104 protein-coding genes and 1 riboswitch are annotated in these 113,239 nt (G+C 62.9%); of the genes, 58 read left to right on the top strand and 46 right to left on the bottom strand.

The features are described 5' to 3' along the window. Positions 1 to 79: 79 nt before the first annotated feature. The 4 genes from KG088_RS03330 to ilvD all read left to right on the top strand — a co-directional run bounded on the left by KG088_RS03330 (position 80) and on the right by ilvD (position 4,892). Complete coding sequence (locus tag KG088_RS03330; RefSeq protein ID WP_213824081.1) at positions 80 to 601, top strand: HNH endonuclease; 522 nt, start codon at positions 80 to 82, stop codon at positions 599 to 601. 147 nt (positions 602 to 748) lie between these two features. Then, positions 749 to 870, top strand: a riboswitch (TPP riboswitch). Continuing rightward, a complete protein-coding gene (locus KG088_RS03335) occupies positions 860 to 2,260 on the top strand; it encodes an SLC5/6 family protein (RefSeq protein WP_213824082.1) in 1,401 nt (466 codons plus the stop codon). Its footprint overlaps the riboswitch before it by 11 nt. Then, on the top strand, positions 2,257 to 2,952 hold the full coding sequence (locus KG088_RS03340; protein ID WP_213824083.1) for a TenA family protein: 696 nt from the start codon (positions 2,257 to 2,259) through the stop codon (positions 2,950 to 2,952). Before KG088_RS03335 ends, KG088_RS03340 begins: the two co-directional genes overlap by 4 nt. A gap of 251 nt (positions 2,953 to 3,203) precedes the next feature. Next, positions 3,204 to 4,892, top strand: a complete 1,689-nt coding sequence (ilvD, locus tag KG088_RS03345; RefSeq protein WP_213824084.1) for a dihydroxy-acid dehydratase — start codon at positions 3,204 to 3,206, stop codon at positions 4,890 to 4,892. Between the two features lie 61 nt (positions 4,893 to 4,953). On the opposite strand, the gene KG088_RS03350 is transcribed toward ilvD, so the two are convergent. The 5 genes from KG088_RS03350 to senA form a co-directional block, all read right to left on the bottom strand. Continuing rightward, complete coding sequence (locus KG088_RS03350; protein WP_213824085.1) at positions 4,954 to 5,742, bottom strand: SDR family oxidoreductase; 789 nt, start codon at positions 5,740 to 5,742, stop codon at positions 4,954 to 4,956. A gap of 153 nt (positions 5,743 to 5,895) precedes the next feature. Then, entirely contained in the window at positions 5,896 to 7,383 is a 1,488-nt protein-coding gene (locus KG088_RS03355) for a PhnE/PtxC family ABC transporter permease (protein ID WP_213824086.1), read from the bottom strand. 1 nt (position 7,384) lies between these two features. Further along, positions 7,385 to 8,038 (bottom strand): ATP-binding cassette domain-containing protein, encoded by a 654-nt coding sequence (locus KG088_RS03360; protein WP_213824087.1) that lies wholly within the window; start codon positions 8,036 to 8,038, stop codon positions 7,385 to 7,387. Next, positions 8,038 to 8,904 (bottom strand): putative selenate ABC transporter substrate-binding protein, encoded by an 867-nt coding sequence (locus KG088_RS03365; RefSeq protein WP_213824088.1) that lies wholly within the window; start codon positions 8,902 to 8,904, stop codon positions 8,038 to 8,040. The genes KG088_RS03360 and KG088_RS03365 overlap by 1 nt, the downstream gene beginning before the upstream one ends. 67 nt (positions 8,905 to 8,971) lie before the next feature. Continuing rightward, complete coding sequence (senA, locus tag KG088_RS03370) at positions 8,972 to 10,321, bottom strand: selenoneine synthase SenA (protein WP_213824089.1); 1,350 nt, start codon at positions 10,319 to 10,321, stop codon at positions 8,972 to 8,974. A 26-nt stretch (positions 10,322 to 10,347) separates the two neighbouring features. Between senA and senB the strand changes: the two genes are divergently transcribed. Continuing rightward, a complete protein-coding gene (senB, locus tag KG088_RS03375; RefSeq protein ID WP_213824090.1) occupies positions 10,348 to 11,340 on the top strand; it encodes a selenoneine biosynthesis selenosugar synthase SenB in 993 nt (330 codons plus the stop codon). A 27-nt stretch (positions 11,341 to 11,367) separates the two neighbouring features. Here the strand turns inward: senB and selD are convergent, their stop codons facing one another. Further along, on the bottom strand, positions 11,368 to 13,698 hold the full coding sequence (gene selD / locus KG088_RS03380; RefSeq protein ID WP_213824091.1) for a selenide, water dikinase SelD: 2,331 nt from the start codon (positions 13,696 to 13,698) through the stop codon (positions 11,368 to 11,370). Positions 13,699 to 13,785: 87 nt separating this feature from the next. Between selD and egtD the strand changes: the two genes are divergently transcribed. Next, a complete protein-coding gene (gene egtD, locus KG088_RS03385; RefSeq protein ID WP_213824092.1) occupies positions 13,786 to 14,748 on the top strand; it encodes an L-histidine N(alpha)-methyltransferase in 963 nt (320 codons plus the stop codon). Between the two features lie 144 nt (positions 14,749 to 14,892). On the opposite strand, the gene KG088_RS03390 is transcribed toward egtD, so the two are convergent. Next, positions 14,893 to 15,171: an XRE family transcriptional regulator gene (locus tag KG088_RS03390; protein WP_213824093.1), complete on the bottom strand. Its 279-nt coding sequence runs from the start codon at positions 15,169 to 15,171 to the stop codon at positions 14,893 to 14,895. Between the two features lie 222 nt (positions 15,172 to 15,393). Here KG088_RS03390 and lhgO point away from each other — a divergent pair, with 222 nt between their 5' ends. From lhgO to KG088_RS03410, 4 genes are all read left to right on the top strand, one after another. After that, complete coding sequence (gene lhgO, locus KG088_RS03395) at positions 15,394 to 16,590, top strand: L-2-hydroxyglutarate oxidase (RefSeq protein WP_213824094.1); 1,197 nt, start codon at positions 15,394 to 15,396, stop codon at positions 16,588 to 16,590. Positions 16,591 to 16,796: 206 nt separating this feature from the next. Continuing rightward, positions 16,797 to 17,756 carry a TAXI family TRAP transporter solute-binding subunit gene (locus KG088_RS03400; RefSeq protein WP_213824095.1) on the top strand — a complete coding sequence of 320 codons (960 nt, stop codon included), beginning with the start codon at positions 16,797 to 16,799 and terminating at the stop codon, positions 17,754 to 17,756. Between the two features lie 6 nt (positions 17,757 to 17,762). Further along, entirely contained in the window at positions 17,763 to 18,281 is a 519-nt protein-coding gene (locus KG088_RS03405; protein ID WP_250148048.1) for a DUF1850 domain-containing protein, read from the top strand. A gap of 25 nt (positions 18,282 to 18,306) precedes the next feature. After that, the gene (locus KG088_RS03410; protein WP_213824096.1) at positions 18,307 to 20,313 is read left to right on the top strand and encodes a TRAP transporter permease; all 2,007 of its coding nucleotides are present in this window, start codon (positions 18,307 to 18,309) and stop codon (positions 20,311 to 20,313) included. A gap of 72 nt (positions 20,314 to 20,385) precedes the next feature. Here KG088_RS03410 and KG088_RS03415 read toward each other — a convergent pair whose 3' ends face one another. Beyond that, entirely contained in the window at positions 20,386 to 20,826 is a 441-nt protein-coding gene (locus KG088_RS03415; protein ID WP_213824097.1) for a hypothetical protein, read from the bottom strand. Between the two features lie 251 nt (positions 20,827 to 21,077). Between KG088_RS03415 and purE the strand changes: the two genes are divergently transcribed. From purE to KG088_RS03440, 5 genes are all read left to right on the top strand, one after another. Then, positions 21,078 to 21,599: a 5-(carboxyamino)imidazole ribonucleotide mutase gene (gene purE / locus KG088_RS03420; RefSeq protein ID WP_213824098.1), complete on the top strand. Its 522-nt coding sequence runs from the start codon at positions 21,078 to 21,080 to the stop codon at positions 21,597 to 21,599. Between the two features lie 27 nt (positions 21,600 to 21,626). After that, on the top strand, positions 21,627 to 22,739 hold the full coding sequence (locus KG088_RS03425; RefSeq protein ID WP_213824099.1) for a 5-(carboxyamino)imidazole ribonucleotide synthase: 1,113 nt from the start codon (positions 21,627 to 21,629) through the stop codon (positions 22,737 to 22,739). 134 nt (positions 22,740 to 22,873) lie between these two features. Next, on the top strand, positions 22,874 to 24,166 hold the full coding sequence (locus tag KG088_RS03430) for a ferredoxin reductase family protein (protein ID WP_213824100.1): 1,293 nt from the start codon (positions 22,874 to 22,876) through the stop codon (positions 24,164 to 24,166). Continuing rightward, positions 24,163 to 25,008: a cytochrome b5 domain-containing protein gene (locus KG088_RS03435; protein WP_250148049.1), complete on the top strand. Its 846-nt coding sequence runs from the start codon at positions 24,163 to 24,165 to the stop codon at positions 25,006 to 25,008. The genes KG088_RS03430 and KG088_RS03435 overlap by 4 nt, the downstream gene beginning before the upstream one ends. Before the next feature lie 146 nt (positions 25,009 to 25,154). Continuing rightward, positions 25,155 to 26,351, top strand: coding sequence for a cation:proton antiporter (locus tag KG088_RS03440; protein WP_213824101.1), 1,197 nt, complete (start codon positions 25,155 to 25,157; stop codon positions 26,349 to 26,351). A gap of 35 nt (positions 26,352 to 26,386) precedes the next feature. On the opposite strand, the gene KG088_RS03445 is transcribed toward KG088_RS03440, so the two are convergent. Further along, positions 26,387 to 27,193, bottom strand: a complete 807-nt coding sequence (locus tag KG088_RS03445; protein WP_213824102.1) for a TraX family protein — start codon at positions 27,191 to 27,193, stop codon at positions 26,387 to 26,389. Between the two features lie 159 nt (positions 27,194 to 27,352). On the opposite strand from KG088_RS03445, the gene KG088_RS03450 reads away from it, so the two are divergent. The 8 genes from KG088_RS03450 to KG088_RS03485 all read left to right on the top strand — a co-directional run bounded on the left by KG088_RS03450 (position 27,353) and on the right by KG088_RS03485 (position 36,311). Next, the gene (locus KG088_RS03450) at positions 27,353 to 28,312 is read left to right on the top strand and encodes a LysR family transcriptional regulator (protein WP_213824103.1); all 960 of its coding nucleotides are present in this window, start codon (positions 27,353 to 27,355) and stop codon (positions 28,310 to 28,312) included. A gap of 181 nt (positions 28,313 to 28,493) precedes the next feature. Continuing rightward, positions 28,494 to 29,006, top strand: coding sequence for a TRAP transporter small permease subunit (locus tag KG088_RS03455; RefSeq protein ID WP_213824104.1), 513 nt, complete (start codon positions 28,494 to 28,496; stop codon positions 29,004 to 29,006). Continuing rightward, the gene (locus KG088_RS03460) at positions 29,003 to 30,325 is read left to right on the top strand and encodes a TRAP transporter large permease (protein ID WP_213824105.1); all 1,323 of its coding nucleotides are present in this window, start codon (positions 29,003 to 29,005) and stop codon (positions 30,323 to 30,325) included. The genes KG088_RS03455 and KG088_RS03460 overlap by 4 nt, the downstream gene beginning before the upstream one ends. A gap of 110 nt (positions 30,326 to 30,435) precedes the next feature. Beyond that, a complete protein-coding gene (locus KG088_RS03465; protein WP_213824106.1) occupies positions 30,436 to 31,497 on the top strand; it encodes a TRAP transporter substrate-binding protein in 1,062 nt (353 codons plus the stop codon). Positions 31,498 to 31,600: 103 nt separating this feature from the next. Further along, a complete protein-coding gene (locus KG088_RS03470) occupies positions 31,601 to 32,980 on the top strand; it encodes a glutamine synthetase family protein (RefSeq protein WP_213824107.1) in 1,380 nt (459 codons plus the stop codon). 10 nt (positions 32,981 to 32,990) lie between these two features. Next, positions 32,991 to 34,376, top strand: a complete 1,386-nt coding sequence (locus KG088_RS03475) for an aldehyde dehydrogenase family protein (RefSeq protein WP_213824108.1) — start codon at positions 32,991 to 32,993, stop codon at positions 34,374 to 34,376. 13 nt (positions 34,377 to 34,389) lie between these two features. Beyond that, complete coding sequence (locus tag KG088_RS03480) at positions 34,390 to 35,571, top strand: iron-containing alcohol dehydrogenase (protein ID WP_213824109.1); 1,182 nt, start codon at positions 34,390 to 34,392, stop codon at positions 35,569 to 35,571. A 2-nt stretch (positions 35,572 to 35,573) separates the two neighbouring features. Further along, entirely contained in the window at positions 35,574 to 36,311 is a 738-nt protein-coding gene (locus KG088_RS03485; RefSeq protein WP_213824110.1) for a glutamine amidotransferase-related protein, read from the top strand. 90 nt (positions 36,312 to 36,401) lie between these two features. On the opposite strand, the gene KG088_RS03490 is transcribed toward KG088_RS03485, so the two are convergent. The 5 genes from KG088_RS03490 to KG088_RS03510 form a co-directional block, all read right to left on the bottom strand. Next, positions 36,402 to 37,124, bottom strand: a complete 723-nt coding sequence (locus tag KG088_RS03490; RefSeq protein ID WP_406565585.1) for a transporter substrate-binding domain-containing protein — start codon at positions 37,122 to 37,124, stop codon at positions 36,402 to 36,404. A gap of 186 nt (positions 37,125 to 37,310) precedes the next feature. Continuing rightward, positions 37,311 to 38,042 carry an ABC transporter permease gene (locus KG088_RS03495; RefSeq protein WP_213824112.1) on the bottom strand — a complete coding sequence of 244 codons (732 nt, stop codon included), beginning with the start codon at positions 38,040 to 38,042 and terminating at the stop codon, positions 37,311 to 37,313. Continuing rightward, complete coding sequence (locus KG088_RS03500) at positions 38,042 to 38,746, bottom strand: ABC transporter permease (RefSeq protein WP_213824113.1); 705 nt, start codon at positions 38,744 to 38,746, stop codon at positions 38,042 to 38,044. Before KG088_RS03500 ends, KG088_RS03495 begins: the two co-directional genes overlap by 1 nt. A gap of 19 nt (positions 38,747 to 38,765) precedes the next feature. Next, complete coding sequence (locus tag KG088_RS03505; RefSeq protein WP_213824114.1) at positions 38,766 to 39,536, bottom strand: ABC transporter ATP-binding protein; 771 nt, start codon at positions 39,534 to 39,536, stop codon at positions 38,766 to 38,768. A 153-nt stretch (positions 39,537 to 39,689) separates the two neighbouring features. Then, a complete protein-coding gene (locus KG088_RS03510) occupies positions 39,690 to 40,742 on the bottom strand; it encodes a succinylglutamate desuccinylase (RefSeq protein WP_213824115.1) in 1,053 nt (350 codons plus the stop codon). Between the two features lie 213 nt (positions 40,743 to 40,955). On the opposite strand from KG088_RS03510, the gene wrbA reads away from it, so the two are divergent. Next, positions 40,956 to 41,552: an NAD(P)H:quinone oxidoreductase gene (gene wrbA, locus KG088_RS03515; protein ID WP_213824116.1), complete on the top strand. Its 597-nt coding sequence runs from the start codon at positions 40,956 to 40,958 to the stop codon at positions 41,550 to 41,552. A gap of 172 nt (positions 41,553 to 41,724) precedes the next feature. Here wrbA and KG088_RS03520 read toward each other — a convergent pair whose 3' ends face one another. Together KG088_RS03520 and KG088_RS03525 are read right to left on the bottom strand one after the other, a co-directional pair. Next, positions 41,725 to 42,753 carry an SMP-30/gluconolactonase/LRE family protein gene (locus KG088_RS03520; protein WP_213824117.1) on the bottom strand — a complete coding sequence of 343 codons (1,029 nt, stop codon included), beginning with the start codon at positions 42,751 to 42,753 and terminating at the stop codon, positions 41,725 to 41,727. 172 nt (positions 42,754 to 42,925) lie between these two features. After that, positions 42,926 to 43,999, bottom strand: a complete 1,074-nt coding sequence (locus tag KG088_RS03525; RefSeq protein ID WP_213824118.1) for a tartrate dehydrogenase — start codon at positions 43,997 to 43,999, stop codon at positions 42,926 to 42,928. Between the two features lie 120 nt (positions 44,000 to 44,119). On the opposite strand from KG088_RS03525, the gene KG088_RS03530 reads away from it, so the two are divergent. Next, positions 44,120 to 45,100: a LysR family transcriptional regulator gene (locus KG088_RS03530; protein WP_213824119.1), complete on the top strand. Its 981-nt coding sequence runs from the start codon at positions 44,120 to 44,122 to the stop codon at positions 45,098 to 45,100. Then, entirely contained in the window at positions 45,097 to 46,419 is a 1,323-nt protein-coding gene (locus KG088_RS03535) for a glycosyltransferase (protein ID WP_213824120.1), read from the top strand. Before KG088_RS03530 ends, KG088_RS03535 begins: the two co-directional genes overlap by 4 nt. A gap of 90 nt (positions 46,420 to 46,509) precedes the next feature. Here KG088_RS03535 and KG088_RS03540 read toward each other — a convergent pair whose 3' ends face one another. Both KG088_RS03540 and KG088_RS03545 read right to left on the bottom strand, forming a co-directional pair. Next, a complete protein-coding gene (locus KG088_RS03540) occupies positions 46,510 to 47,418 on the bottom strand; it encodes an ABC transporter substrate-binding protein (RefSeq protein ID WP_213824406.1) in 909 nt (302 codons plus the stop codon). Between the two features lie 89 nt (positions 47,419 to 47,507). Further along, positions 47,508 to 48,701, bottom strand: a complete 1,194-nt coding sequence (locus tag KG088_RS03545; protein ID WP_250148050.1) for a TauD/TfdA family dioxygenase — start codon at positions 48,699 to 48,701, stop codon at positions 47,508 to 47,510. 115 nt (positions 48,702 to 48,816) lie between these two features. On the opposite strand from KG088_RS03545, the gene KG088_RS03550 reads away from it, so the two are divergent. Continuing rightward, on the top strand, positions 48,817 to 49,695 hold the full coding sequence (locus KG088_RS03550; RefSeq protein WP_213824121.1) for a LysR substrate-binding domain-containing protein: 879 nt from the start codon (positions 48,817 to 48,819) through the stop codon (positions 49,693 to 49,695). Here the strand turns inward: KG088_RS03550 and KG088_RS03555 are convergent. The 3 genes from KG088_RS03555 to KG088_RS03565 are packed head-to-tail and all read right to left on the bottom strand — an operon-like array spanning position 49,626 to position 52,856. Further along, positions 49,626 to 50,453: a TVP38/TMEM64 family protein gene (locus KG088_RS03555; protein WP_213824122.1), complete on the bottom strand. Its 828-nt coding sequence runs from the start codon at positions 50,451 to 50,453 to the stop codon at positions 49,626 to 49,628. The genes KG088_RS03550 and KG088_RS03555 overlap by 70 nt on opposite strands. Continuing rightward, a complete protein-coding gene (locus tag KG088_RS03560; RefSeq protein WP_213824123.1) occupies positions 50,450 to 51,265 on the bottom strand; it encodes a M90 family metallopeptidase in 816 nt (271 codons plus the stop codon). The genes KG088_RS03555 and KG088_RS03560 overlap by 4 nt, the downstream gene beginning before the upstream one ends. A gap of 4 nt (positions 51,266 to 51,269) precedes the next feature. Then, positions 51,270 to 52,856 carry a bifunctional GNAT family N-acetyltransferase/carbon-nitrogen hydrolase family protein gene (locus tag KG088_RS03565; RefSeq protein ID WP_213824124.1) on the bottom strand — a complete coding sequence of 529 codons (1,587 nt, stop codon included), beginning with the start codon at positions 52,854 to 52,856 and terminating at the stop codon, positions 51,270 to 51,272. Positions 52,857 to 53,132: 276 nt separating this feature from the next. Between KG088_RS03565 and KG088_RS03570 the strand changes: the two genes are divergently transcribed. The 4 genes from KG088_RS03570 (at position 53,133) to KG088_RS03585 (ending at position 57,627) form a co-directional block, all read left to right on the top strand. Continuing rightward, positions 53,133 to 54,419: an ABC transporter ATP-binding protein gene (locus KG088_RS03570; RefSeq protein WP_213824408.1), complete on the top strand. Its 1,287-nt coding sequence runs from the start codon at positions 53,133 to 53,135 to the stop codon at positions 54,417 to 54,419. Between the two features lie 15 nt (positions 54,420 to 54,434). After that, on the top strand, positions 54,435 to 55,736 hold the full coding sequence (locus KG088_RS03575) for an ABC transporter substrate-binding protein (protein WP_250148051.1): 1,302 nt from the start codon (positions 54,435 to 54,437) through the stop codon (positions 55,734 to 55,736). A 188-nt stretch (positions 55,737 to 55,924) separates the two neighbouring features. Next, positions 55,925 to 56,785, top strand: coding sequence for a carbohydrate ABC transporter permease (locus KG088_RS03580; protein ID WP_213824410.1), 861 nt, complete (start codon positions 55,925 to 55,927; stop codon positions 56,783 to 56,785). Then, positions 56,782 to 57,627 carry a carbohydrate ABC transporter permease gene (locus KG088_RS03585; RefSeq protein ID WP_213824125.1) on the top strand — a complete coding sequence of 282 codons (846 nt, stop codon included), beginning with the start codon at positions 56,782 to 56,784 and terminating at the stop codon, positions 57,625 to 57,627. The genes KG088_RS03580 and KG088_RS03585 overlap by 4 nt, the downstream gene beginning before the upstream one ends. Before the next feature lie 43 nt (positions 57,628 to 57,670). Here the strand turns inward: KG088_RS03585 and KG088_RS03590 are convergent, their stop codons facing one another. Next, positions 57,671 to 58,579 carry a DMT family transporter gene (locus KG088_RS03590; RefSeq protein WP_213824126.1) on the bottom strand — a complete coding sequence of 303 codons (909 nt, stop codon included), beginning with the start codon at positions 58,577 to 58,579 and terminating at the stop codon, positions 57,671 to 57,673. A 106-nt stretch (positions 58,580 to 58,685) separates the two neighbouring features. Here KG088_RS03590 and KG088_RS03595 point away from each other — a divergent pair, with 106 nt between their 5' ends. Beyond that, positions 58,686 to 60,329, top strand: a complete 1,644-nt coding sequence (locus tag KG088_RS03595; RefSeq protein WP_213824127.1) for a BCCT family transporter — start codon at positions 58,686 to 58,688, stop codon at positions 60,327 to 60,329. 71 nt (positions 60,330 to 60,400) lie between these two features. On the opposite strand, the gene KG088_RS03600 is transcribed toward KG088_RS03595, so the two are convergent. The 5 genes from KG088_RS03600 to KG088_RS03620 form a co-directional block, all read right to left on the bottom strand. After that, positions 60,401 to 60,802, bottom strand: a complete 402-nt coding sequence (locus KG088_RS03600) for a heme-binding protein (RefSeq protein ID WP_213824128.1) — start codon at positions 60,800 to 60,802, stop codon at positions 60,401 to 60,403. Positions 60,803 to 60,828: 26 nt separating this feature from the next. Then, entirely contained in the window at positions 60,829 to 62,115 is a 1,287-nt protein-coding gene (glcF, locus tag KG088_RS03605; protein WP_213824129.1) for a glycolate oxidase subunit GlcF, read from the bottom strand. Positions 62,116 to 62,136: 21 nt separating this feature from the next. After that, on the bottom strand, positions 62,137 to 63,222 hold the full coding sequence (glcE, locus tag KG088_RS03610; RefSeq protein ID WP_213824130.1) for a glycolate oxidase subunit GlcE: 1,086 nt from the start codon (positions 63,220 to 63,222) through the stop codon (positions 62,137 to 62,139). A 17-nt stretch (positions 63,223 to 63,239) separates the two neighbouring features. Beyond that, complete coding sequence (glcD, locus tag KG088_RS03615) at positions 63,240 to 64,739, bottom strand: glycolate oxidase subunit GlcD (protein ID WP_213824131.1); 1,500 nt, start codon at positions 64,737 to 64,739, stop codon at positions 63,240 to 63,242. A 277-nt stretch (positions 64,740 to 65,016) separates the two neighbouring features. Continuing rightward, positions 65,017 to 65,703: a GntR family transcriptional regulator gene (locus KG088_RS03620; protein WP_213824132.1), complete on the bottom strand. Its 687-nt coding sequence runs from the start codon at positions 65,701 to 65,703 to the stop codon at positions 65,017 to 65,019. 247 nt (positions 65,704 to 65,950) lie between these two features. On the opposite strand from KG088_RS03620, the gene KG088_RS03625 reads away from it, so the two are divergent. The 11 genes from KG088_RS03625 (at position 65,951) to KG088_RS03675 (ending at position 78,524) form a co-directional block, all read left to right on the top strand. Beyond that, on the top strand, positions 65,951 to 66,412 hold the full coding sequence (locus KG088_RS03625) for a GlcG/HbpS family heme-binding protein (RefSeq protein ID WP_213824133.1): 462 nt from the start codon (positions 65,951 to 65,953) through the stop codon (positions 66,410 to 66,412). 343 nt (positions 66,413 to 66,755) lie between these two features. Further along, positions 66,756 to 67,742: a TRAP transporter substrate-binding protein gene (locus KG088_RS03630; protein WP_213824134.1), complete on the top strand. Its 987-nt coding sequence runs from the start codon at positions 66,756 to 66,758 to the stop codon at positions 67,740 to 67,742. Positions 67,743 to 67,828: 86 nt separating this feature from the next. Beyond that, positions 67,829 to 68,347 (top strand): TRAP transporter small permease, encoded by a 519-nt coding sequence (locus KG088_RS03635; RefSeq protein ID WP_213824135.1) that lies wholly within the window; start codon positions 67,829 to 67,831, stop codon positions 68,345 to 68,347. Beyond that, on the top strand, positions 68,344 to 69,624 hold the full coding sequence (locus tag KG088_RS03640; protein ID WP_213824136.1) for a TRAP transporter large permease: 1,281 nt from the start codon (positions 68,344 to 68,346) through the stop codon (positions 69,622 to 69,624). Before KG088_RS03635 ends, KG088_RS03640 begins: the two co-directional genes overlap by 4 nt. Before the next feature lie 29 nt (positions 69,625 to 69,653). Beyond that, positions 69,654 to 70,439: an enoyl-CoA hydratase gene (locus KG088_RS03645; RefSeq protein ID WP_213824137.1), complete on the top strand. Its 786-nt coding sequence runs from the start codon at positions 69,654 to 69,656 to the stop codon at positions 70,437 to 70,439. 24 nt (positions 70,440 to 70,463) lie between these two features. Beyond that, positions 70,464 to 71,651, top strand: a complete 1,188-nt coding sequence (locus KG088_RS03650; protein WP_213824138.1) for a CaiB/BaiF CoA transferase family protein — start codon at positions 70,464 to 70,466, stop codon at positions 71,649 to 71,651. 64 nt (positions 71,652 to 71,715) lie between these two features. Beyond that, positions 71,716 to 72,924 carry a pyridoxal-phosphate-dependent aminotransferase family protein gene (locus tag KG088_RS03655; RefSeq protein ID WP_213824139.1) on the top strand — a complete coding sequence of 403 codons (1,209 nt, stop codon included), beginning with the start codon at positions 71,716 to 71,718 and terminating at the stop codon, positions 72,922 to 72,924. 35 nt (positions 72,925 to 72,959) lie between these two features. Continuing rightward, positions 72,960 to 75,962, top strand: coding sequence for an FAD-binding and (Fe-S)-binding domain-containing protein (locus tag KG088_RS03660; protein WP_213824140.1), 3,003 nt, complete (start codon positions 72,960 to 72,962; stop codon positions 75,960 to 75,962). After that, entirely contained in the window at positions 75,959 to 76,963 is a 1,005-nt protein-coding gene (ltaE, locus tag KG088_RS03665) for a low-specificity L-threonine aldolase (RefSeq protein ID WP_213824141.1), read from the top strand. The genes KG088_RS03660 and ltaE overlap by 4 nt, the downstream gene beginning before the upstream one ends. A gap of 83 nt (positions 76,964 to 77,046) precedes the next feature. Next, the gene (locus tag KG088_RS03670; protein ID WP_213824142.1) at positions 77,047 to 77,571 is read left to right on the top strand and encodes a gamma carbonic anhydrase family protein; all 525 of its coding nucleotides are present in this window, start codon (positions 77,047 to 77,049) and stop codon (positions 77,569 to 77,571) included. A gap of 299 nt (positions 77,572 to 77,870) precedes the next feature. Continuing rightward, positions 77,871 to 78,524 carry a GntR family transcriptional regulator gene (locus tag KG088_RS03675; protein ID WP_213824143.1) on the top strand — a complete coding sequence of 218 codons (654 nt, stop codon included), beginning with the start codon at positions 77,871 to 77,873 and terminating at the stop codon, positions 78,522 to 78,524. A gap of 64 nt (positions 78,525 to 78,588) precedes the next feature. On the opposite strand, the gene KG088_RS03680 is transcribed toward KG088_RS03675, so the two are convergent. The 8 genes from KG088_RS03680 to KG088_RS03715 form a co-directional block, all read right to left on the bottom strand. After that, positions 78,589 to 79,509, bottom strand: a complete 921-nt coding sequence (locus KG088_RS03680; RefSeq protein ID WP_213824144.1) for an amidohydrolase family protein — start codon at positions 79,507 to 79,509, stop codon at positions 78,589 to 78,591. After that, the gene (locus KG088_RS03685) at positions 79,506 to 80,402 is read right to left on the bottom strand and encodes an NAD(P)-dependent oxidoreductase (protein ID WP_213824145.1); all 897 of its coding nucleotides are present in this window, start codon (positions 80,400 to 80,402) and stop codon (positions 79,506 to 79,508) included. The genes KG088_RS03680 and KG088_RS03685 overlap by 4 nt, the downstream gene beginning before the upstream one ends. 30 nt (positions 80,403 to 80,432) lie before the next feature. After that, positions 80,433 to 80,990 (bottom strand): TRAP transporter small permease, encoded by a 558-nt coding sequence (locus KG088_RS03690; protein ID WP_213824146.1) that lies wholly within the window; start codon positions 80,988 to 80,990, stop codon positions 80,433 to 80,435. Position 80,991: 1 nt separating this feature from the next. Further along, positions 80,992 to 82,287, bottom strand: coding sequence for a TRAP transporter large permease (locus tag KG088_RS03695; RefSeq protein ID WP_213824147.1), 1,296 nt, complete (start codon positions 82,285 to 82,287; stop codon positions 80,992 to 80,994). A gap of 76 nt (positions 82,288 to 82,363) precedes the next feature. Continuing rightward, entirely contained in the window at positions 82,364 to 83,416 is a 1,053-nt protein-coding gene (locus tag KG088_RS03700) for a TRAP transporter substrate-binding protein (RefSeq protein ID WP_213824148.1), read from the bottom strand. A 186-nt stretch (positions 83,417 to 83,602) separates the two neighbouring features. Continuing rightward, a complete protein-coding gene (locus KG088_RS03705; RefSeq protein ID WP_213824149.1) occupies positions 83,603 to 84,610 on the bottom strand; it encodes a 4-hydroxythreonine-4-phosphate dehydrogenase PdxA in 1,008 nt (335 codons plus the stop codon). A 140-nt stretch (positions 84,611 to 84,750) separates the two neighbouring features. Then, complete coding sequence (locus KG088_RS03710; protein ID WP_213824150.1) at positions 84,751 to 85,644, bottom strand: NAD(P)-dependent oxidoreductase; 894 nt, start codon at positions 85,642 to 85,644, stop codon at positions 84,751 to 84,753. 34 nt (positions 85,645 to 85,678) lie between these two features. Next, a complete protein-coding gene (locus KG088_RS03715; protein WP_213824151.1) occupies positions 85,679 to 87,130 on the bottom strand; it encodes an NAD-dependent succinate-semialdehyde dehydrogenase in 1,452 nt (483 codons plus the stop codon). A 583-nt stretch (positions 87,131 to 87,713) separates the two neighbouring features. On the opposite strand from KG088_RS03715, the gene KG088_RS03720 reads away from it, so the two are divergent. The 5 genes from KG088_RS03720 (at position 87,714) to KG088_RS03740 (ending at position 93,232) form a co-directional block, all read left to right on the top strand. Beyond that, entirely contained in the window at positions 87,714 to 88,685 is a 972-nt protein-coding gene (locus KG088_RS03720) for a Bug family tripartite tricarboxylate transporter substrate binding protein (RefSeq protein WP_213824152.1), read from the top strand. Positions 88,686 to 88,790: 105 nt separating this feature from the next. After that, positions 88,791 to 89,267 carry a tripartite tricarboxylate transporter TctB family protein gene (locus KG088_RS03725; RefSeq protein ID WP_250148052.1) on the top strand — a complete coding sequence of 159 codons (477 nt, stop codon included), beginning with the start codon at positions 88,791 to 88,793 and terminating at the stop codon, positions 89,265 to 89,267. A gap of 15 nt (positions 89,268 to 89,282) precedes the next feature. Next, positions 89,283 to 90,794, top strand: coding sequence for a tripartite tricarboxylate transporter permease (locus KG088_RS03730; protein WP_213824154.1), 1,512 nt, complete (start codon positions 89,283 to 89,285; stop codon positions 90,792 to 90,794). A 433-nt stretch (positions 90,795 to 91,227) separates the two neighbouring features. Continuing rightward, positions 91,228 to 92,016, top strand: coding sequence for an enoyl-CoA hydratase/isomerase family protein (locus tag KG088_RS03735; RefSeq protein WP_213824155.1), 789 nt, complete (start codon positions 91,228 to 91,230; stop codon positions 92,014 to 92,016). Between the two features lie 31 nt (positions 92,017 to 92,047). After that, positions 92,048 to 93,232, top strand: coding sequence for a CaiB/BaiF CoA transferase family protein (locus KG088_RS03740; protein ID WP_213824156.1), 1,185 nt, complete (start codon positions 92,048 to 92,050; stop codon positions 93,230 to 93,232). 268 nt (positions 93,233 to 93,500) lie between these two features. Here the strand turns inward: KG088_RS03740 and KG088_RS03745 are convergent, their stop codons facing one another. After that, positions 93,501 to 95,201 (bottom strand): L-lactate permease, encoded by a 1,701-nt coding sequence (locus KG088_RS03745; RefSeq protein ID WP_213824157.1) that lies wholly within the window; start codon positions 95,199 to 95,201, stop codon positions 93,501 to 93,503. Positions 95,202 to 95,548: 347 nt separating this feature from the next. Between KG088_RS03745 and KG088_RS03750 the strand changes: the two genes are divergently transcribed. The 3 genes from KG088_RS03750 (at position 95,549) to KG088_RS03760 (ending at position 97,441) form a co-directional block, all read left to right on the top strand. Continuing rightward, complete coding sequence (locus KG088_RS03750; protein ID WP_213824158.1) at positions 95,549 to 96,256, top strand: glutathione S-transferase family protein; 708 nt, start codon at positions 95,549 to 95,551, stop codon at positions 96,254 to 96,256. A gap of 35 nt (positions 96,257 to 96,291) precedes the next feature. Continuing rightward, a complete protein-coding gene (locus KG088_RS03755) occupies positions 96,292 to 96,981 on the top strand; it encodes a glutathione binding-like protein (RefSeq protein ID WP_213824159.1) in 690 nt (229 codons plus the stop codon). Between the two features lie 106 nt (positions 96,982 to 97,087). Then, positions 97,088 to 97,441 (top strand): phasin family protein, encoded by a 354-nt coding sequence (locus KG088_RS03760; RefSeq protein ID WP_213824160.1) that lies wholly within the window; start codon positions 97,088 to 97,090, stop codon positions 97,439 to 97,441. Positions 97,442 to 97,572: 131 nt separating this feature from the next. Here the strand turns inward: KG088_RS03760 and KG088_RS03765 are convergent, their stop codons facing one another. Together KG088_RS03765 and uraD are read right to left on the bottom strand one after the other, a co-directional pair. After that, the gene (locus KG088_RS03765) at positions 97,573 to 98,196 is read right to left on the bottom strand and encodes a phosphoribosyltransferase (RefSeq protein WP_213824161.1); all 624 of its coding nucleotides are present in this window, start codon (positions 98,194 to 98,196) and stop codon (positions 97,573 to 97,575) included. Positions 98,197 to 98,231: 35 nt separating this feature from the next. Further along, positions 98,232 to 98,795 carry a 2-oxo-4-hydroxy-4-carboxy-5-ureidoimidazoline decarboxylase gene (gene uraD / locus KG088_RS03770; RefSeq protein ID WP_213824162.1) on the bottom strand — a complete coding sequence of 188 codons (564 nt, stop codon included), beginning with the start codon at positions 98,793 to 98,795 and terminating at the stop codon, positions 98,232 to 98,234. Positions 98,796 to 98,963: 168 nt separating this feature from the next. On the opposite strand from uraD, the gene uraH reads away from it, so the two are divergent. From uraH to KG088_RS03785, 3 genes are all read left to right on the top strand, one after another. Further along, a complete protein-coding gene (gene uraH, locus KG088_RS03775; protein WP_213824163.1) occupies positions 98,964 to 99,317 on the top strand; it encodes a hydroxyisourate hydrolase in 354 nt (117 codons plus the stop codon). Between the two features lie 38 nt (positions 99,318 to 99,355). Further along, on the top strand, positions 99,356 to 100,561 hold the full coding sequence (locus KG088_RS03780) for a urate hydroxylase PuuD (protein WP_213824164.1): 1,206 nt from the start codon (positions 99,356 to 99,358) through the stop codon (positions 100,559 to 100,561). An 87-nt stretch (positions 100,562 to 100,648) separates the two neighbouring features. Next, entirely contained in the window at positions 100,649 to 101,383 is a 735-nt protein-coding gene (locus tag KG088_RS03785) for a GntR family transcriptional regulator (RefSeq protein WP_213824165.1), read from the top strand. Between the two features lie 9 nt (positions 101,384 to 101,392). Here KG088_RS03785 and KG088_RS03790 read toward each other — a convergent pair whose 3' ends face one another. From KG088_RS03790 to KG088_RS03815, 6 genes are all read right to left on the bottom strand, one after another. After that, positions 101,393 to 102,016 carry a 2-dehydro-3-deoxy-6-phosphogalactonate aldolase gene (locus tag KG088_RS03790; RefSeq protein ID WP_213824166.1) on the bottom strand — a complete coding sequence of 208 codons (624 nt, stop codon included), beginning with the start codon at positions 102,014 to 102,016 and terminating at the stop codon, positions 101,393 to 101,395. Between the two features lie 14 nt (positions 102,017 to 102,030). Then, entirely contained in the window at positions 102,031 to 103,008 is a 978-nt protein-coding gene (locus tag KG088_RS03795) for a 2-dehydro-3-deoxygalactonokinase (RefSeq protein WP_213824167.1), read from the bottom strand. A gap of 10 nt (positions 103,009 to 103,018) precedes the next feature. Then, a complete protein-coding gene (gene dgoD, locus KG088_RS03800) occupies positions 103,019 to 104,167 on the bottom strand; it encodes a galactonate dehydratase (protein WP_213824168.1) in 1,149 nt (382 codons plus the stop codon). Positions 104,168 to 104,332: 165 nt separating this feature from the next. Then, on the bottom strand, positions 104,333 to 105,787 hold the full coding sequence (locus KG088_RS03805; protein ID WP_213824169.1) for an NCS1 family nucleobase:cation symporter-1: 1,455 nt from the start codon (positions 105,785 to 105,787) through the stop codon (positions 104,333 to 104,335). Between the two features lie 69 nt (positions 105,788 to 105,856). Continuing rightward, entirely contained in the window at positions 105,857 to 107,233 is a 1,377-nt protein-coding gene (locus KG088_RS03810; protein ID WP_213824170.1) for an NCS1 family transporter, read from the bottom strand. Positions 107,234 to 107,374: 141 nt separating this feature from the next. Next, complete coding sequence (locus KG088_RS03815) at positions 107,375 to 108,121, bottom strand: aspartate/glutamate racemase family protein (RefSeq protein ID WP_213824171.1); 747 nt, start codon at positions 108,119 to 108,121, stop codon at positions 107,375 to 107,377. Positions 108,122 to 108,438: 317 nt separating this feature from the next. On the opposite strand from KG088_RS03815, the gene puuE reads away from it, so the two are divergent. The 4 genes from puuE to KG088_RS03835 all read left to right on the top strand — a co-directional run bounded on the left by puuE (position 108,439) and on the right by KG088_RS03835 (position 112,392). Further along, a complete protein-coding gene (gene puuE / locus KG088_RS03820) occupies positions 108,439 to 109,377 on the top strand; it encodes an allantoinase PuuE (RefSeq protein WP_213824172.1) in 939 nt (312 codons plus the stop codon). Between the two features lie 65 nt (positions 109,378 to 109,442). Next, positions 109,443 to 110,279, top strand: coding sequence for a bifunctional allantoicase/(S)-ureidoglycine aminohydrolase (locus tag KG088_RS03825; RefSeq protein WP_213824173.1), 837 nt, complete (start codon positions 109,443 to 109,445; stop codon positions 110,277 to 110,279). A gap of 31 nt (positions 110,280 to 110,310) precedes the next feature. Further along, on the top strand, positions 110,311 to 110,799 hold the full coding sequence (locus KG088_RS03830; RefSeq protein WP_213824174.1) for an ureidoglycolate lyase: 489 nt from the start codon (positions 110,311 to 110,313) through the stop codon (positions 110,797 to 110,799). A 351-nt stretch (positions 110,800 to 111,150) separates the two neighbouring features. Further along, the gene (locus tag KG088_RS03835) at positions 111,151 to 112,392 is read left to right on the top strand and encodes an alginate export family protein (RefSeq protein ID WP_213824175.1); all 1,242 of its coding nucleotides are present in this window, start codon (positions 111,151 to 111,153) and stop codon (positions 112,390 to 112,392) included. A gap of 35 nt (positions 112,393 to 112,427) precedes the next feature. Here the strand turns inward: KG088_RS03835 and KG088_RS03840 are convergent, their stop codons facing one another. Further along, the gene (locus KG088_RS03840) at positions 112,428 to 112,685 is read right to left on the bottom strand and encodes a transposase (protein WP_213824176.1); all 258 of its coding nucleotides are present in this window, start codon (positions 112,683 to 112,685) and stop codon (positions 112,428 to 112,430) included. Positions 112,686 to 112,810: 125 nt separating this feature from the next. After that, entirely contained in the window at positions 112,811 to 113,026 is a 216-nt protein-coding gene (locus KG088_RS03845) for a zinc finger domain-containing protein (protein ID WP_213824177.1), read from the bottom strand. Positions 113,027 to 113,239: the final 213 nt, after the last annotated feature.

A 113,239-nucleotide genomic window follows, 5' to 3' on the forward strand; every position in this document is an offset into this window, starting at 1 on the left:
TTGCTGACGGTGGCGGCGAAAACACCGCCGATGCCTTACCGGCTCCTGAAGCTGGCTGAGCCATATACGTAATCAGGAATTGTTATGGCAACGCTTTATCGTCGCACCGGAAACCGTGGCCCGCGAATCTGAAGAGGCTTGGTTGGCTCTTGGCGAAGCGGAAGCGAACCCTGGGACTGAGGCGGATTACACGGGGCAAGAGGTGACGGGCTTTCAGAAGCACCGGGTTGGACAGTCTCTGTTTCGCAAGGCAGTGATGATCCGCTACGACACACGCTGCGTGATCACAGGGTTGTGTCATGAAGACTTGCTGATCGCCAGCCATATCGTGCCGTGGCAGGCCCGACCCGAGTCGCGGCTCGATCCAGCTAATGGGCTCTGCTTTAACGCTTTACATGATCGAGCTTTTGATAAGGGACTTATAGCCATAGATGGCCAAGATAGGATTCGTATTTCCCCTGAGCTCTCGGATAAGAATGTGGGCGCGCAACTCAAGGGCCATTTGACCGAATTGGATGGGCAGATGTTAATCCTCTCAGAAAGAACCTTTCCTAACCGAGATTATCTTGCCTGGCACTTTCAGGAGTGTTTTCGCAGCTGATTCATCTGAAGGCGCCATACTGTATTCATTGCCCATGCATGAACACTGGCGATCGTTCTAGCGCGGCTCTTGCGCTATCATGTCCCTCGATCCCACCTCATATCGGCTCTGCTGGCCGCAACGTGAGGTTCGATCCCACAATCCATTCACTGTCGCCAGGGGAGTCCTGCCTCGTTTCAAGACGAGGGGGCTGAGAGGGTGCTGCAAGGCGCCGACCCTGGAACCTGATCCGGTTCATACCGGCGGAGGAAGTGCGACATGCCTTACCTGACGTCTGCCGTGCTCGGCGCGGCGCTGCTGTGCTTTGCTTTCCTGGGCCTGAGGGCCCGTCGGGCCGATGGCCCCCTCGATGATTACATTACCGCCCGCAATTCCCAGACCGCCTCGACTCTAGGGCTGTCGTTCCTGGCGTCCGGCATGGGGGCCTGGATACTCTTTGCGCCGCCCGAGATCGGTGCCTTTGTGGGCCCCTTGGCGCTGGCCGGTTATGCCATCGGCTCGGCGTTGCCGTTGCTGGTGCTGGCCCGTTACGGGCCCGCCATTCGCCGGCACCTGCCCGAAGGGCGCAGCATCGGCGAGTTCGCCGAGGCTTGCTATGGCGCCGGCGTGCGCCGCTGGGTGTCGCTGGTCTCGGTGCTTTATATGGCGTGCTTTTTAACCGCGGAACTTACCGCCATCGGCTCGATTACCGCGCTGCTCTCGGACGTGCCCCCATCGCTGGTGGTCATCGGGATCGCCGTGACCACGCTGGTGTACACCGCAATCGGCGGCCTGCGCGCGAGCCTGGCGACCGACCGCTGGCAGGCCTGGCTGTTGCTGGCCCTGCTGGCGCTGGTCGGGGGCGTGGCGCTGACCCGACTGCCGATGATGCCGGCGGACGTGACGATGCCGTCGATTCCCGTGGGCAGCGCGCTGAGCGTGGCGCTGACGCTGGTGATCGCCGTCACTGCGGCCAATCTCTTTCACCAGGGCTATTGGCAGCGCGTCTGGGCGGCGCGCGACGATCGCGCACTGGCTCGCGGCGCCTGGCTGGGCAGCGGCATCACCGTGGTGGTAGTAGCGGTGGTCGGGGGCCTGGGCATGCTCGCCGCGATGAGCGGCCTGGCCCCGGGCGAGCCGCCGATTCCCTTCTTCGCCCTGCTGGCCGCCGCGCCCGGGTGGCTGGCCTTGCCGGCGCTGGTGCTGGCGGTCTCGCTGGTGGTGTCGAGCGTCGACAGCCTGCAGAGCGGCATCGCCTCGCTGGTGGTGGCAAGCTCCGGTAAGCGTGGCTTGTCGATCACCGCGGCCCGCCTGGCCACGGTGGCGCTGATGATGCCGGTGGTGATCGTGGCGCTGCAGGGCCACTCGGTGCTGCGACTGTTTTTGATCGCCGATCTGTTCTGTGCCGCCATCATCGTGCCGGTATTGCTGGGGCTCTGGCCGCGCATGAGCCCGCTGGCCGCGGTGGCGGGCGGTGTGGCGGGCATGCTCGGCGCCATCCTGCCGGGCTGGATCGCCCTGGGCAGCTTTAGCGCCGGCGTGTTGGCGGCGAGCTTTCCAACCGGCGTGCCGACGCTGGCGCCGTTTCTGGGCGCCTTGCTGGCCTCGACCCTGGTCAGTCTGCTGATTGCCTGGCGCCGCCCCGCACTCTCTTCTGATATGCCTAGGAGCGCATCATGAGCACGCTTGCGAAGTACCACGACTGGGCCGCCGGGCGCAGCGCACCACGCCTCACCGACTGGCTGCGTGAGATCAGTGAACCCGACTGGTCGGCGGTGGTGAACCATCCGCTGTTCGATGCCCTGGCAGAAGGCAGCCTCCCCGGCGAGGAATTTGCCGACTACATGGTGCAGGACTACGGCTTCGTCGACCCCTTCACCGCCTTGCTCGGCCATGCCATCGGCCATGCGCCGGGGATGGCGGACCGCGTGGTGCTGGGGCAGTTCCTGGGGATGCTGACCAGCGACGAGGACAGCGTCTTCCAGCGCACCTTCGAGACCTTCGGTGTGCCGGACGCTACCCGTCACGCGCCCACTTATCTGCCAGCCACTGCGTCATTCCTACATCTGCTGCGCGAGACGGGGGCCAGCGCCAGCTACGCGCAGATGCTCGCGGTTCTGGTGGTCACCGAGTGGCTCTACCTCGGCTGGGCCATGCGCATTACCCGGGGCAAGAGTCTGGATCCGCTGTACGACGAGTGGATCGGTCTGCACGACAACCAGGCCTTCCAGGCCTTCGTCGCCTGGTTGCGTCGCCGTCTCGATGAGGTCGCCGAGACCCTCGATGAGGCTGAATTTGCTCGGATGACCGAGCGCTTTCGCGAGACGGTAGCGCAGGAGCGGGCGTTTCACGACGCCGTCTATTCGGGTTGAACATTTCAAGCTGAACATTGGCCAGGCTGTTCATCGGCGCCGCGCCTCGCCTTTTTGAACCACTAACACGCCGCCGAGTCACCCGAAGCGTTCCGTCAGGCATCGACAGCGGGTACTCTATGGCGAAACTATTACCGCAAAAACCATTACGGCAACACTATAACGTTCGGTGACCGTGTTATTGCAGGCCACAGTGTCTTAGCAAGTAACCGTGTCATTGCAAGTTGCAAGACAAGAGAGGAGAGCGCCCCATGACCGACACCCCCCAGGATTCTCGTCGCCGCTATTCGGCCCCGGTAGTGGATGGCCCAGGCAAGGCCGCCAGCCGCTCCATGCTGCGGGCAGTGGGCTTTACCGACGAGGATTTCACCAAGCCGCAGGTCGGCATTGCCTCGACCTGGAGCAACCTTACGCCCTGCAACAGCCACATCGATGAGCTGGCGCGGCGCGCGAGCGACGGCGCCGATGCCGCCGGCGGCAAGGGGGTCATCTTCAACACCATCACCATTTCCGACGGCATCGCCAACGGCACCGAGGGCATGAAGTACTCGCTGGTGTCACGGGAAGTGATCGCCGATTCCATCGAGACGGTGACCGCGTGCGAAGGGTTCGACGGGGTGGTCGCGATCGGCGGCTGCGACAAGAACATGCCGGGCTGCATGATGGGGCTGGCGCGCCTGAACCGTCCCAGCGTCTTCGTCTACGGCGGCACCATTCTGCCGGGCAAGGGCCACACCGATATCGTCTCGGTGTTCGAGGCCATGGGCGCCCACAGCCGCGGCGATCTTGACCTCATCCAGGTCAAGCAGATCGAGGAGACGGCGATCCCCGGCCCCGGCTCCTGCGGCGGCATGTACACCGCCAACACCATGGCCTCGGCCATCGAGGCGCTGGGCATGAGCCTGCCCGGCAGCTCGGCGCAGAACGCCGTCTCCCAGGCCAAGAGCGATGACTGCCACGCGGCGGGCGAGGCCGTGCTCGAGTTGCTGGCGCGCGACATCAAGCCGTCGGACATCATGACCCGTGAGGCCTTCGAGAACGCCATCACCGTGGTGATTGCGCTCGGTGGCTCCACCAACGCGGTGCTGCACCTGATTGCCATGGCCAGCACCATCGACGTGGAGCTCTCGCTCGAGGACTTCACCCGCCTCGGCAAGCGGGTGCCGGTGCTCGCCGACCTGCGGCCCAGCGGCCATTACATGATGAGCGAGCTGGTCGAGATCGGCGGCATCCAGCCGATGATGAAGATGCTGCTCGATGCCGGCATGCTGCACGGCGACTGCCTGACGGTGACCGGCAAGACCCTGGCCGAGAACCTCGCCAAGGTAGCCCCGTATCCCGATGGGCAGAAGATCATCGCGCCGCTGGAGGCGCCGGTGAAGGCAGAAAGCCACCTGCGCATGCTCTACGGCAACCTGGCCCCCGAGGGTGCGGTCGCCAAGATCACCGGCAAGGAAGGTACCCATTTTACCGGTAGCGCCCGGGTGTTCGGCTCCGAAGAGGAGGCCCAGGCGCGCATCAACGATGGCACCGTGGTGGCCGGCGATGTGGTGGTGATCCGCTACGAAGGCCCCAGGGGCGGCCCCGGCATGCGCGAGATGCTAACCCCCACCTCGGCGATCATGGGTCGCGGGCTCGGCAGCGAGGTGGCGTTGATCACCGACGGTCGTTTCTCGGGCGGCAGTCACGGCTTCGTGGTCGGTCATGTGACCCCCGAGGCCTTCGAGGGCGGACCGCTGGCACTGGTCGAGGATGGCGACATCATCACCATCGATGCCGAGGCGGACATCATCGAGGTCAATATCGACAACGATACCCTGATGCGCCGTCGGGCGGCCTGGCAGCAGCCGGCGCCGCGCTGCGCCCGCGGCGTGCTGGCCAAGTACGCCAGAACCGTCAGCTCCGCTTCACTAGGGGCGGTGACCGACCTGCCGGAGTGACGTCGGTCGGCGCAAGTCCGCCTCCCTGGCTCTGGAGAGGCGCTATCCCGGTGGCGTTTCGCTAGAACGTGCCGGGATAGCTGCCGCCATCGAGCAGCAGGTTCTGTCCCGTCAGGTAGCCCGCCTGCTCGCTGCAGAGAAAGGCGCAAAAGGCACCGAACTCATCTGCCGAGCCGAATCGGCGTGACGGTATTCCCTGAGTGCGTCGTTCGCGCAGCTGGTCCAGGTCCTGGTTGGTTTTCTGCGCGGTGGTGGACAGGTTGTTGCGCAGCCGCTCAGTGTCGAAGGCGCCCGGCAACAGGTTGTTGATCGTGACGTTGTTTGCCGCCAGGCTCGGCTGGCGGGCCAGGCCGGCGATGAAGCCGGTCAGGCCGCTGCGGGCGCCGTTGGAGAGCCCCAGGATGTCGATGGGCGCCTTCACCGCCCCCGAGGTGATGTTCACGACGCGTCCGAAACCGTTGTCGGCCATGATGTCCACGGTGGCCTTGATGAGCTCGATCGGGGTGACCATGTTGGCGTCCACCGCCTTGAGCCAGTCCTCGCGGCTCCAGTCGCGAAAATCTCCCGGCGGCGGCCCGCCGTTGTTGTTGACCAGGATATCCACACGCGGACAGGCCGACAGCACGGCCGAGCGCACGGCTTCGGTGCCGATATCGCCTGCGACGACACGGACCTCGATATCGCGGTTGCAGGCGCAGATCTCTTGCGCGGCGTCTTCCAGCGCTGCCTCCCCACGGGCATTGATGACCAGGTTGACGTCCTCCATTGCCAATGCCTTGGCGCAACCCTTGCCTAATCCCTTGCTGGCGGCGCATACCACGGCCCAGCGTCCTGCGATTCCCAGATCCATACGATGTTCTCCTCTTGGTAGATAGGCATTGCCACTGGTAGATAGGCATTGTTCACTGGCCGAAAAGCATCGCCACGCTCGCCTTGTCCTCAGGTCAGTGATCATTCCAGCAAACCGACGACGCCCTCGCCCGTAGTATCGCCCACTTGGCCATCATGGTTCGCTCTGCGCGGTGTGCCGTAGCCGCAACCGGGCACGCAGGCGGCGAGCGAGGATGTCCACGCCGATGTTGAGCAGCGCGGTGATCACGATCAACACCATTGCCCGGTCGAAGCGGATCTCCTGGATGGCGCTGTCGACATAGAAGCCCAGGGTGGCGATGCCCAGAATGCCGAGGATGGCGGTCTCGCGCATGATGATTTCCCAGCGGTAGAACAGGAAGGCCAGGAAGGGGCCGTAGAGGCGCGGGGTAAGCTCGAAGGCATAGCGCTCGATGCCGTTTGGCGCATCCGGACGCAGCGACACCTCGTTGCTGCGACGACCGATCAAGTGACCGATGATGCCGCCGTTATGGATCGCCAGCGCCACCACCGCCGGCAGCATCGACGGCCCCCATAACTGCAAAAGAATGAAGGCCAACAGGTATTCGGGCGTCGAGCGCATCACCACCAGCACCCCATGGCCCAGCGCACCGCGCATCCGGCCGGTGAAATGGCTCCCCGTGAAATGATGAGAGACCAGCGGATACAGCGCGAGCGTCAGGATACCGGTCGCCACTAGCGCGATCTGGGTCAGTACCAGGGTGTTCCAGATGCCCGGCAGCGCCTCGTTGGCGAGCAGGTCACCCAGCCAAGGCACGAGCCCGGCGAGCCCTTCGCCCTGACGCAGCGGTTCGGGAACAATGTCTTCGGTGAAGAACCGCGAGACGTTCTGCCAGCGAATCGGCAGGCCGTCGCCGAGCAGGAAGGGCGCGGCCAGCAGATAGAATGGCAGCAGGCGCGGGCGGGCCCAGAGCCTGAGCGTGGCGATCAGCGCATAGAACAGCAGCAATAGCGCGCCCACCGTGGCGTACTGGCCCTGGGCAAACGAGGATTCCAGGTAGAATCCCAGGGTGGGCATGCCCACGAAGCCCAGCACGGCGCTGGAGCGCAAGCCGCACTCGAGCCGGTAGGCGGTATAAGTGACCAGGTGCGGCCAGGCCTGGCTGAAGCGGGTGTAGGCGAGCGCCGAGATCACGCCGGTGCCGTGGGGAATCACCTTCGAAGGCTGAGGATCGCTCTCGTCGAGGATTTCGGCATACACCTTGGCGAAGATGCCGGCATAGGGGATGGCGATGGCGAGAACCCCGGTCAGCGGGTGCAGGCCGAAGAACTGCAGGAAGATCAGCGCCCAGAACAGTTCGTGAATGGCACGCACGAAGGCGCAGGTGGTGCGCACCACCAGATGGCGAAACACCAGCGCCAGTAGCAGGCCCGCCGCCGCCGCCAGTCCCACCCCAACGAAGGCGAAGGCCAGGGTACGCACGATCGCCTCGCCCAGATAATCCACGGCCCCGAAATCCGGCTGCACCAGCCCCAGGAACAGGCGACCCAGTTCTGCCCATGGGTCGTGGGCACTGACTTCGAAATCGGCCAGGAAGAGGCAGGCGATGGCCAGCGCCACGAAACCCAGGCTGGTGCGAACGGTTGCCGAGCGCCACATGTCAGTACAGCACCAGCAGGTCCTGGGCGCTGAGCCGGCGGCTGGGCTCGTCAAGGGCGATCGCGCCATCGGCGATGCCCACGACCCGGTCGGTAAAGCGCAGGGCCAGTTCCACGTCGTGCATGGCCAGCACCGCGGTGGGATAGGCCTCGGTCAGCGCTTCCATGACCAGTTCGGCCAGCGGCCCGTCGAGGGCCGAGACCGGCTCGTCGGCCAGCAGCAATGCGCCCCGCTGATACATCGCCCGCGCCGCGGCGACGCGCTGGCTCTGGCCGCCGGAAAGCTCGCCAGTGGCAGCCCAGCATTTCTCGGCGATGCCGAGCCGCTCGAGCAACGGCGTGATGGCGTCGATGTCGCGGCGGAAGGGGCGCACCAGGCTGACCAGGTTATACCAGCTGGGTCGCCTGGCCAGCCCACCCATATAGACGTTGTGAAACACGCTCAGCGAAGGCACCAGGCCCAGTTCCTGAGGCATCAGAGCAGCGCCGTTGCGCTGCCAGCGCTGCTGCATGATGCTCAGTAGCGTCGATTTCCCCGCCCCGCTCTTGCCCACCAGGGCGACACATTCACCGTGCGCCAGCGTCAGGTTGAGCGGCCCGAGCACGCGTGCTCCGCCGTAATCGGCCACCACATCGGTGAGGGCGAGTGAGGTCATCAATCGAGGATATCGAGCTGCTGACCGACCTGGCGGATGATCTCGTAGTCGTCGTTATCCACCGGGATGAAGCCCGAGCGCGGGAAGCTCTCGAGCAGCGCGGGATCGTCCATATCGAGCAGCGCCTGCTGGACGCGCTGACTGAATCCATCGCCGAAGCGCTCGTCGACATCGCCGCGGATCGTCCATTGATAGTCGGGATAGGGCGGCGTCTCCCAGACGACCTGCACCGCCTCGGTATCCACGTTGCCGGCGGCGACCTCGTTCTCCCAGGCCTTGTAGCTGACTACGCCGGCCTGATAGGCCCCGGAGGCGACCAGCGAGATGGTGCGGCTGTGGTTGCCGCTGAAGCCGACGCGCTCGAAGATTTCTTCCGGCGCTGCATCGAAGTCGTTGCGCAGGAAATATTCGGGCATCAGCCGGCCGGAGGTGGAGCTCTTGGAGCCGAAGCTGAACGTCAGGCCGCGCAGGCCCTCCGGCGCGGTATCGCCCTCGACCGGCGTCAGGCCGCTGTCGCGATGGGCGATGACATAGCTCTTGTAGTCCGGGTCCTCCACGCCCTGGGCGATGGCCTGCGAGCCGGGCACGCGCTGGCGCGCCTGCACGCCGGAGAGCCCACCGAACCAGGCGAGTTGCACCTGATCGTTGCGAAAGGCGGTGACCGCCGCGGCGTAGGACTTCACCGGTACGAAGCGCACCTCGACCTCGAGTTCTTCCTCCAGGTAATCGGCGACCTTCTGGAAGCGCTGCTGCAACCGCGTCTCGTCCTCGTCGGGAATGGCGGTAAAGACGAAAGGGCTGGCGCTGGCGAGCGATGTGGCAAGCAGCAGTGCAATCGGTAACGCTAACGACAAGCGTCCAAGCATGAGGTGATCCTCTTGGGGAGAGTGCTGATTCCCGACATGTTACCCAAAAGTCGCTGGGTTTCCGATGTCAGCAGGCGCAGGTGCGAAAGCCTGCCAGGGTGTCGTTTCGGTCGGGCATAAAGAAATTGCGATAGCCATTATGGATCAGCCGCGAACGTGTCGCCCAGGCGCCGCCGCGCTGGACACGGCGACCCTCCGGGAACCAGGGGGCCGAGTAGTCACGGTAGAGATCAGGGGAAAACCCCGGGAAGGGCCCGAAAGTCGAGGCCGTCCACTCCCAGACATTGCCGAGCATCTGCCGGCAGCCGAAGGCGCTGTCACCCTCGGCTAGGGCGGCGACGTCGACGCGCCCCAGGCGCCAGGCGTCCAGGTTGGCCCGGCGGGCATCGGGTGGCGCCTCGCCCCAGGGATAGCGACGCTTGCCGGGTGCTAGCGATGTTCCCTCGTCCGTCGGCTCGCGGCTGGCGGCGACTTCCCATTCGGCCTCCGTCGGCAAGCGTCGCCCGGCCCACTGGCACCAGGCCTCGGCCTCGTGCCAACTGACATGCGCCACCGGCTGGTGCGGCGCCAGGGGCAGCCAGAGATCGAAGTGGCGTTCCTCAAGGTCTCCCGTGGCGCCCCGGCGCCAGTAGATCGGTGCCTCCAGTTGCTGCTGCTCGCGCCATTTCCATCCCGCTTCGCTCCACAGCTCGTGTCGTTCATAACCATCGTCGGCGACGAAGGCGGCGAACTCGGCGTTGGTCACCGGCGCGCGGGCAATCTGGAAGGGGGCGACCTCGACGGTCATCGGCGGTTTTTCGTTATCGAAGCGGAAGGGCAGGCTGTCATCGGAACCCAGCAGGTGGCGCCCGCCGGGAATGGCGACATCGCCGGGCAGCGGGCCGGCGGCCACCTCGCCGGGTCGCTGGTCCAGCGTTGGCTCGCCCAGCGCCGGCGGGGGGTCGCCGAGGGTCTGGCGGGTGTAGAGAAACGCCTCGCCGTGCATGTCCTCATGCAGGGTAGTGAGCTGGTAGACATAGCTCTGCGCGGCGCTCGCCTCGCCCACGGGCAGCCGTTCGAGCATGGCCTGCTCGACGCGCGCAAGATAATCCAGTGTCGTTTCGCGCGACGGCAGCGGTAGCGCCCAACGGTCGTCGTGGGCGATGCTGCTCGAGTCGAACAATCGGTCGGCATCGGCAAGTTGATAGTCCGGCAGCGCGTAAAGTCCACGCAGGGCGAAATAATCGTGGAAGAACCCCAGATGACCCAGTTCCCACAGCGGTGGATTGACGATGGCAAGCCGCGGGCCGAGCTCGCGGGCGTCCAGGATGTCGCGCATCAGCGCCAGGCTGCGTTGACGGGCATCGATGAGCATCGCCGCCAGGTCGTCGGCCGCTCGCGGTGGAGTGGGGGGTGTGGTGAGTGTTGTGGAGAGCATGCCGACCTCGTCAAGGAAAAACGCCTATGTTGAAAATAGCGCTGATCACCCCGGCGGGTCGAGGCTCGCGTGCCGGCAATCGGGCCACGGCGACGCGCTGGGCAGGGCTGCTGCGCGAGCTGGGCTGCCGGGTACGGCTTGTTGGTTCCGACGAAGGGACCGATGCCTGCCGCTTCGGCGGCAAGCCACCTGACCTGGTCGTGGCCTTGCATGCCATTCGCAGTCATGCGGCCATTCGCGCCTGTCGTGAGGCCTTCGCCCATGTCCCGCGGGTCGTGGTGCTCACCGGTACCGATGTTTACCGATTTCAGCACAGTCACCCCGAGGCCTTTCTAGAGAGCCTCGCGTCGGCCGACGCCCTGATCGGCCTGCACGACGAGGTGAAAGCGGATATCCCGCCGCGCTTTCATGCGTATCTGCATGTCGTGCATCAATCGGCATTGCCGTTGCCGCCAGGTGCGCCGGGGCCGGTCGAGGGCCACTACGAGGTGCTGGTGGCCGGCCACCTGCGCGAGGAGAAGGACTCGCTGCGCGCGGCATTGGCCGTACGCGAGCTACCGGCGGGGTCGCGATTGAGAGTCATCCAGCTGGGAGGCGCCCACGACCAGGCCTGGTCCAATGCCGCCCGTGACGAGATGGCGCGCAATCCGCGTTATCGCTGGCTCGGCGATCTGCCCCACTGGCAGGTGCGCCGCTGGATGGCCAGGGCGCGGATGATGGCGATCAGCTCGCGCATGGAGGGCGGGGCCAATGTGGTCAGCGAGGCCTGCATGGCCGGGCTGCCGGTGCTGGCCTCCGACATTGCCGGCAACCGCGGCCTGCTCGGCGAGGACTATTCGGGCTACTTTGCGGTGGAAGATACCCAGGCGCTCCGTGAGTGCCTGCTACGCGCCGAGGCGGAGCCTGACTTCGTCGATGGGCTTCGCCGCCAGGTGCTGGCCCGTGCGCCGCTGTTTCATCCCGATGCCGAGCGCGCTGGGCTGGCGCGGGTGATCGCTGCCTGCGGGCTTAGTCACTGACGCGCCACCTGGGGCAGCCCCTGCCCACTAACGCGCCAGGAGATGGATGGGCTCCAGCGACTCGCCTGACTCGAGCACGCGACCGATGATCGCGGCCTGACCGTAGCCCAGGGCATGCAAGGCGCTCAGGCAGGCCGCTGCACGCTCGGCGGGTACGCTGGCCAGCAGGCCCCCGGCAGTCTGCGGGTCGAACAGCAGCGGATAGCGGGGATGGTCGACCCACGCCGCCTGATCGTGAATGGCCCGGCGCAGGCGCACGTTGGCCGGCTGCAAGGAACTGAGGATGCCCGCGGCGACGGTCTCCTCCGCGCCATCCAGCAGCGGCAGGGCGTTCAGGTCGAGTTCGGCATCGACCCCCGAGGGGCGGGTCATCTCGACCAGATGCCCCAGCAGGCCGAAACCGGTGAGGTCGGTACAGGCGGTGGCCACATGCTCACGCAGACAGGCCGCGCCCTGGCGATTGGACTGGCACATGTGCGAGAGGGCAGCGTCGATCCAGCGCCCCTTGGCGCCCAGCCGGGCGTGGGCGGCGAACAGGGTCCCGGTGCCGATGGGCTTGGTGAGGATAAGCACCTGTCCGGGGCGCAGGCCGCCCTTGGTCAGTATGGAATCGCTTAGTATGGAATCGTTCGGGGCACTATCGCCGCCGGCATCGATCAGGCCGTTGACCGCAAACCCCAGGGCCAGCTCCTGACCCTCGCCGGTGTGTCCGCCCACCAAGGAGCAGCCGGCCTCGTTGAGCACCTCCAGGGCGCCACTCATCATCTGGTACACCGTGTCCTCGACCTTGGCCTCGAGCCCCTGCGGCACGGTGGCCACGGCGGTGGCGGTCTGCGCCTCGGCACCCATGGCGAAGATATCGCCCAGCGCATGATTGGCCGCGACCTTGCCGAACACATAGGGATCGTCAATGAAGGCGCGAAAGAAGTCGACCGTGTGCACCATGTCCTTGCCCGGCGGGACGCGAACCACGGCGGCGTCGTCCGGGGCGTGCAGGCCGACCAGAATCTCCTCGCGCGGGAAGGGCTCAAGCGTCGACAGTGCCCGCGACAGCACCGAGGCGCCGACCTTGGCGCCACAGCCGCCGCAGCGCATGGCAATCGCCGAGATCGCCTGGGCGCTCTCTTCCTCGTCGAGCGCCACCCGGCTGGTTTTCGGGGCCTTGTCCTGCTGTTCTTCCATAGGCGGTAGGTCGTTGAACTTCGCCATGAAGCGTCGGTCGATCCAATCCTTCCAGCGCCAGACCCAGTCGCCGGCCAGATACCGATCGCCGCGCGAGGCCACCGCGGACTGGTCGCCGGTGCTGATCAGCGCCAGCCATCTGGCCTGGGGACGATAGGGCTTGAGTGGCCGGCCGGTGACGGCGGCGCGCAGATTGTCGGCCAGCGGACGGCCCTGGCGCACGGCGAAGACGCCGGCTTTCTCGCGGGGGTGGTTGACCTGGCTGGCGATATCGCCGGCGGCGAAGATGCCGGGGTCGCTCAGGGACTGCAGGGTGTCGTCGACCTGGATGAAACCTTCGTCGTCCAGCGCCAGGCGCGTCTCGCGCAGCCAGGCTGCGCCGCCGGCGTTGGTGACCCAGACGATCTCGTCGGCGTCGTGCCAGTCGCCCGAGGCGCTATGTAACCGGCCCGCCTCGACGGCGACCACCTCGGTCGCGGTATGCAACTCGACGCCACGCTTGGCCAGGGTGCGCTGGAAGTGCTCCCGCACGCGGGCATTGTGCGTCGGCAGGATCTGGCTGTCCCGGGTATAGAGCGCGAACACCAGTTCGTCGGGGTCGCGCCCCAGGCGGGCAAGCTCGCCACGCAACCGGGTCTGCATGGCCAGCAGCAATTCGACCCCGCCCGCGCCACCGCCGACCACCGCCACGCGGGTCCTGCCGGGGTGGTGCCTTGGGTGATGGTGCGTAAGTCGCTCGATGAGGGTCTGCCAGCGGTCGTTGAACTGGTGGATCGGCTTGACCGGCACCGCATGCTCGCCGGCGCCAGGCACCGCATCGACCCGCGGCGTCGAGCCGATGTTGATCGATAGCTGGTCGAAGGGCACCGGCGGACGCGACCGGCAGCGCACGGTTCGCGCGTCGTGGTCGATGCCCACGGCCTCGTCGCTGAAGAAGCGGGCCCCGGCGTACTGGGCGAGTCGGCGCAGGTCGATATGCACCTGGTCGTAGGTGTAATGTCCGGCCACATAGCCCGGCAGCATGCCGGAATAGGGCGTGTGGGTGTCGCGGCAGATCAGCGTCAGGCGCACGCCGGGTTCGGGCCGCATGGCGAAGCGCTTGAGTACGCCGACATGGCTGTGACCGCCGCCGACCAGCACGATATCGCGCAATACCGGGGAATCCGGTTGCTGCATGGGTAGACTCTCTCTAGATTGAAGGGTCATGCTCAGCATTGTTCACGAGGACATGGTTCACGAGGACATAGTTCACGAGGATACGTCATGACCCAGGCCGTGCGCTTTTACGATCAGCATCTTGACGACGCCAGTCCATCCTTTCTCGATGACGTGATGGCAGGCCTGAGCGCCCGGCCCAGGGCGTTGTCACCGAAATATTTCTATGACCGGCGTGGCTCGGCACTCTTCGAGCGCATCTGTACGCAGCCGGAGTATTACCTTACCCGCACCGAGGAGCGGATTCTCGCTGCGGCCGCCGCCGAGATCGCCGAGCTTGCCGGCCCCGAGTCCCTGCTGGTGGAGCTTGGCAGCGGGGCGAGTCGCAAGGTCCGGTTGCTGCTCGAGGCGATGCAGCCGGCGCGCTATCTGGGCGTCGATATCTCGCGCGAGTTCCTGCTGGAGAGCACGCGGCGTCTCGCCGCCGATTATCCCTGGCTTGAGGTGCATGCCGTCTGGGCGGATTTCTCCCGGCGTTTGTCCTTGCCCCGGGATCTGAGCGGAGGACGCGCGGTAGCCTTCTTCCCAGGGTCGAGCATCGGCAACTTCGAACCGGCCGCGGCCGAGGCCTTCCTGGCCGGGTTGCATCGTCTGCTGCCTACGGGCAGCGGGCTTTTGATCGGGGTCGACCTGGTCAAGCATCACGACATCCTCGAGGCGGCCTACAATGACGCCGCTGGCGTGACGGCGGACTTCAATCTCAACCTCTTGCAGCGCCTGCGCGATGAGCTTGGCGCCGAGCTCGACCCGAGGGGTTTTCGGCACCTGGCGTTTTACCACGCGGCGGCGTCGCGTATCGAGATGCACCTGGAGAGCCTGCGCGATCAGACGATCCACGTTGGTGGACGGGACTTTATGCTTTCGGCGGGCGAAACGCTGCATACCGAGAATTCGTGCAAGTACAGCATCGACGGGTTCCAGGCGCTGGCACAGCGCGCCGGCTATGCCCCAACGGCGGTGTGGACCGATCCGCAGGCGCTTTTCAGCGTGCACTATCTTTCTTGTCTCTGAGTTTCTCGCCTTTGACTATCTTGCCTTCGCGTCTCGTCTGAGCCTTGGCGTCACCGATACGAGAACGCCCCGCCGGAGGACCGGGAGGGCGCTTGCTGTTCATGGGGGTGACAGCTCATTGAGCTGACAACGCATCGACTCGCGCTATGGCGGCGAAAGCTGCGATTCAATGCTGTGGTATACGAGGCGTAGCTCGTCGACGGTGAGATGTTCGAGACGACCCGAGAGCAGGTCGCTGATCTTCTGCATCGGCAGCCCGGCGCGTCGAGCGATCTCTCTGCTGCCAAGATCCGAGACGGCGATCAACCGAGTGACAATACGCATGAGGCGTGTGCGTGTTTCCAAATCCCTGACGTCGAGGTCAGGGCTGCTTCGCGGAGGATCGAAGTATTCCGCGTGGGCGGTGTGGCGTGCCGTGTTCATGTGGCTCCAGTGAACGATTGCGACACCGACATCATGGTCACTTTATCGTGGGTTTTCCAGTAGCAATTTTATGATGTTTTGCGACAAGGTGACTTGTGTCAGTCTGACGTTGAACTGCTGGTCTTCGCGTATGTTGCCAGTGGCGTATTCTACGCTGTGAAGAGTTCCTAGACGGCCACGCTGATGTCACCGAGACCGTCTTCACCGATTGCGGGACATGTCATGTACGACTTCATCATCATCGGCGGCGGGATCCTTGGCATGTCCACCGCCATGCAGCTCAAGCAGACCTACCCCGATCATCGTATGCTGCTGTTGGAAAAGGAGTCGGGTCCTGCCCAGCATCAGTCCGGTCACAACAGCGGCGTCATCCATGCCGGTGTCTACTACACCCCGGGTAGCCTCAAGGCACGCTTTTGCCTGGCCGGCAACCGGGCCACCCGTGAGTTCTGCGATGCGCACGCGATTCCCTACGACATCTGCGGCAAGCTGCTGGTAGCAACCGATGACGAGGAAATGCAACGCATGGAGGCGTTGTGGGAACGCACAGCGGCCAACGGCCTGGAGCGAGAGTGGCTGTCGGCCGATGCACTGCGTGAACGCGAGCCCAATATCGTCGGTATTGGCGGTATCCTGGTGCCGTCCAGCGGCATCGTCGACTACGCTGAGGTCACGCGTGCCATGGCCGCCGAGTTTGAGCGCATGGGGGGCGAGATCCGCTACGAGTGGTCGGTCACCGCACTGGAGGAGCGCCGCCAGGAAGTGGTGGTGACGACCTCCCAGGGCGAAGTCAGCAGTCGCTATCTTGTCACTTGCTCGGGGCTGATGGCCGATCGAGTGTTGCGCATGCTCGGCCAGAAACCCGGGTTCACGATCTGCCCGTTTCGCGGCGAGTATTACCAGCTGCCCGAGCGGCACAACCGTATCGTCAACCACCTCATCTATCCGATTCCCGATCCTTCCATGCCGTTTCTCGGCGTGCATCTGACGCGGATGATCGATGGCTCCGTCACCGTGGGTCCCAATGCGGTGCTGGCGCTCAAGCGTGAGGGCTATCGAAAGCGGGATATCTCGTTGCTCGACATGTCCCGGATGTTCACCAACCCGGGTATTCTCAAGGTGCTGGGCAAGAACCTGCGGCCCGGGCTCGCCGAGATGCGACACTCACTGTCACGCAAGAGTTACCTGGAACTGGTGCGCAAGTACTGTCCTAGCCTGCAACTCGAGGACCTCGAGCCCTATCCGGCGGGGGTGCGCGCGCAGGCGGTGTCGCGCGACGGCAAGCTGGTGGACGACTTTTTGTTCGTCAATACGCCGCGCACGGTGAACGTGGGCAACGCACCGTCGCCGGCGGCGACGTCCGCGATTCCCATCGGCGCGCACATCGTCGAGAAGGTCACGGCGCTGGTCGAGGAATAGGCTGTCTGTGCCGGGTATGCGAGCTGGGCGTCGAAGGAGTCGACCATGGGCGGATTGAAGAAGATCATCCAAAACGTAGAAATTGCCCAATTAGTCTCTCACGCAGCGACCGTGATAGCGTCAAGCGCAGTCGCTCGATCACTCGCTTGCGAGAGAGCGCCACTACACCACACAACAAACCTGGTTCCCAGGATCGGAGGAATGCCATGCGAACTCTGAAATATGCTGTCGCCGCCTCACTGCTGGTCACGGCCCCGTTGGCCGCCGCCCAGCAAGTCTCTATTGCCACCGGCGGGACCGGCGGCACCTATTACCCCTACGGTGGCGGTCTGGCCGAGATGATCGGCAATCACATCGAAGGCTACGACGCCGTTGCCGAGGTGACCGGGGCATCAGTCGAGAACATGGGCCTGATCTGGCGCGGTGATTCTGATATTGCTCTGGCACTGGCCGATACCGTCTACCAGGCCTACAACGGCACCGGTGACTTCGAGGACCGTCAGCTCGAGAGCATACGGGCCCTGGCGTCGATCTACCCCAACGCCGTGCAGATCGTGACCCTGGCCGATTCCGACATCGAGTCGCTGGCTGATTTCGAGGGCAAGACGATCTCCGTGGGGGCGCCGGGTAGCGGTACCGAGCTCAACGCCCGCGCCCTGCTCGAGGCCAATGGCATCAGCTATGACGACTTCGATCCGCGCCGCCTGAATTTCAACGAGACCGCCGATGCCATCCGTGATGGCGATATCGACGCCGGTATCTGGAGCGTAGGTCCGCCCACCAGTTCAATCCTCAACCTGGCGACCACTCGCGATATCCGCGTGATCGGCCTTTCCGACGAGGAAATCGCTAACGCCCGCGAGGAGGAGCCGGTGTTTGCCGCCTACGAACTGCGGGCCGGGCTCTACGAAGGCATGGAAGAAGGCGTGCAGACCATTGGCATTCCCAACGTGCTGGTCGTCAATGACGACATGGACGAGGAACTCGCCTACCAGGTCACCAAGGTGCTGTTCGAGGAAATCGATGAGCTGATTGCCATCCATCCGGCGGCTGAGGACACTACCGTTGAGTTCAGTGTCAACTCCACGCCGATTCCCTTCCATCCGGGCGCACTGCGCTACTACGAGGAAGTCGGCGCCGAGGTCAGTGACAACCAGCGTCCCTGAGGCCGTATGAATCCTTTGCGCCTTATGACAGGGCGGGCCTTGCTGCCCGCCCTGCTGCTTTGTGCGGGACTTCTGAGCAGCGTTCATGCGGGCCTGCTCGCGGCCGAAGACGCGGCCGTTCTCGAAGTGCTCGACGACCAGGACGAGCGCCTGCTGGCGATCCCCATGCCGGAAGGCGCCGGCTGGTGCCTTGGGTGGAACCATTCCGTGGCGGGCTTCGCGGTACTAGACTGCTATCGTCACTATGCCGGCCGGATGGTCTTGCAGCGCAGCCACCTGCCGGACTTCGCAGCCGGGCTCGATCACATCCCCGGGCGCGGCCGCCAGGTCTCCGATGGGGAAGGCGGCTACTGGATCGAGGATATCAACGAGCCCGTGCCGGGCAATGCCTATCGGCTGCGGGTCGGGTCGATGAGCGTCGATCACCGCCTGGTCACCGATAGCTTGCGTGTCAGCCTGAGTGCCCTGGTGGCCGATCGTCGCGTGACCATTCGACTGGCGGTCCCTTCCCCCCCATCCGATTGAACGACAACCCTGCGAGAGAACCAAGATGAGCGATTCGGGAGTCTCCCCCGTGATCCCCGGCAGCCAGGCGAAGCATCCCCGCCCGGTGTTGTGGCTGATCACCCTGGTGGCGGTAGGGCTGTCGCTGTTCCAGCTCTATTCCGCCGGTATCCAGCCGCTGGGCCTTTTCTACCAGCGCAGCATCCACTTGATGTTGATCATGATGCTGGCCTTCCTGATGTATCCGCTGCTCGGCCCCCACCGGACGCGTGGCCCGGTCAGCGGCCTGATCGATCTGGTGTTCTTCGCCGGTGCGCTGATCACCGGCGGCTACCTGGTGCTTTTTCTCGACGAGATCATCAGTCGCGCCGGCTTCTGGAGCCAGACTGATATCGTGGTCGGCGGGATCGCCGTCCTGACCGTGCTTGAGGCCGCCCGCCGCTCGGTGGGGCTGGGAATGACGCTTATCGGGGTGGTGGCGCTGCTCTATGCGCTGGCTGGCCCGCGCGGTGAGTTGCCCTGGCTGAGTCAGTTCCTGCCAGGAATCCTCGAGCATCGCGGCTACAATCTCGACCGCCTGCTGGGGCAGTTGTATCTGGGGCAGGAGGGAATCTTCGGTCTGCCGCTGGGGGTCGCGGCGACCTATATCTTCATTTTTGTGCTGTTTGGCGCCTTCCTGGAAGTCACCGGTGCCGGCAAGTTCTTCATCGAGCTGGCCTATGCCGCCACCGGTCGTCAGCGCGGGGGACCGGCCAAGGCGGCGGTCATCGCCTCTGCCGGTATGGGGTCGATCTCGGGCAGCGCCATCGCCAACGTGGTGACCACCGGCGCCTTCACCATTCCCTTGATGAAGCGCCTGGGCTACAAGCCTCATCAAGCCGGCGGCATCGAGGCCGCGGCCTCCACCGGCGGGCAGATCATGCCGCCCCTGATGGGCGCCGGTGCCTTCCTGATTGCTGAATACACGCGCATGCCTTATCTCGACGTGGTCAAGGTCAGCATCGTGCCCGCGATGATGTACTTCTCCACCGTCTATCTGTTCGTGCATATCATCGCGCTCAAGCAGGGCATGCAGGGCATGGCGCGCTCGGAGCTGCCGCAGATGCGCGACGTGATGCGCTCGGGCTGGCACTTCCTGCTGCCGCTGGGGGTGTTGGTGTGGTTGCTGGTCATGAACCTGTCGCCGATGCGGGTGGGCTTCTACGCGATCCTCACCATGCTCGCCGTGGCGGTGCTGCGCTTCGCGGTATGGTTCTTCTTCATGGCGCCTCGAGAGGGGCAGGCGGTCACCGCCGATTCGTTGCGCCTGGTCGTGCGCAACGGCCTGATCAAGCTGATGGAAGCACTGGAGCTGGGCGCGCGGAACGCCGTGGCGGTCTCGATGGCCTGTGCTGTGGCCGGCATCATCGTCGGCGTGGTGGGGCTGACCGGCCTGGGGCTGAAGTTCTCCTCGATGATGATGGCGTTCTCCGGCGGCAACCTCTTGCTCGCGCTGGTGATGGTACTGCTGGCCAGCCTGGTGCTGGGTATGGGCCTGCCGGTGACCGCGAGTTACATCGTGCTGATCGTGCTGGTGGGCCCTGCCCTGACGGCCGAGTTCGGGGTGCCGCTGCTGATTGCCCACCTGGTGGTGTTCTGGTACTCACAGGATTCCAACGTCACGCCGCCCATTGCCCTGGCTGCCTTCGCCGGGGCGGCGATTGCCGGCAGCAAGCCCATGGAAACCGGCTTCCAGGCCTGGAAGTTCGCCAAGGGGCTCTATCTGATCCCGTTGTTCATGGTCTACAACCCTGAGATGATCGTGGGCGGGCCGGTGCCGCTGGTGGTCTGGACCATGGTGACCGGTTTCCTGGCGCTGGGGGCATTCGCCGCTTCGCTCGAGGGGTATCTGTTTACTAGCATGTCGGTACCGATACGCCTGGTCCTGCTGCCGGCAATCGTGGCGGTGTTCTACCCCAACCTGATGATCGAGATCGCAGGCGCGGTGGTGATGGCGTTGGCGCTGGCTGGCAACTGGCTTGCCAGCCGGCGCCAGGCGCTGCCTGTCAGCTGAGTGCGGCCCTCTGAGCAAGGGAAGCCCAGCAGGCATGGCCTGCTGGGCTTCGAGGTCAGGTTGTCTAGGCGCTTACTGCTCGTCTTCAACGTCGTCTTCGGTCGTTTCCGCGGATGCTTCCGCGTCGTCTGCCATGGGCTCGTCCTCCGCGTCCATGGCGTCGCCTTCCTCGGGCATCTCGTCGGTCTCCGTGGCCTCTGCATTGGCCTCGATAGCGCTGTCGGTCTCGGCCTCGATGGCGGTGTCGGTGCCCGCTTCGGCCTCTTCTTCCAGCATGGCTTCCTGGGAGTCCTGGAGGTCCTCGTCCGCCTCGTTCGCGGCCCCTTCGTCGTCGACCATCGCCTCTTCCTCCGGTGCCCCGGCCTCGTCGTCGCCGGCCATGGTGGCCTGCTCGTCGTCCGTGGTCTCGGTGGCCTGGTCGGTGGTGTCTATCGCCTCTTCGTCAGCGTTGTCGCAGGCGGCCAGCGCCAGGGTGCTGGCGAGTGCAGCGATCAGGATCATGGAACGCGTCATGTTGTGTCTCCTTCCCGGGATAAGGCTCGTGAGGTTTCACGAGCGACGTTTCATTGCCCAAGACTAAGGGATAGTCGTCCAGACAGGGCGCAACAAGGGTGCAAGCGTTGTCGCCTGTCAACGACGGTGGCATGCAGCGAGACTTTCCATGACCCGCTGGAGGCGGTATGCTGCGCGGTTTTCCGGCGGCTATGTTTGTGTTGTCGGGCCGTCGTTGCGTGTCGCGACATCATTACCGGGGGGAGTTGTCCATGCAGTCGTCGCACCAGGCGCCACGGGTTGGCGTGATCATGGGGTCGAAATCCGATTGGCCGGTCATGGAACATGCCGTGTCGATACTCGAGCGATTGGGCGTGGCCTTCGAGACTCGCGTGGTCTCCGCCCATCGAACGCCCGACCTGCTCTTCGACTATGCCAGGTCCGCCGCCGGTCGAGGCCTTTCGGTGATCATTGCCGGCGCCGGTGGGGCCGCCCATCTGCCTGGCATGGTAGCCTCCCAGACGACGCTGCCGGTGCTCGGCGTACCGGTGGAGTCCAAGGCACTCAAGGGCCTGGACTCGCTACTCTCCATCGTGCAGATGCCCGGCGGTGTCGCCGTGGGGACGCTTGCCATCGGCAAGGCCGGCGCCACCAACGCGGGCCTCCTGGCCGCGCAGATCCTTGGCTTGCAGGACGCGACCGTGCGTGACGCGGTGGAGGCCTTCCGCGCCGAGCAGACCCAGACGGTGCTGGATCATCCTGATCCCCGGCCTGACCCGCGTCCCAATCCCTGACCGAGAAAGACGAGTGAGGCATCAACCATGAACATTGGAGTCCTCGGCGCCGGCCAGCTCGGCCGCATGCTGGCGCTGGCCGGCTACCCCCTGGCCAACCGCTTCACCTTCCTTGATACGACCGGCCACCCCAGCGCCGGCATCGGCGACGTGATGATCGACACCGACAGGAAGCACCTCGAGGCCTTCCTCGAGAAAGTGGATCTCGTCACCTACGAGTTCGAGCATCTGCCGGTCTCGCTGGTCCAGGCCATCGAGGAGGTCAGGCCGGTCTACCCCTCCAGCGAGGCCATCCGCGTCTGCCAGAACCGCGCCGAGGAGAAGGCCCTGTTCGATCGCCTGGGCATCCCGACACCGGCCTACCGGCTGGTGGAGAGCGCCGAGCAACTCGAGGCCGCGGCCCGCGACTTGGGCTGCCCGGTGGTGGCCAAGTCGGTCACCGAGGGCTATGACGGCAAGGGCCAGGCAGTGATCCGCGACCCTGGGCAAGCAGCAGACGCCTGGCGTTCCATCAAGCACCCGCGGCTGATCGTCGAGGCCTTCGTCGACTTCGTGCGTGAGGTGTCGATCATCGCCGTGCGTGGGCGCGATGGCCAGGTAGCCTTCTATCCCATGGCCGAGAACCAGCACCTGGATGGCATCCTGCGCTACTCCGTCGCCCCCATGCCGGACCTCGACGAGAGCGTGCAGCAGGTCGCCGACGGTTATATTCGCGCCCTGCTCGACGCGCTCGACTATGTGGGTGTGCTGACTCTGGAACTCTTCCAGACCCGTGTCGGGGCCCTGCTGGCCAATGAGATGGCTCCCCGGGTACACAACTCCGGCCACTGGTCCATCGATGGCGCCGTGACCAGCCAGTTCGAGAACCACCTGCGTGCCATCCAGGGGCTGCCGCTGGGCGATACCGCCGCGCGCATGCCGACCTGCATGGTCAATGTGATCGGCCGGGAGGGCGAGGCGAGCGATATCCTTGCGCTGCCGGATGCCCATCTTCATCGCTACGACAAGAGCGAACGCCCCGGGCGAAAGCTGGCTCACATCAACCTGCTGGCCCCCACCCATGCCGAGCTGCTCGAGCGGGTTCGCACCTGTGCGGCCCTGCTGCCGGACGCCCCCGAGCCGCGCTTCAGCTTCGAGTAGGCACCCCGGCAGTAGCGGACCCATTCTACTCTTGGCTGATGCAGATCAATCATTGCGAAGTAATGGGTGTTCGGCCTTGAAGGCTGATGACGATCGACGACACTGATAGGCAGTATTCGGCGCGGGGAGGGGGAATGCGGCGACTGATCAGGTCGGGCGATATTGCCCTGATCGTCCTACTTTTGTTGCCACTGGCGGTGGCGTTGCCGTGGCTGGGCTGGCCCCGGGGGCCGCCCGAGCTGTGGCTGACCTGGGTGGGGCGAGTGACCGGCATCCTGGGGCTGGCTATGATGCTGCTGGCCGCAGTAGTGAGCTGCCGGGTGCCTGGTTTCGATCGCCCCTTCGGCGGGCTGACGCGGCTCTGGAAGCTGCACCACTGGCTGGGCTTCTGGGCCTTCATCTTGGTGATGTTCCACGCCCTGGCGCTGGGGTTGGCGTCGGTGCCGACTTCCCTGAACGCCGCGGTGGCGACCCTCTTCCCGCCGGTTTCCCATGGCAGCATCTGGCTTGGCTGGTTGGCCTGGGTAGCTCTGGTGGTGTTCCTGGCACCCACCTTCGACTTTTTCGGCAAGCCCCACTACCAACGCTGGAAGCGCCTGCACCTGGTCTCGGCGGCGGCACTGCTGCTGGGACTCTGGCACGCCCTGTTGCTGGCAGGCGAGGCCTGGCCCTGGTGGCTGCTGGGTATCGCCGGGCTGAGTGCCATTGCCTGGCGCAAGGGAGCGGCGCCGAGGCGTCAGCATGCCTATCGCATTGAGACGGTAGAGCCCCTGGCGCGAGGCGTGGTGGAACTGGTGCTGCGACCCGAGGGGGGTGGCATCCACTATGAAACAGGCCAGTTCGTCTATCTCTCGCCACTTGACGAGTCGCTTCCCGCCGGGCGTGGCGAGGAGCATCCCTATACCATCTCGTCGGCACCGTCGGATGATCGGTTGCGTATCGGCATCAAGGACCTGGGTGACGCCAGCCATGCCTTGCAGACAGTGACGCCCGAGACCCGGGTGCTGGTCGAAGGGCCCTACGGAGAGTTCTTCGAGCGTCACTTCCCCGAGCGTGACATGCTCTGGCTGGGCGGTGGCATCGGCATCACCCCCTTCGTCGGCGGCGCCCGCGACCTGGCTACTGGAGCGGAGGCCGAGGGTCATGTCCACCTCTTCTATCTCGCCCACGACTCCGAGCGCGCCTACTACCGCGAAGAACTCGAGGGGATCGCCGAGGCCCATGAGGTCTTCACCTTCACGCTTCACTTCTATCGCGACCATGGGCCCCTCAGCGAGGCCTTCCTGCGCGAGCACTGCCCTGACTTTACCGAGCGGGAGATCTACCTTTGCGGCCCGCCGGCCATGAACGCCCACCTGCAGTGGCTGCTGTCCGAGCAGGGGGTTCCCGCGTCACGCATCCACAGCGAGGTCTTCGATTTCCTATGAACATCCACAAGATCGCCTACTCCTTCTTCATCGCCTTCGTGGCGAGCCTTATTACCCTGGTTTCGGTCAGTGCCCTCTCCAGCAGTGACCGTGACGAGATCGATGATGATGGCCTTGACCCCATCACCCTGGCCGAGCTGGCCGAGCACGATAGCGCCGAGAGTTGCTGGAAGGCGATCGATGGCCGGGTCTACGACATTACCGACTATGTGCCCAACCATCCCACCGAGGAGTCGGTGATCCTCGAGTGGTGTGGCCGCGAGGCCACCGAGGGCTGGGACAATAAGCGCCCAGGGGTGCCCCACAGCCCGCGTGCCGAGGGAATGCTGGAGGACTATCTGATCGGGCGTTTGGTCGACCAGACCGTTGAGCCTGTCGCTGCCGAGACCTCTTCAACCGACGAGAAGGCCGGCGATGACGCCGATATCGCCGAGACACGCCTCTCGCCCGCCGAGGATCAACGACTGCACCAGGCGCTGATGGGCCTGCCCCTGGATGGCCGTTACCGCGGGGTGTTTAGCGACAGCGATGAGATGCAGGTCAACGTTCAGTTCGACCTGCGTGACGGCCGGCTGTCGAACATCCGCTATCGCCACCTTGCCTATCGCGGCGTCGACTACTTCCTGCTCGGTGAAGGCGACGACCTCTACCCGGTCATGGTGCAACACCAGCAGCTGATCGATGGCCTCGAGGGCCAGCCGTTGACCTCTATCTTCGCCCTCTACGAGCCCGAACGCCTGGCGGAGGATATCGACGGCTACAGCGGTGCGACCCTGCCTGGCAACAAGGTCCACTCGGCTTTCCGCGACGCTATCAACCGCGGTGTCTACAGCTGGCCCTGAGTCTTGATCGATAGGACTCACGGTGTTGATCGCCGGGATAGCAGCCCTGCTGGCAGCGGGGTGTTGGTTTTGCTGAGCCGTCACCGCCATGACCTGATATTTCAGGCTGGGCGTCTCTTCGCCTGCCATCTTTCGACGCGAGTTCCATGAACGAATCCGGCCTTCCCATCCCGTTGCACATGGCACCCGCTGCCAGTGCGCTGGTGTTCCTGGGGCTGATCCTCTCCATCAGTATTCTGGTCGACGTCTTGTCCAGCCGAACCCGCCTGCCGCGCATCTCGCTGTTGGTGCTTGTGGGTGTCGGCGTGGCGGTGGTCCAGCAGGTTCTGCTGGGAGAGGAGGGCGCTGCTCCGCTGGGCGGGCTCAGCGAGCCCCTGATCCAGGTGGCACTGGTGATGGTCGCCTTCCTGCTGGGTGGCGAACTGACCCGGGATCGTCTGCGCAGCATCGGGCCCTTGATTCTTATTGTCTCGATCTCGGTGATCGTTGTGGGTGCTTTGGCGGTGGGTGCCGGTCTGTTGGCATTGGGGTTCCCGATAGTGGTGGCGGTATCACTGGCGGCCATTTCGGTGGCGACCGATCCTGCGGCCGTGCAGGAGACAGTGCGTGCCAGTGGTGATGCTCGATTGCGGGCTCGACTTCTGCTGGGAATCGTCGCCATCGATGACGGCTGGGGCATCCTGGTCTTTGGACTTGCCATGGCCATCTTGGGATGGATGCTATCCGGTGAGGGTGAACTGGCGCTGATCGAAGCGGCCTGGGAACTGGGCGGAGCAATACTGCTGGGAATCGCGATCGGGTTGCCTGCCGCCTGGCTGACCGGTCGGCTGCGCCAGGGGGAGCCGACCCAGGTCGAGGCCATTGCGCTGATCCTGCTGCTGGCCGGTATCTCCTCCTGGCTCGGGGTATCGGCGCTGCTGGCTGCCATGCTCGCCGGGACTTTAGTGGCCAACCTTTCCACCCACCATACCCGCTCGTTCAACGAGATCGAGCACATCGAGTGGCCCTTCCTGGTGTTCTTCTTTGTGCTCTCGGGCGCCAGCGTCGACCTCTACCACCTTGATGAAGCGCTCGGCCTGACCCTGGCCTATATCCTGCTGCGCTTGTCGGGGCGCTACCTGGGCGGCATGCTCGGGGTTTGCCTCGCCCGGGAGCGTCAGGCCGAGCTGCCGGGGGATATCGGCCTGGCTTTGACCCCCCAGGCCGGGGTCGCGATGGGCATGGCGCTGCTCGCTGCCGAACGCTTTCCCGAGCACGGACCTGTGCTGCTCTCGGCGGTGGTGGCCTCGACGGTGGTCTTCGAGATCCTCGGGCCATTGCTGGTCAGGCGTGTACTCTGCTGAGGGACGCTGTCAGGCTGCCCTGAGGGTGTGTGCTTTCAGCCCAGCTGGCTGACTAGCCACAGCCACAGCGCGATACCCATGAAGTGGGCAGGGTACCAGGCGAGCCACAGGCGGCGTGGCATCGCGGTGGGTACGGCAGGCATGGCCTTGTGGGCGCCGGCGGCCAGCAACAGCATGACCAGACAGGTTGCCACGGTGAACGACTTGGCCATGTCGGAGCTGTTCATCAAGCCGGCGACGACCAGCACAGGAAGCGCCATCGCAGCAGCCTGCAGCCGCTCAGACAATGCGTCGCCCACCTGATGCAGACCCTGCATGGCCAGCATGTACAACGGGATCAGCAGCAGCCCATAGTGCCCGTATTCGACCCAGAGCCCGGCCAGCCACCAGAGACCCAGCGCCGCCATGGCCTCGGCCGCCAGGCGCAGCTGGCCAAGTGAGCCGGCAGTGAGTCGCGCCGGCAGGGCTTGCAGCCAGCTCCCCCCCGTCAGCCCCAGCGATAAGGTGAAGCAGATGTTGAGAATGAGCGCATCGGAGGCACGCGGCATCAGCATATAGGGCAGTTGCGCGACCAGGCCGATGACCAGGATTCGACGTGCGTAGCCTAGCGGGTTGCGAGTATTGAAGAGCCCGTGCCAGGCGACCATGGCGGCGAACAGCGGAAAGGCGATACGGCCGATCGAAGCGCCGGCCCAGCCCAGCTCCCAACTGGCCGGCAGCAGGTAGCGAGTGAGGTGGTCCGTGGTCATGGTGAACAGGGCAAGCCATTGCCCCCAGCCGGTCCAGGCAGAGGAGGGGCGTGCACGGTCGGCCCTGGCACGGGCGGGTGCCGCGTCGGTCATCGGAACCTCACTGAGATGTTGACGGAAGGGGTCGACCGGAGGACGTGAGACTAAGTTCCCTGTCGCGCCTGGCCGACGCAGATAAACTCGAGGGATCGCCACATTCGGCTGCGAACGGCATGTTCCCAGCAGGAGAATAACAACAGACGGGAAGACACAATGCGAAATGGTTTCGGATTCGACCTGCGCAGCATGGAAATCTTCGTCGAAACCCTCGAGCAGGGCAGCCAGAGCGCTGCCGCCCGGCGGCTCGGGCTCAAGCAGTCGTCGGTATCGCAGAGCCTGGCGAATCTCGAGCATGCGTTGGGTGTCGCTCTCTTCAAGCGCCATAGCCGACCGCTGGAGCCCACCAGCGCCGGACGCCTGTTCCACGACCGGGCCAGGCGGATGCTCGATGAGGCCCGGGCCACACGCCGCGAGCTGCTCTCGGGAGAGGGCGGCCACTTGCATCAGGTGCGCATGGCGCTGGTCGACTCGCTGGCCACCGCCGTCGGCCAGCCGCTGATCGAGGTCATTCGCCGTCACACCCGCGACTACACCCTGACCACCGGTCTCTCGCACATGCATGGCCATGCGCTGCTCACCCGGCACGTGGATATCATCATTTCCGATGATCGCCTGGAGAACTACGATGGCCTGGAACGCCATGCCGTGCTGGGCGAGCCTTTCGTGCTGGTGGTGCCGGAGGGCTTCGCCGGACCGCTGGATAACCTGCGCTGGCTGGCCCGACAGCTCGATTTTGTGCGCTATACCCCGCAGTCGCTGATCGGCCAGGCGATCGAACGGCACCTGCGGCTCAGCCAGTTGGAACTGCCGGCGCGCCTGCACCTGGACAATACATTCGCACTGTTGCGGCTGGTCAGCGCCGGAGTAGGCTGGACCATCACCACGCCGCTGTGCCTCTACCAGGCCGGCTTGCCCGGGCTGCGTGTCAAGATTTCGCCGTTGCCCACCGAACCGTTGGCCCGTCAGCTGACCCTGGTCGCGCGCCGCGATGAGCTCGGCGGCCTGCCGGCAAGACTGGCCGCCGACAGTCGTCGCCTGCTGGAGCGACGCTTCTTCGCCGAGATCACCCGCGAACTGCCCTGGTTGGCCGATACCCTGCGTCTTGGCGGCTGACACCGGCAAGTTCTGCCCTCCCACGGCGCAAGCCGCCCGATGCCTGCCTCGTCGGCGGGCACTATCAATTTTATCGATAGTTAAAGCGTCACCTTTACCGATGCTTCTTGCGGTCTTGCCGATGGACCGCCAAGACTTCAGATAGCTTGAATAACGTCGGCCAACGGACAAGCACAACACCATGCCGAGAGTCATCGTCTGCTACGTGCGCTGGGTGGACGCCTTCAACCGCAAGGTGGGGCGCCTGGTCATGCTGTTGATCTTCGTGATGATGGGCGTGCTGCTTTACGGCTCGATCTCGCGCAGCCTGTTCAATAGCCCGCTGGTCTGGGGTATCGAAGTCTCCCAGTTCCTCATGGCGGCCTATTACCTGCTGGGCGGCGCCTATTCCCTGCAGATGGATTCCCACGTGCGTATGGATCTCTTCTATACGCGCTGGTCCGACCGCACCCGGGCGCTGATCGACGTGTTGACCATGCTGCTGCTGTTCGTGTTTCTGGGCGCGCTGTTGTTCGGTGGGATCTCCAGTACCGGCTACGCGCTGCGCTACGACGAGACTAGCTACTCCACCTGGGGCCCGCCGCTGGCGCCGATCAAGATCATCATGACCACCGGCATCTTGTTGATGCTGCTGCAGTGTCTCTCGACCTTCTTCAAGGACATCGCCCGGATCCGCGGGGTGGTCATCGAATGACCTACCAGACGATTGCCCTGCTGATGTTCTCGACCATGATGCTGTTGCTGCTTACCGGCCAGCGGGTGTTCGGGGTCATCGGCTTCGTCGGGGCCGCGTCGTCTCTGCTGCTGTGGGGCACGGGCGGCGTGGAGATGCCTTTCACCGCGGCCATCCAGCTGATGAACTGGTACCCGCTGCTGACCCTGCCGCTGTTCATCTACATGGGTTACATGCTCTCGGAGTCGGGCATCGCCGGCGAGCTCTACGAGATGTTCCATGTCTGGATGGGCTCGCTGAAGGGGGGCCTGGCAGTGGGCACCATCGGCCTGATGGTGGTGGTGTCGGCGATGAACGGCCTGAGCGTGGCCGGCATGGCGATCGGCGCCACCATCGCCCTGCCGGAGCTGCTGCGCCGCGGTTACGACAAGATCATGGTCACCGGGGTGATCCAGGCCGGTAGTTCGCTGGGCATCCTGGTGCCGCCCAGCGTGGTGCTGGTGCTCTACGGCATGATCGCCCGCCAGCCGGTCAGCCAGCTGTGGCTGGCGGGGGCCATTCCCGGGCTGATCCTGGCCGGGCTGTTCGTGCTCTATATCGTCATCCGCTGCCATTTCCAGCCGCACCTGGGGCCGACGCTGCCGCCCGAGGAGCGCAACATGTCGATGGCCGAGAAGCTCAAGCTGCTGCGCGCCGGCCTGCTGCCGCTGTTGATCTTCTTCTTCATGACCGGGCTTTTCCTGATGGGCGTGACCAGCCTGGTGGAGAGTTCGGCGGTGGGGGCGCTGTCGGCGACCCTGGCGGCGCTGGCCAAGGGCCGGCTGAACCTGACGGTGATCGAGAGCACGCTGCGCCAGACGCTGGGCATCAGCTGCATGTTCATGTGGATCATTCTCGCCGCGCTGTGTTTCGGCGCGGTCTTCGATGGCCTGGGCGCGGTGCGGGCCATCGAGGACGTCTTCCTAGATCGTATCGGCATGACGCCCTGGCAGATACTCGTGATGATGCAGCTCTCCTATATCCTGCTGGGCATGTTTCTCGATGATACCGCCATGCTGGTCATCGTGGCGCCGCTCTACGTGCCGCTGGTGATCAGCCTGGGGTTCGACCCGATCTGGTACGGAGTGCTCTACACCATTACCGTGCAGATCGCCTACATGACGCCACCCTTCGGCTACAACCTCTTCCTGATGCGCGCCATGGCGCCGCCGGAGATCTCGCTGGGCGATATCTACCGCAGCGTCTGGCCGTTCGTGGGCATCATGCTGGTGGGGCTGGCGCTGATCACCGCCTTCCCGCAACTCGCGCTCTGGCTGCCGGAGCTCTACCGAGGGTATTGACCACGACACGCATACGAATCCATCGGGACGCCTAGCGTCTTCACGGAGGTGGCAGGACGAGAGACGACCTGCCTGGCTGCACAACAACCACAACCGCAGGAGTCGAGATCATGACCAACCGCAATCGTCGCGATTTTCTCAAGAAGGCCGGGGTGGCCACCGCCGCCACGGTCGGGGCCGCCAGCGTCGGTGCGCCCTACGTTCATGCCCAGTCGAGCCCCATCCGCTGGCGCCTGCAGACCTACGCCGGCCCGGCGCTGGCCGAGCATGTCATCAAGCCCTCCATTGATGCCTTCAACAAGGCGGCCAACGGCGAGATGGAGATCGAGCTCTACTACGCCGACCAGCTGGTGCCGACCGGCGAGCTGTTTCGTGCCATGCAGCGTGGCACCATCGACGCCGTACAGAGCGATGACGATTCCATCAACGCGCCGGTGGACGTCTCGGTGTTCGGTGGCTATTTTCCCTTCGCTTCGCGCTACAGCCTCGACGTGCCAACGCTCTTCCATCACTACGGGCTCAAGGAGATCTGGGAGGAGGCCTACGGCGAGGTCGAGGGCGTGACCTGGCTGGGCTCGGGCTCCTGGGATCCCTGCAACTTCGTTACCCGTGACCCGATCCGCAGCATCAAGGACCTGGAGGGCAAGCGGGTCTTCACCTTCCCGACAGCGGGGCGTTTCCTCAGTCGCTTTGGGGTAGTGCCGGTGACCCTGCCCTGGGAGGATATCGAGGTCGCCATGCAGACCCGCGAGCTCGACGGCATCGCTTGGGCCGGCATCACCGAGGCCTATACCGTGGGCTGGGCCGATGTCAGCAATTACTACCTGACCAACAATATCTCGGGTGCCTGGGCCGGCTCGTATTTCGCCAATACCGAGCGCTGGGAGGAACTGCCCGAGCATCTCAAGACGTTGTTCCGATTGAGCATGGACAATTCCCACTACTATCGCCAGCACTGGTACTGGTGGGGCGAGGCTCACTACCGCACTACCGGCGGCAAGCTGGAACTCACCTCGATCCCCGAGGAGGAGTGGCAGACCATCGAGGACGAGGCACTCAAGTTCTGGGACGAGATCGCCCAGGAAAGCGAGCGCAGTGCCCGGGTGGTCCAGATCCTCAAGGACTATCGCCAGACCATGCAGGACGCCGGGCCTCCCTATCGCTACTCCTGAGCCGGTTGACGGGGCGGCGCGGCGACGACCGCCCGCCCCCAGTTGCCGCCGCCATGGCGGCGGTGTCGTGAACCTGGCCGGATAAGCCGGATAGGGAGGTGCCATGAGCCGACTGCAGGCAAGAAAGGTCCAGAGCCACGAGGACGCGCGACGCATCGTCGAGGAGCGCGGGCTTAGCCACGTCAAGGTGGGGATGGTCGATATCGACGGCGTGATGCTCGGCAAGTACATGCATCGCGACAAGTTTTTACACGCACTCGAGGAGGGCTTCGCCTTCTGCAACGTGGTGCTGGGCTGGGACAGCAAGGACGAACTCTACGACAACGTCAGTTACACCGGATGGCACACCGGCTACCCCGATGCCATGCTGCGCATCCTGCCGGAAAGCTGTCGTGACGTGCCGGCCGAGGGCGACATGCTGCTGTTTCTCGCCGAATTCACCGGACCCGCCGAGGCGATCTGCCCGCGCGGCTTGCTGCGTCGCGTGCTCGAGCGAGCCGGTCGGTTGGGGTTCGCCGCCCGCGGCGCCCTGGAGTATGAGTTCTTCGTCTTTCAGGAGACGCCCGAATCGGTCCGCGAAAAGGGATTTCGCAACCTCAAGCCGCTGACGCCGGACATGATGGGCTATTCGATGCTCAGAAGCTCGGTGCATGGAGAGCTCTATCACGACCTGCTGGCGCTCGCCGAGGCGATGGATTTCCCCATCGAGGGGCTGCACACCGAGACCGGCCCCGGAGTGCTCGAGGCGGCCATCGGCGTGGACGAGGCCCTGGCCGCTGCCGACAAGGGCTTGCTGTTCAAGTCCTTCACCAAGGTATGGGCGCAACGCCGTGGCCTAATGGCCACCTTCATGGCCAAGTGGTCGCCAGACTATCCCGGCCAGAGCGGGCATATCCACCTGTCGCTGAACCATACCGACAGCGGCGAGTCGGCCTTCTTCGATGCCGACAAGCCCCACGGGATGAGTGATCTGCAGCGCCACTTCGTGGCCGGCCAGCAACAGCTGATGCCGGAGCTGCTGGCGATGTTCGCGCCCACCATCAACAGCTACACCCGTCTGATTCCGGGCTTCTGGGCGCCCACCGATGCCACCTGGGGCGTCGAGAATCGCACCACGGCCTTGCGGGTGATCCCGGGAAGCGCCAAGTCGCAGCGCGTCGAGTATCGTCTGGGCAGCGCCGACGCCAATCCCTACCTGGCCATGGCGGCGGCCATCGCCTCGGGGCTCTACGGGATCGAACACCGGCTGGAGCCGGACGCACCGATCGAAGGCAATGCCTACACGATCGAACACCCCGCGCATCAGGCGCTACCGCGCACACTCTGGGATGCCGCACAGCGACTCAAGTCTTCGGCGCCGGCGCGGGATTTATTCGGGGACGCCTTCGTCGAGCACTTCGCGGCGACCCGCGAGTGGGAGGAGCGCCAGTTTCGGCGCCATATTACCGACTGGGAGTTGGATCGGTATTTCGAGATCATCTGAGGAAGCGACCATGGCCATACAGCAGACGATTTCCCCGGTCGACGGGTCGGTCTACGTGGAGCGGGAGCAGGCCGACGCGGCGGCCATCGAGGCGGCGCTGACGCGGGCGGTGACGGCGCAGCAAGCCTGGCGCGAGACAGCAATATCCGAGCGCGCAAGCGTCTGCCTGCGCATGGTCGAGGCGATCGTGGCGCGCCGCGATGTGCTGGCCGAGGAGCTGACCTGGCAGATGGGGCGACCCATCGCGGCGGCGGCTGGCGAGATCGGTGGCTTCGAGGGGCGCGCGCGCACCATGGTCGCCCTGGCCGAGAAGGCGCTTTCCCCGATACGCCTGGCCGACAAGCCCGGTTTCACCCGCTACATCACCCGCGAGCCGCTGGGCGTGTCGCTGATCGTCGCGCCCTGGAACTTCCCCTTCATGACCGCGGTGAATACGCTGGTCCCGTCGATCATGGCCGGCAATACGGTGATTCTGAAACACTCGGCGCAGACACCGCTGTGCGCCGAGCGCCTGCAGGAAGCCTTCGACGAGTCGGGTCTGCCCGAGGGCGTCTTCCAGTACCTGCATCTCTCTCATGACGATACCGAGGCCTTGATCCGTGACCCGCGAATCCACCACGTCTCCTTCACCGGTTCGGTGGCTGGCGGCGAGCGGGTCGAGCGTAATGCCGCCGGTCGCTTCATTACCACCGGGTTGGAACTCGGCGGCAAGGACCCCGCCTATATTCGTGCCGATGTCGATCTCGACGAGGCCGTGGCCGGCGTGATGGACGGAGCCTTCTTCAATTCCGGCCAGAGCTGCTGCGGGATCGAGCGGATCTACGTTCAACAGGATATCTTCGACGCCTTCGTCGCCCGCGCGGCGGCCTGGGTGAAGCAGCTCAGGCTCGGCAACCCCACCGATCCCGCGACCACCCTCGGGCCCCTCGTCAAGCCGGCAGCGGCGGACTTCGTGCGCGGCCAGATAGAAGACGCGGTGGCGGCCGGCGCCAAGGCCTGGATCGATCCCGGCGACTATCCGCTCTCCACGCCGGGCAGCGCCTATCTCGCGCCCCAACTGCTGACGGGGGTCGATCACTCGATGCGCGTGATGACCGAGGAGAGCTTCGGCCCGGTGGTCGGCATCATGCCGGTGGCCGACGACGACGAGGCCGTGGCGCTGATGAACGACAGCGCCTTCGGACTGACGGCGGCGGTGTTCACGCGCGACAGGGTGGCGGGCGAGTCCATTGCGCGCCGGCTCGAGGCTGGGACGGTCTTCACCAATCGCTGCGATTATCTCGACCCCGAACTGGCCTGGACCGGCGTCAAGCAGTCGGGGCGTGGTTGTTCGCTGTCGCGGCTCGGCTACGAGACCCTGACGCGGCCCAAGTCCTTCCATCTCAAGCATGCCTGACGACGGAGGCCCCATGAGCTTCGATCCCGACCGCTATCGCATGGGCTGGAACTATCCGGCCCCCATTTTCACCGGCCCCGGGCGTATCCGCGAGCTTCCCGGGCTGTGCCGTGAGCTGGGCATGACCGCGCCGCTGCTGGTCACCGACCCCGGGCTTGCGGGCCTGCCGATGGTGAGCGACATCGTCGAGCAGGCAAGCAGCGAAGGGCTCGCCATTGCCGTGTTCAGCAATATCAAGGGCAATCCCACCGGCAAGAACGTGCTGGATGGCGTGGCGGCATTCAATCGCGGCGGCCATGACGGCGTGATCGCCTTCGGCGGTGGCTCGGGGCTGGATGCCGCCAAGGCGGTGGCGCTGATGGCCGGACAGCGCGAGGGGCTGTCGCTGTGGGCGCTCGAGGACGTGGGCGACAACTGGCGACAGGCCGATGCCGAGGCACTCGTGCCCTGTGTGGCGGTGCCGACAACCGCCGGGACCGGCTCCGAGGTGGGACGCGCCTCGGTGATCACCGACGAGGCCGCCCGCGTCAAGCGGATCATCTTCCACCCCGGCATGCTGCCGCGCCGGGTGATACTCGATCCCGAACTCACGGTTGGCCTGCCGCCGACGATCACCGCGGCCACCGGCATGGACGCGCTCTCCCACTGCCTGGAGGCCTGGTGCTCGCCGCGCTACCATCCCATGGCCGAGGGCATCGCCGTGGAGGGCATTCGCCGCGTCCGCGACTTTCTGCCCCGCGCCTTCGCGGACGGCCAGGATCTTGAAGCCCGCATGAATATGCTGGTGGCCTCTAGCATGGGCGCCACCGCCTTCCAGCGTGGCCTGGGGGCGATGCATGCGCTGGCGCACCCGTTGGGCGCGCTATTCGATGCCCACCATGGCACCCTCAATGCCATCCTGATGCCCTATGTACTACGGGCCAACGAGCGCGCCATCGGCGAACCCATGGTGCGTCTGGGTCGCTATCTCGACCTGCGCCAGCCCGGCACGGCCACCGTGATCGACTGGGTGCTGGCGCTGCGCGAGCGGCTGGGCATACCGCATACGCTGGCCGAGCTTGGCATCGACACCGTCCAGGCCGACAGGATCGGCCACATGGCGGTGGCCGATCCTTCATCGGGGACCAACCCCACTGCCTTCAATGACCACCAGTACCGCGACATCTTCGTGGCGGCAGTGAAAGGGCGGATCTGACCATGCGTATCGGCCTTCTGCAGTGCGACGATGTGGCGCCGGAACTGCGCGAGGCCCACGGCAACTATCCCGGGATGTTTGCGGCGCTCTTCCATCGTGTCGACCCCACGCTCGCGTTTCGGGTCTGGCGCTGCCTGAACGGCGAGATTCCCGACGATGTCGAGGCGGTGGACGCCTGGCTGACCACCGGCTCGAAGTTCGGGGTCAACGATGACCTGCCCTGGATCGCCGAGCTGGAGGCCTTCGTGCGCGTGCTGTGGGAGGCGGGCAAGCCGCTGGTGGGCATCTGCTTCGGGCATCAGCTGATGGCTCGAGCGCTGGGCGGAGAAGTGGTCAAGAGCGACCGGGGCTGGGGCGTGGGGCTGTCGTTCAATCGCGTCACCGAGCGCGCCGACTGGATGATGCCCTGGCAGCCGGGGCTCGACCTGTTGGTCAGCCATCAGGACCAGGTGGAGCGGTTGCCACCGCAGGCGCAGGTGCTGGCCGGCAGTGAGTTCTGCCCCAGTTACCTGATGCAGCTCGGCGAGCATTTCCTCGGCGTTCAGGGCCATCCCGAGTTTACCAAGGCCTATTCGAGCGATCTCATGGCGCTGCGCGCGGACCTGGTCGGGGAGCATCGGGTGCGCCAGGGCGAGGCATCGCTGTCGGCGCCGGTCGACGACGCCCTGATGGTGCGCTGGATACTGGAATTCATGCGCCGGGCCGTGACGCGACGAAACGCCCACCTGGCTCGGCCATGAACGCGACCGGGGCCCTGAAGGCCCCGGTCGGGTCGGTCGTTATCGCGCCTCACGGGGCAAGGCTGTCGGTTCATTCAAGCGACGCGCGTCTCATTCGTCGAAGTAGCGGCTGTGGATCTCGTCGTAGGTGCCGTCTTCCTGCAGGGTGGCCAGCGCCTCGTTGAAGGCATCGGCGAGTTCCTGGTCACGCTGACGGAAGGCGATACCGAAGCCCTCGCCGAAGTATTCCTTCGGTTCGGTGATCATCTCGCCCACGACCTTGTAGTCGCCGGCCTCGCTGTCGATCAGCGTGGATTTGCCGATGGGGAAGTCGAGGAAGACGGCGTCGAGTCGGCCGGAGTCCATGTCCAGCACCATGTCGTCGGCAGTGGCGTAACGATTGACGTCCGCCACGTCGCCGTACATGTCGGTCACGTAGTTGTCCTGCAGGGTGCCGCGCTGCACGCCGATGGTCATGCCTTCCAGCGTCTCCTCGGAGGGCGTGCCGATCTCGACGTCGGCGGGGGCGAACCACGCGGAGGGCGGCGTGATGTAGGGGTCGGAAAACAGCACCTGCTCGCGACGCTGCTCGTTGATGGTCATGGAGGACATGATGGCGTCGTACTTGCGCGCCATCAGCCCGGGAATGATGCCATCCCAGCCCTGCACGACCCATTCGCACTGGATGCCGATCTCGGCACATAGGGCGTTGCCTAGATCGATATCGAAACCGGTCAGTTCCCCTTCGGGGGTGCGGTATTCCATCGGCTCGTAGGGCACGTCGACGGCGATGCGGATGTCGCGGACCTCGGCGTTGACCGTGCCGACGATCATGGCGGCGCCGAGCACGCCGAGACTCAGTGTGGTGCGTAATCTCATGGGGTTTCCTGTGCTTGTTGGTGGTATCGCCTTGTGAGCGATGACCCGTCCACCATAGTGGATCGTCGGGAAAGGCGGAAGGGCGGCATGCGCGCTTTCAAACACTAGTACCCAACGTGTGTTTTATGCTTGGTCGTAGCCTCAGCCGCTGGCCGGCTTGAGATGCGCGAGCAGGCGTTTCTCCAGATAGCGGAACAGATACAGGATGGCGAAGGTAAGACACAGGTAGATGGCCGCCACGAACAGGAAGGCCTCGAAAGGCGCGTAGTAGCGGGCGTAGACGAAGCGGGCCGCGCCGGTCAGGTCCATGATCGTCACGACACTGGCGATGGCGCTGGCGTGGAGCATGAAGATCACCTCATTGCCGTAGGCCGGCAATGCCCGGCGAAAGGCACTGGGAATGATGATACGGCGCATCATCAGCCACTGCGACATGCCGTAGGCGCGGGCCGCCTCGATCTCGCCTCTGGCCGTGGCCTTGATGGCGCCATGGAAGATCTCGGTGGTATAGGCCGCGGTATTCAGGGTGAAGGCGATCAGCGCCGGGACGAAGGGTTTCTCCAGTATCACCCACAGCCAGGTGTCCTGGATGCCCTCGACGAAGACCACGCCGTAATAGATCAGGTAGAGCTGTACCAGCAGCGGCGTGCCGCGAAACACATAGCAGTAAAGAAAGATCGGCAACCTCACCCAGCGCCGCTTCGCGCCGCGCCCGATGGCCAGCGGCACTGCCAACACCAGACCGATGACCAGTGACAGGAACACCAGTTGCACGGTGGTGGCCAGGCCTTCGCCGTAGTACCCGAGGGTCTGCAGGGTGAAGATGCTGTTGTCGGCAAGCTGGTTGTCCAGCCAGGTGGTCAGCGCTTCCATCAGTCCGCCTCCGTGAAGCCGACGTTATAGCGCTTCTGCAACCGCGCGAAGCCCCATTCCGAGACGCTGGCGATCAGCAGGTAAATTGCCGCGACAATGATCATGAAGGTGAAGGGTTCACGGGTGGCCTTGGAGGCTTCGGTGGCGATGCGCACCATGTCGGAGAGCCCGATCACCGAGACCAACGCGGTGGTCTTGAGTAGGACCATCCAGTTGTTGGAAAGTCCGGGGATGGCGTGGCGCATCATCTGCGGGAAGCGGATGCGCCGGAATACCAGCCAGTGGTTCATGCCGTAGGCGCGCCCGGCCTCGATCTGCCCGCTATCCACGGCCAGGAACGCGCCGCGGAAGGTTTCGCCCATGTAGGCGCCGAAGATCAGGCCGATGGTGATCACCCCGGCGGCGAACTCGTTGACGTTGATGAAGATATCGATAGCGAACTGGGTATATAGCCAATCGGTGATCTGATTGATGCCGATCTGACCGCCGAAGAACATCAGCATCATCAGCACGAGATCGGGGACGCCGCGGATGGTGGTGGTATAGAGCGTGCCGATGCGATGGGCCAACCAATTGCGCGACATCTTGGCGCTGGCGGTCACCAGGCCCAGCAAGATGGCAAGCACCAGCGACAGCAAGGCCAGCTCGACGGTCACCAGGGCCCCTTCCAGAAGACGCGGGCCGTAGCCGTGCAGATCGATCATGAGCGTATCCTCCCGGGGATCAATGCTTGGGCGCCAGGAACTGCTTGAGTCGCTCCGAGCGCGGATTGTCCAGCACCTGATCGGGCGGGCCGGCTTCCTCGACATGCCCTTGATGCAGATAGATCACCTGGGTGGAGACGTCGCGGGCGAAGGCCATCTCGTGGGTGACCACGATCATGGTGCGGCCTTCCTCGGCCAGGTCGCGCATGACCTTGAGCACGTCGCCGACCAGTTCCGGGTCCAGCGCCGAGGTCGGCTCGTCGAACAGCATCACCTCGGGGTCCATTGCCAGCGCCCGGGCGATGGCACCGCGCTGCTGCTGGCCGCCCGACATCTGCGCGGGATAGTAGTCGGCGTGCGCGGCGAGGCCTACCCGCTCGAGCAGCGCCCGGGCATGCTCGATGGCCGCCTTCTTGGGCTTGCCCAGCACATGGACCGGCGCCTCGATGACGTTTTCCAGCAGCGTCATGTGCGCCCAGAGATTGAAGCTCTGGAAGACCATCGACAGCTTCGCGCGAATGCGCACCACCTGCTTCCAGTCGGCGGGCTCGCGGCCATGGCGGGTCTGCTTGAAGATGATCGGCTCGCCGTGAACGATCAGCTCACCCTCGTTGGGCTGCTCGAGCAGGTTCATGCAGCGCAGAAAGGTGCTCTTGCCGGAGCCGGAGGCGCCGATCAGGGTGATCACGTCGCCCTTGCGGGCCTCGAGCGACAGGCCCTTGAGCACTTCGGTGTCGCCGAAGCGCTTGGTGATGTTGCGCACTTCCAGCGGGATCGGGGATTCGGCCATGCAACGGGCTCCGGATGAGATAAGGTTGCCATGGGCGCCTCGCTCTGACAGACGCGACGCGAATAGGAAGGGATTCTACCAGCCCGCCCGGCTCTCGGCAGGGACGCTCTGACCGGGTGTGTTTCGCTATCGGTCGCGGCTCGAGGCGGCCGGTCAGCTGTCTGGCAGTGGCGCGGGACTCACCAGTAACGCGGCCCGCGCGCCCAGCTCGACATTGGCATTGGGGAACACAACCCGCAACGGCCGCTGGCCGACGGTAAAGCCATCGTCCGCGCTGCCCTCGGCAAGCGGCGTACCGGGGGCGAATTCGGTGAAATTGGGCGTATCGTCGTCAAAGCAGAGCCGGAACGCCTCGCTCTGGCGTAGCAATTCATGCTCGACGCGAAAGAATACCATGCCGGCCAGGTCGTCCGAGGGCGGCTCTTGTCCCGCGATCAACGCATCCAACAGGCGCTTCATCGGTGCCAGCGGTGGCAGGTCGTTGGCGCCGAAGGGCAAGGCGCGACCCAGTTCCAGGGTAAAGGTCTGGGCGCCGTGATAGTGCTTCGAGTAGTGGGAGAAGGTCCAGCTGTGCCGATGCTGGTGCAGCACGGCCTGAATGTCGGCCGCCGCCAACCAGCGCCACTGTTGCGGTTGCGTTGGCGTCTCGCCGTAGGGTTCGACCACGAAGCGCGGATAACGGCTGTCGCGGATCGCCGTATGCAGGTCGTAATGCAGCCTCTCGCGGCCCGGATGGCGGGCGAAGAAGGCATCGACCTCGACCATCAGCTCGCGGGCCCGGTCCGGTTCCCTGCCGACCTCGTCGAGATCACGCCGGAACAGCCGGTTGAGATTGGTGCTGACATAGCGTGTCCCGTGGCGTATCGCCTCAAGGTTACCCAGTATCACTAGCACCGGGGCACCCAAACGCGACAGCCCCGACTCGAGTCGCGCCAGGCAGTCGCCGAGCAGTTCGATGGGCGCGGTCTCGTTGCCGTGGATGCCGACCGAGAGCACGACCGCTCGGGCCTGCGGACCCGCGGCATCTGGTACCAACTCGAGCACGCCGGGCGCGGCCAGTCGATAGCGGCCGCCAGGTAGTGAGTCCTTCGGTGCCCCCGGCTCCTGCGCATCGAAGTCGATAACCGTCCGAATGCCTTCGGGAATGTCGATGCAACCGTCGAACAATAATGCCGTCAGGCCGGTGAGGGGGAAAGGGTTGGGCATCCGTTGACTCCTGAAAAGGCAAAGCGGAACCATGATGCCTTCCCCGGGTGTTTCACGAAACGCATACGTGGTCGCTTCATTCGGAATGGACACAACAATGCATCGATTTCATCGATCGGCAAGGACGAAATCCTTCGCTTTTCTGCACGCACGGGTCGCCTACACTGGTGGAGTTATCCCATTCATACGATGATTATCCTCAAGGAGACAGTCATGACGAAGGTCCTCGTGCTTTATCATTCCATGTACGGTCACATCGACACCCTGGCCAAGGCAGTGGCCGAAGGTGCACGAAAGGTCGATGGCGTCGAGGTCACCCTCAAGCGGGTGCCCGAAACCATGAGCGACGAGGCCTTCGCCAAGGCCGGCGGCCAGCAGTTCGATACGCTCGAGGCCAGCCCGCAGGAACTCGCCGATTATGATGGGGTGATCTTCGGAACACCCACGCGGTTCGGCAACATGTCGGGTCAGATGCGCACCTTCTTCGATCAGACCGGTGGTCTCTGGGCCAATGGTTCATTGCTCGGCAAGGTGGCCAGCGTCTTCACTTCCACCGGCACGGGTAGTGGCAACGAGACCACTATCACTTCCTTCTGGAATACCCTGGCGCACCACGGCATGGTGATCGTGCCGATCGGCTACGGCGCGAAGGAGCTGTTCGATATCTCCGAGGTCAGTGGCGGTTCGGCTTATGGCGCCTCGACCCTGGCCGGTGGCGACGGCTCGCGTCAGCCGGATGATCGTGAGCTGACCATCTGCCGCTTCCAGGGCGAACACGTGGCACGTATTGCCGCGAAGCTGGCCGGCTGAAGTCCCTCTCTCGATCTTCTGCCATGATCCAGGCCTCGCCACGCTGTCCTGCAAAGGAGAGCATGGCGGGCCTCGTGGCATGGGCGCTCCTCAGTTCCGGCGCGGGACCCCGAGCTAGGTTAGCCTAGCGCCAGGTAGCTCAGCGTAGGCGGAACCACCCAGGCGATCAGGGCTACGCTCCGCGAGCCGCCGTGTAGATCGTGTAGACGGATTGGCTGGCGGTCATGAACAGGCGGTTGCGATCCTTGCCGGCGAAACAGACATTGGAGCAGACCTCGGGCAGCAGGACGCGACCCAGCAGGTCGCCCTCCGGCGAGAAGACCATCACGCCATCGATGCCCTCGCCACCGTTGGCGCTCGACCAGATATTGCCGTCCATGTCACAGGCCATGCCGTCGAAGATCGTTTCCTCGTTGGTGACAATCACTTGCCGGTCGCTGACGCTACGACCGTCATCGCCAAGCGTCCAGCGAATGATCCGGGCTGGCTCGTCGAAATGGGTCGGCGCGCTGTCGCTGGCATAGAAGCCGCGACCATCCGGCGTCAGCACGATACCGTTGGGCTTGTGGATGTCCTCGGTCAGCTTGATCGGCTCGTCGAGGTTGTCTTCGACGTAATAGATCGCCGTCTCGAGCTCCAGCTCGCGCTTCTTGCCCTCGAAGTCGAAGTGAGCGCCATAGCCGGGGTCGGTGAAGATCACCCCGCCAGAGGGCAGGGCAATCACATCGTTGGGCGCGTTCAGCGGCTTGTCCTGATAGCGCTCGGCGAGCACCGTGGTGCTGCCGTCCCATTCGTAGCGCAAGACGCGCGCCGGGTAGTGCTCGCACGATATCAGTCGACCCTGGTGGTCGAACGTATTGCCGTTGGAGTACCCGACATTGTGTCTCATCACGCTGACCTGGCCGGTCGCCTCATCCCAGCGCATCTGCCGGGCACTCGGAATATCGCTGAATACGACATAGCGGCCCACGGCGTTCCATGCCGGCCCCTCGGTCCAGAGTCCCCCGCTCCAGTGGCGCTCCAACGGGCTATTGAAAATCATGTAATCACTGAAGCGTGGGTCTTCGACCTTCCAGGCATCGATGGGGTATCGCTCAGGAACGGGGCCTGGTGAGCGCTGGTAAGCGAGGAGCTGAGGCGACGTGCCGACAGCGGCCAGGGCGGCCGTTGCCGAAAGGAACTGACGGCGTCCAAGTTTCATGAGTTTGTCCTGATTGTTGTCTGATGGCGTTGTGATCAGCGAAGCGAACCCGAAGGTGCCTTCAGAACAAACGTAGAACTTAACCCTTGAAAAGTCATATATAGCGATTGGCAGATTACCCCGGGCCTAAGCCGGGGTGTCGGCCTGCCCGTTGCGGGCAGGCCGTCAACTTTCAGCCAGCGATGCACTCGGCGATGGCCTTGCCCAGGCTCTCGGTGGTGCCCTTGCCGCCGGCATCGGCGGTGAGCACTGTCGGGTCGGCCTCGGCGAGTACCGCCTCGAAGGCGTCGACAATCGCCTGACCAGCCTCCTTGTAACCAAGATGTTCGAGCATCATGGCGCCGGACCAGATCTGGCCGATGGGGTTGGCGATGCCCTTGCCGGCGATATCCGGCGCGCTGCCATGCACCGGCTCGAAGAGGCTGGGGAACTTACCCTCGGGGTTGATGTTGGCCGAGGGCGCCACGCCGATGGTGCCGGTACAGGCCGGACCCAGATCGGAGAGGATATCGCCGAACAGGTTGCTGGCCACGACCACATCGAACCAATCGGGGTGCATGACGAAATTGGCGGTCAGGATGTCGATATGGAACTGGTCGACGCTGACGTCCGGGTAGTTGCCGGACATGGCCTTCACACGCTCATCCCACCAGGGCATGGTAATGGCGATGCCGTTGGACTTGGTGGCCGAGGTCAGCTTCTTTCGAGGGCGGGTCTGGGCCAGATCGAAAGCGTATTTCAGCACACGGTCGACGCCGGTTCGGGTCATCACGGTTTCCTGGATGACCACTTCGCGATCGGTGCCCTCGAACATCTTGCCGCCGACGCTGGAGTATTCGCCTTCGGTGTTCTCGCGTACCACGTAGAAGTCGATGTCACCGGGCTTGCGATTCGCCAGCGGGCTCTTGATCCCCGGCAGCAGCTTACAGGGCCGCAGGTTGACGTACTGGTCGAACTGGCGGCGGAACTGCAGCAGCGAGCCCCACAACGAGATATGGTCGGGCACCTTCTCCGGCCAGCCCACGGCGCCGTAGAAGATGGCATCGAAGTCCTTGAGCTGGTCGAACCAGTCGTCGGGCAGCATCTTGCCGTGCTCGAGGTAATAGTCGCAGCAGGCGAAGTCGAAGTGCTCCAGTTGTAGGTCAATATTGAATTGCTTGGCAGCGGCTTCCAGCGCGCGTAGCCCCTCGGGCATCACTTCGGTACCGATACCGTCACCGGGAATCACGGCGATCTTGTGGGTCATGGGGTGCTCCTTGTTTCGTTGCTTGAGTGTCTGGCGTTAACGCTCCCAGTCTAGCTCTTCTTCGGCGATGGATAATGGGTCTATAATTCAATTTATTGTTGACTGGAAGTGGAGAGTTGTGTGGCCTATCTCGACGACCTGGGCTTTTTCCAGCGCCTGGCCCATGCCGGTAGCCTGACCGCCACCGCACGCGAATTGGGCCTGTCGCTGTCGGCGGTGAGCAAGCGCCTCAAGCAACTCGAGGCGCGCCTGGGCGTGGAGCTTGCCAGCCGTACGACGCGCCGCCTGACGCTCACCGCCGAAGGCGAGCGCTACCTGACGCGTGGTTCCACCATTCTCGAGGAACTCAATGAACTGGAAGAGACACTGGGCGACCATCAGGCGGAGCTCTCTGGGCCGCTGCGGGTGAATGCCAGCTTCGGCTTCGGACGGCGGCATGTGGCGCCGTTGCTTTCGGCGTTCTGCGAACGCCATCCGAGGATCGAGGCGGTGCTCGAACTCAGCAACTTTCCGCTTAGCCTGGGCGATCAGGCGTTCGACATCGGCATTCGCGTGGGAGAGCCACCGGATTCGCGCTTGATCGCCCGGCGCATCCTCGCCAACCGTCGTGTACTATGCGCCGCCCCGCGCTACCTGGCGACCATGCGGCCACTCGAGTCGCCCATGGCGCTCTCTCACCAGGCGTGTTTGCTGCTTCGCGAAAACGACAGCGATTTCGCGGTCTGGCGTTTCCACCGTCGTGATGCGCTTCAGCAGGAGCAGGCGGTGAAGGTCTCGGGCCCGCTTGCCAGCAACGATGGCGAGGTGATCATGCGACTGGCCCTGGATGGCCACGGTATCGCCTTGCGTTCATGGTGGGACGTACACCAGCATCTCGCCCGCGGCGACCTGGTCGAGTTGCTGCCGGCGTGGCAGGGCGTGCGGGCCGATTTCCATGCCGTCTATCAGCAGCGTCGCTATGTGCCGTCTCGCCTCCGGGCCTTTGTGGCCTATCTTGAACAGGAGATGGTCAACCGTGTACCGCCCCTGCAAAATGGCGCGGCTTCCGGTTCGGGAGAGCCACTGACAAGGAGTGTTGCCATGAAGGATGAACCACTGTGAATGTGCTGATGTTCACCAACACCTACTTGCCCATTGTCGGTGGGGTCAGCGAGTCGGTGCAGCGGTTGAAGCAGCGCTTACAGGAGATGGGCCATCGGGTGCTGCTCGTCGCGCCGCGTCTGGAAGGCCAGCCACGCGAGGAAACCGACGTGGTGCGAGTGGCAGCGGTTCAGCATTTCAATGGCAGCGACTTCTCGCTACCGGTACCCATCCCCGGTCAACTTTATGACGATATCGAGGCCTTCGAGCCGGATATCGTGCATTCACACCATCCCTTCCTGCTGGGCGATACGGCCGCCCGCGCGGCGGAAACCTATGGATTGCCGCTGGTGTTCACCCATCACACCCTTTACGAGCACTATACCCACTACGTGCCCGGCGACTCCCCGCGCATGCAGCGATTCGCGATCGCCCTGGCGACCCAGTACACCTGGCTGTGCGACGAAGTGATCGCCCCCAGCGAGAGCATTCGCGACCTGCTGCTCGAACGCAACGCCAATCCCGCGCTCAGCGTGGTGCCCAGCGGCGTAAACACCGCGCGTTTTGCCGAGGGTAAGGGTCAACGGTGGCGTGAGTCGCTGGGCATTCCCGCCGGAGCCTACGTGATCGGCCACCTCGGCCGGCTGGCCCAGGAGAAGAACCTGACGTTTCTCGCCGAGGCGGTATGCCGAGCCCTGGTCAGCTTGCCCGAAGCTCATTTCCTGGTGGTTGGGGAGGGTGAGGCGCGACGGTTAATGCGGGACATCGCCCAGACCCACGGCGTAGCCGCGCGTTTTCATTTCACCGGACGTCTGCAGGGGCAGGCGCTGATCGACGCCTACCACGCCATGGACGTCTTCGCTTTCGCCTCGCATAGCGAGACCCAGGGCATGGTCATTGCTGAGGCCATGGCGGCGGGGCTACCAGTGGTCGCGGTGTCGGCTCCGGGGGTAAGGGAGGTGGTGCGCGATGGCGATAATGGCCGCTTGTTGGTCTCGGATGATGTCGTGGAGATGGCCGAGGCGTTGATCGCGCTTGCCGAAAAGGCACAGCGCGATCCCTTGAGTCGGGAGGCGTTGGTCACCGCGGCGCAGTTCGATGAAGCCCGCAGCGCCGAGCGATGTGTCGAGATCTATCAGGGGGCGATCGCGCGAGGGGGACCGTTTACTCATGCCGACGACGGCGGCTGGGACCGTGTTCGGGGTCGCCTGGGTGCCGAGTGGCAGATGCTTTGCTATCGCGGACGGCTGTTGCGCCACTTGGTGCATGAAGAGTGGGAGCAGGAGCGTCCCTCGTGGTGGCCCGGTCATCGCGACGAAGCCGAGTTACCCCCGAAATGACGCCGCCATGACGCGACTGGCCTGGCATTCCCATTGAGGGGAATGCCGGGACGGCGCTTGCTTATCGTTCGATCCGTCGTATGGTGAAACTCAGCGGTTCAGGCTGGCCTCGACGATCGGCCAGGCGGCCTCGCCGTCGCGGTGAGTGACGCCATCGAGCATCGCTTCGACGCGTTCGGTGTTCTCGTTAATCCAGTCTCGTGCCACCTCTTCGGCATCGCGTTCTTCCTGACCGAATTCACGGATCATCCAGCTCTGCTCTTCGGCACTGAAGCTGAACTGCTCGAAGAAGGTCACCAGATTGGGGTTGGCCTCGGCATAGTCGCCGCGCATCAGGGTCAGCACCTCGCTTTCCCCATTGTTCTCGCCGAACAGGTCCTTGGGATCGTCGAGGTAGCGCATCGGCAGGGCGAGGTTCATCCAGTGCGGTGTCCAGCCGACCCAGACGATCGGCTCCTCGCGGGAAATGGCGTCCTGCGCCGCACTGAGCATGCCCACGGTGCTGGTGTCCACCAGGCGCCAGTCGCCCAGGCCCCAGGCGTCTTCGTCGATGGCGGCGTTGAGAATCTCGCTGGCCGCCGAGCCGGCGCCGAAGCCGTGGATATCGCCATCGAACATCTCGCGGTTTTCGTCGAGGTCGGCGAAGCTCTGGATGCCCTGGTCGTAGAGGTACTCGGGCACCGCCAGCGTCATCTGGGCACCGTCGACGTTGTTGCCCACGTTGACGATGGCGCCGCTTTCTTCACGCGGGGTGAACATCTCGCGCTGCGCGGGCATCCAGCCGCCGAGAAAGACGTCGATATCGCCGCTTTCCATGCCTTGATAGACCACCTGAAGACCAAGCTCTTGGCTGCTGGTGTCGTACCCCAGGGACTCAAGCAGCTGCTCGGCGATCTGGGTCTTGACCGTGATGCCGGGCCAGGAGGGGACACCGAAGTCCAGGGTGGCGTCATCGGCCTGGGTGGTGCCGGCAAGCCCCAGGGCGAGAGGCATCGCCATTGAGGTGCGGGTCAGTAAGGGGCGGTCGTGGAATACGCTCATGATGAGTCCTTATTCTGTGATGGTCATCTGATGGTGTTGCAAACGGCTCAGTCCTCTCGCGCCAGCACCCGCAGCCGCGATTCGAGCATGTCGCGGTCGAGATAGGTGCCCTGCAGATGGCGGGCGCCGGTGTTGGGGTCGAAGGCGCCGCGGCCATGCAGCACGCGACGGTTATCGAAGGCGATCATCTGCCCCGGCGCCAGGTCGAACTCGAGCTGGTGACGCGGCTCGTGGAGCAGCTGCCAGAAGCGATAATACGCGCGGTACCAGGCTTCGATCGTCTGCACCGGCAGGCGCAGGGTGTCGCGAATCCAGTTGTTGAAGCGAATCTCCACCACCTTGCCGTCGTCACCGCATTCGATGATGGGCGCCCGCACGCCGATGTCCTGGGTCTCGTCCTGGAAGCGGAAGTCGATCGACGTCTCGCTGAGCAGGCGGAAGGCCTCGGGGTTCTCGCGGCGCAGCACCTCGGCGACCTGAAAGCCATCGGCAAACAGCGACCCACCGCCCTCGGCGCCATTCTCCAGGCAGTAGAGCAGCTGGATGTCGGGCGGCTGGCGCCAGTTGGGGAGGTCGGTATGCAGTGCCAGGCCGATGGCGGTATAGGCGGCATTATTGGGGTTGGGCTTGGAGCGCACGTCGAAGCGCGCGCCGAAGTTGGTCGAGCGCAGTGGTCCGATGCGCTTGGCCAGGCGGCTCACTTCCTCGTCGGCGAGCGGCCCGTTGTCGAGCAGTACCAGGCCATCGCGCAACAGCGCGGTCAGCCAGGTACGCTCGCCATCGGCACCGGCGACGAAGTCGCCGTGGGCGACACGCTGGGGAAAGAAGCCGTCGCGCCAGGGGTGGCGCTCGGGAAGCACGTTGCGGCCGGGTTCGCCGGGGCGGCGCTGGTGCAGCCAGCCACCGTCGAAACGGCTTGCGTGGCCATCGGCCCAGTTCACTACCAGGTGGCCGTCCGTGATCTGCACGTCGGGGGCGATGGCGATCCCCTCGATGGGAAAGACCAGCCGCTCGAAGGTCTGGCCATGGCGGCAGGTCGAGCAGGGGCAGTGGTCGCGCAGCCAGATCGGCGGAAATTCGGCCTGTTGGCCGTCCTGCCATTCGAGCTCGACCCGATGACCGACTATTCTGGCCTCGCGCAGTCGCGGCGCTGCCTCGTAGGGGGACAGTTCACGCATGTCCACCGGCGGTGCCGGGGCAATATCCGCGGGGGTGAGATCGGAAACGGTGGCTTGGATCATGCGTAACTCCTGATGGGCAATCGGTAATGCATCATCAGGATGGCGATTGGCCAGGCGAGTGACAAACGATTAATCTGACCCCTATGCCCTAGCTCAGCTTATCACAGGCTTTTTCATGTCATCGTTACCCCCTTTGCTATGGCTCCAGGCTTTCGAGGCCTCGGCGCGCACCCTGAGCTTTACCGCAGCGGGGCGCGAGCTCGGCGTGACGCAGGCGGCGATCAGTCAGCGTATTCGCCTGCTCGAAGACCGGCTGGGACAGAAACTCTTCGTGCGCCACCCGCGCAGCCTCTCGTTGACGCCGGCCGGGCAGGCCTGGCTGCCGAGCATCCTCGACGGGTTCGCGCGAATCGGGGAGGGCACGCAAGAGGTCTTCGGCAACGCGACGGAGCGTACGGTGACGCTGCGCGCCACCCCGGTGATGCAGCAGAACTGGCTGGCGCCGCGCCTGATGGCGTTTCATCGCGCGCACCCGGCCCTCGCCGTGCGACTGGTCAGCGCGATATGGGCGGATGACTTCGGTCCCGAAGGCGCCGATATCGAGCTCCGCTACGGACTGGGCAACTGGTCCGGCGTCGAAGGAATCTGCCTGGGTGACGAAAGCCTGCTGCCGGTGTGCAGCCCGTCTGTGGCCTCGGCGCTGCGTGAGCCGGCGGATCTTGCCGGCCATACCCTCCTGCACGCGGCGGGCTTTGCCGTGGGCTGGCCTACCTGGCTGGAACTGGCGGGCGTGGCGGGCCTGGATGAGCGCGGCCCGGCGCTGACCTGCGACAATCAGGTGATGACGCTGGCGCTCGCCAGCCAGGGCGGTGGTATCGCGCTGACGCATCGACGCCTCTTCGAGAACCGCGCTGATCTGGTGGCGCCGTTCGCCCTGAGTGTGCCCAGCGCGGAGCGCTTCTGGCTGGTGCGCCCCGCCCGACGTCAGTCGCGGGAGGAGTCGTCACTGCTTTGGGATTGGCTCATCGAGGGGTTGTCGGACGACGTTCGATGACTCGATACCGTAGCAGCCTGATGAGCCGCGTCAGACGAGCGCCCCGAGCGGGCTCGCAGGCGAGAAGCTTGGCGCTGCGTGGAAGAGGTTCGAGTTCGCGAGGAGAGGTGCCTGAGGCCGACCAGCAGGGCGATGCCCAGCGCCAGGCCACCCAGCGACCACAGCAGCTCCTGGCGGTTCTCCGCGGTGATCAGTTCCCCCAGCTGACTGCCGAGCAGTGTCACGGCGCCGAGGCCGGGCAAAATGCCCAGCAGCGAGCCGAGCATATAGTCGCGAAAGCGCAGATGAAAGGCGCCGGCCATCATGTTGGTGAGGGTGAAGGGGGCCAGCGGCAGGAGATTGATCAGCGTCATAGTGCGGATGCCGCGCTTGGCCAGGTAACGCGACATACCCTCGAGGTGGTGACCGCCATACGCCATCAGGGTCTCTCGCCCCAGGCGTCTTCCCACCCAATAGGAAACCACCGAGGAGGCTAGCGTCCCCAGGGTGGCGTAGACGAAGCCCCAGGTTGGCCCGAAGATCAGCCCGGTGGCCGCGACCATCAGGCTCAGCGGAAACATCACCAGCAGGGCGGTGGCATAGATTCCCATGACCACCACGAAGGCCAGCGGGGAGTCGCGCCAGGCCAAGGTACCCGCGGCCAGGCGTTTGAGGTTGGCTACCGTCAGCAAGTCCTGCATGGCAAGCCACTGCCAGAGTCCGCCCATTATCACCAGCGCGCCCAGCATCAGCGCGGGAATTACCCAGGGACGTCTCATGAGACATCACCGGAGGATGACCCAAATCGCGTCAGCGGGTCCTGTCGGAAGTAGCGCGAGAGCAGGGCGTAAAGGTCGGGGTAGGCCTCATGGAGGTTGTCCGGCGCGGTGAAGAACACCTCGCAGCAGACCGCGAAGCACTCACCCGGGTGCGTGGCGGCGTAGTCGTCGATCGGGGTCTGCTCGCCGCGGGCGAGTCGTGCCTGAAGGTCCTCCCAGACGCCCGTGAACACCCGATGCCATTCTTTCGGGTTGATTCCGCGCGGTAGCGGCGGAAAGCCGTCGATATCCAGCGAGTTGCCCATGTCGAGCTTGTGCGCGAGTTCATGGATCACTACGTTGAAACCGTCATGGCTGCCGCTGTCCATCAGGTCGGGGAAGGCGACGACCACTGGCCCTTGGTGGGATGTCTCGCCGGCCCGCTCGTCGACGTATTCATGCATCACGCCGGCCTCGTCCATTTCCTCGACCTGGCGGGTGAAGGCGTCGGGCAGGATCAGGATCTCGCGCAGTCCGCTGAATGCCTCCTCGTGTTCGGCGTCATTCCAGCCCAGCGTCAGCAGGCAGGCCTGGGCCGCCAGGCCTAGCCGAGCGGGCGGGTCAAAGGGCGTGGTCGCGACGAGCTCGGGGTGCAGGCTCAGCCGCTTCGTGTGCAGGAACTGCCAGGCACGCTGGCCCAGCCGCGCGGCGTCGTCATTACTCAAGGCAGCCAGTAGCGGCAGGCGTGCACGCGATTCGGCCCAGGCATGCTCCGGAAATGGATGGCGAGCGGCGAAGCGCGCCGCACGCCAGTATCGCAGGCGCTCGAGCATTAGCTCAGGCCTCGTCCTGCTTGGCCCCTGATGGCAGGCCCCCAGATTTCCATGACCAGTCACGCCAGCGCAGGTCAAAGAGATCCTTGCGGCGGTCCTTGAGGTTAGTCACAGAGCCTTCGGCGCGCACCACGGTCAGTCGTGTCAGGTCCAGGTCGGAGAACATCACCATCTCGGTGTTGGGGGTGGTCTCGGAGAGCACGGCATCGTGGGGGAAGGCGAAGTCCGAGGGCGAGAACACCGACGATTGGGCGTACTGGATGTCGAGGTTCTCGATAGAAGGCACGTTGCCCACGCTGCCGCAGAGCACCACATAGCACTCGTTCTCGATCGCGCGCGCCTGGGCACAGTGGCGAACGCGCAGATAGCCATTCTTGGTGTCGGTCCAGAAGGGTACGAAGAGGATGTCCATATCCTGGTCGGCGAGCAGGCGCGAGAGCTCGGGGAATTCCACGTCGTAGCAGATCTGGATGCCCACCCGGCCGGCGTCGGTGTCGAAGACGCGTAGCTCGTCGCCGCCGTCGATCACCCAGTCACGACGCTCCTGGGGGGTGATGTGCAGCTTGGCCTGGCGCTCGATCTCGCCGTCGCGATGGCAGAGGTAGGCGATGTTGTAGAGGCGGTCGTCCTCGCCCACCTCGATCATCGAGCCGGCGATGATATTGATGTTGTAGGCGATAGCCATGCGCGACAGTTCCGTCTTGAACTGCTCGGTAAAGCCGGCCAGGAAGCGGATGGCGGCCTGCTGGTCCTGCTGGGCGGCGCGATCCTGGAGGCCCATCAGCGGGGCATTGAAGAGTTCCGGGAAGACCGCGAAGTCGCTCTGGTAATCCGAAAGGGCGTCGACGAAGTACTCCACCTGTTGGAGGACGGCCTCGACGGATTCGAACTCGCGCATCTGCCACTGCACGGCACCCACGCGAACCTGGGTAGGGCGATTTTCCAGCACCCGTTCGGCCGGTTCGAAGAGGATGTTGTTCCACTCCAGCAGGGTGGCATAGCCCTTGGATTTCTCGTCTTCCGGCAAGTACTTGTGTAACAGCCGCTTGACCTGGAAATCGTTGGCCAGCTGGAAGGAGAGGATGGGGTCATGGATCTCCTTGCGGGCCACCTTGTCGAGGTACTCGGCGGGCGAGAGCTCATGGGAATGCTCGTGGTAGTGGGGAATGCGGCCCCCGGCCAGGATCGCGCGCAGGTTGAGCGACCGGCACAGCTCCTTGCGTGCCTCGTAGAGGCGACGTCCCAGGCGGTAGCCGCGGTAGTCCGGGTGGATCAGCACGTCGAGCCCATACATGGCGTCACCATCCGGCTCGTTGAGAATGGTCTCGCGCTTGCCGATCAAGTCGTCGTACTTGTGGGGATTCGAGAAGGTGTCGTAGTCGACCAGGGCGGTCAGGGCCACGCCAACGATCGTCTCGTCGTCCTCGATGACGATCTGCCCGTCGGGGAACTCCTTGATCAGCTTGTCGATGGTCGGCTTCGGCCAGGCTCCGCCAATATCGTGATAGACCTTGTCCATCAGCAGCTTGAGTTGGGGGTAGTCATCCGGCGTCAGGTTGCGCAGATTCAGATGCAGATCGTCGAGTGACATGGCGCCTCGCTTACCGAACAGAGAGAAAAGCGCAGTTTAGCACGCGTGCTGTGACTTTCCGGCTGTCTCCCTTTGTCTTTCCAACCTCTTCGAGCTGTCATGTCGATGCCATGTGGCTGTCATCGTCGTGTCATCCATTCGTTTGAGGATGGCCGCATGACCTCGAAACACGGCTACGCTCATCAGAGAGAATGCATCAAGACCAATGCCTCACTCTTCGCCACTGTCGGCAATGACGCTTGGCAAGGAGAGATGACACGCCGCAACGGACGAGCCATGCCACAACAACACACGCCGCAACAACAAGAGCAGCACGCTACGCGGGACGTTGCACAGAACGACAAGCGCATCCGCCTGGATACCGTCACCAAACGCTGGGACGATCCGCCCGCCGTGGACGGTATTTCCTTCGATGTCGCGCCCGGTCAGTTCGTGATCCTGCTCGGACCCTCGGGCTGCGGCAAGTCGACCACGCTGCGCATGGTCGCCGGGCTCGAACAGGCCAGCAGTGGGCGCATCCATATCGGCGAGCGCGACGTGACCGACCTGCCGCCTGGCGATCGCGGCATCAGCATGGTCTTCCAGTCCTATGCGCTGTTCCCGCACCTCAGCGTGGCCGACAACATCGTCTTTGGCTTGCTCAGCCGCAAGGTGCCCAAGCCGGAGCGTCGCCAGCGCCTGGAACGCGTCGCGCAACTCGTCGATCTCGAAGCCTACCTGGATCGCAAGCCCGCCCAGCTCTCCGGGGGGCAGCGCCAACGCGTGGCGCTGGCGCGAGCGATCATCTCCGAGCATCCCATCTGCCTGATGGACGAGCCGCTCTCCAATCTCGATGCCCGCCTGCGCGGCGAGATGCGTCGCGAGATCAAGGCGCTTCAGGAGCGGTTGGGCATGACGGTGATCTACGTTACCCACGATCAGGTCGAAGCCATGAGCATGGGCGACCGGGTGATTCTGATGCAGGGTGGGCGCATCGTGCAGGACGACACCCCCGATGCGCTCTACGATCGGCCGGCCTCGGCGTTCGCGGCGAGCTTCATCGGCAGCCCGGCGATGAACCTGGTGCGCCTGGCGGCCGGGGCCGATGGCGCCATCATTGAGGGTGAGCCCCATGTCATGATCGCCGAGCACGCGGCGGTCGGCGGGATGCTGGGCATCCGGCCCGAGGACATCGAGGTGGCAACACCAGCCTCACCGGGCGTGCCGGCCGAGGTGGTCGATGCCGAGTACCTGGGCGCCGACACCATTCTGCGCCTGGCTGTGGGTAGCCAAGTCATGCGCGCCCGGCTCGCCGGCAAGCCGGTCGTGACCAAGGGCTCAGCCTGCCGGCTTGCCTGGTCCCTGGACAGGTCCCATCTGTTCGCCGCCGACGGCCAGCGACGCGATGACTTGACGCGCTTTCCCGTCGCCACGCGCGATAACGCGCAAGCCGGCGAAGGCGTGCGACGAGTCGCCTCGCGAGCCCTGCACCCGTCGAATCGCATTGCAGATCGCGGCTTGGATCACACCCCGGACCACACACCGGATCTCACCCAAGATCGCAACCCAAGTCGTCATCGTTAAACCAGGAGTCGTCCCATGCTTTCCCTGATATCCCGTTTTCCCATGCGCTATAGCCTAGTGGCCGCCGGCCTGTTGAGTGCCGGGCAGGCCCTCGCCCAGACCGGTGACGAGCCGGTCGAGCTGACCATGTACTACCCGGTCGCCGTAGGCGGGGCCCTGACCGATGTGGTTGACGGCCTGGTCAGCGACTTCGAGGACGAACACCCCAATATCGATGTCGAGGCCATTTATGCCGGCAACTACGACGACACTCGGGTGCGCGCCATGTCGGCCATCGAGGCGGGGGATGCCCCGCAGCTGTCGGTGATGTTCTCCATCGACCTTTTCGATCTGATCGAGCAGGACGCCATCGTCGCCTTCGACGACCTGGTCGAGACCGAGGAGGAGCAGGCCTGGCTCGACAGCTTCTACCCGGGGCTGATGGAGAACGGCCAGCTCGATGGGCAGACCTACGGCATCCCCTTTCAGCGCTCGACCATCGTGCTGTACTGGAACAAGGACGCCTTCGAGGCGGCCGGGCTGGACCCCGAACAGCCGCCCGAGACCTGGGAGGAGATGGCCGAGATGGGCGCGGCCGTTCGCGAGGCCTCCGACGGCGAGCAGTGGGGCGTGATGGTGCCTTCCACCGGTTACCCCTACTGGATGTTCCAGGCGTTCGCCTTCCAGAACGGTCATCGCCTGATGAGCGAGGATGGCACCGAGGTCTATTTCGACGACCCGGCCGCTATCGAGGCGCTCGAGTACTGGGTCTCGCTGGCCGACGAGCACGCGGCGATGCCCGACGGCACCATCGAATGGGGTACGCTGCGCCAGAACTTCCTCGAACAGTCCACGGCGATGATATGGCACAGCACCGGTAACCTGACCGCCGTGCGGGAAGAGGCCGATTTCGACTTCGGCGTGGCGATGCTGCCCATGAAGACGCAGCGCGGCAGCCCCACCGGCGGTGGGAACTTCTACCTGTTCAAGGACAGTTCCGAAGAAGAGCAGCAGGCCGCCATGACCTTCATCCGCTGGATGACGGCCCCCGAGCGCGCCGCCGCCTGGTCGATCGAGACCGGCTACATGGGCGTGAGCCCGGCGGCCTACGAGACCGAGGCGCTGCAGGACTACATCGAGACCTTCCCGCCGGCGGCTGTCGCCAGGGACCAGCTGGAGCATGGCACCGCCGAGCTGGCCACCTACCAGGGCGGCCGGGTTCGCCGCGCGCTGGACAACGCCGTGCAGGCGGCGCTGACCGGCCAGATGTCACCCGAGGAGGCGCTGACGCAGGCTCAGCGCGAGGCGGATGCCGCACTGCGCCGTTATGCGCGCTAACGCTAAGGCCAGAATCTGGAGAAATGTAGACGGGAGCGCCGGGGACAATGGTCAGGGAGGAGGCGCTGTGAATCCCTCCCTGGACGCTACATTTGCCATCCCTGGCAAATGACCTCCTCACTGACCTGTCCCCGGCTCGTTCATAGCGCAGGAGGCAAGCCCTGGTGATTCAAAACGCCGACCGACGCATGCAGGTCTATGGTGCGCTTTTGCTGTTGCCGGCGGCACTGCTGTTGGCAACCTTCGCCTACCTGCCGACCGTCGCCACACTGTTCAACAGCCTCTTCCTGCCCGGCTTTCGCGGTGAACCCGCCGAATTCGTCGGGCTCGAGAACTACCAATTGTTGATCGAGGACGACACCTTCTGGCAGGTCGCGCGCAACAACCTCATCTATGCCCTGGGCACGATTCCCACCTCCATCGCCCTGGCGCTGGGCATGGCGCTGTTCGTCAACGCCAGGCTTCCGGGGCGTGGCTTCGTGCGCATGGCCTACTTCACGCCGACGATCCTGCCGATGATCGCCGCCGCCAATATCTGGATGTTCTTCTACGCGCCGCAGATCGGCCTTTTCAATGCCATGCTCGGTTGGCTGGGTCTTCCGGGCGTCAACTGGTTGGGCGACCCCAACGTGGCGCTCGCCTCGGTGATCGTGATGACGGTGTGGAAGGAAGCCGGCTTCTTCATGATCTTCTACCTGGCGGCGCTGCAGAGCATCCCGCCGGAACTCGAGGAGGCCTCGAACCTGGAAGGCACCAGTCGATGGAGTTTCTTCTGGCGGGTGACCTTTCCGCTGCTGATGCCGACCACGCTGTTCGTGCTGATCAATGCGCTGATTAACGCCGTGCGCGTGGTCGATCACCTCTTCATCCTCACCAAGGGCGGCCCCAACAACGCCACTAACCTGCTGCTCTATTACGTCTACGAGAATGCCTTCTCGTTCTTCGACCGCACCTACGCCGCCACCATCACCGTGGTGATCCTGTTGGTGCTGGCCGTGGTGGCCACGGTGAAGTTCACCGTGCTCGACCGCAGGACGCATTACCAATGACTACCTCCACCGCCTCTCCGGCTCGGCCGAGCCGCCGTTTCACGCTGCCGCGCCTGGACACCGTGGCCGCCTGGCTGCTGGCGATCATCTGGATCTTCCCGCTGCTCTACGCCTTCTGGGCGGCCTTTCACCCGTCAGAATTCATGGTGCGTTTCGACCTTTTGGCCCCGCTGACGCTGGACAACTTCGCCGATGCCTGGGAGCAGGCGCCCTTTGCCCGCTACTACCTCAATACCTTCGCACTGGTCACCGGGGTGGTGCTGGCGCAGTTCGTGGTTTGCACCCTGGCCGGCTTCGCCTTCGCGCGCTTTCCCGTGCCCGGTAAGGACATCCTGTTCATGCTGGTGCTGATCCAGCTGTTCGTCTTCCCGGAGGTGCTGATCGTCGAGAACTACCGCATCGCCAGCGGCCTGGGGCTGGTCGATACCATCACCGGGATCGGCCTGCCCTATGTGGCCAGTGCCTTCGGTATCTTCCTCTTGCGCCAGACCTTCAAGACGATCCCCCGCGAACTGGAAGACGCCGCCCGAATCGAGGGCTGCGGCTGGATGGCGATCCTCCTCAAGGTCTACGTGCCCCTGGCCAAGCCCACCTACCTGGCCTATGGCCTGGTATCGATCAGCCACCACTGGAATAACTTCCTGTGGCCGCTGGTGGTCACCAACTCGGTGGAGAGCCGTCCGTTGACCGTTGGCCTCGGCGTCTTCTCGGCGCCGGAAACGGGGGTCAACTGGGCCACCGTCAGCGCCGCCACGCTGCTCAGCATCGCGCCGCTACTGGTCGCTTTCCTGCTCTTCCAGCGCCAGTTCGTGCAGTCGTTCCTCAGGGCGGGAATACGGTAAGCGGACTCATCAGTTATTCCAAAGACCACCCCGCGGGTCGAGGTTAGCCGGGGTGGTGGCCCTCTTCGACAGGCTTCCCCAATGGCCGCGTCAGGCGTTGCGCCATGATCACACCAGTCAGTACCAGGGCGCCGCCGATCAGATGGAAGAGCGCGATTCGCTCGCCGAGAAAGGCCATGGCGATCAATGCGCTGAAAAGCGGCATCAGGTTGATGAAAATGCTGGCCCGGCTGGCGCCGATCTGGCGGATGGCGCGCATCCACAGGAAGGTGGTGATGATCGAGGCGGGTATGCCGGCGTAGAGAATCAGCCAGACGTTCTGGCCATCTACGGGCGTCATCGGGCCGAGCAGGTAGCCGGGCAACAAAAACAGCGTGGCGAACACCGCCTGCAAGTAAAGCACCACCCAGGGCGGCATATCCAGCGGCCAGCGTTTAAGCATCACGCCGTACATCGCGTAGCAGGTGGCGGCCATGACCATCAGCAGATCACCGAGGGCGACGTCCAGCGTGATCAGGGATAACGGGTCGCCCTGGCCGAGCAGTACGGTGACGCCGACAAATGCCACCAGGCCACCGAGAATGCCACCTAGTCTGGGGGCCTCGCGCAGGATCAGCGCGCTGAGCAGTACCGTCAGCAGCGGCACCATGGCGGCGAGAATGCCCATGTTGGTGGCCGAGGTGGTTTCCGCGGCGACATAGGCGAGCCCCTGCCACATGGCCATGCCGAGCAGCCCCAGGAAGGCCAGCTTGTACCATTGGCGGCGAATGGCGCTGCGGTGTCTTACGGCGGCGGGCAGCACGAAGGGCGTAAGCACGAGAAGCGCCAGTACCCAGCGCAGGAAGGCGATGCTGCTCGGCGCGATGGTGCCCACCGTGAGCTGGTTGATGGTCATGTTGCCCGACCAGATCATTACGGCACCCAGCGGGGCCAGAAAATACAGCAGCGGCATGACGTGTCCTGCAGGCGTTGAATCAGGGGCCTCTTGCTGTCAAAGGCTCGAGGAGCCTGCATGGTAAACTGATGATTCATGTCATCCCAGCTACAGGAAGTTTGCCATGAATGATCCTAGCGATTCCTCATCGCATGCCGAAACCAGCGACATGGACACGGACTATGTCGTTGGCCAGGACAATATCGAGGGCCAGTTGGGTCCTGTCGGTTTTGATATCCACAACCGGGTGTTTGTGGTATCGGCGCTTGCATCTGTCGTCTTCATCGTGCTCACCCTGTTGTTCCCCGAGCGGGCCGGGAGCACGTTTCAGTCCATCGTCGCCTTCTCGACCGGGACGCTGGACTGGTATTTCATGATCGTGGTGGACTTCTTCATCCTGTTCTGTCTGGCGCTCGTCGTGCTGCCCTACGGCTCGGTCAGGCTGGGTGGCCCCGATGCCAGGCCCGAGCACGGCTACCTCTCCTGGTTCGCGATGCTGTTCGCCGCCGGCATCGGCATCGGGCTGTTGTTCTTCGGTGTGCTGGAGCCGGTCTATCACGCCAACGTCTCCCTGCCGCTGGGGGTTACGTCCCCATTCGGGGCCGACGGGGAGCTCGATCCGCAGGCCATCGCTGATGCCAGCGCCCTAGGCCTGGCCGGTACCTATCTGCACTGGGGCATCCATGGTTGGGCTGTATATGTCGTGATGGCGCTGGCGCTGAGTATCTTTACCTACAACAAGGGCCTGCCCTTCTCGATTCGCTCGGCGTTCTTCCCGATCCTTGGCGAGCGCGTCTGGGGTTGGTGGGGGCATGCGATCGATATCCTCGCGGTGTTTTCTACCCTCTTCGGGCTGGCGACATCGCTGGGCCTGGGGGCGCAACAGGCCAACGCAGGGATGAATTTCGTCTTCGGCTTGGAAGTGAACACCGCCACTCAGGTCATCATTATCGTCCTGGTGACGGCAGTGGCCCTGGTATCCGTGTGGCGCGGACTCGAGGGCGGCGTAAAGAAGCTCTCCGAGATCAATATGTTCCTGGCCGTGCTGTTCTTCTTCTTCGTGCTGTTCGCCGGCCCGACCCTGGTCGCCCTGAGCGGGTTCTGGACGGGGCTTACCACCTATGTGACGGAGTTCGCCGCGCTGTCGGCACCCTTCGGGCGTGAGGACGACGCCTACCGCCAGTCTTGGACGATCTTCTACTGGGCCTGGTGGATCAGTTGGGCGCCGTTTGTGGGGATGTTCATCGCCCGGGTTTCGCGCGGGCGCACAGTTCGGGAGTTCGTGGTCTGCGTGCTGCTGATTCCCAGCCTGTTCATCTTCATCTGGATGGGCATCTTCGGTGCCACTGCCCTCGATCAGCTCTATGCCGACCCCGGCAGCAGTCTGGTCAAGGAGTACGTGATCGACTCCTATAGCCCGGAGCTGTCGCTGTTCGGCATGCTCAATGAGCTGCCGCTGACGGGACTGATGTCCACGCTCGGCATTGTCCTGGCGCTGATCTTCTTCGTTACCTCGTCGGATTCGGGGTCCCTGGTGATCGACACCATCACCGCCGGCGGCAAGATCGATGCCCCGAGACCCCAGCGCATGTTCTGGGCGGTAGTGGAGGGGTTGGTGGCGATCGTGCTGCTGATTGGTGGCGGCCTGGCGGCGCTTCAGGCGGGGGTGACGGCCACAGCGATTCCTTTCTCCGTCGTGATGCTGCTGATGTGCTACTCCATCATCAAGGCGCTGAATGGCGAGCTGCATCGCCTCCCCGGACGATAAACGCCGAATGCTTCACCATAACGAAACAGGCTCCACCGAGGTGGGGCCTGTCTTTTTTGGCGGCAAGTGCCTCAAGCCACGGCGGCAACGGCGGCCTTGGCGACCTGCACGTCCTGGTCGGGCTTGACGCCGGAAATGCCGACGCTGCCGGCTACCTGGCCGTCGACGATCACCGGGACGCCGCCGGAGAGCAGGGCCTGAAGCGGTGCGGAGACAAAAGCGGTACGTCCGCCGTTGATCATTTCTTCGAAGACCTGGGTCTCCTTGCGGCCCATGGCAGCGCTGCGCGCCTTCTGGGTAGCGACATCGGCGGTGAAGGGCGCGGCACCATCGAGGCGGCGCAGGCCGAGCAGGTGACCGCCGTCGTCGGCGACGGCAATGGTCACGGACCAGCCGTTGGCCTCGGCTTCCTTCTGGGCGGCGTCGAGCAGGACGTTGGTATCGCTGAGGGTCAGGGCGGGTTTGTGCTGCATGGTAATCTCCTTGGTTAGTATTTTGTCTACGTGCTGATCGCAGCGCGTAGCCCGTCGCTCGTGGACCGAGTCAGGGCCTCGTCGACGATCTCGATCCAGTGGCGTACCGGGGTACGGTTGGCGCCGGCCAGATGGGTCTGGCAGCCGATATTGGCGGTCACGATCACTTCCGGATTGCCGGCTTCCAGGTTGTTGAGTTTGTTGTCGCGCAGCTGCGTGGCCAGCTCTGGCTGGGTGATCGAATAGGTGCCCGCCGAGCCGCAGCAGAGATGGGCATCCTGCACGGGCGTCAGCGCAAAGCCGATGCGGGTCAGCACGGTTTCCACGGCGCCGCCGAGCTGCTGGGCATGCTGCAGGGTGCAGGGGCAATGGAAGGCGAGCTTGCGCGTGTCCCTGACGGTGAGCGCGTCGAGCGACTCGTCGCGCAACACTTCCACCAGGTCCTTGGCCAGCTCGCTGACCCGCTCGGCCTTCGCGGCATAGTCGGGGTCGTCGGCGAGCATCTCGGCATATTCCTTGACGAAGGCGCCGCAGCCACTGGCGGTCTGCACGATCGCTTCAACACCCGCTTCGCCGTTCTCCTTCTCGATATGCGGCCACCAGGCGTCGATATTGGCGCGCATGCGTGCCCGGCCGTCGTCCTGAGCATTGAGATGGAAGTCGATCGCGCCACAGCAACCCGCTTCGGGGGCGGGTGTCAGGCCGATACCCAGCCGGTCGAGTACCCGCGCCGTAGCAGCATTGGTATTGGGCGAGAGCCCCGGCTGCACGCAGCCTTCCAGGATCAGCATCTGACGAGCATGTTGTCCGGTCGCAGGGCGAGCCCCGGCATCGATCGGCGCCGGCGGCATCTTGGCCTTGAGGGCGCCGGGCACCAGCGGCTTGAAGGTCTGGCCGAGCTTGAGCAGCGCCTTGAAGCGCTGGGGCTCGACCAACGCCTTGCGCAGCCCGTAGCGAAGTGCGCGGTCCGGGACGGCGCGCGGCACCCGGCGCTCGATTTCGGCGCGGCCGATGTCGAGCAGCTTGTGGTACTCCACGCCGGACGGGCAGGTGGTCTCGCAGTTGCGGCAGGTCAGGCAGCGATCCAGGTGCAGCCGGGTCTCCTCGGTGACCTGGGCGTCGTCGTCCTGGCTTTCGAGCATCTCCTTCATCAGGTAGATGCGCCCGCGCGGGCCGTCGCGCTCGTCGCCCAGCAGCTGATAGGTAGGGCAGGTGGCGTTACAGAAGCCGCAGTGCACGCAGGAGCGCAGCACGCGGTCGGCCTCGCGGATATGCGGCTTCTTGAGGTCTTCCTCGGTAAAGTGCGTCTGCATCTCAGAGTTCCTCGATACGTCTCAAAACGCCGCGTATAGCCGGCCCGGATTGAAGATGCCCTTAGGGTCCAGCTCGGCCTTGAGATTGCGGTGATACTTTTCCACTACCGGCGCCAGCGGCGTGAAGGGCGAGTCCAGGCCTGGCGTCAGGCAGGTGGCGTGGCCGTCGGCGCGGGCACTGGCCAGGCGAATCGTCTCGGCGTCGAGGTCGCTGCGCAGCCAGCGCTGGGAGCTGGCCCAGTCGTAGAGCACGTCGCTCTCATTGACGCCGGGAAGGTCGATCACCGGGGTATTGTGTGGCAGCGAGAGACGCCACAGCGGCCGCGAGTCGTCCGGGGAGAAGAACCCCAGGCGCTGTTCGCGAAGCGCTATCCAATAATCGTCTTCGAGATCCTCGCCGCCAAGTCGTTCCCGAGTGGCGGCCACCGAACTTGGCCCGCCCTCCAGGCGCAGCGCGAGCGCGCCGTCGTGCCAGGCAGCGGCGGTGATGGGAAGCGGCTGGCGTCCCCATTCGGCGAGCTTCGCCAAGGCCTCCGGCAACGGTAGCTCCAGGCGCAGGCTGCGGGTCGCACCGGGACGCGGCAGCACCTTCAGCGACACTTCGGTGATCAGCCCCAGCGTGCCCTGGGCGCCGACCATCAGCCGCGAGAGATCATAGCCGGCGACATTCTTCATGACCTCGCCTCCGAAGCGTTGCTCGATACCTTCACGGTTGATGACCCGAGTGCCGAGCACGAAGTCGCGAACACTGCCCGCCCAGGGACGACGCGGGCCGGAGAGGCCGGTGGCGACCATGCCGCCCACGGTGGCGTCATCGCCGAAGTGGGGCGGCTCGCAGCCGAGCATCTGACCATTGGCGTCCAGGGCGGCCTCCAGCTCGGCCAGCGGCGTGCCGCTGCGTACCGAGACGATCAGCTCGACCGGGTCGTAGGAGGTGATGCCGCGATGCTCGCGGGTGGCGAGGCTTGAGCCCTCGACCTTACGGCCATAAAAAGCCTTGGTGTCGCCGCCGACGATGCGCAGCGGCGTGCCCTCGGCGTCGGCCTGGCGGATGCGTTCGGCCAGGGCTTGGCTGGCGTCGTGATCGGTGTTGGCGGTATCGGACATGATCGTATCCTGAGTCCTCAGAAGCGCGGCAGGTCGGGATGCGGCAGCTGATTGTTATGCACATGCATGGCGCCGAATTCGGCGCAGCGGGCCAGCGTCGGGATATTCTTGCCCGGGTTGAGCAGCCGCTCGGGGTCGAAAGCCGCCTTCACCGCATGGAAGATGGTCAACTCGCCGGGGTTGAACTGGGCGCACATCTGGTTGATCTTCTCGCGCCCCACGCCATGCTCGCCGGTGATGCTGCCACCGACCTCCACGCAGAGCTCGAGGATCTTGCCGCCGAGCTCCTCGGCCTGTTCGAGCTCGCCGGGCTGGTTGGCGTCGAACAGGATCAGCGGATGCATGTTGCCGTCACCGGCATGGAAGACATTGGCCACGCGCAGGCCGTACTCCGCGGAGAAATCCGCGATGCCCTTGAGCACGCGGGGAAGCTCGCGGCGCGGGATGGTACCGTCCATGCAGTAGTAGTCTGGCGACATGCGGCCGACGGCGGGGAAAGCGTTCTTGCGGCCGGCCCAGAACTTCGCGCGTTCGGCGTCGTCGCGGGCCTGCTGGATGCCGGTGGCCCCGGCCGCCTCGAGTACGCGGCGCACCGTAGCGCAGTCATCGTCGACGTCGGCTTCCACGCCGTCGAGCTCGCACAGCAGTATGGCCTCGGCCTCCACCGGGTAGCCGGCCTTGACGAAGTCTTCCGCGGCTCGGATGGCCAGCTTGTCCATCATCTCGAGTCCGCCGGGGATGATGCCGGCGGCGATGATATTGCCCACGGCGCGACCGGCCTTCTCCACATCATCGAAGCTCGCCATCAGCACCTTGGCGGTCTCGGGCTTGGGCAGCAGCTTGACGGTGATCTCGGTGACCACGCCGAGCATACCCTCGGAGCCATTGAACAGCGCCAGCAGGTCGAAGCCCGGGGCGTCGAGCGCCTCGGAGCCCAGTGTCATGCGCTCGCCCTCGATGGTGATCACCTCGACCTTCATGACGTTGTGTACGGTCAGCCCGTATTTCAGGCAGTGCACGCCGCCGGCATTCTCGGCGACATTACCGCCGATCGAGCAGGCAATCTGCGAGGAGGGATCGGGCGCATAGTAGAGCCCGTAGGGGGAGGCGGCCTCGGAGATCGCGAGATTACGGACTCCGGGCTGGACGCGCATGGTGCGGGCGTCGGGATCGATGTCGAGAATGCGGTTGAAACGCGACATGACCAGCAACACGCCCTGCTCAAGCGGCAGTGCACCCCCAGAGAGGCCGGTGCCGGCGCCACGCGTGACCACCGGGACGCCCAGCGCGCGGCAACGCTTGAGTAGCGTCTCCACTTGATCGAGCGTCTCGGGCAACGCCACCAGCATCGGTAGTACCCGATAGGCGGAGAGGCCATCGCACTCGAAGGGGCGCAGGTCTTCCTCGCGATGCAGCAGCGTCAGGCCGGGCGTCGCCGCTTGCAGATCGGCTAGCACCTCGGCCTTGTCGTTCTGTGGCAGCACTCCGTCGAGCGCCGCGTCGTAAAGAATGTTCATGGGAATTCCCCCGGACATCATGGTCATCTGACTCGGGCGATGGGTGACCGTGACTGTCAATCTGTGGGTTGGATGCGTCGCTGTTTCGCCTTGACGGCCCCGACCCAACCAAGTATCGATTTGATAATCTGGAAAGTATTTCCAATATACACTCTGAAAAGCATGATGGGTAGATAGGCGAAGGTGGCAAAAAGGGCAGGCGGAGTGCCGAATCGCCATCCCATTAGGTTAACGGATGAAGTAGCGAAAAGCCGCTTAGCGCAACAGGCCGGCTGGCTCAGGAGGAGGCCATGCGCATAGGCTTCCCCTCGTCTTCAATCACGCCGCTCAGCGAGGCGACTTCCAGCTTGTTGCACAGGTGATCGCGCAGAATCTGCCCAAGCAGTTTACCGTCTCGCTTCTTGAGCGCCGCCACCATGTTCTCGTGGTCCTCCACCGCCTGACGCCAGAAGCTGTCGGTCATCTTCTTGGAGTAACGCACGCGTTTTACTCGCTGACTGAGATTACTGTACATCTCCTGCAAAATTTCATTTTTCGAGGCCATGAGAATGCGCTCGTGTATTTGTTTATTGACCTCGAAATACGGCGTCAATTCCCGCTTGTGGTAATGCGACAACATCTGTTCGTGCAGTTCGCATATTCGCTCGATCTCGGCGTCGCTGATCTCCTGACAAGCCAGTTCGCCGGAAAGCCCTTCAAGTGCGCCCATCAGATCGTAGGTGTCCTTGACCATCTTGAGCGTCAATTGCACCACCCGCGCGCCGCGGTTGGGCAGCAATTCCACCAGCCCTTCCGATGACAGAACCTTGAGCGCCTCGCGAAGCGGCGTGCGTGACACCCCAAAGGTTTCACAGAGATGCTTTTCGGAGATTCGTTCTCCTGGTAATAGGTCGCCATGTTCGATCAGATCCCGGATGCGGTCCGCGACCTCCCGGTAAAGATTGCGATGTTGGATCTTGCTCATGGTCTGGTTCCTTCCGGATGCCATGCGTCTTGCGTGAGCCGCGATAGCGAGGCGTTGGCCGTTATCGTTGTCGTGAAACAATGAGTTGCCTGAAAACAAGCATTGACATCAAGTCTGACGACATTGATTAATGACTGCAAAAGGTATTATGAATTCAAAATTCTCACAAGGTCACTGACCAGTGGCATGGATGGCTCGCGTAGCGGGCCCGATGCGCCATTAGCGGTGCCGCTAAAGGAGCAACACGATGGCTGGCAAGGTATATCGCTGCAGCGTTCAACTGACCCGTGCGCATGGCAGGGCAATTCTCGAGGGAGCCTTTCTCAAGGCAAGGGAACTCGGCGCGGAACCTCTGACGGTCGTGGTGCTGGATGGCGGCGGCAATATCGTCGCGGCGGAACGGGAGGATGGCTGTGCGCCGCTGCGCTTTCCGGTGGCCCTAGGCAAGGCCTTTGCCGCGCTGGGCAATGGGGCGGCAAGCGGCGTGATCGGTGAGCGCAATGCCGAACGCCCCGCCTTTCTGGCCAGCGTGGCTGCGGTGTCGGGAGGACGTTTCGTGCCGGTGGCAGGTGGGGTGCTGATCCTCGACGCCCACGATCAAGTGATCGGTGCAGCGGGGGCCAGCGGTGCCTCGTCCCCGGAAGACGAGGGGGCGGTGATCGCGGGTATCGAGGCCGCTGGTCTCGCCTGGGGACTCGAGCCCGAGTGATAACAAATGAAATCCACTAACGGGGGCAACGAAAGCCAACGTCGTGTTGGTCGAGCCGTAGATCTAGGGCTAATTTCTTCTCGCTGGTAATCCCAAGTCATTGAGTCCCCTGTACTGTTTATTATTTCCGGTAATTTGACGACTAAAGTTCAATACCTAATTCTGCATTTTGAATTCAAATTGAACCCGTGACGGTCTGACTCTCCGCTTCGCCAGACGAAGGGAGACGACTCGGTCCGTAGGCGTAGCCTCCGGGCGATAGCATCGTTAGGGAGACTGCTCTTAGGGCAGTTTCCGCCCGGAGCAACTCGCGCACAACAACAAGCCAGCACTGGAGTATCCAATGAAAATGATCAAGACAGCATTCGTGACCGCTTCCCTCGCGTTGAGCATGACGCCAGGGCTAGGCATGGCCCAGACCGAGTTGCAGTTCGGTCACGTGGGCAACCCCGGTTCGTTGTTCGATACATCCGCGAATGAGTTCGCCAAGCGGGCCAACGAGCGACTGGGCGATGACTACGAGGTGCAGGTCTACGGCTCGAGTCAGCTTGGCGGCGACAGCTCCATGATGCAGAAGCTCAAGCTTGGCCAGCTGACCTTTACGCTACCTTCGACTGTGATGTCCTCGGTGGTAGATGAGTTCGGTCTGTTCGAGATGCCCTATCTGATTCAGGATCGCGACCACATGAAGCGGGTTATCGAGGAAGTTCTCGAGCCCGACCTCTATCCGCTGGCGGAAGAGGAGGGCTACAAGATACTCGCCGTCTGGGAAAATGGCTTCCGCCAGATCACCAACAACCAGCGGCCCATCAATACCCCGGAGGACCTGGATGGTTTGAAGCTGCGGACACCGAAAGGTGAGTGGCGGGTGCGCATGTTCGAGGAATACGGCGCCAACCCCTCGCCCATGGCGCTCTCGGAGGTCTTCACGGCGCTACAGACCGGTACCATGGACGGTCAGGAAAACCCCCTGGTGCAGATCTACTCCCAGAAGTTCCAGGAGGTACAGGACTATCTGTCCATGACCAACCACGTCTACACGCCTGCCTATGTCGTGGTCTCCAAGAGCCATTGGGAAGACCTGCCGGAAGACGTGCGTGACGTGCTCGAGGAGACGGCCCAGGAAGTCCAGGACTTCGTCTACGAGACGGCCGCCAAGCAGGACGAAGAGCTCCTTAGCGAGATGGAAGCGGCCGGCATGCAGATCAACGAGGCCGACAAGCAGGCCTTCATCGATGCCAGCGGCCCGGTCTACGAGCTCTTCGACGAGGAAGTCGAAGGCGGCGGCGACCTGGTCGATCGTGTGCTGGCGCTCGGTGAAGAAGGCTGAATCTCTCTGGCGACTGAACCCCTCTGAACCAACCCATGGACCGCCCCGGCCGGGCGGTCCTTCCTCTGCTCGACGGAGTGGCTTTAATGTCCCTTGTGAAACTTCGATCCGGCTTCGAGTGGCTGCTCGAGGTCATCACCATGTTTCTGGTGGTTGCCCTGACGGTGGTCGTGCTGCTCGGCGTCAGCTTCCGCTATGCCGGCAATTCCCTGGGGTGGTACGACGAGGTCGCCGCCGTGATGTTGGCATGGGTGACCTACTACGGCGCCGCTCTCGCCGCCCTCAAGCGCGCCCATATCAGCGTTCCCGGTTTTGTCTATTCACGCCCACGGGCTGTGCGCATGGTGCTGGTCGTGCTCGGCGAGGCCATCACCATTACCTTCTTCGTGCTGCTCGCCATCTATGGCGTCCACGTCATCGGCGTGCTCGGCGGCTCTACCCTGGTCAGCGTACCGATCCCGATCGCTCTCACCCAGTCGGCTATTCCCATTGGCGCGGCGCTTTTTGTCATCGCCGAGCTGCTTAACCTGCCGGACATCCTGCGTGAAGCCTGGGATGGACGGAAGCCCCCCTCGGAGCAGGATATTGTGGAGGAAATGCAATGACGACGGCTTTGATCCTGCTGGCCGGGCTGGCCATGATCTTCATCAATATTCCCATCGCGGTGGCCCTGGGGGCGGTGTCCATCATCGCCATGCTGGTGATGCAAGGCACGAACAGCCTGCTCGGCTTCCCGCTGGTGCTGTTCGAGGGTGCGACCAAGTTCCCGCTGATCGCCATACCGTTGTTCGTCCTGGCCGGCGCCATCATGAACACCGGCGGCATCTCCCGACGGCTGATCGACTTCGCCTCCGCACTGCTCGGCTTCGTTCGTGGCGGCTTGGCCATGGTGAACGTCGGCACCTCGCTGTTCTTCGCCGAGATCTCCGGATCTGCCGTGGCCGACGTGGCCGCGCTTGGCTCCATCCTGATTCCGGAAATGAAGCGCAAGGGGTATCCAGCCCCGTTCGCCGCCGCCATCACGTCTTCCTCGGCGTCGCTTGCGATCATTATCCCGCCTTCGATCCCGATGATCCTCTATGCCGCCATGGCCGATACCTCGGTCGTGCAGCTTTTCGTTGCCGGCATCGTGCCGGGCTTGGTCGGTGGGCTGTTGATGATGGTGCTCGCCTGGTACTTCGCGGTCCGCTATAACTTCCCCGTGGAGCAGACTTTCAAGCTGAGCCGGGTGTGGGCCACCTTCAAGGCAGCGGGCCTTGCCTTCTTGCTGCCGATGATTATTCTGGGTGGCATCTTCGGTGGCTTCATGACCGCCACCGAAGGTGCCGCGCTGGCGGTGCTGGCCGCGCTGCTGATCAGTTTCCGCTACGGCGAGCTGCGGTGGAAGAAGCTACGCGCGGCCATGGTCGAGGGCGGTGTTCAGACCGCCGTGGTCATGCTGTTGGTGGCGAGTTCTGCATTGCTCGGCGATTTCCTCACCCGCGCCCAGCTGCCGCAGATGTTGGCGGGGATGATCGGCGACTTCACCAGCAACAAGTACGCGGTGCTGGCGTTGCTCAACGTCTTCCTGCTGTTGATCGGCATGATCCTGCACTCGGCGGCGGCGATCATTCTTACCGTACCCATTGTCATGCCGTTGGTAATGATGGTCGGCATCGATCCCGTCCACTTCGGCATGATCGTGACGCTGAACCTGGCGATCGGCCAGCAGACTCCCCCGGTGGCAAGCGTGCTGATGACCGCCTGCTCGGTGGCCAAGGCGGACATCTGGGATGTGTCCAAGACCAATCTGCCATTCGTCGCCCTGCTGTTCGTGCTGCTGATGCTGGTGACCTACGTGCCGATCTTCCCGATGGGCCTGGTGGAACTATTCTACCGTTGAGCCCGATAGATTCTTAGGAGGACACGCTTATGTCCGACGAGGCGCTGATTTTACGGCGGGAGGGACATCTCGCCTGGATCGGCTTCAACCGGCCCGCGAGTCGCAATGCCATGACGTGGGACATGTACAACGCCCTGGAAGCCAGCTGCTCGCAGCTGGCCGAGGACGACAGCGTGCATGCCGTGGTGCTGCACGGCGTCGGTGGCGAGGCCTTCGTGGCAGGGACCGACGTCACGCAGTTCGCTGACTTCACCAAGCCCGAGGATGCCCTCGACTACGAGCGTCGCATCGAGCGGGTAGTGAGTGGTCTTGAAATCCTCAACAAGCCGACGATTGCGATGATCGAGGGTTTCTGTGTCGGCGGTGGCGCGGCGATCGCCATGGCCTGCGATTTCCGCTACTGCACGCCGTCGCTGAAATTCGGGGTGCCGATTGCCAAGACCTTGGGCAACACCCTGTCGATCACCAATGTATCGCGGCTGATCGATATGGTGGGCGTCGCACGCACCAAGGAAGTGTTGATGCAGGCGAAGCTGTTTACCGCCGACGAGGCCTACCAGGCGGGGCTGGTCAACAACGTCTACTCGCCCGAAACCATTGCCGATGAGGTCATGGCGATTGCCAATGAATTCGCGACGCGTGCGCCGCTGACACTCCAGGCCAGCAAGGCGCTGGTGGGACGCGTCCAGGCCCAGCGTCGTGCGTCACTCGAGGCGGGTGACGACTGGGTCACCGCCTGCTACATGAGCGATGACTTCAAGGCGGCCGTCGACAAGTTTGTCTACAAGACGCCTTTCGAATGGTCGGGTCGTTAAGTCATCCAGAAGGGAGTACAGCCAATGCTGCCACTACAGAACGTCAAGGTGCTGGACATTTCGCAGATCATGGCCGGGCCATACTGCACCATGGTGCTGGCCGACATGGGAGCGGAGGTCACCAAGGTCGAGAAGATCCAGGGCGGTGACGACAGCCGCCAGATGGGCCCCTATATCAACGACGAGTCGACCTGTTTCTCGCAGATCAACCGTAACAAGAAGAGCATCTCGCTCAACCTGAAGGACGACCGGGCCAGGGAGATATTCTATCGCCTGGCCAAGGACGCCGACGTCATCGTCGAGAACTATCGCACCGGCGTGACCAAGTCGCTTGCGATCGACTACGACACCATCAAGGCGATCAATCCCGGCATCATCTACTGCTCGATTTCCGGTTACGGCCAGACCGGCCCCTACAGCCATCGTGGCGGCTTCGACCTGGTCGCTCAGGGCATGACCGGGCTGATGTCGATGACCGGCGAGAAGGGCCGGCGCCCGCTCAAGACCGGCATTGCTGTTTATGATATCGGCGCCGGCATCACGGCGGTGTACTCGATTCTCGCGGCCTATATCCACAAGACCAACAGCGGTGAAGGCCAGCACATCGATATCGCCATCACCGAGTGCGGCTTGCCCTGGTTCGCCTGGGAAGCGGCGGCCTACTTCGGCGAAGGCACGGTCCCCGAGCCGACCGGCTGGCGGCATCGCGTGTCGGCGCCCTATCAGGCGGTCAAGGCCAGCGACGGCTACATCATGCTGGGCTGCGCCAATCAGCGTACCTGGGAGCGTTTCTGCCAGGACGTGCTCGAGCGCGAGGACCTGATGGCCGACCCTCGGTTCCTGACCAATTTCGACCGTGGCCAGCATGTCGAGGAACTCGAAGCCGTGCTGGAAGCGATCATGGTCGACCGGGAGATGAACCATTGGCTGGCGCTTTGCGACAAGGCGGGCGTGCCGGCCGGGCCGATCAACAACTTCGCCCAGGCCATGCAGGACGAGCATTACCTGGCGCGCGGCATGGTGCAGGAAATGGATCACCCGGTGATCGGCAAGATGAAGACCATCGGCTTTCCGAGCAAGTTCTCGCGTACGCCCTCGCAGATCCGCAGCCCTGCGCCCCTGTTTGGTCAGCATACCGACGAAGTGCTCGACACCCTGGGCTTCACGCCCGAGCAGTTGGAAACGCTGCGGACCGAGGGCTGTATCAAGTAAAAAAATTTTTGGCGCATTTTGCATTCATTATCAAAAGTACAAGATTGCCTCTGGAGAGATCACCATGTTGAAGCTCGATTATCATCCGTCCGGCCGTCATTTCCTGCAGATCCCCGGCCCGTCGCCGGTCCCGGATCGCATCCTGCGCGCCATGAGCCTGCCGACCATCGACCACCGGGGCCCCGAATTCGGCGCCCTGGGGCGCGACCTGCTGGACAAGATCAAGCGGGTCTTCAAGACCGGGAGCCCGGTGATCATCTACCCGGCCTCAGGCACCGGCGCCTGGGAAGCGGCGCTGATCAATACCTTGTCGCCGGGCGACCGGGTACTGATGTTCGAGACCGGCCACTTCGCGACCCTGTGGCAGAAGATGGCGCGTCGTCTGAGCCTCGAGCCCGAGTTCCTGGGCCTGCCGGGCGCTGAAGGCTGGCGTCATGGTGTACAGGCGGACATGATCGAGGCACGCCTGAAGGAGGACACGAAGCATGAGATAAAGGCGGTGTGCGTGGTGCACAACGAGACCTCGACCGGTGTCACCAGCGATATCGCCGCCGTGCGTCGCGCCATCGATGCGGCCGGCCATCCGGCACTGCTGATCGTGGACACCATCTCCGGCCTGGCCAGCGCCGACTATCGCCACGACGAGTGGGGCGTCGACGTGACCGTCTCGGGATCGCAGAAGGGCCTGATGTTGCCGCCGGGGATCAGTTTCAACGCACTCTCCGACAAGGCGATCGCCGCCAGCGCCAAGGCGCAACTGCCAAAGAGCTTCTGGGCATGGGATGAGATTCTCGAAGCCAACAAGAATGGCTACTGGCCCTACACGCCCAGCACCAATCTGCTCTACGGCCTCAACGAGGCGCTCGACATGCTGGAGGAAGAGGGGCTCGAGAACGTGCTCGCTCGCCATCAGCGCTGGGCGGCCGGGGTGCGCTGTGCCGTCGAGGCATGGGGCCTGGAGACCCAGTGCCAGGATCCGAGCGTCTACTCGCCGGTGCTGACCGGAGTAGTGATGCCCGAGGGCATCGATGCCGACGAGGTGCGCAAGATCATCTACGAGCGTTTCGACCTGTCGCTGGGCACGGGCCTGGGCAAGGTCAAGGGCACGATGTTCCGCATCGGTCACCTGGGCGATTGCAACGACCTGACGCTGATCGCCACCCTGGGCGGCTGCGAGGCCGGGATGAAGCTTGCCGGCGTGTCACTCAAGGGCTCGGGCGTGACCGCGGCGCTCGATTACTTCGCCGCTAATCCCATGCATCGTGCAGGTTAACCGCTTGGCCTAGGTGAACGACTGAGGAGGGCGGCATGACGTCCCTGACCGAGAAGACTCAATCCCGCAATGCCAAGGTCAAGCCGGTCACGACACTGGCGGCACGGCTCGAGCGCGAACTGCAGGGCGAGGTGCTGTTCGACCAGGCGTCGCGGGGCCGCTATGCGACGGATGCCTCGATCTACCAGATCACGCCGGTCGGCGTGGTCATTCCCCGCCATCAGCGCGACCTGGCGCTGGCGCTGGACATCGCCCGTGACGCCAGGGTGCCGGTATTGCCGCGCGGCGGGGGTACCAGCCAGTGCGGGCAGACGGTGGGCGAGGCGCTGGTGATCGATACCTCGCGCTGGTTGGACCAGATCATTGATTTCGATGCCCAGGCCCGCACGGTGGTGGTCGAGCCGGGCCTGGTGCTGGATCATCTCAATGCCTGGCTGAAGCCCTATGGGCTCTGGTATCCGGTGGATGTCTCCACCAGTGCGCAATGCACCATCGGCGGCATGACCGGCAACAACTCCTGCGGCTCACGCTCGATTCACTACGGCAACATGGTGCACAACGTGCTCGGCGTCGAGGCGACGCTGGCCGATGGCAGTGAGGTGAACTTCGGCTTCGTCGACGAGCTGGCCCCCGGGTCGCGCGAGCATCGACTGTCGGAGCAGGTCCAGGCGATTGCCGCACGTGTCGATCCCGAAATCCGCGAGCACTTCCCCAAGGTGCTGCGCCGCGTGGGGGGCTATAACCTCGATCTGTTCAACTGCCAGAATCCCAAGCCCTACGACCCCGACGGGCGCGCCAACCTGTCGCACCTGCTGGTCGGCTCAGAGGGCACCCTGGGCATGAGCCGGCGCATCAAGCTGCGTCTGTCGCCCTTGCCCGAGCACAAGGTGCTGGGCGTGGTGAACTTCCCGACGTTCTACCAGGCGATGGATTTCACTCAGCATATCGTCACGCTCGGCCCGACCGCGGTGGAGCTCGTCGATCACACCATGATCGAGCTGTCGCTGCAGAACCCGGCGTTCCGTCCGGTGATCGAGAAAGCGCTGATCGGCAAGCCCGAGGCGGTGCTGCTGGTGGAATTCGCCGGCCAGGACCGGGATGCGCAGCTGGCCGCGCTGCGTCGGCTCAGCGAATTGATGGGTGAGCTGGGATTGCCGGGGTCGGTCGTCGACATGCCCGAGGCCGCCGAGCAGAAGGCGCTGTGGAACGTGCGCAAGGCGGGGCTCAATATCATGATGAGCATGAAGGGCGACGGCAAGCCGGTGTCCTTCATCGAGGATTGTGCGGTGCCGCTGGAGCATCTGGCGGAATATACCGACAAGCTGACCGAGGTGTTCCACCGTTACGGCACCGAGGGCACCTGGTACGCCCATGCCAGCGTCGGCACCCTGCACGTGCGACCGATTCTCGACATGCGCCGCGACGGCGCCGAGAAGATGCGCGAAATCGCCGAGAAGGCCTCCGCGCTGGTGCGCGAGTACAAGGGCGCCTATTCCGGTGAACACGGCGATGGGTTGTGTCGCGGCGAGTGGGTGGCCTGGCAGTTCGGCCCCACGGTCAACGACGCGTTTCGTGAGATCAAGCAGCTGTTCGATCCCGACAACCGGCTCAACCCGGGCAAGATCGTCGACACGCCGAAGATGGACGACAAGCGCTATTTCCGCTTCGCCGAGAAATACCAGACGATTCCGCTGACCCCGGTGTTCGACTGGTCGGCGTGGAACGTCGAGCGCGACCCCCTGACCGGCGAGCAGACGCCGCCGGGCACCGGCGGCGATGCCACCCATGGCCTGGCGATGGCTGTGGAGATGTGCAACAACAACGGCCATTGCCGCAAGTTCGACGCCGGCACCATGTGCCCGAGCTATCGCGTTACCAAGGACGAGCAGCACCTGACGCGTGGCCGTGCCAATACGCTGCGCCTGGTGCTCTCGGGCCAGCTCGGCGACGAGGGCCTGGCCGGCGATGACGTCAAGGAAGCGCTGGACCTGTGTGTGTCGTGCAAGGGCTGCAAGCGCGAGTGTCCGACCGGTGTCGACATGGCCAAGTTCAAGATCGAGGCGCGTACCGCGCGGGCCAAGGCCAAGGGCCTGTCGCTGCGCGATCGCATGGTCGGCGAGATGCCGCGTTACGCGCCCTACGCCAGCCGGTTCCCGGGCCTGATGGGGGTCGTCGAACGGGTGCCGTTACTGTCTCGCCAGGTCAAGCAGGTGCTGGGGCTCGCCGAGCAGCGCTCGCTGCCGGCATTCGACGGCAACTTTCTGGCCGGGGCCGGCGAGACCGCTGGCCCCGCGGCCACAGGTCGCGAGGTGCTGCTGTTCGTCGATACCTTCAACAATTATATGGAAGGCGACAACGCCCGCGCCGCCAAGCGGGTGCTTGAAGCCGCCGGCTATCGGGTGCACCTCAATGTCAAAAAGGGCGAGCGCCCACTTTGCTGTGGGCGGACCTATCTCTCCTCGGGGCAGTTCGACAAGGCCAAGGCCGAGGCGAAGCGCACCCTCGATCACCTGATGCCCTTCGTCGAGCGTGGCGTGGCCATCGTCGGTCTCGAGCCGTCGTGCCTGCTCAGCATGCGCGACGAATTCCTGCAGTACGGCTTCGGCGAGCAAGCGCGGGCGCTCTCGGAATCGTCCTTCCTGTTCGAGGAGTTCCTGGTCAAGGCCCGCGAAGCGGACCAGCTGCCGCTGGAACTCAAGTCGCTCGGTCAACGGCGCGCGATGCTGCACGGTCACTGCCACCAGAAGGCCTTCGATGCGCTGCGTCCGGTCGAGAGGGTGCTGGGCTGGATTCCCGGCCTCGAGGTCGAGACGATCGAGTCGTCGTGCTGCGGCATGGCGGGGAGCTTCGGCTACGAGAAGGAGCACTATGAGGCCTCCATGAAGATGGCCGAGTTGTCGCTGCTGCCGGCGATTCGCGATCGCGGTGACGAGGCGCTGCTGGTCGCCGACGGCACCAGCTGTCGCCATCAGATCCATGACGGCAGCGGCCACACCGCAGTGCATGTGGCACGCGTGCTTGAGCAGGCCCTGTCATGATCGATCTTCGTAGTGATACCGTCACCCGGCCGACCGCGGCGATGCGCCTGGCCATGAGCCAGGCGCCGGTGGGCGATGACGTCTGGGGCGATGACCCCACCGTGGCCGCGTTCGAGGCGACGGTGGCCGAGAAAGCAGAGCTGCCCGCGGCGCTGTTCTTTCCCTCGGGCACCCAGAGCAACCTCGCCGCCTTGATGACGCACTGTCAGCGCGGTGACGAGTTTATCTGCGGCCAGCGGTCGCATATCTATCGCGATGAGGGCGGCGGGGCGGCGTCGCTGGGCGGCATCCATTCCCAGCCGATCGAGCATGCCGCGGACGGCAGCCTGCCGTTGGACAAGGTCCGTGCAGCGATCAAGGGACACGACATCCATCATGCGCGGACCCGCTTGATCGCCCTGGAAAACACCTTCCGCGGCAAGGTGATGCCCGAGGACTACCTGACCCGGGCGACCGGCGTGGCGAGAACGCACGGCCTGGCCACCCATCTGGACGGGGCGCGGCTGTTCAACGCGTCGGTCGCCAGCGGACGCTCGCTGGCATCGCTGTGCCGCGGCTTCGACACGGTGTCGCTGTGCTTCTCGAAGGGTCTGGGGGCACCGGTAGGGTCGCTGCTGCTGGGCGGTCGGGACTTTATCGCGCGGGCGCGTCGCTGGCGCAAGACGCTGGGTGGTGGAATGCGCCAGGTCGGCATGCTGGCGGCGGGTTGCCAGCATGCGCTGGACTATCAAGTCGAGCGACTGGCCGATGATCATCGTCATGCCCAGCAGTTGGCAGCGGGGCTGGCCAATATCGAGGGTGTCGAGGTGTTGGCCTGCGACACCAATATGGTATTCGTAAGCTTCCCTGAGGCACATTGCGGGGGGCTCGGCGAGTTTCTCGAGGCCCGCGGCGTGTTGATGGCGGTGTCGCCGGTGACGCGAATGGTGACCCATCTCGACGTGTCGGATGACGACGTTCGCCATGCGGTGGCAAGCGTCGAGGCCTATTTTTTACAATAACTGGTCACGATAGCTGGTCCACTCTGGCAAGGGGTCGGCGCCGCGGCAGATGGTTTCAGCAGAGTGAGCAAAAGGAGACAGAAATGGCGATCTACAAGTATGGCGACACGACGCCCGACATCCAGGACGACGTCTACGTCGCCGAAACGGCGGATGTCATCGGCAAGGTGACGCTGGCGCGCGGTGCCAGCGTCTGGTATCAGGCCGTGCTGCGCGGCGATACCGAGACGCTTTCAGTGGGTGAGGAGAGCAATATCCAGGACGGCGCCGTGCTGCATGCCGATCCCGGTTTTCCCACTTCGGTAGGCAAGGGCGTGACGGTAGGGCATCAGGCCATGCTGCATGGCTGCACGATTGGGGATGGCAGCCTGATCGGCATTCAGGCGGTGATTCTCAATGGCGCGGTGATCGGCAAGAACTGCCTGGTCGGGGCGGGGGCGTTGGTCAAGGAAGGCGCGAACTTCCCCGATAATTCGCTGATCATTGGTGCCCCGGCCAAGGTCGTGCGCGAGCTGTCACCCGAGGCCGTGGAAGGGCTGAGAAAGAACGCCCAAGGCTATGTCGAGCGCGGCCGATTGCATGCCCGGGAGCTCGAGCGCATTGGCTGACGCCTGGCGACTTTTGCAGGGTCTGAAACGACCCCGCCTCAATGTTGGATACTATAAAGCCCTCCGACGCGAGGGCTTTGTCTTGCCAGCTGGTCGAAGCTGCCGGGCCGCAGGCTTAGTGTACTCGGCAAGGGTATGCAGGGCCCAGTTTTGAGGGGAGCGCGGGTTGTACATCTGCTATAGTGAATTCATAATATTATATTAACATCGTCAACAAAAATATTGTCCTGTAGGTCGTTAGTGCAAATTGTCGCGTTACCCCTAAACGTTTGAAAAAAAGCCTTTTTGGATAATTCATTATGGACAAGATAAAACTGAACACCCTTCATGGTGAAGTGGCTGAGCGTATTCGGGACATGATTAACCAGGGAGTGCTGGCGCCCGGGATACGCGTGCCGGAAAAAGAGCTTTGCGAGCAGCTGGGGGTTTCGCGTACACCGCTCCGTGAGGCGCTCAAGGTATTGGCGTTCGAAGGCTTTGTTGAGCTGCTACCCAACCGTGGCGCGCGTGTCGCCAAGCTGACCAGGGCGACACTCCGGAACACCTTCGAGGTAATGCAGAGCCTGGAGGCGCTTTCAGGCGAGTTGGCTGGCGCGCGGGTGACCGAGGCCGAACTGACGAATATCGAAGCACTGCATTATCAGATGCTGTCGCATTACAAGAGCGGCAACATGCAAGAATATCTGTTGATCAACCAGCAGATCCATGAGGCCATCGTGGTGGCGTCGCAGAATGATGTCTTGATCGATGTCTACAAGAACCTCAACCATCGGGTGCGTCGCGTCCGCTTTACCGCCGAGTTGAGCAACGATTACTGGTCGAGGGCAGTGGGCGATCACGAGGCCATGGTCGAGGCCCTGCGCGCCAGGGATGGTGAAGCGCTGGGGGCCGTCCTGCGTCGCCACCTCAGAGACAAGGTGGAGATATCGGCCCTCGAGGATATGGCCGAATAGACCGTCTTGCACCAAGTAGCGCCTGCCTACTCGGCGTCAAACGCCGAACAGGTACAAGAAGCTTTCATGCGCTTTCTAGGGGTATATCCATACGGTAGAGGCGAACGGCATTGTCATGAAAGAGCTTTAGTCTTTCTGTCTCACCGAGCGACTCGGTGATGGTCATGAAACCATCGAAGAGGGTGGCGAAGGAGGCGACCAGGCTATCCACCGGAAAGTTGCTGGCAAACATGCAACGCTCGACGCCGAAGCAGTCGATCGTCTCGAGCACGACGCGACGATTCAGTTCCACCGTCCAGGGGGAATCGGGAAAGCCGATACCGGAGATCTTCACTGCGACATTGGGTTGCCGGGCCACGGCCGACATCGCTTCACGCCAACCGCGTAATCCTGCCTCGCTACGATCCGCCGGAAGCCCCGTATGGTTGATGATGATCTGGGTGTCGGGATAGGTCGCGGCGAGGTCGGCCGCTTCGTGGAAATGCCACCAGGGGCTCTGCAGGTCGAAGGAAAGACCGTGGGCAGCCAGCCGAGCGAAGCCGCGACGCCAGGTCGGATCCCCCATGGAACCCGGCGCGCCGGGCTCCACCTCGGTGGGAGATGACGCGGCGCGGGGCTTGTGGCGGATGCCGCGGACCCGTGGGTAGGTACAGTGAGCTTCCAATACCTCCTCGACATTCGGCTGGTCGAGGCGAGCCTGGGCCACCATCACACTGGGCAGCCCCTCACGTTCGGCCAGTTCATGGACCCAACGGGTTTCCTCCACCGGCGTTCTGGGGTCCCACTCCGTCTCGATGAACACCGAGCCGACCACTCGATGATTCGCCGTATCGCGTCGGTAGTCCTCCGGCAAGTAGTTGCGCCGGATGCGGCTGTAATCGCCATAGCGAAACGGAATCATCGGCTCGTCACAAAGCCATGGCAGATAGTTGCGCTCGAGGTCCCAGAAGTGCTGGTGGGCATCGATGATGGGGAGTGACGTCATGATCTGCGCTCCGGCGTGGCACCTTCCAGTAGCGATATGATGGCTGCGCCATCCAGCTCTCCCTTGCCTTGGGAAATCAGCATGCTGTAGAGGGAGTTGGCGGTACCCGCCATGGGCATGGAAACATTCAAGGCATTGGCGGCGTCCTGCAGCATATGCAAGTCCTTGAGAATCTGCCGAGCGTAGCCTCGCGGCTCGAAGTCGTTCTCCACCATGCGGGGCAAGAGGTCGTTGAGCAGGTTGCTGCCGGCATAGCCCGAGGAAAGGGCGTCGGGGATCTTGCTAACATCGATACCGAATTGGTTACCGAGATTGCAGGCTTCAGCGATCACGCAATAGTTGGATAGCACTAGTGCCTGGTTGATCAGTTTGGTGGCTTGTCCGGCGCCGACCTCGCCCATACGCGTGAATTTTCCGAGGGTGGTCATCAATGGCTCGACGGCGTCGATGGCAGCTTGCTCACCGCCGGCCATGATGGCCAAGCGCCCCTCGGCGGCGGCGCCGGGGCCGCCGGAAACCGGGGCGTCGACAAATTGCATGCCGGTACGCTCCAAGAGGGTTTGTGCCAGGCGCTTGGTGGTCTCGAGTTCGGTCGTGGAGTGGTCGACCACGGTCTTGCCTTGTCCCTGGGTGATCTCGACGATACCGCCCTCACCAAGGATGACCGCCTCCACGGCTTTGGTGGAGATCACGCACACCTGAATGATCTCGGCACGCTCGGCGACCTTGGCCGGCGACTCGGCAATCTCGACGCCCTTGGCCTTGGCGGCCTGGCAGCAGGCGTCGTCGATGTCGTAGGCGATAACGGAATAGCCACTTTCGACGAGACGCGCGGTAAAGCCGGCACCCATCTTGCCGAGTCCGATGAAACCGATAGGGGATGTAGTAGTCATTGTGTCGCTCCTTTGTGAGGTTTTCCGTGATTACGTCGTCCTGGCATCGTCCGGCGATGGCGTCAGTCCTGCCCCGAACAAGTCGGCCACTTCTCTCAACACCATCACGGCGGACTGGAACATGATCAAGGCACCACCGATGACGATGGTCATACGTGGCCAATAAAGCGAAAAGGTTTGGCTGGTGACCAGCTGGTTGCGGCCCAGCTCGACCAGCGCATGACCGGACTGGTAGACCTTGAGGGCAAAATAGAAGATCAGCAGGTGGATGGCGATGACGAACAGGCTCCTGAGCACTCTCGGCATTACATCGAGCAGGATTTCGACCTTGAGATGCGAGCCGTGGCGGATGCACACGGCCGCCCCCCAGAGCGCCAGGATCGGCAGTTGATACGCGGCGACCTCTTCGATCCAGGCGAAGGGCATGTGGATGATGTAGCGCAACAATACCTGGGCGAACATCAGCAGGAAAATGCTCGACATCACCACGACCAGGACGGCTTGCAGGGCCTTGTCCACCCAACCGGCCAACTGATCGACAGCAAGTACGAATCGCTTGAAAGAGTACCTGAGTGTCTGATGGCTCATATCAGATGCCTCCGAAGCCGAGGGCGCGAGGGAGTGCCTCGCTGAGGGCCGGAATCGCTACGATCAGCCCGGTCAACAGGACCTTGACCAGAATGAAGGGCCAGGCGTAACGACTGATTTCCGCCACCGACATATTGCCCACCAGCGAGGCCGTCAGCAGGGTGCCACCAAACGGCGGGGTGAGGTGCCCGACACCCAGGGCCGAAATGATGATCATGGCCGTCTGGACGTCGCTGTACCCCAGCTCCGTGGTAAAGATCGGGATGATGATCGGGCCCAGCAACAGCAGATTGGAGTTGCGGTCGATGAACATGCCCGCGATCAGCAGGATCAGAATGATCAGTGCCACGATCCCCATCGGCGATTGGGTGATCTGCAACAGGAAGTCCACCACCTGAGTGGGAATGTTGCGGCGCACCACGACATAGGAAAACATCGCCGCGACGCCCACCAGGATCGTGATGGCGGCGCTAGTGATAGCGGTTTGACGAAGGATGGGGATCAGGTCGCGAAACCGAATGGTGCGATAGATCGCCACCGTAACCACCAACCCGTAAGCCACTGCGACCGAAGCCGCTTCAGTGGCGGTGAAAAAGCCGCCGAGGATACCGCCGACCACGATGATGGGCATGCCCAGGGGAATTGCGGCCTTGAGAAAGGCGCGTCCCAGTTGGCGCATGCCTAGCCACTCGTGGGAGGGGATGCCGTAGCGCCATACCATGGCATAGGTCACCAGGCAGAACAGCAGGGTCAGCGTCAGGGCAATCGTCAGGCCGGCGGCAAACAGGGAACCGATCGAGACACCGAAGGCCGAACCGTAGATAATCAGCACGATGCTCGGGGGAAACAGCGGGGAGAGCGTCGCCGAGGCGGCGGTCAAGGCACCCGCGAAACCCCGTGGGTAGCCTTCCTTCTGCATCGCGGGAATCATCACCGGCCCCATGGCGGCGACATCGGCGTAGGCGGATCCGGAGATGCTGGAAAAGAACAGACTCGATGCGATATTGACCTGGGCGAGCCCCGCCTTGAAATGTCCGACAAGGGCGCGGGCGAGGTCCATCAGCCGATCGGTGAGACCCCCGCGGGACATGATCTCACCGGCAAGTAGAAAAAGGGGAATGGCGAGAAAGGTGAAGGATGTCATGCCATCGAACATTCTCAACGTGAGAATGCTCATTGTCGCGTCACGACCCGTTTCCCAGTAATGAATCAGTGAGGCCCCGGCCATCGCCATGAATACCGGCGCACCGATGACGATGAGCCCGACGAGGGCCAGAATCAAGAATAGTGGTATCACATGAGCTCCCGACCACGATCATGAGGCTGATCCCCTTCCCGACGGGGAAGGGGAGTAAAAAGCCATGGGAAACGACTTAGTTGGAATTAGAGCTCTTGATGCCGGCGATGCGTTCCCGGGTGCGCTCGAGCGCTGCCATGGTCGCCTCGATATAGGATTCGGGCACCTCTTCTTCGATGAACTCACGGGCCGCTGGAATGGCAATGTCCTGCCACTGGCTTAGCTCGTCGACGGTGGGCACATAGATCTCCTTGCCGGCCTCGGCCATCTTCTCCAGTGCCGTGTTATCGTCCTGGTAGCTGACCGCGTTGCTGGTGGTGGCCGCGATGATGGCAGCCTCGTCCACCGCCTGGCGGTGTTCGTCGGAGAGTCCCTCATAGAAGGCGTTGTTGGATACCAGCCACAGATATTCGTACATATGGCCTGTGAGGGAAACGTAGTCGGCGACTTCCATCAGGCCGGCGTCCCATGCCGAAGACAGGCCACCTTCCATGCCGTCGATCAGCCCGCTCTGCAGAGCTGAATAGCGCTCGGGTGCCGAGACCGTCACGATCTGCGCCGCGCCGAGTGCCTCGAACAGCTCCTGATGCAGGGGCACCGCCTGGGTGCGCATCTTAATGGCTTGCTCATCCAGGTCGTCCGGTGTGCGGATAGGCCCGCGAGTGGTATACAAGTGGCGGACCGAGTTCTCCATCAGCGCGAGCAGGCGCATGGTGTCGCCGCTTTCCTTCAGGAGCTCGTCGCGTGTCAACTGAAAGTATTCAGGGTCCTGTGGCAACTCCCAGAAGACGCTGCGCTCAGTAAACAGGAACGGCCAGCTGTGCACCTGGGCATGGGGAAAGATACTGGCAATGCCGCCAGCGCCTGGCAGATTGAATTCCAATTCGCCGAGTCGTAATTGATCGGTGATCTCACGATCTCCCCCCAAGGCGCCATGGCGTACCAGGTTGATGGTCAATTCGCCACCGGTCGCGGCTTCGACATGAGCCTTGAAGGCTTCAGCGGCCTCGACGCCATAGTTCTGGTGCGGGTGAGCCAGTGTGGCTTCTTGGGTTTGTGCTAATGCCAAGGGGCTTAATAATGCAGTGGCCGATAGGCCGAGAAACAGTGTAGTGGCGTGCTTTTTCATGATCATTGTTCTCCGTATGTTATGGTGCCATGTTGTGGCGGCTTTCCTGGCAGAAGACCCATCGCCCGGGGTGATGCTTCCTTGCGGGGTTTGGTTGGGCTCAGCGTCTCAACTAGTGCCCATCAATTATTATTATGTACTCATAATTCATTTTTGTGTGTTGCACTTTCGTCGGAAACCGTAGGCCTAATGGCTGAAATGATGTCGGCCCATTCGACAGGCGATGTCGAAGGCATGGCGCATGGCCTCCACGTTTGCTTTACCCTGTCCGGCAATGTCGAAGGCGGTGCCATGAGCTGGAGTGGTGATGGGGATTGGCAGACCACCTTGGACAGTGACGCCGCGTTCGAACCCCATCAGCTTCAAGGCAATTTGCCCCTGATCGTGGTACATGGTGACGACGCCGTCGAATTCGCCGTCCCGGGCGCGACGAAAGATGGTATCGGCGGGGAAGGGGCCCTGGGCGGCATAGCCGGCGTCACGGCAGGCGTCGATCGCGGGCGCAATGATGTCGATTTCTTCGCGGCCGCAGGTCCCGCCCTCGCCGGCATGAGGGTTCAATGCCGCCACCCCGATACGGGGCTGCTCGATGCCGGCGGCAATCAGCGCATCGTGTATCAGTTGGGTGGCACTGAGAATGCGTTCCGGGGTGACGTGGGACGCCGCCTCGGCGAGGGGAATATGCGAGGAGATACGCGAGGTCCAGAGATTGCCCAGGGTATTGAATTCGCAGACGGCGTTCTCGACACCCAGGTGGTCGACAAAAAAGTGCAGTTCATCCTCGTGCTTCAGTCCGCCCTGTTTCATGGCCAGCTTGTTAAGCGGGGCGAAACAGATCGCATCGATATGCCCGTCACTGGCGCCATCCATGCAAAGTGTCAGTACCTCGAGGACCGAGGCGCCGCAGAGACCACTGACGCGAGCGTATTCGACATCCTGTTGCTTGACCGTCGATGTCGGCAGCAATACCGGGCCTGACTGATGGCGAGCCTCGGCGAGGCTCGAGATTTCCGGTAGCTCATGCCGGGTACCGGCCACCCGCTGACCTTCTTCCCATAGCCAACGGTCACCGACGACCACAATGTTGGCTTGACCCACCGCGTCGCGATCCGCCAGCAGTTTGGCCACCAGTTCTGACCCGATGCCGGCCGGGTCGCCGAGAGTCAAGGCGATGCAGGGTTGTACTTGGGGCATGTTACGAACCTCCTCTGTGGGTGTGCTCATGTTTCCTGCCAGGCGTGGCCGTCAGGGTACACATGGCGGGACAGCGACTCCGGATACATGGTGATGCTGACTTGTCGCCATTCCGGGAGCCGCCTACCGTTGCCGAGGCCTCACTTTCGCGTCTGGCCTGTCAGGATGCTGACCAGCTCGGGCACCGTCGATTGGGCATGACCCGAGGATTCGGCATCGTCCAGTACCTGGTAAATCCCCGCGGCGGCACCCTGTGTGGCACCGGTATCCTTAGCCATGGCCAGATAGTAGCCCATGTCCTTGTGCGCATTGGCGATACTGAAGCGAAAGCCGCTGTCATCCCGCGAAATAATGTACGGGCGTAACCGCTCCAGGACGGTGCCCGCGCCGCCACCATGGGCCAGCACATCGACCAGTACCTCGGCCTCGATGCCGCCTTGTTCGGCGCACGCGGCGGCTTCGGCCAGTACCGTGGAAAAGCCGACCGAGACGAAGTTATGCAGCAGCTTCAGTTTATGACCCGCACCCACCGGCCCGGCGTGCGTGATGTTTTCGGCATAACTCTGCAGCAGCGGAAGCTGAGCCTCGAAGAGCTCACGGTCACCACCGACGATCAGGTTGAGCCGGCCCTCGGCGGCTTCCTTGGGGGTGCGCGTCATCGGGGCATCCAGGAAACGACCGCCTGCCGCTTCCACCGCCTCGGCGATCCGCAGGGTGGAGCTGGGTATCGCGGTCGAACAATCGATGACGACCGTGCCCGAGCGAAGACCCTCCAGGACGCCGCCGTCACTGAACAACACGTCTTCCACCTGGGGCGTGCCGGTCACACAGAGGATGATGATGTCGGAGTGCGAGGCGAGTGCCGCCCCGCTGGGGAAGGCGGTCGCGCCCTTGGCGACCAGATCCTCGACCGGTTGGTTGCCGGGATGTTCGAGGAAGTTCAAGGGCCAGTCATGGCGCTGGAGACTGCTGGCGATCCCGTGCCCCATCAAACCGACGCCGATCATGCCGACCCGCTGTTGCTTGCTGCTCATATGCTATGTCCTGTGTCGTTTGGCCGGTCAGAACTCAAAGACCACCCATGCAGAGATACTTGATTTCGATATAGTCATCGATACCGTACTTGGAACCCTCGCGGCCAATGCCGGACTCCTTGACCCCGCCGAAAGGCGCCAGCTCGCTGGAGATGATGCCCTCGTTGATGCCGACGATGCCACACTCCAGGGCTTCCGCAACGCGCCAGACGCGCCCCACGTCTCGTGTATAGAAGTAGCTGGCCAATCCCAGGGAGGTGTCGTTGGCCTGGCGAATCACGTCGCCTTCATCGCTGAAGCGCAACAGCGGGGCCACGGGGCCGAAGGTTTCATCGTGCATGAGCAGGGAGTCAGGGGAGACGTTCGTCAGGATCGTCGGCTGGAAGAAATTCCCCTGCAACTCGTGGCGTTGCCCGCCCAGGTGAACGCTAGCCCCCTTGGCCTTCGCATCCTCGATATGCTGCTCCACCTTTTCGACGGCCGCCGGGTTGATCAAGGGGCCAAGCGCTACCCCCTCCTCGAGGCCATTGCCGACTTTTTGCGCGCTGACGGCATTGGCCAGCCGGTCGGCAAAGTCGTCGTAGACCTTGTCGTGAACGAAAATCCGGTTCGCGCAAACGCAGGTCTGGCCGGTATTGCGAAACTTGGAGGCCATCACCCCCGCCACCGCCTGGTCGAGGTCGGCATCCTCGAAAATGATGAAGGGCGCATTGCCGCCCAGTTCCATCGAGACCTTCTTGACAGTTTTCGCGCACTCGCCGAGCAGCACCTTGCCAACCTCGGTGGAGCCGGTGAAGGAGAGCTTGCGTACGCGTGGGTTAGCGCTCAGCTCGCCCCCCATGACGCTTGCACTCCCCGTCACCACATTCAACACGCCCTGGGGCACGCCGGCCCGCTCGGCGAGTTCGGCCAGCGCCAAGGCCGAGTAGGGGGTGCTGGAAGCGGGTTTGACGACCACCGTGCAGCCGGCTGCCATGGCGGCGGCCGCCTTGCGGGTGATCATGGCGTTGGGGAAGTTCCAGGGTGTGATGGCGGCCACCACGCCGACGGGCTCCTTGGTGACGACGATGCGACGATCATTGGCATGGGCAGGGATGATGTCGCCGTAGACCCGCTTGGCCTCTTCACCGAACCATTCGATAAAGGAGGCGCCGTAGGCGATTTCCCCCCGAGCTTCCTGGAGGGGTTTTCCCTGTTCGAGAGTCAGGATGTGTGCCAGATCCTCCTGGTGTTCCATGCACAGGTCGAACCAGCGTCGCAGGATCGAGGCGCGCTGCTTGGCTGTCTTGACTTTCCAGAGGGGAAAGGCGCGATCGGCGGCGTCGATTGCCGCGCTAACCTCGTCCTTGCTCAACTTGGGCACGGTCCCCAATTGCTCATTGGTGGCGGGGTTGGTGACGTCGATGACAGCTTGCGTTTCGGCATCCGTCCAGCGCCCATCGATGTAGCAATGCTGCCGGAACAGAGCAGAATCATTCAGCTTCATTTTTTCTTCCTAAATGAGTATTGGTGAAATTAAATGAGAGCTCAGACCATCCAGTGAGGGTGATAAGGCTTGGCAGTGGTCAGGCAAGGGTTACACTCTTTCCATCATTGGGCTGTTAATCATTAATGTCGGGGCTACGCGAGTCCTGTTGATACCTTAATGTGCATTATGAATTCATTACTATGTATTATACTTTCGTCGCTGGCGTGCTTCTTTGGCAACCTTGAAAGAAATGCGTGCGTCGCGCAATGGATGGCATTGATCACCCTCCTGAGGAGGCTGAAAGTCACTGATACGAGGATTCCATGGGCGTCTCCGTCTCCACGGAAGGGGCATGGCTGGAGGTAGGGAACGAGGCGTCGACTAAAGTCTATGTTGAAAGAATGCATTATGTGTTCAAAATTACCAAAGCCTAGGTAGCATAAGGTATGCTAGGTCAAGAGCCTTCTCTTTGTGAGCGGGGCTGACTGTGAGCGAGCTGCTATACTTCACACTCATCGGCATCGAGAGTGAGGACAGGAAGTAAGACTGTTGCAGTCATTAAATATGATGAAAAAGCCACAACGACAATTTGGGTGAAAAAATGACCATAGTGAAACAGCTGGGTAAGGTTGCACTGTCAGGTGCGGTTGGTATTACGCTTATCAGCGGCAGCGCGAACGCTTGGGAACCCGACCGTAACGTGGAATTCATCGTTCCCTACAGTGCCGGTGGTGGTAGTGACATTAACGCCCGCATGCTAGTGGAAACATTTCGACAGAATGATCTCGTCGATCAGACTATCCTTGTCAACAACCGGCCCGGCGGTTCAGGCGCTGTTGGCAATAGTTACACCTACAACAAGGGTGACGATAACCATACCATCATGACCTTCAATGGTGGTCAGATGATGAGCATGGTGACCAACGACGCCGAGGTTCAACTGGAAGACTTGACACCTCTCGGCACCCTGGCGCTCGATACTCTACTTCTGGGCGTAGCCGCCGATAGTGATGTCGAAGACCTCGAGGGCCTGATAAAGAAAGCTGAAGAGGACTCGGATGGTATCTCGATCGGTGGTGCGGGCCGAGGGGGTGAAGACCATCTCGCTTTCGCCATGATCAATTCCACTCTGGGAACCGATTTCCAGTACGTTCCCTTTGGAGGCACGGGTGAGGTGACGTCCGCCTTGCTGGGTGGTCATATCGATGCCGCCGTCTATAAGCTTGGATCGCGTATGGATCCGAGTCAGGTACGCAGTCTTGCAGCGCTTTCCGAGGAAAGGCTGGAAGCGCCTTACGATGACGTACCGACCTTTGCCGAGCTTGGCCATCCGGATATTCAGCTGATGATATTCCGTGGTTATGCGGGGCCCCCCGAGATGTCGGACGAAGCCATCGCTTATTGGGAAGGCGTTCTGGAAAAGGCGTCCGAAAGCGAGCAGTGGAATAAGGACTATATCGAGAAGAATAATTTGATCGGCACTTTCATGGGAGCCGAGGAGAGCGCCGAGTTCTATAGTAAAGAGAAGGCTCGCTATTCTGAGAAGTTCAAGGAAGTGGGTATCATCGAGTGATGTTTCGGGCGGCCCTGTGTGGTTTTACTGCCAGTGGCCGCCCATTTTATTCTGTATCGTTAAAGCGCTTGAATGCTTTAGGCTTTCATGGAAATTAGGGGAGAAATGAGTGTGGGAGTAAAGCGATCTCCTGAAAGAGAGGGCCTTTCCTGGCTGCCGGCTTTAGTCACTATCGGAATCGTGGTAATGGGGCTTTGTTGGGCAGCATTCGGTATCTTCAAGTACGGCGTCTGGGTGAATAATGGTCCCGGTGGCGGTTTCTTTTCAGCGGTAGCAGGCATCGGCGCAGCTTCACTTGGCATTTATGAATTCTTTTTCTCTCCCGTCAGGGCCAAACCCATTGGAGGGAAGAGTCTGTGGCCAGCGGCCGCCATGGCCTTGGCGATATTGTGTATTCCTTTGCTCGGCATGGTCCTGTCCATGTCAGCCTTCATCCTGCTATGGATTCTTCTGGTTGAGAAAAAGTCCTGGAAACAATCGATTCTCACCGGTATTGGCGCTGGGGTAGCGCTGTATCTTCTGTTTGGCCTATGGCTGAAGGTTCCTTTTCCTCAAGGCTTGTTCCTTGAGTTGTTGCGATAATAAGGTAAGTCTCCCATGGATATCCTTCAATCCTTGATGTCGGGTTTCGCGACGTCGCTGACCTTCTCTAACATACTCGCCGCTCTTGTCGGGGCCGGCCTGGGTATCGTGATCGGAGCGATACCGGGTCTGGGCTCCGTGACCGGCGTTGCCCTGTTGTTGCCGCTGACATTCCAGATGGATCCTATCACCGGCATTATCATGCTGGGTGCCGTATATTACGGTTGCATGTATGGGGGGTCCTACAGTGCCATCATGCTCAATATACCCGGTGATGCGCCGGCTGTCGTGACGGCCCTGGATGGTTACCCGCTGTCAAAAAAGGGGCAGGCCGGCAAGGCACTATTTACCGCGAATATTTCCTCCTTCATTGGCGGGACCATTGGTATCGTCATGCTGACGTTCATGGGCGCCGCATTGGCTAAGGTCGGGTTGATGTTTGGCCCTGCGGAAGTCGCGGCGCTGGTGATTCTTGCTCTGTGCTCCATTGGCTGGTTGCTGGGGGACAGTCCCAAGAAGGGCCTGATTTCCACGTTCATTGGCATCATGCTGTCGATGATAGGCATTGGTTTGGCATTTGGTCAGCCAAGGTTCACCTTTGATTCGATGTATTTGTTGAATGGTGTCTCTTTCATTCCATTGGTCATTGGCATGTTTGGCTTTAGCCAGGTGCTGGAAATGATGGTCAACAGGGTGGATGCCGCCGGCTTGATGACAAAGCTATCGCTTCGCGAGAGCTTATTGGACCGTAGCGAATTGCGCCGCATCATACCCGTGTCCCTTCGCTCCGGTGTGCTGGGCAATCTGGTGGGTATCCTACCAGGCGCAGGGGCCACAACGGGGTCTTTCCTGGCCTATGTGCTTGAAAAGAAGGTTGGCCGGTACGGTGCCGAGATGGGAACTGGCAGAATCGAGGGGGTTGCGGCTTCCGAAGCAGGTAACAATGCTGCCGCCGCCGGATCTTTCGCTCCTCTGCTTTCCTTGGGTATTCCTGGGTCTGGAACAGCCGCCGTGCTTCTTGGCGGTTTAATGATGTGGGGAGTGCAGCCAGGCCCGATGCTGTTTCAGAACAGCCCGGATTTTGTCTGGGGGCTAATTTCTTCCATGTATCTGGGTAATGTCATGGCGGTATTGGCAGCACTCGCCATCATTCCCTTCCTGGTAAAATTGTTGCGAGTTCCCCCGGCCTTCATGATACCGGTCATTGCCGTGGTCTGTGTGGTGGGCTCCTATAGTGTCAACAACAGCATGTTCGATGTGTGGTTCATGCTGGGCGCAGGCGTGATCGCCTTCTTCATGAATGTCGCAAAGTATCCGGTAGCGCCGCTACTGCTGGCATTCGTATTGACCCCCAGGCTGGAAACTAGCCTTCGTCAGGCGTTGGACATTTCGCGTGGGGATCTGTCGATCTTCCTCGGTAGCCCAATTGCGGCAACACTTTTGTCCATCACACTGCTTTTCTTCTTATATCCCTTGATAGCCAAGCTGGTCAGGACATTGGTAAAGAAACGGCAGACGGCAAAGTAGCGTCTTGATACCGGTACATTACGAGAGCTGGCTTTTGCCCCTGGCGTGGCGAGACGTTTTACCTCGCCAAGCCAGGGGGGGCTAACCTTCAAGCAGTGGCAGAGGTCGGAGGTCTCGGTCAGGCCTACGATGCTTATCCTCGCTCCATCCCCATCCCCCATGACGGTCACTTCACGAGACAGACCAAGCTCTCTTGTCGGAAGCATGATGTCAGTTCCTTGAATGATGGAATGAAAGTGACGCGCTGATAAGCATCTCTAGTTATAACTCTCTGAAATAAATAAATTTAATGTTGCCTTTCTCGCAAAGGTCTAGACAAAGGTCTATATTGAAAAAATGAATTATGAGTTCATTATTACGTTTAGGTGGATGCGATGCCCCGCTTCGTGCTCGTCATCCAACAATCAAGACTCGCGGATAAGGAGAATGGGTGATGAGTTCGACGGATGAGCTGTTGTACGAAAGAGAGGGGCGCGTTGCCTGGCTATCCTTCAACCGCCCTAAGGTTCGAAATGCCATGACCTGGGGAATGTATGACTCACTCGAGCGCATCTGTCTCGAGTTGAATGAAGATCCCGAGATCGATGTCGTGGTGCTGCGCGGAAGTGGTGGCGAGGCGTTTGTCGCGGGTACTGATATCAAGCAGTTCAGTTCGTTTTCTCAGGCACAGGATGCCCTGGATTACGAGAATCGTATCGATAGGGTCATGGCAACCCTGGAGTCGCTTTCAAAGCCAACGATTGCCCTGATCGAGGGCTTCTGTATTGGGGGTGGCGCGGCCATCGCCATGGCTTGCGATTTTCGTTATTGCACACCGGATCTCAAGTTCGGGGTGCCTATCGCCAGGACGCTAGGTAACTGTGTCTCGATGAATAACGTGTCGCGTCTGGTCGACCTGGTAGGTCCCGCAAGAGCCAAGGAGGTCCTGATGCTGGCCAGCATCATAAAGGCCGACGAGGCGAAACAGTCAGGCCTGGTAACTGGCGTCATCGACCATCAGGACATCGAAAACGAAGTCAGGCGTGTCACTGAAAAGCTCCAGAGCTTCGCTCCCTTGACGATTCGTGCTTCCAAGGAGGCCATTCGACGCTGTCAGAAGTACCGCTCTCCTGAAGATGGGCAGGATGAGGACCTTATAGCGCTTTGCTATACGAGTGAGGACTTCCATGGCGCTGTCGATGCGTTCATCAACAAGACGACCCACACCTGGCGCGGAAGATAATTCCGTCTATTTGAACAAGAGGTATTGAAGCATGCTTCCCTTGACGAACATGAAAGTTCTGGATATTTCCCAGATCATGGCCGGTCCCTACTGCACCATGGTGCTGGGCGACATGGGGGCTGAGGTCATCAAAGTCGAGAAGAACGGCGGTGATGATAGTCGACAAATGGGCCCTTATATCAATGATGAGTCCACCTGTTTCGCGCAGATCAACCGTAACAAGAAGAGCATCTCGCTCAACCTGAAGGAGGAGGAGGGGCGCGAGCTGTTCTATCGTCTTGCCGAGACCGCCGATGTCATTGTCGAGAACTACCGTCCTGGTGTCGCCAAGTCGCTCAAGGTCGATTACGAGACCATCAAGGCATTCAACCCGGGCATCATCTACTGCTCCATTTCCGGTTATGGCCAGACGGGGCCCTACAGTCACAAGGGCGGTTTCGACCTCGTGGCTCAAGGCATGTCGGGCCTGATGTCAATGACCGGGGAGCCGGGGCGTCGTCCCTTGAAGACCGGTATCGCCGTCTACGATATCGGCGCTGGCATCACCGCAACCTACTCGATTCTGGCGGCCTATATCCACAAGATGAACACCGGTGAGGGGCAGTTGGTGGATGTCTCCATCGCCGAAAGTGGCTTACCCTGGTTTACTTGGGAGGCGGCAGCGTATTTCGCCGAGGGCACTATCCCCGAGCCGACTGGCTGGCGTCACCGGGTATCGGCTCCCTACCAGGCGATCAAGGTCAAGGACGGCTATATCATGCTGGGCTGTGCCAATCAGCGCACCTGGGAGCGCCTGTGCCATGAGGTGATTCATCGTCCGGACCTACTCGACGAGCCACGCTTTGCCACCAATTATCTGCGCGGTCAGAACGTCGAAGCCCTGGAGACGATACTGGAAGAGATCTTCGTGACGCGTGACAAGCACGTCTGGCTGGAGGCTTGCGATAAGGCGGGGGTGCCGGCGGGCCCGATCAATAACTTTGCCCAGGCCATGGAGGATCCTCACTATCAGGCGCGTGGCATGATCCAGGAGATGGAGCACCCGGTCATCGGCACGATGAAGACAATTGGCTTTCCCGGTAAGCTTTCGCGGACGCCTGCGCAGATTCGTCGACCTGCCCCGCTCTACGCTCAGCACACCGATGAAGTCCTCGACCAGTTGGGCATCGACAAGTCGCGTTGCGATGCGCTCCGGGAACGTGGCGTCATCAAGTAATTTCAATAAGCGCCTCTGTCGTCGACCTCACCGACGTCAAGATGGTCACGAACCTCTTCTGAGAGATGGCCGTGGAAGAACTGGCGCGATTAAAGGAAAAGGGCGCGGCCGGAGGGATCGTAGAGTTCGAGACGGCCGGCACCATTCCCAAGACCTCGAACGCATCGGCTGACACCTTCTCCAGCCTTTCAGTAGAGAAACCAGCAAAGCAAACAAAAACCGCCCCCACGGCCTGGCCGTGGGGGCGGTATCATCTTGCGGCTGGAATTCAGCCCGTCTGCATCAGCGGATCGGAAACGCCGATTACGTAGAACGCCACCAGCCCGATGATCCCCGAGAAGATCAGGTAATAGAGCGTCGGCAGGATGGTCTTGCGGAGGGTAATGCCCTCTCGGCCAAGCAGACCCACGGTGGCGGAGGCGGCCACCACGTTGTGGATGGCGATCATATTACCCGCAGCGGCGCCGACAGCTTGCAGCGACACCATGAAGGCGGTAGAGATGCCTAACTGCTCGGCGATGCTGAACTGAAACTCAGAAAGCATCAGGTTCGAGACGGTATTTGAGCCGGCAATGAAGGCACCTAGACCGCCCACGGCCGGGGCGAAGAACGGATAGACACCGCCCACCCCATCAGCAACCAATCGCGCCATGGCGACCGGCATGGACACCAGATCCGCGGCATTGACTCCTGAATTGATGAGGATCCGCACCATGGGGATGGTGAAGATCAGCACGAAGCCGGCGCCCAGGATGGTTCGCGTCGATTCGTTGAAGGCCTCCTTGAGCTCACCCAGCTTCATCCGGTGGAGCAGGGTCGTCAGCAGGACCACCATCAGCAGGATCCCACCGGGCAAGTAGAGAGGCTGGATACTGCCCGAGACACCACTCTCACCGAGGATATCAGTCCAGCCGAAGCTCAGGGACGTCAGCAGCTCACGGAATGGATCGATCGTCCGGGATGCAACCAGGATAACCGCCAGCAACACATACGGAACCCAGCCCATGAAGGTGGAGATCGGCGCCTTGCCAGTAATATCATCGAGCTTGATCTCCAGCTTTCCGATCCACTCGTCCGGCCAGGAGGTACGCTCGGGGAAGTCCCAGTTCTTGCTGGGCAGCAGGAAGCCTCGACGAGCGGCCGGCACCACAATGGCCAGGCCGACACCGGCACCGATCATCGACGGGAATTCCGGTCCGAGCAGTACGCCAGCCAGCATGTAGGGCACCACGAAGCAAACACCGGTGAAGAGGGCAAAAGGAGTGATGTCCAGGCCTTCCTTCCAGGATTTGTTCGCCCCGAAGAAGCGCACCATGATCACCACCATTATCAGCGGCATGAAGACCCCGACGATGCCGTGTATCACGGCGACCTCGGCGCCGATCAAGTGGAAGTATTCCTGCCAGGTGCCGCCTCCGGCTTCCAGTGCCTCGGTGATGCCGATTCTGTCGATGCCGCCACTGACCCCGACCACGATGGGTGTGCCCACCGCGCCGAAGGAGACCGGCGTAGACTGAATCATCATGCCTACCACCACGGCCGCCAGTGCCGGGAAGCCCAGCGCGACCATCAGCGGCGCCGCGACGGCCGCGGGTGTGCCGAATCCCGAAGCACCCTCGATGAAGCAGCCGAACAGCCAGGCGACGATCAGGGCCTGGACGCGACGGTCGGGACTGATACCCGAGAAGCCGTTGCGAATGGCCTTGATGCCCCCCGAATGCTTGAGGGTATTAAGCAGCAGAATGGCACCGAAAATGATCCACAGGATCGAGACGGTGAGTATCAGCCCCTGGAAGGTCGAGGCCAGCACACGGCTGAAGCTCATCTCCCAGGCGAGCAGGGCAATGATGGCGGTAACCACGAAGACCACCGGCATGGCGACCTTGGCGGCCATGCGAAAGCCGATCAAGAGCACGCCAGCCAGTAACAGAGGCACAAAGGCGAGTAATGCGAGTGTCGTTTCGTTCATGGAGAACTCCCTTCAATATGTCCTTTTAGTGTATGAGGGAAAAGCAAGTGTTTTCGCTGCCACTGCGGGGCATGGCGAGGCAGCGACTATAATCGTAAATATGCGGCATAAACATTGTTGGATAATTGGTATTACCAATATTTTGTTAGTGCAAGCTGAGCTAGAGAGTCTTTGGATGCGTTTAATTTCATTAACTTGCGTCAGACTTATGATAGTAGAGCGGTGGAGGTATCGCTTTGGCATTAGACCAATGGACAATGGGCTGGCGCATTTGCTTATCCCGTTGGCGCCAGGGGTAAAGCCTGTCACTATCGACTTACGACCAATCGACGACGAGAGGAAACAGCATGGCCCGGGTACTTTATGATCTGTGTGGTGTCGATGAAGGACTGCGCTTCTCCCCCTTCTGCTGGCGCGTCAAGTTTGCCCTGGCCCACAAGGGGTTGGACATACAGACGCGTCCGTGGCGCTTCACCGACAAGCAAGCTCTCGCCTTCACCGATCACGACAAGGTTCCGGTGCTGGTTGATGGCGACAACGTGGTGACCGAAAGCTTCGATATCCTTCGCTACCTGGATCGCACCTACCCCGAGGCGCCACTGCTCGGTGTGGGCACTGCCGTGGACCGCGCACGCTTCATCCAGCATTACGCCGAGCGTGCTCTGGCGCCGGCCATGTTGCGTACTATCATCATGGATCTGTTCAATGCCGTTCATCCCGACGACCGCGACTACTTTCGTGAGACGCGCGAAAAGCGTTTCGGTCGCACGCTCGAGGAATTCCATTCCCCGTCCAAGGGGCTTGCCCAACTCGATGCGGCCCTCGAGCCGCTGCGCGGCCATTTGAAGGAATCCGATTTCATTGACGGTGAGGCGCCGGCCGCGGCCGACTATCTGGTGTTCGGCAATTTCATGTGGGCGCGCTGTGTCTCCAGTGCCGACCTGATTTCCAACGCCGATCCCGTCTACGCCTGGGTCGAGCGCATGCTGGATATTCACGACGGCCTGGGCCGCCAGGCCATGCGTATCACCGATATCGATGGCGCCTATCGCTGACAACCCACGCTTCCCCTTCCGCCACAGGAGTCGCCATGATCGATCTCTATTACTGGACCACCCCCAATGGCCACAAGGTCTCGATCTGTCTCGAAGAGGCGGGACTCGACTACGCCGTGAAGCCGGTGCAAATCGGTCGTGGCGAGCAGTTTTCGTCCGAGTTCCTGTCCATTTCGCCCAACAACCGCATCCCGGCCATCGTCGATCGTGCGCCGGCGGATGGCGGTCAGCCGCTCGCCCTGTTCGAGAGCGGGGCCATTCTCGAATATCTGGCCGACAAGACGGGTCGCTTTCTGGCCCGCGAGGGTCGTGAGCGCTATGTGGCGCTGCAATGGCTGTACTGGCAGATGGGCGGTCTGGGGCCCATGGCCGGGCAGAATCATCATTTCCGCAACTACGCCCCGCACAAGATCGATTACGCCGTCGAGCGCTATATCAAGGAGACCGCACGCCTCTATAGTGTGCTTGATGCCCGTCTCGAAGATCACGATTATGTGGGTGGTGATGCCTATTCCATCGCTGACATGGCCATCTATCCGTGGATCGTGCCCTATGCCAAGCAGGGGCAGGACATCGAGGAGTATCCCAACGTCCTGCGCTGGATGCGCGAGATCGACGCGCGTCCCGCCGTGAAGCGTGCCTATGCACTAGTGAAAGACATTAATCCGGCCAATAACGTGGAAATGGATGACGAGGCTCGCAAACACCTGTTCGGTCAATACTGAGCGCAGGGGCCGGTGGATGTTGCACTGCACAATGCTGTCTGCTATGTTGCAATGCAGCACAAGGCGTTTTGCCTTGATTCATGACCCTGAATAATGGAGGTGTCCAATGAGCCAAGCTACCACCCCAAACATCGACGAGTCGTTCGAGCGTCTCGTCGCGCCTTGCCGCAGCTATGCCGACCTGATGCTGGAATACTGCCAGAAGCTGTCGGCCGCCCAGAATGACGCCATTCGTGCCGGCACCGATCTCGGTATGGCACAGGCGCGGACCTGGCTGGAAGCCCGGGACGCCGAAACCTTCAAGCTGGTCGTCGAGAGCCAGCAGAAGACGACCGAGGATATCAGCGAGCGCTTCAAGGGCGATGCCGACAGGATCATGGCCTTGAGTCGAGAATATATTCTGAAGGGCCAGAAACTGGTTGAGAAGAACGTGCTCTCGCTGCCGACTCGTCCCGTCTGACCGACGGTATTGCTTCGATGCTTGACCCGCGGGCCGCCTCATCCAGTGAAGCGGCCCGCGGGCGTTTGGCGACGCCTAATGTGACAGTCTTCCGGCCCTGCTTTACTTGAATGACGTTCCTGGCATGACAGTCAAGGCGTGCGTTCGCCGAGTAGCCTGACGACTTCCTCATCCTCCACCTGGGCGAAATCGGCGAAGAATGGCCCCACGGCATAAAAGCGGCTGGGCGACGCCAGACAAATCACCTCGTCGGCCAGCGCCTCGAGTCGTGACACGGTATCGGGGGGCGCCACACCGATCGCGGCGATGAGCCGTTTCGGCTGGTGTTGGCGCAGCGTCGCGAGAGCCGCGGCCATGGTGGCGCCCGTGGCGCTGCCGTCGTCAACAACTACCACGAGGCGCCCAGCAGGATCGATCGGCGGGCGCACCGGGGTATAGCGCCGCCGTCGCTCCGCGATCCGTTCGCGTTGACGCTCCACTTCCTTGGCCAATACCTCTTCACGGTAAGAGCGGGCTTGCTCCTCCAATTGGACATTACCGTCCTCGCTGACTGCGCCGATGGCGAACTCTGGATGACCCGGGGCACCGAGCTTGCGCACCAGTACCACGTCGAGTTCCCCCTCAATGGCATCAGCGATCAGACGGCCCATGGGCACACCGCCGCGCGGTATGGCCAGCACCAGCGGACGTTCTTCCTTGAGATGCTCGAGGCGCTCGGCCAACTGGCGGGCAGCATCGAGACGGTCACGGAACATGGCATTTCCTCCCTGTATTGACGCTATCCAGTCGTTCATTTTCCTTTGCTGCTGTCTTCCGCTGTACCTGCGGTCAGTGTAGTTCGCGCTTCCAGGCGGAATCGAGCGATGCGGTTGATCTGTTCGACGGCGGTGCGACGCTCCTCGTCGGGGGTATTCATCAGGCGAGTCGCGAAGGCGTCGAGGATAGCGTGACGATCGCTGCCCTTGACGGCCATCACGAAGGGGAAGTCGAAGCGGGCCCGATAGGCGGTGTTAAGACGCTCGAAACGCGCCAACTCCTCGGGCGTGCACTGGTCGAGCCCGGCACCGGCCTGCTCGCGGGTCGAGGCCTGAGTGAGCCCGCCGGCAATGGCCGCCTTGCCGGCGAGATCGGGATGGGCGCGGATCACCGCCAGCTGGCTGGCCGGGTCGGCGTCGCGCAACACCTGCGCCATCAGCTCGGCCAAACCGTCGGGCGAATCCTGTGGCATGCCGAGGCCCCGTTGCCAGGCTCGTTCGGCAACCCAGGGAGAATGTTCGTAGATATCCCCGTAGTGGGCGACGAAGGTTGCCTGCGGCATCTGGCTGGGTCGAGGGTGAAGGGTCGGGTGGCTCATATGATGGCTCTCCTGCAGGGCTGGCAGTCAAAGCGTGGCCATCAACTGTATACAAGAAATGCTTTGAAATGTATTGCGTGAGACGCTACACAGGGATTCGAAAAGCCCGATTCCGCTCATGCCTGCCGCGTCAATGGCGGACTCACCATCGCCGAGAGGAGAAGCTTCATGGGGCGTCTGACCACGCATGTTCTCGACACCGCCCAGGGTTGCCCAGGCCGGGGCATTCGCATCGATGTCCTGCGTTTGCAGGGCGAGACTCGCACCCACCTCAAGAGGGTGGTCACCAACGACGACGGACGCTGTGACGCCCCGCTGCTCGAGGGCGACGATTGGGTACCCGGTGAGTACGAGTTGGTGTTTCACGCCGGAGATTATCTGCGCGAGCGGGGCGTCGAAGCGATCGAACCGCGCTTTCTCGATGTCATACCGCTGCGCTTCGGCGTGGCCGATGCCGACCAGCATTATCATGTCCCATTGCTGCTCTCGCCTTATGGCTATACCACTTACCGGGGCAGCTGACGCTCCTTCATGTTCATCTGGCTTCGCGAGACGCTGCCATGCCTGCCTACCTACTCGATTTCGCCAATTTTATGTTGCGCTGGCTACACGTTATCGCGGCCATCGCCTGGATCGGCGAATCGATCTATTTCGTGATGCTGGATAACGGCCTGCGCACGCCCAAGGCTGCCGAGGACCTCGACAAGGGCGTCTTCGGCGAGATGTGGGCGGTGCACGGCGGTGGCTTCTATCACAACCAGAAGTACGCCACGGCGCCGGCCAAGCTCCCTGATGACCTGCACTGGTCGTTCTGGAAGGCCTACACCACCTGGCTGTCGGGCTTCGCGCTCTTCGTGCTGCTCTACATGGCCAACCCGAGCTTCTACCTGGTCAACCCCAACGCCGACTGGGCCTGGGCCGCCAGCATGAACGACTGGCAGGCCAATGTGCTGGCGCTGCTGTTTCTGCTCGGTGGCTGGGTGGTCTACAACGAGCTGTGCAAGCGCATCAGCCCCGACATGACGCGCGACGGCATGCTGAGCCTCGCGGTGGCGGCGATGATGGTGGTGGTCGCCTACCTGAGCACCCAGCTATTCGCCGGCCGCGCGGCCTTCCTGCTCGCCGGGGCGGTAATGGCGACGGCCATGTCGGCCAACGTGTTCTTCTGGATCATTCCCGGGCAGCGCCGCATGGTGGCTGCCATGAAGGCCGGGCGGTCTCCCGATCCACTGGATGGCAAGCGCGGTAAGCAACGCTCGGTACACAACACCTATTTTACCCTACCGGTGGTGCTGCTGATGATCAGCAACCACTATGCATTCGCTTACTCCCACGACTATGCCTGGGTGATCATGGCGTTGTTCATCTTCGCCGGAGCGCTGATCCGTCAATTCTTCGTGCTGATGCACTCGGGCCATTTCAAGCCTATCTATCCCGCTGCGGGAGTCGTGTTGATCGCCCTGGCGTTCTGGATCGGCTCGCCAGGAAGTTCCTCGGCAATCAACCGCGACAGCGTCGATGGCAGCCCAAGTCTCGAGGCGATCCACGCGATCGTCGAGGCGCGCTGCGTGTCCTGTCACGCCCGCGAGCCGAGCCAGCCGGGCTTCAATGCGCCGCCGGCGGGCCTGGCCTACGATACGCCCGAGCAGGTCAAGAGCCAGCGCGAGCGTATCCAGCAGGTCGTAGCCAGTGGCTACATGCCGCTCGGTAACACGACCGGCATGACGGACGAGGAGCGCGACACCATCGCCGCCTGGCGTGAGTGAGGATCGTCCGTCCTATTCCGCAGTCGAGGTTTGTCACGCTTGGCGTATACAATGTTGGCTATCCAGGGACGCAGGAAGGGAGACTCGATGACCCAGCAAGAGCGAGCGGTCGAACGCAAACCCGCCGGCAGGCGAATCGGCAAGAACGGTGACGGTGCCGAACGCCACGAGGCAATCTATCGCGCGATCAGTGATGCCATCATCGAGCATCGCCTCAAGCCCGGGGCCAGGCTACGCGAGGATGCGCTGTCCGATGTGTTCGGGGTCAGCCGCACCGGTATCCGCAAGATCCTGCAGCGTCTGGCGCTCGAGCAGCTGGTCACGCTGACGCCGCGCCGCGGGGCCAGCGTGACGCGTCCCACCGCCGACGAGGCCAAGGATGTCTTCGATGCCCGCCAAATGATCGAGTGCGGCCTGATGCCGGAGGTGGCCAGGCGCATTGCCGCCGCGGATGTCAGTGAGCTGCGCGACATGGCCCGCAGCGAGCGTGAAGCGCTGCGGCGCGGCGAGCAGAGCACCGCCATCAAGCTGTCCGCGGCCTTTCACGAGCGCCTGGCACGTCTGTCGGGCAATGCCACCCTGGCTGAGTTCGTCGGCAGGCTCTGTTCGCGCTCATCGCTGATCCTCGCCGTTTACGGTAATGCCGGACACCTGGGGTGCGATTCACACGATCATGACGACCTGATCGGGTACCTCGAGGTTCATAACGGCGAGCGCGCCAAGGCCTTCATGAGCCGCCATCTCAAGGCCATCGAGGCCTCTCTCTCGATTATCGAGGAAGCGGCCGAGGCCCCGGATCTCTATCGCATCTTCGCCCGTTGACGCGTCCTGTCACTTTTTCCCCATGGTAGCTTTTTCCGCCGCGTTCCAGGCGGCGACCAGCCGGTATGCCCGCTCGCTGGACTCTGCCGGGGTAATGCCGGGCGAGTAGAGCGCGCTACCCAGGCCCGCGCCATCGATGCCAGCGGACCGCCAGGCGGCGAAGTTGTCCTCGCCGATGCCGCCGACCGCGAAGAGTTGAGTGCCCACCGGGAGCACGCTGCGCAGTGCCTGCATGCCGGCGATGCCGACCTGTACCGCCGGGAACAGCTTGAGCCCGGTGGCGCCGGCCTCCAGCGCGTCGAAGGCCTCCGAGGGCGTGACGATACCCGGCCAGGACTCCATCACCAGATGCCGGCTCTCTTCGATCACGGCGACACGGCAGTTAGGCGACACGACCAGGCGGCCGCCGGCGGCGTAGACATCGCGTACCTGACCGGGCGTCAGCACCGTGCCGGCGCCGATAAGGGCGCGGTCGCCAAGGGCCTTGGCAAGCCGGCGGATGCTCTCCAGCGGGTCGGGGGAGTTAAGCGGCACCTCGATGCGCTCGATACCGGCGGCGAGCAGTTCTTCGCCTACCGCGACGGCGTCATCGGGCGTGATGCCACGCAGGATGCCGATCAGGGGAAGTGACATAGGTCGGGCTCCGTTCATGAATTCGCAAGGCGTGTTCTGGCCAGCCCCAGGCCGGCCAGCACGGCTCGTTCGGGGTCGAGGCGGCGATTGGCGATACCCAGCGCCTCGAGCGCCATGGCGTAGCGCGCGCAGAGCGCCTCGTTACCTATCAGGGTGACGGTAGCGTCGCGTTCCAGGTCGGCTCGGGCGCCGGCCAGTTCGAGGCCGATGACCAGCCCCGAGAGCCTTGCCGCGAGTCGAGCCCCGCGGCCCTCACCGGCCGGCAGGGCGTCATCGAGAAGGTCGCGAGCGCGGACGCCAAACAGCCGTGCCGAGAACCGTTCGGGCGCGGTGGCGGAATCCTGTACCGCGGCGATAAAGGTCGAAGCGCAGGCCGGGTCGGCCAACTCGTCGCCTCCCGAAGAAGGCGATAGCGAGTGGGCAAGGACCGAGCGCTCGGCGAGCAGGCGATAGAGCTCGCCGGTGAGGTAGGTCGTGAACCCCGTCAGCTCCCCCTCGGCCAGCCGCGCCCACTTGGCGTGCGTGCCCGGGAGACAGACGGTACCGGTGAAAGCCGGCGCTTCGGCTACGAGGCCGGCCAACTGGGTTTCCTCGCCGCGCATCACATCGAAGGCGTGTCTGCTGTCGTCCTCGTGCTGGCAGAGGCCCGGCAGTAGCCTGACCCGCAGTCTTGTGTGTTCAACGGCGGGCGCGACCGCGCCATCGGCGAGTCGGTCCAGGCGCGCCGGCACCTGGCGATAGGGCGCCTCGATCCACCCCTGACGCGCCCCGGCCATGCCGCAGACCAGCACGTCCAGCGCGCCGGCCTCGGGCAGCCAGTCGCCGATCACCGCGAGTAGCGCAGCTTCGTAGTCGGCCGGCGTCAGCGACAGCATGCCCTGCGTCGAGCCGCCGCGATCGAGCACCTCGCCGCTTTCGCTCATGGCCCAGGCGCGCAGGTTGCTGGAACCCCAGTCGACCCCGATCCAAGTGGGCGTCTGGCTAATGGTCATCACTACCCCCTTACCATTCGGCGATGGAGCCGTCTTCATGCGTCCACACCGGGTTGCGCCAGCGGTGTCCGACCTTGGCGCGCTCCTCGACGAAGGCCTCGTCGATCTCAACGCCAAGCCCGGGGCCGGAGGGGATGGCGCAGAAGCCGTCCTCGATGGCGAGCACCGACTTGTCGACCAGATAGTCGAGCACGTCGTTGTCCTTGTTGTAGTGGATGCCCATGCTCTGTTCCTGAATGAAGGCGTTGTGGCTGACCGCATCCAGGTGCAGTGAGGCGGCGAGCGTCAGCGGGCCGAGCGGGCAGTGGGGCGCCAGGGCGACGTCATACGCCGAGGCCAGCGCGGCGATCTTCAAGCCTTCGCTGATGCCGCCACAGTGCGAGAGGTCCGGCTGGATGATGTCGATCATGCCGTCGGCCAGCAGGTCGCGGAACTGGAAGCGGGTATGCAGCCGCTCCCCGGTGGCCAGCGGATAGCCGAGCCCACCGGCGATCTGCTTGAGGCACGGCAGGTGCTCGGGGGCGACCGGCTCCTCGACGAACATCGGATGATAGGGCTCCAGCTCGCGCAGTAGGGCCTTGGCCATGGGGCGGTGCACCCGGCCGTGGAAGTCGATGCCGATGCCGACTTCGGGGCCGACCGCCTGGCGCGCCTCGGCGACCCGCGCTACCGCCTCGTCGACCTTGTGGTGGCTGTCGACGATCTGCATTTCCGGCGTGCCGTTCATCTTGAAGGCAGTGAAGCCCTGGTCGACCAGCGATCGGGCGCCGGCGCCTACGTCGCTGGGGCGGTCGCCGCCGGTCCAGGCGTACATGCGCATCCGGTCGCGTACCGCGCCGCCGAGCAACTGGTAGACCGGCACCCCGAGATCGCGTCCCTTGAGGTCCCACAATGCCTGGTCGATACCGGCAATGGCACTCATCAGGATCGGCCCGCCACGGTAGAAGCCGGCGCGGTAGAGAGTGTTCCAGAGGTGCTCGATGCGATGCGGGTCCTGGCCCACCAGGTAGTCGGCCAGTTCATGAACGGCGGCCTCCACGGTCGCGGCGCGGCCCTCGATGACCGGCTCGCCCCAGCCGTAGCAGCCCTCGTCGGTCTCGATCTTCAGGAACAGCCAGCGCGGTGGCACCTGCCAAGTCTTGAGTCGTGTGATCTTCACTCTGGGTCCTCGTCGTTGCTGGGTCGTGGTGCCCGTGGTGCAGGGGCAGGCAGGAAGCTTCCTCAATCTACCCAAGGGTAGACTTTTTGCAAGCGAACACGAAAGCCGGGCGCTGATCAGCGCCCGGGGTGAGAGGTTGGCGGGGTTGGATAGGGCAATGACGCCTCAGCCCACGGCAGGGGCCGGTGTGCGCTGGCGGTGCATCAGGCCGTAATAGAAGAGGCCGCCGAGCCCGGCGCCCAACAACCAGCCATAGCCGCCGAGGCTTGCCAGCGCCGGCACCAGAACGGTGGAGAGCGAGAAAACCGCGGCGCCGCCGAAGGCGACCAGCGCCCGCGTGTTCCAGCCGTTGACATAATGGTAGGCGCCGGCCGGATCGGATGAGAACAGGTCCTGCATATCCAGGTTCTGGCGCTTGATCAGGTAATAGTCGACCACGATGATGCCGTAGAAGGGCGCCACCACCGCGCCAAGCGCATTGACGAAGCCGGGCACGCCGATCTGGCTGATCAGCGAGACCCACAGCGCGCCGACGAAGAAGGCGATCACGGCGGTGATCAGCCCGCCCACCTTGAAGCTGATGCGACTGGGAAAGAGATTGGCCAGGTCATAGGCGGGCGGGATGAAGTTGGCCACCAGGTTGATGCCCACGGTGGCGGCGAAAAAGGTCAGTGCGGCGACGATGGTCAGCGGCAGGGAGTCGACCCGCTCGACGATATCGGAGGGGTTGGTCAGGGCGTCGCCGAACAGCACCAGGGTGCCGGCAGTGATGATCAGGGCGATGAACGAGAAGAACGCCACGTTGAGCGGCAGCCCCAGCAGGTTGCCGAGCTTCATCTGGCGCTCGGTCTTCACGAAGCGGGTGAAGTCGCCGAAGTTGATCACCACGGCCGCGAAGTAGGCGACCATGGTGCCGACGATGGCCATGAAGGCGGCGATGGCACTGCCGGAGCGCTCGACGTCGCCACTGAAGATAGTACCGATGGCGGGAACCAGTTCGCCGCCTGCCTGCCACCAGACCACGCCCATGAGTACCAGCATGACCGCATAGACCATTGGGCCGGCCCAGTTGAGGAAGTGCTTGATGCGCTCGATGCCCTGCCAGAAGATCGCGATCTGGAACACCCAGACGATCACGAACGACAGCCAAGCCACCCCGGAGAGGCCGAGGAAGGTGGCGCCTTCGCCACCGCCCACGAGGGCGGTGATCAGCAGGGTCACGGCGGTGGACGCGAAGTAGGTCTGGACCCCGTACCAGAAGATGCCGACGATGGCGCGCAGCATGGCCGGCAGGTTGGCCCCGCGTACCCCCATGCTCGCGCGCACCATGACCGGGAAGGGGATGCCGTACTTGACGCTGGGCTTGCCGGTGAGGTTGACCAGGAACATCACGATGATGCCGGCGAGAATGATCGCCGCCATCACCGCCCAGCCATTCAGGCCATAGCTCAGGAACAGTGAGGCGGCCAGGGTGTAGCCGAACAGGCTCTGGATGTCGTTGGACCAGACGTTGAATATCTCGAAGGCACCCCAGTTGCGGTCCTGGGGTTTCAGCGGGGCCAGATCCTCGTTGTAAAGCGAGGGATCGATGTTCTGGATATCCAGATCACTGTCATGCATGGCGGTCACCGTTGGGATTATTAGGGCGCAGGGGAATCTGAAGCGTCTGCATCAGGCTCATCAATTCTTCTACTGCCGGAAACGCTGGCAGGGCGCCCAGTGCTTCATCAGCAGGAAGTAGGTGAGGCCGGCCGGGATCAGGCTCGCGTACCAGGAGACGGCCGAGAAGGTGAGCGCAGCCACGATGCCCACGGCGGTGGCGATCAGTGCGGCGGCGTTGACGCCCTGGTAGGGGCCGTTCTCGTCGTACAGCTTGTCGAGGTCCAGTGTGCGGCGGCGGATCAGGTAGTAGTCGACCACCAGCACGGCGAAGATCGGGCCCAGAAAGGCGGAGTAGGTCTGCACGAACAGCTGCAGGCCAGCGGCGGATTCCGGCTGCACCAGCTTCCAGGGAAAGGTGGCGAAGGCCAGCAAACCGACGATCACGGTGGCGATGGGAAACTTCATCTTGAAGACATCCATCAGCACATAGGTCGGCGGCACCACGTTGTTGAGCACATTGGTGGTGACCTGGGCGAAGGCAATGAACAGCAGGGTGGTCATCAACAGCGGGGTGTTGTCCACGGCGTTGGCGAACACCTGGATCGGATCCGCGGTACCGGTGGCTTCGGACACCATGTAACCGATCAGGCCCATGAACAGGGTGCAGGGCAGGATCGACATGGCGTAGATGGTGGTCATCAGCCCCGGGCCGGTGCCGTGCTTGTGCTCGCGAGCGTAGTCGCTGACGTTGAGCATCATGGTGCTGTAGATGCCCAGGAATAGCATGGTGGCGCCCCAGAACGGCATGCCCCAGGAGCCTTCCATGGTCAGCAGGCTGGCCGACAGCTCGTCGCCGTAGCGCTGAACGGTGGCATAGAACATGTACATCAGCGAGACGAGGATGAAGGCGCTGCCGATGTTCTCCAGCCACTTGATGCCCTGAAAGCCCATCACCGAGAGGCCGATCTGCAGGAACTGGAAAGTAATGAAATAGAAGATCAGGTTATCGAAGCCGAACAGGGTGGCCGACACCATGTTCAAGGCCCCGGCGCCGATCCAGCTCTGAAAGCCGTACCAGACCACCGCCGGCACGGCGCGCACCAGGCCGGGGACCCGCGTGCCGGCGAAACCGAAGGCGCTGCGTGCCTGGACCATGAAGGGAATGCCGTACTTGTAGCCGGCGGCGCCATTGATCGCCAGCGCGATACCGATCACGAAGCAGCCGATGGCGATGGCAAGCGTCGCCTGTAGCAGGTTCAACGTGCCCACGACGCTCGAGCCCATGGCGAAGGTGCCGATCGACACGCAGCCGCCGAACCAGGCCAGGAAGTAGGAGGGTCGACCCATGATGCGGGTCTGCTGGGGAGCCAGACTTTCCTGCCCCGGCGCCTTGGTGGCCGGGCTCGTGGCGACGGCTGGATCCCCCGTGGACGCTGCAGTGCTGTCGGGAGTGGGATGGCTCATGGTGATGTCCTCGCAAGTCGTTTCTGTGCTTGTGGTTGTCTTCCGGCGGGGTACTGCCGTGGAAGGCTTGCGGCTTGGCGTGCGCTCGTGGCGTCTTGTAATGATGGCGACTCAAAGAAAGTTAAGCAGGATGCGTGCCAATTATCGGGCGGGCTGGAGTTGCGAGAGGCTCTCGAAGCGCCCGGAGAAGGGTTTGGGTCGGGGGAAGGCCAGGTCACCGTGCTTGCTGGTGCCCAGCCCCAGGCAGACCAGGGCCTCGGCAAGCTTCACGGCGGCGGTGACCCCTTCCACCACCGGCAGGCCGACCTCGCGGCTGATGGTGTCGGTCAGTTCGGCCATGCCACCGCAGCCCAGCACGATAGCGCCGATGCCGTCCTCGTCGCGGGCCCGCCGACACTCATCAACGATCCGCACGAGGGCCGCGTCACTGTTCTCCTCCAGGTCCAGTACCGGGATCTCCGCGGCGCGCACCCGGCGGCAGTGATGACCAAAGCCATATTGTTCGAGCAGGTGCTCGGCGATGATGCCGGTGCGTCCCAGCGTGGTGACGACGGAGAAACGCGTGCTGATCAGCGTCGCCATATGGAAGGCGGCCTCGGCGATACCGATCACCGGGGCCCGGGTCAGCTCGCGTGCCGCCAGCAGGCCGGGGTCGCCGAAACAGGCGATTACATAGGCATCGGCGCCCTCGCGCTCACCGGCCAGCACCTCCTCAAGCATGCCTACAACGCTGATGGCCTCGTCGAAATGGCTCTCGATGGAGACCGGGCCGCTATCTGGTTGGGTCGCTGTAATATGAGTGCCCGGCGAGGCGATGCGGCGTGCCGCTTCGGCAATGGTCGACGTCATGCTGCCGGTCGTGTTGGGGTTGATGACACGTATGTGCATGGCACTTGCTCCGGAGCGATGTTGTGAACAAAAAATCTGTCTTTGTACACAAAATAGACATCCTTATTGCCTTCTGCAAGACACCAAATACGCCCACTAAGGGTGATGATTCTATTTCGGGTAAGCATCAAGCCGCTTTTTCTCGTGAATTCGAGTCTTATGCCCATCGCTTGCCGTCGGGGCTTGTCGTCGAAGCTTGCAGACCGACCAGGCAGTTCTTATGTTGTTATCGTATACATGAGTCTCAAGGCAATGACCGTGCCATCCTTCGTGAGTCGGTCAGAGTCCATATTGCCATTCCGCCAGGAGCTCTTGTCATGATCGGATCTGCTTTAACGGATTATCCCCGCGACTTGATCGGCTACGGTCGCCATCCGCCGCATGCCGCCTGGCCGGACAAGGCGAGAATCGCCGTGCAGTTCGTGCTCAACTACGAGGAGGGGGCCGAGAACAACGTGTTGCATGGAGATGCCGGCTCCGAGCAGTTTCTTTCCGAGATCATCGGCGCCCCCTCCTTTCCCGATCGCCACCTGAGCATGGAGTCGATCTATGAGTACGGCTCGCGTGCCGGGGTCTGGCGGGTACTGCGTGAGTTCGAGCGCCGGGGCCTGCCGCTAACGGTATTCGGCGTGGCCATGGCGCTGGAGCGGCATCCTGAGCTGGCGCACGCCTTCAAGGAGTTGGGTCATGAAGTTGCCTGCCACGGTTACCGCTGGATCCATTACCAGGAAGTGTCCGAGCGGGTCGAGCGCGAGCACATGGTCCGCGCCATGGAGATTTTCCAGCGCCTCTATGGCGAGAAGCCGCTGGGCTGGTACACCGGCCGCGACAGCCCTAATACCCGGCGGCTGCTGCTCGATGAGGGCGGTTTTCTCTACGACAGCGACTACTACGGCGACGATCTCCCCTTCTGGACGCGTGTGGCGGACAGTCAAGGTAGCGAGCACGTGCATCTGGTCGTGCCCTATACCCTCGACACCAACGACATGCGCTTCGCCGCGCCCCAGGGCTTCAATACCGCGGATCATTTCTTCACCTACCTCCGCGACGCCTTCGATGTCCTTTACGCGGAGGGGGAGGAGGCGCCGAAGATGCTCTCGGTAGGCCTGCACTGTCGGTTGATCGGTCGGCCGGGGCGTTTTCGCGCCCTGCAGCGCTTCCTCGACCATATCGAGGCGCACGACCGGGTCTGGGTGACCCGTCGGGTGGACATTGCCCGCCACTGGATCAAGCGTCATCCGGCACCGGTACTCTGAGGCAGAACTCCCAATCTCGCGCTTATCAGAAAATACCATTCAGGCACTATCAGTCAGGAAATGTCATGAAGACGCGCACTTACTACGCTCCCGCCGGGGGGCATCCCCCCCAGACTCAGCTGCTCTCCGACCGGGCGGTATTCACCGAGGCTTACGCCGTCATCCCCAAGGGCGTATTCGGCGACATCGTCACCAGCCAGCTGCCGTTCTGGGAGAAGGCCCGCCTGTGGATTCTGGCGCGCCCGCTCTCAGGCTTCGCCGAAACATTTTCGCAATACATCATGGAAGTGGCGCCGGGCGGGGGCAGCGACCGGCCTGAGCTTGATCCCGCCGCCGAGGGCGTGCTCTTTGTCGTGGAGGGCGAGCTCTGCCTGACGCTTGGCGGCGAGCGCCATGACATGCTCCCCGGGGGCTATGCGTTCATCCCGCCGGGCAGCGACTGGCGGGTGCTCAACACGAGTGAGGCGCCGGTACGTTTTCATTGGGTGCGCAAGGCCTACGAGGCGGTCGATGGCATCAAACCACCGGCGGCGTTCGTGACCAACGAGAACGATATCGCGCCGCGCCCCATGCCGGATACCGATGGACGCTGGGCGACCACGCGCTTCGTCGAGCCCGACGACGTGCGTCACGACATGCACGTCAACATCGTCACCCTGCAGCCTGGAGCGGTGATTCCCTTCGCCGAGACCCATGTCATGGAGCATGGCCTCTATGTGCTCGAGGGCAAGGCGGTCTACCACCTCAATCAGGACTGGGTCGAGGTCGAGGCCGGCGACTTCATGTGGCTGCGCGCCTTCTGCCCACAGGCCTGCTATGCCGGCGGGCCGGGTCCGTTTCGCTATCTGTTATACAAAGACGTGAATCGCCATATGAAGCTCGGCTTGGCCGGTGGTCGATAGGCGAAAGGTGAGAGGTAAAAAGGAGACCTGCATGCTGGAACTGAACGCCGAGCCGTTGACACCCGAGGCCTTTGCCCCGTTCGGTGAGGTCATCGATTCGCGAATCGCCGACTATTTTCCCATCAACGCCGGGCGCACCCGGCGCTATCATGACCTGGCGACGGTGGAGACTCTGGGCGAGGATGCACGGACACTGATCAGCATCTTCGTCAGCCAACCGGTCGCGTTGCCGCTGGAGCTGGACTTCCTGGAGCGTCATCCGCTGGGGAGTCAGGCCTTCATGCCGCTTCATCAGGAACGCTTCGTGATCGTGGTCGCACCGCCGGGCGACGAGATCGACCCCACCCAGGTGCGGGCTTTCGTTACCGACGGGCGCCAAGGGGTCAACTACCGGGCTGGTACCTGGCACGCCATCCAAGCGGTGCTGGAGCGTGAAGGTGAGTTCCTGGTCGTCGATCGGGGCGGGGCGGGCAACAATTGCGAGGAGTTCACGCTGGGGGTGAGGGTGAACCTGGCGTAGCGCCCATCTCCATGTTGTTCTCATTCTTATGTGAGTTTGTTAATACTGGCCGGACTGACCCAAGCCATACTGTTCGATGATATGTTGTAATCATGAATCGATAAGTAGTTTTTTCGTTACGCTTTGTCCTAGACTGGTATCGAAGCGTCACTTGGCGAGCAACTTTCGACGAGCAATTTTTATCCGACCCAGACGTGCCCGTACATCCAGCTTACGTGAGCCGTATGCCTCTCATCTCGGGGGTGGCAGAGCATGACCCATGTTCAAAACCTGACTGTTGAGGCCAGTATTGCCTCGATACCCAGACGCCGACCGCGTCGATGGTGCCAGGACACTGCCTGGTTGTTGTCCTTGACCCTGATAGCCACCCCTTCGGGATTCTTGTTGGCGCAAACGTCAGACGACGAGGAGTTTCTCGATCGCTTGGAGTACGAGGTCTGGGTGGATGCCAGTTTCGAGCGACTCGGCAATATGGATCTCGATAGTCGACGATCGGATGGGCTATCGGCGGTAGTGCCGGAACTCGGCTTGGGTATCGACTTTGAGGTGAGTGACACTATCGACGCGTATTTGTCGCTGCTGGCGGAGGGGTGGTGGGCGGTTGATCGGGGCCGGGAGCGAGGTCTTGAGGAAAGCGAGTCCTCCTTGAATGTGTCGGAACTTTATTTTGATTTTTACGATATAACGGATGAATTGTCGTTCAGAGTCGGTCGTCAGACGTTTGCGGACCCTCGTGAATGGCTCTACGTCGAGGAATTGGATGGCATTCGTGCCTTTTATGACTACGACGATCTGTCGCTGGAGTTGTCGGCCAGTCGCGAGCGGGAATTCACCAGGGATATCTTCGAGAATGATGCATCCGAGGAGCGCGTCAACAATTACATTGTTTCTGGTAGCTACCAGTTGACAGATGATCATCAGGCCGGCGCCTATGCCCTGGTGCGAGATGACCAACTGGGCTCCGTCAACCCGATCTTCTATGGCCTGCGGGCCGGTGGTGCGGTGACCGACTCCCTCGATTACTGGCTCGAACTGGGGCATGTCAGGGGGCGCGATGGCTCGGATCGATTGCGGGGCTATGGTGTTGATCTTGGCGGTACCTATCAGTTCTCTGCGCCGCTAGAACCTTCGCTGACCCTTGCCTACGCCTATGGCAGCGGCGATTCGAACCCGGACAGCGATGTCGATCGGCAGTTCCGGCAGACCGGTCTCCACGACAACCATGGCAGTTTCAACGGGATACAGGGCTTTAGCTATTACGGAGAAACGCTGGACCCTGATCTGAGCAACATTGAAATAGTGACCGCAGGTATCGGCGTTCGCCCCAGTGAACTGAGTTCCGTCGACCTCATCTACCACCATTATCAACAGGACGTGGCCACCGATGACTTCATCGAGGGGTCGCTACTTCTCGTGCCGACGAATGGGGAAAGCCGGGATGTCGGCCAGGCTGTCGATCTTGTGCTCGGTTATCATGCGTTCGAGGATCTGAGGTTGCGTTCAAGACTCGGTTATTTCATGCCGGGAGGTGCCTTTGGCAACTCGGCGAGCGATGCCTATTCGTTGGTTGTTGGGTTCGAATATACTTTTTAATATTCTGATCAACTTTTTTAGAGTTCGTCGACGTTTCATGTGGATCTGACCTGGTTGGGCAGACTGCCAACTGGGCTGCCGATCAGGGTGATCATGGCGATGAAGTTGGCCTCGTTCCGGTAGCCGCGTGCGCGTGATCGGGCAGCCTGAAAGAGACCGTTCATGCCCTCCAGTCGTGCGTTGGTCAGGCGGGAGATCCAGCGCCTCACCACCTGCTCCGCATGCCGCTGCAGGGTGGTCAGGGTCTTCGCCATCGGCTTGAGTAGTGGCTGATCTGTGATCGCCTCGCGCATGACCTTGAGGTAGTTCGTGATGCGTCACCGGGCGGCTCGCGGCATCAGGGGGCATGATCTGGCGCCCAGGCTATACCGCCTCAGGTCTTGTGGATGCTCACCCTGATGCCAAGGCCTGCTGGTAGCTAATCAACAAGCCCGGAGAGACACAAGATCTTGTCGGCGAAGTCGTGGGCCGGACAGGCCTTACCGCACTCGGGGCAGGGGTAGAGGCTACCTCGCTCGGCCTCGACGTAGAGGTACAGGCGGTGGGGTGACACGGCAGTATCCAGATGCTGATCCTTTAGGATCCAGGGTACTTCCAAGCCTAGGCCGAGGGTCAGAATCTGGGTGCCCTCCATGCCACGCCTCCTGTGTCGTGAAGGCGCTATCGTGGCTCAACGCCGGGGCCGAATTCCACACCTAAACGACGAAGAGCCTTTTTTAGCTGATTATTTGATCTGGATCACCTCGTGAGTGTTTATCTTTCGAGGTGATTTGCTGTGTCTTCAATCCGGTCCGCCTTATTTAGCCAATCAATCAAAAGGTTGGCAAAATCATGCCTGATATTATCA

It is taken from the genome of Halomonas jincaotanensis (assembly GCF_018448785.1).
GTDB lineage: Bacteria > Pseudomonadota > Gammaproteobacteria > Pseudomonadales > Halomonadaceae > Halomonas > Halomonas jincaotanensis.

What these genes read in the sequence shown, in the direction of transcription:
- KG088_RS03335 (WP_213824082.1), top strand. Translation starts at nt 860, where the DNA reads ATGCCTTACCTGACGTCTGCCGTGCTCGGCGCGGCGCTGCTGTGCTTT.
- KG088_RS03340 (WP_213824083.1), top strand. Translation starts at nt 2,257, where the DNA reads ATGAGCACGCTTGCGAAGTACCACGACTGGGCCGCCGGGCGCAGCGCA.
- ilvD (WP_213824084.1), top strand. Translation starts at nt 3,204, where the DNA reads ATGACCGACACCCCCCAGGATTCTCGTCGCCGCTATTCGGCCCCGGTA.
- KG088_RS03350 (WP_213824085.1), bottom strand. Translation starts at nt 5,742, where the DNA reads ATGGATCTGGGAATCGCAGGACGCTGGGCCGTGGTATGCGCCGCCAGC.
- KG088_RS03355 (WP_213824086.1), bottom strand. Translation starts at nt 7,383, where the DNA reads ATGTGGCGCTCGGCAACCGTTCGCACCAGCCTGGGTTTCGTGGCGCTG.
- KG088_RS03360 (WP_213824087.1), bottom strand. Translation starts at nt 8,038, where the DNA reads ATGACCTCACTCGCCCTCACCGATGTGGTGGCCGATTACGGCGGAGCA.
- KG088_RS03365 (WP_213824088.1), bottom strand. Translation starts at nt 8,904, where the DNA reads ATGCTTGGACGCTTGTCGTTAGCGTTACCGATTGCACTGCTGCTTGCC.
- senA (WP_213824089.1), bottom strand. Translation starts at nt 10,321, where the DNA reads ATGCTCTCCACAACACTCACCACACCCCCCACTCCACCGCGAGCGGCC.
- senB (WP_213824090.1), top strand. Translation starts at nt 10,348, where the DNA reads ATGTTGAAAATAGCGCTGATCACCCCGGCGGGTCGAGGCTCGCGTGCC.
- selD (WP_213824091.1), bottom strand. Translation starts at nt 13,698, where the DNA reads ATGCAGCAACCGGATTCCCCGGTATTGCGCGATATCGTGCTGGTCGGC.
- egtD (WP_213824092.1), top strand. Translation starts at nt 13,786, where the DNA reads ATGACCCAGGCCGTGCGCTTTTACGATCAGCATCTTGACGACGCCAGT.
- KG088_RS03390 (WP_213824093.1), bottom strand. Translation starts at nt 15,171, where the DNA reads ATGAACACGGCACGCCACACCGCCCACGCGGAATACTTCGATCCTCCG.
- lhgO (WP_213824094.1), top strand. Translation starts at nt 15,394, where the DNA reads ATGTACGACTTCATCATCATCGGCGGCGGGATCCTTGGCATGTCCACC.
- KG088_RS03400 (WP_213824095.1), top strand. Translation starts at nt 16,797, where the DNA reads ATGCGAACTCTGAAATATGCTGTCGCCGCCTCACTGCTGGTCACGGCC.
- KG088_RS03405 (WP_250148048.1), top strand. Translation starts at nt 17,763, where the DNA reads ATGAATCCTTTGCGCCTTATGACAGGGCGGGCCTTGCTGCCCGCCCTG.
- KG088_RS03410 (WP_213824096.1), top strand. Translation starts at nt 18,307, where the DNA reads ATGAGCGATTCGGGAGTCTCCCCCGTGATCCCCGGCAGCCAGGCGAAG.
- KG088_RS03415 (WP_213824097.1), bottom strand. Translation starts at nt 20,826, where the DNA reads ATGACGCGTTCCATGATCCTGATCGCTGCACTCGCCAGCACCCTGGCG.
- purE (WP_213824098.1), top strand. Translation starts at nt 21,078, where the DNA reads ATGCAGTCGTCGCACCAGGCGCCACGGGTTGGCGTGATCATGGGGTCG.
- KG088_RS03425 (WP_213824099.1), top strand. Translation starts at nt 21,627, where the DNA reads ATGAACATTGGAGTCCTCGGCGCCGGCCAGCTCGGCCGCATGCTGGCG.
- KG088_RS03430 (WP_213824100.1), top strand. Translation starts at nt 22,874, where the DNA reads ATGCGGCGACTGATCAGGTCGGGCGATATTGCCCTGATCGTCCTACTT.
- KG088_RS03435 (WP_250148049.1), top strand. Translation starts at nt 24,163, where the DNA reads ATGAACATCCACAAGATCGCCTACTCCTTCTTCATCGCCTTCGTGGCG.
- KG088_RS03440 (WP_213824101.1), top strand. Translation starts at nt 25,155, where the DNA reads ATGAACGAATCCGGCCTTCCCATCCCGTTGCACATGGCACCCGCTGCC.
- KG088_RS03445 (WP_213824102.1), bottom strand. Translation starts at nt 27,193, where the DNA reads ATGACCGACGCGGCACCCGCCCGTGCCAGGGCCGACCGTGCACGCCCC.
- KG088_RS03450 (WP_213824103.1), top strand. Translation starts at nt 27,353, where the DNA reads ATGCGAAATGGTTTCGGATTCGACCTGCGCAGCATGGAAATCTTCGTC.
- KG088_RS03455 (WP_213824104.1), top strand. Translation starts at nt 28,494, where the DNA reads ATGCCGAGAGTCATCGTCTGCTACGTGCGCTGGGTGGACGCCTTCAAC.
- KG088_RS03460 (WP_213824105.1), top strand. Translation starts at nt 29,003, where the DNA reads ATGACCTACCAGACGATTGCCCTGCTGATGTTCTCGACCATGATGCTG.
- KG088_RS03465 (WP_213824106.1), top strand. Translation starts at nt 30,436, where the DNA reads ATGACCAACCGCAATCGTCGCGATTTTCTCAAGAAGGCCGGGGTGGCC.
- KG088_RS03470 (WP_213824107.1), top strand. Translation starts at nt 31,601, where the DNA reads ATGAGCCGACTGCAGGCAAGAAAGGTCCAGAGCCACGAGGACGCGCGA.
- KG088_RS03475 (WP_213824108.1), top strand. Translation starts at nt 32,991, where the DNA reads ATGGCCATACAGCAGACGATTTCCCCGGTCGACGGGTCGGTCTACGTG.
- KG088_RS03480 (WP_213824109.1), top strand. Translation starts at nt 34,390, where the DNA reads ATGAGCTTCGATCCCGACCGCTATCGCATGGGCTGGAACTATCCGGCC.
- KG088_RS03485 (WP_213824110.1), top strand. Translation starts at nt 35,574, where the DNA reads ATGCGTATCGGCCTTCTGCAGTGCGACGATGTGGCGCCGGAACTGCGC.
- KG088_RS03490 (WP_406565585.1), bottom strand. Translation starts at nt 37,124, where the DNA reads ATGATCGTCGGCACGGTCAACGCCGAGGTCCGCGACATCCGCATCGCC.
- KG088_RS03495 (WP_213824112.1), bottom strand. Translation starts at nt 38,042, where the DNA reads ATGGAAGCGCTGACCACCTGGCTGGACAACCAGCTTGCCGACAACAGC.
- KG088_RS03500 (WP_213824113.1), bottom strand. Translation starts at nt 38,746, where the DNA reads ATGATCGATCTGCACGGCTACGGCCCGCGTCTTCTGGAAGGGGCCCTG.
- KG088_RS03505 (WP_213824114.1), bottom strand. Translation starts at nt 39,536, where the DNA reads ATGGCCGAATCCCCGATCCCGCTGGAAGTGCGCAACATCACCAAGCGC.
- KG088_RS03510 (WP_213824115.1), bottom strand. Translation starts at nt 40,742, where the DNA reads ATGCCCAACCCTTTCCCCCTCACCGGCCTGACGGCATTATTGTTCGAC.
- wrbA (WP_213824116.1), top strand. Translation starts at nt 40,956, where the DNA reads ATGACGAAGGTCCTCGTGCTTTATCATTCCATGTACGGTCACATCGAC.
- KG088_RS03520 (WP_213824117.1), bottom strand. Translation starts at nt 42,753, where the DNA reads ATGAAACTTGGACGCCGTCAGTTCCTTTCGGCAACGGCCGCCCTGGCC.
- KG088_RS03525 (WP_213824118.1), bottom strand. Translation starts at nt 43,999, where the DNA reads ATGACCCACAAGATCGCCGTGATTCCCGGTGACGGTATCGGTACCGAA.
- KG088_RS03540 (WP_213824406.1), bottom strand. Translation starts at nt 47,418, where the DNA reads ATGGCGATGCCTCTCGCCCTGGGGCTTGCCGGCACCACCCAGGCCGAT.
- KG088_RS03545 (WP_250148050.1), bottom strand. Translation starts at nt 48,701, where the DNA reads ATGATCCAAGCCACCGTTTCCGATCTCACCCCCGCGGATATTGCCCCG.
- KG088_RS03550 (WP_213824121.1), top strand. Translation starts at nt 48,817, where the DNA reads ATGTCATCGTTACCCCCTTTGCTATGGCTCCAGGCTTTCGAGGCCTCG.
- KG088_RS03555 (WP_213824122.1), bottom strand. Translation starts at nt 50,453, where the DNA reads ATGAGACGTCCCTGGGTAATTCCCGCGCTGATGCTGGGCGCGCTGGTG.
- KG088_RS03560 (WP_213824123.1), bottom strand. Translation starts at nt 51,265, where the DNA reads ATGCTCGAGCGCCTGCGATACTGGCGTGCGGCGCGCTTCGCCGCTCGC.
- KG088_RS03565 (WP_213824124.1), bottom strand. Translation starts at nt 52,856, where the DNA reads ATGTCACTCGACGATCTGCATCTGAATCTGCGCAACCTGACGCCGGAT.
- KG088_RS03570 (WP_213824408.1), top strand. Translation starts at nt 53,133, where the DNA reads ATGCCACAACAACACACGCCGCAACAACAAGAGCAGCACGCTACGCGG.
- KG088_RS03575 (WP_250148051.1), top strand. Translation starts at nt 54,435, where the DNA reads ATGCTTTCCCTGATATCCCGTTTTCCCATGCGCTATAGCCTAGTGGCC.
- KG088_RS03580 (WP_213824410.1), top strand. Translation starts at nt 55,925, where the DNA reads ATGCAGGTCTATGGTGCGCTTTTGCTGTTGCCGGCGGCACTGCTGTTG.
- KG088_RS03585 (WP_213824125.1), top strand. Translation starts at nt 56,782, where the DNA reads ATGACTACCTCCACCGCCTCTCCGGCTCGGCCGAGCCGCCGTTTCACG.
- KG088_RS03590 (WP_213824126.1), bottom strand. Translation starts at nt 58,579, where the DNA reads ATGCCGCTGCTGTATTTTCTGGCCCCGCTGGGTGCCGTAATGATCTGG.
- KG088_RS03595 (WP_213824127.1), top strand. Translation starts at nt 58,686, where the DNA reads ATGAATGATCCTAGCGATTCCTCATCGCATGCCGAAACCAGCGACATG.
- KG088_RS03600 (WP_213824128.1), bottom strand. Translation starts at nt 60,802, where the DNA reads ATGCAGCACAAACCCGCCCTGACCCTCAGCGATACCAACGTCCTGCTC.
- glcF (WP_213824129.1), bottom strand. Translation starts at nt 62,115, where the DNA reads ATGCAGACGCACTTTACCGAGGAAGACCTCAAGAAGCCGCATATCCGC.
- glcE (WP_213824130.1), bottom strand. Translation starts at nt 63,222, where the DNA reads ATGTCCGATACCGCCAACACCGATCACGACGCCAGCCAAGCCCTGGCC.
- glcD (WP_213824131.1), bottom strand. Translation starts at nt 64,739, where the DNA reads ATGAACATTCTTTACGACGCGGCGCTCGACGGAGTGCTGCCACAGAAC.
- KG088_RS03620 (WP_213824132.1), bottom strand. Translation starts at nt 65,703, where the DNA reads ATGAGCAAGATCCAACATCGCAATCTTTACCGGGAGGTCGCGGACCGC.
- KG088_RS03625 (WP_213824133.1), top strand. Translation starts at nt 65,951, where the DNA reads ATGGCTGGCAAGGTATATCGCTGCAGCGTTCAACTGACCCGTGCGCAT.
- KG088_RS03630 (WP_213824134.1), top strand. Translation starts at nt 66,756, where the DNA reads ATGAAAATGATCAAGACAGCATTCGTGACCGCTTCCCTCGCGTTGAGC.
- KG088_RS03635 (WP_213824135.1), top strand. Translation starts at nt 67,829, where the DNA reads ATGTCCCTTGTGAAACTTCGATCCGGCTTCGAGTGGCTGCTCGAGGTC.
- KG088_RS03640 (WP_213824136.1), top strand. Translation starts at nt 68,344, where the DNA reads ATGACGACGGCTTTGATCCTGCTGGCCGGGCTGGCCATGATCTTCATC.
- KG088_RS03645 (WP_213824137.1), top strand. Translation starts at nt 69,654, where the DNA reads ATGTCCGACGAGGCGCTGATTTTACGGCGGGAGGGACATCTCGCCTGG.
- KG088_RS03650 (WP_213824138.1), top strand. Translation starts at nt 70,464, where the DNA reads ATGCTGCCACTACAGAACGTCAAGGTGCTGGACATTTCGCAGATCATG.
- KG088_RS03655 (WP_213824139.1), top strand. Translation starts at nt 71,716, where the DNA reads ATGTTGAAGCTCGATTATCATCCGTCCGGCCGTCATTTCCTGCAGATC.
- KG088_RS03660 (WP_213824140.1), top strand. Translation starts at nt 72,960, where the DNA reads ATGACGTCCCTGACCGAGAAGACTCAATCCCGCAATGCCAAGGTCAAG.
- ltaE (WP_213824141.1), top strand. Translation starts at nt 75,959, where the DNA reads ATGATCGATCTTCGTAGTGATACCGTCACCCGGCCGACCGCGGCGATG.
- KG088_RS03670 (WP_213824142.1), top strand. Translation starts at nt 77,047, where the DNA reads ATGGCGATCTACAAGTATGGCGACACGACGCCCGACATCCAGGACGAC.
- KG088_RS03675 (WP_213824143.1), top strand. Translation starts at nt 77,871, where the DNA reads ATGGACAAGATAAAACTGAACACCCTTCATGGTGAAGTGGCTGAGCGT.
- KG088_RS03680 (WP_213824144.1), bottom strand. Translation starts at nt 79,509, where the DNA reads ATGACGTCACTCCCCATCATCGATGCCCACCAGCACTTCTGGGACCTC.
- KG088_RS03685 (WP_213824145.1), bottom strand. Translation starts at nt 80,402, where the DNA reads ATGACTACTACATCCCCTATCGGTTTCATCGGACTCGGCAAGATGGGT.
- KG088_RS03690 (WP_213824146.1), bottom strand. Translation starts at nt 80,990, where the DNA reads ATGAGCCATCAGACACTCAGGTACTCTTTCAAGCGATTCGTACTTGCT.
- KG088_RS03700 (WP_213824148.1), bottom strand. Translation starts at nt 83,416, where the DNA reads ATGAAAAAGCACGCCACTACACTGTTTCTCGGCCTATCGGCCACTGCA.
- KG088_RS03705 (WP_213824149.1), bottom strand. Translation starts at nt 84,610, where the DNA reads ATGCCCCAAGTACAACCCTGCATCGCCTTGACTCTCGGCGACCCGGCC.
- KG088_RS03710 (WP_213824150.1), bottom strand. Translation starts at nt 85,644, where the DNA reads ATGAGCAGCAAGCAACAGCGGGTCGGCATGATCGGCGTCGGTTTGATG.
- KG088_RS03715 (WP_213824151.1), bottom strand. Translation starts at nt 87,130, where the DNA reads ATGAAGCTGAATGATTCTGCTCTGTTCCGGCAGCATTGCTACATCGAT.
- KG088_RS03720 (WP_213824152.1), top strand. Translation starts at nt 87,714, where the DNA reads ATGACCATAGTGAAACAGCTGGGTAAGGTTGCACTGTCAGGTGCGGTT.
- KG088_RS03725 (WP_250148052.1), top strand. Translation starts at nt 88,791, where the DNA reads ATGAGTGTGGGAGTAAAGCGATCTCCTGAAAGAGAGGGCCTTTCCTGG.
- KG088_RS03730 (WP_213824154.1), top strand. Translation starts at nt 89,283, where the DNA reads ATGGATATCCTTCAATCCTTGATGTCGGGTTTCGCGACGTCGCTGACC.
- KG088_RS03735 (WP_213824155.1), top strand. Translation starts at nt 91,228, where the DNA reads ATGAGTTCGACGGATGAGCTGTTGTACGAAAGAGAGGGGCGCGTTGCC.
- KG088_RS03740 (WP_213824156.1), top strand. Translation starts at nt 92,048, where the DNA reads ATGCTTCCCTTGACGAACATGAAAGTTCTGGATATTTCCCAGATCATG.
- KG088_RS03745 (WP_213824157.1), bottom strand. Translation starts at nt 95,201, where the DNA reads ATGAACGAAACGACACTCGCATTACTCGCCTTTGTGCCTCTGTTACTG.
- KG088_RS03750 (WP_213824158.1), top strand. Translation starts at nt 95,549, where the DNA reads ATGGCCCGGGTACTTTATGATCTGTGTGGTGTCGATGAAGGACTGCGC.
- KG088_RS03755 (WP_213824159.1), top strand. Translation starts at nt 96,292, where the DNA reads ATGATCGATCTCTATTACTGGACCACCCCCAATGGCCACAAGGTCTCG.
- KG088_RS03760 (WP_213824160.1), top strand. Translation starts at nt 97,088, where the DNA reads ATGAGCCAAGCTACCACCCCAAACATCGACGAGTCGTTCGAGCGTCTC.
- KG088_RS03765 (WP_213824161.1), bottom strand. Translation starts at nt 98,196, where the DNA reads ATGTTCCGTGACCGTCTCGATGCTGCCCGCCAGTTGGCCGAGCGCCTC.
- uraD (WP_213824162.1), bottom strand. Translation starts at nt 98,795, where the DNA reads ATGAGCCACCCGACCCTTCACCCTCGACCCAGCCAGATGCCGCAGGCA.
- uraH (WP_213824163.1), top strand. Translation starts at nt 98,964, where the DNA reads ATGGGGCGTCTGACCACGCATGTTCTCGACACCGCCCAGGGTTGCCCA.
- KG088_RS03780 (WP_213824164.1), top strand. Translation starts at nt 99,356, where the DNA reads ATGCCTGCCTACCTACTCGATTTCGCCAATTTTATGTTGCGCTGGCTA.
- KG088_RS03785 (WP_213824165.1), top strand. Translation starts at nt 100,649, where the DNA reads ATGACCCAGCAAGAGCGAGCGGTCGAACGCAAACCCGCCGGCAGGCGA.
- KG088_RS03790 (WP_213824166.1), bottom strand. Translation starts at nt 102,016, where the DNA reads ATGTCACTTCCCCTGATCGGCATCCTGCGTGGCATCACGCCCGATGAC.
- KG088_RS03795 (WP_213824167.1), bottom strand. Translation starts at nt 103,008, where the DNA reads ATGACCATTAGCCAGACGCCCACTTGGATCGGGGTCGACTGGGGTTCC.
- KG088_RS03805 (WP_213824169.1), bottom strand. Translation starts at nt 105,787, where the DNA reads ATGCATGACAGTGATCTGGATATCCAGAACATCGATCCCTCGCTTTAC.
- KG088_RS03810 (WP_213824170.1), bottom strand. Translation starts at nt 107,233, where the DNA reads ATGAGCCATCCCACTCCCGACAGCACTGCAGCGTCCACGGGGGATCCA.
- KG088_RS03815 (WP_213824171.1), bottom strand. Translation starts at nt 108,121, where the DNA reads ATGCACATACGTGTCATCAACCCCAACACGACCGGCAGCATGACGTCG.
- puuE (WP_213824172.1), top strand. Translation starts at nt 108,439, where the DNA reads ATGATCGGATCTGCTTTAACGGATTATCCCCGCGACTTGATCGGCTAC.
- KG088_RS03825 (WP_213824173.1), top strand. Translation starts at nt 109,443, where the DNA reads ATGAAGACGCGCACTTACTACGCTCCCGCCGGGGGGCATCCCCCCCAG.
- KG088_RS03830 (WP_213824174.1), top strand. Translation starts at nt 110,311, where the DNA reads ATGCTGGAACTGAACGCCGAGCCGTTGACACCCGAGGCCTTTGCCCCG.
- KG088_RS03840 (WP_213824176.1), bottom strand. Translation starts at nt 112,685, where the DNA reads ATGCGCGAGGCGATCACAGATCAGCCACTACTCAAGCCGATGGCGAAG.
- KG088_RS03845 (WP_213824177.1), bottom strand. Translation starts at nt 113,026, where the DNA reads ATGGAGGGCACCCAGATTCTGACCCTCGGCCTAGGCTTGGAAGTACCC.